106 protein-coding genes, 2 tRNA genes and 1 riboswitch (1 of these 109 only partly in view) are annotated in these 110,969 nt (G+C 63.2%); of the genes, 59 read left to right on the top strand and 49 right to left on the bottom strand.

What is annotated here, in order from left to right:
• The 3 genes in view from mutT to argJ are tightly spaced (at most 29 nt apart) and all read right to left on the bottom strand, a layout consistent with a single transcriptional unit that may run on beyond the window.
• A protein-coding gene (gene mutT / locus AC0L3E_RS28245; protein ID WP_127322229.1) for an 8-oxo-dGTP diphosphatase MutT crosses the window boundary here: on the bottom strand, nucleotides 1–93 show its start. It extends 330 nt beyond the left edge of the window; only the first 93 of its 423 coding nucleotides appear in the window; its start codon is at nucleotides 91–93; its stop codon lies beyond the left edge, outside the window.
• Nucleotides 86–838: a GNAT family N-acetyltransferase gene (locus tag AC0L3E_RS28240; protein WP_127322230.1), complete on the bottom strand. Its 753-nt coding sequence runs from the start codon at nucleotides 836–838 to the stop codon at nucleotides 86–88. Before AC0L3E_RS28240 ends, mutT begins: the two co-directional genes overlap by 8 nt.
• Nucleotides 839–867: 29 nt before the next feature.
• Entirely contained in the window at nucleotides 868–2,109 is a 1,242-nt protein-coding gene (gene argJ / locus AC0L3E_RS28235) for a bifunctional glutamate N-acetyltransferase/amino-acid acetyltransferase ArgJ (protein ID WP_127379984.1), read from the bottom strand.
• 170 nt (nucleotides 2,110–2,279) lie between these two features.
• Here argJ and AC0L3E_RS28230 point away from each other — a divergent pair, with 170 nt between their 5' ends.
• Together AC0L3E_RS28230 and AC0L3E_RS28225 are read left to right on the top strand one after the other, a co-directional pair.
• Nucleotides 2,280–3,509 (top strand): caspase family protein, encoded by a 1,230-nt coding sequence (locus AC0L3E_RS28230; protein ID WP_473606127.1) that lies wholly within the window; start codon nucleotides 2,280–2,282, stop codon nucleotides 3,507–3,509.
• Nucleotides 3,510–3,812: 303 nt separating this feature from the next.
• Complete coding sequence (locus AC0L3E_RS28225) at nucleotides 3,813–4,412, top strand: TetR/AcrR family transcriptional regulator (protein WP_473606126.1); 600 nt, start codon at nucleotides 3,813–3,815, stop codon at nucleotides 4,410–4,412.
• A 65-nt stretch (nucleotides 4,413–4,477) separates the two neighbouring features.
• On the opposite strand, the gene AC0L3E_RS28220 is transcribed toward AC0L3E_RS28225, so the two are convergent.
• Nucleotides 4,478–5,395, bottom strand: coding sequence for a peptidylprolyl isomerase (locus AC0L3E_RS28220; protein WP_473606125.1), 918 nt, complete (start codon nucleotides 5,393–5,395; stop codon nucleotides 4,478–4,480).
• Between the two features lie 269 nt (nucleotides 5,396–5,664).
• Between AC0L3E_RS28220 and secA the strand changes: the two genes are divergently transcribed.
• The 5 genes from secA (at nucleotide 5,665) to AC0L3E_RS28195 (ending at nucleotide 14,443) form a co-directional block, all read left to right on the top strand.
• Complete coding sequence (secA, locus tag AC0L3E_RS28215; protein ID WP_128289065.1) at nucleotides 5,665–8,397, top strand: preprotein translocase subunit SecA; 2,733 nt, start codon at nucleotides 5,665–5,667, stop codon at nucleotides 8,395–8,397.
• Nucleotides 8,398–8,750: 353 nt separating this feature from the next.
• The gene (locus AC0L3E_RS28210) at nucleotides 8,751–10,151 is read left to right on the top strand and encodes a lipopolysaccharide biosynthesis protein (RefSeq protein ID WP_473606123.1); all 1,401 of its coding nucleotides are present in this window, start codon (nucleotides 8,751–8,753) and stop codon (nucleotides 10,149–10,151) included.
• Nucleotides 10,151–11,431, top strand: coding sequence for a GNAT family N-acetyltransferase (locus tag AC0L3E_RS28205; protein WP_127272362.1), 1,281 nt, complete (start codon nucleotides 10,151–10,153; stop codon nucleotides 11,429–11,431). The genes AC0L3E_RS28210 and AC0L3E_RS28205 overlap by 1 nt, the downstream gene beginning before the upstream one ends.
• A gap of 228 nt (nucleotides 11,432–11,659) precedes the next feature.
• Nucleotides 11,660–12,967, top strand: a complete 1,308-nt coding sequence (locus tag AC0L3E_RS28200; protein ID WP_473606122.1) for a hypothetical protein — start codon at nucleotides 11,660–11,662, stop codon at nucleotides 12,965–12,967.
• 270 nt (nucleotides 12,968–13,237) lie between these two features.
• A complete protein-coding gene (locus AC0L3E_RS28195) occupies nucleotides 13,238–14,443 on the top strand; it encodes a glycosyltransferase family 9 protein (protein WP_473606121.1) in 1,206 nt (401 codons plus the stop codon).
• Nucleotides 14,444–14,612: 169 nt separating this feature from the next.
• Here AC0L3E_RS28195 and AC0L3E_RS28190 read toward each other — a convergent pair.
• Nucleotides 14,613–14,697 (bottom strand) — tRNA-Leu (locus AC0L3E_RS28190).
• 276 nt (nucleotides 14,698–14,973) lie between these two features.
• Here AC0L3E_RS28190 and AC0L3E_RS28185 point away from each other — a divergent pair.
• Complete coding sequence (locus tag AC0L3E_RS28185; protein WP_027038155.1) at nucleotides 14,974–15,561, top strand: YqaA family protein; 588 nt, start codon at nucleotides 14,974–14,976, stop codon at nucleotides 15,559–15,561.
• 34 nt (nucleotides 15,562–15,595) lie between these two features.
• Nucleotides 15,596–16,114, top strand: a complete 519-nt coding sequence (locus tag AC0L3E_RS28180; protein ID WP_473606120.1) for a disulfide bond formation protein B — start codon at nucleotides 15,596–15,598, stop codon at nucleotides 16,112–16,114.
• 157 nt (nucleotides 16,115–16,271) lie between these two features.
• On the opposite strand, the gene AC0L3E_RS28175 is transcribed toward AC0L3E_RS28180, so the two are convergent.
• Nucleotides 16,272–16,829 carry an HNH endonuclease gene (locus AC0L3E_RS28175; RefSeq protein ID WP_473606119.1) on the bottom strand — a complete coding sequence of 186 codons (558 nt, stop codon included), beginning with the start codon at nucleotides 16,827–16,829 and terminating at the stop codon, nucleotides 16,272–16,274.
• 128 nt (nucleotides 16,830–16,957) lie between these two features.
• Nucleotides 16,958–17,599, bottom strand: a complete 642-nt coding sequence (locus AC0L3E_RS28170; RefSeq protein ID WP_473606118.1) for a DNA-3-methyladenine glycosylase family protein — start codon at nucleotides 17,597–17,599, stop codon at nucleotides 16,958–16,960.
• Nucleotides 17,600–17,672: 73 nt separating this feature from the next.
• On the opposite strand from AC0L3E_RS28170, the gene gluQRS reads away from it, so the two are divergent.
• Together gluQRS and AC0L3E_RS28160 are read left to right on the top strand one after the other, a co-directional pair.
• Nucleotides 17,673–18,548 (top strand): tRNA glutamyl-Q(34) synthetase GluQRS, encoded by an 876-nt coding sequence (gene gluQRS / locus AC0L3E_RS28165; protein WP_473606117.1) that lies wholly within the window; start codon nucleotides 17,673–17,675, stop codon nucleotides 18,546–18,548.
• Between the two features lie 143 nt (nucleotides 18,549–18,691).
• Nucleotides 18,692–19,588 carry a DMT family transporter gene (locus AC0L3E_RS28160; RefSeq protein WP_127272487.1) on the top strand — a complete coding sequence of 299 codons (897 nt, stop codon included), beginning with the start codon at nucleotides 18,692–18,694 and terminating at the stop codon, nucleotides 19,586–19,588.
• A 78-nt stretch (nucleotides 19,589–19,666) separates the two neighbouring features.
• Here the strand turns inward: AC0L3E_RS28160 and AC0L3E_RS28155 are convergent, their stop codons facing one another.
• The gene (locus tag AC0L3E_RS28155; RefSeq protein WP_127270626.1) at nucleotides 19,667–20,518 is read right to left on the bottom strand and encodes a YihY/virulence factor BrkB family protein; all 852 of its coding nucleotides are present in this window, start codon (nucleotides 20,516–20,518) and stop codon (nucleotides 19,667–19,669) included.
• 55 nt (nucleotides 20,519–20,573) lie between these two features.
• Here AC0L3E_RS28155 and AC0L3E_RS28150 point away from each other — a divergent pair, with 55 nt between their 5' ends.
• The 7 genes from AC0L3E_RS28150 to AC0L3E_RS28120 all read left to right on the top strand — a co-directional run bounded on the left by AC0L3E_RS28150 (nucleotide 20,574) and on the right by AC0L3E_RS28120 (nucleotide 26,093).
• The gene (locus AC0L3E_RS28150) at nucleotides 20,574–21,440 is read left to right on the top strand and encodes an SDR family oxidoreductase (RefSeq protein ID WP_473606115.1); all 867 of its coding nucleotides are present in this window, start codon (nucleotides 20,574–20,576) and stop codon (nucleotides 21,438–21,440) included.
• A 25-nt stretch (nucleotides 21,441–21,465) separates the two neighbouring features.
• A complete protein-coding gene (locus AC0L3E_RS28145) occupies nucleotides 21,466–21,657 on the top strand; it encodes a twin transmembrane helix small protein (protein WP_013529428.1) in 192 nt (63 codons plus the stop codon).
• Nucleotides 21,658–21,679: 22 nt separating this feature from the next.
• Nucleotides 21,680–22,261, top strand: a complete 582-nt coding sequence (locus AC0L3E_RS28140; protein WP_127270629.1) for a cob(I)yrinic acid a,c-diamide adenosyltransferase — start codon at nucleotides 21,680–21,682, stop codon at nucleotides 22,259–22,261.
• Nucleotides 22,262–22,289: 28 nt separating this feature from the next.
• Nucleotides 22,290–23,090, top strand: a complete 801-nt coding sequence (locus AC0L3E_RS28135; RefSeq protein WP_127272488.1) for a rhomboid family intramembrane serine protease — start codon at nucleotides 22,290–22,292, stop codon at nucleotides 23,088–23,090.
• A gap of 213 nt (nucleotides 23,091–23,303) precedes the next feature.
• A complete protein-coding gene (locus AC0L3E_RS28130; RefSeq protein ID WP_027038146.1) occupies nucleotides 23,304–24,053 on the top strand; it encodes an electron transfer flavoprotein subunit beta/FixA family protein in 750 nt (249 codons plus the stop codon).
• 23 nt (nucleotides 24,054–24,076) lie between these two features.
• Nucleotides 24,077–25,006 (top strand): electron transfer flavoprotein subunit alpha/FixB family protein, encoded by a 930-nt coding sequence (locus tag AC0L3E_RS28125; protein WP_473606114.1) that lies wholly within the window; start codon nucleotides 24,077–24,079, stop codon nucleotides 25,004–25,006.
• A 208-nt stretch (nucleotides 25,007–25,214) separates the two neighbouring features.
• On the top strand, nucleotides 25,215–26,093 hold the full coding sequence (locus AC0L3E_RS28120; RefSeq protein ID WP_013529423.1) for a 3-hydroxybutyryl-CoA dehydrogenase: 879 nt from the start codon (nucleotides 25,215–25,217) through the stop codon (nucleotides 26,091–26,093).
• 57 nt (nucleotides 26,094–26,150) lie between these two features.
• Here AC0L3E_RS28120 and AC0L3E_RS28115 read toward each other — a convergent pair whose 3' ends face one another.
• The 4 genes from AC0L3E_RS28115 to AC0L3E_RS28100 all read right to left on the bottom strand — a co-directional run bounded on the left by AC0L3E_RS28115 (nucleotide 26,151) and on the right by AC0L3E_RS28100 (nucleotide 30,669).
• Nucleotides 26,151–28,169: a PAS domain S-box protein gene (locus AC0L3E_RS28115; RefSeq protein ID WP_473606112.1), complete on the bottom strand. Its 2,019-nt coding sequence runs from the start codon at nucleotides 28,167–28,169 to the stop codon at nucleotides 26,151–26,153.
• A gap of 132 nt (nucleotides 28,170–28,301) precedes the next feature.
• Nucleotides 28,302–28,940: an NrsF family protein gene (locus AC0L3E_RS28110; protein ID WP_127331580.1), complete on the bottom strand. Its 639-nt coding sequence runs from the start codon at nucleotides 28,938–28,940 to the stop codon at nucleotides 28,302–28,304.
• Nucleotide 28,941: 1 nt separating this feature from the next.
• Nucleotides 28,942–29,493 (bottom strand): sigma-70 family RNA polymerase sigma factor, encoded by a 552-nt coding sequence (locus tag AC0L3E_RS28105; protein WP_127379999.1) that lies wholly within the window; start codon nucleotides 29,491–29,493, stop codon nucleotides 28,942–28,944.
• Between the two features lie 156 nt (nucleotides 29,494–29,649).
• Complete coding sequence (locus AC0L3E_RS28100; protein WP_473606111.1) at nucleotides 29,650–30,669, bottom strand: hypothetical protein; 1,020 nt, start codon at nucleotides 30,667–30,669, stop codon at nucleotides 29,650–29,652.
• Between the two features lie 90 nt (nucleotides 30,670–30,759).
• Between AC0L3E_RS28100 and AC0L3E_RS28095 the strand changes: the two genes are divergently transcribed.
• From AC0L3E_RS28095 to AC0L3E_RS28075, 5 genes are all read left to right on the top strand, one after another.
• A complete protein-coding gene (locus AC0L3E_RS28095) occupies nucleotides 30,760–31,413 on the top strand; it encodes an N-acetyltransferase (RefSeq protein WP_127318816.1) in 654 nt (217 codons plus the stop codon).
• A complete protein-coding gene (locus AC0L3E_RS28090) occupies nucleotides 31,410–32,636 on the top strand; it encodes a cytochrome P450 (RefSeq protein ID WP_128309072.1) in 1,227 nt (408 codons plus the stop codon). The genes AC0L3E_RS28095 and AC0L3E_RS28090 overlap by 4 nt, the downstream gene beginning before the upstream one ends.
• A 158-nt stretch (nucleotides 32,637–32,794) precedes the next feature.
• On the top strand, nucleotides 32,795–33,802 hold the full coding sequence (locus AC0L3E_RS28085; RefSeq protein ID WP_127268508.1) for an iron ABC transporter substrate-binding protein: 1,008 nt from the start codon (nucleotides 32,795–32,797) through the stop codon (nucleotides 33,800–33,802).
• A 174-nt stretch (nucleotides 33,803–33,976) separates the two neighbouring features.
• On the top strand, nucleotides 33,977–35,557 hold the full coding sequence (locus AC0L3E_RS28080) for an ABC transporter permease (protein ID WP_164898727.1): 1,581 nt from the start codon (nucleotides 33,977–33,979) through the stop codon (nucleotides 35,555–35,557).
• Nucleotides 35,554–36,636, top strand: a complete 1,083-nt coding sequence (locus AC0L3E_RS28075) for an ABC transporter ATP-binding protein (protein ID WP_473606110.1) — start codon at nucleotides 35,554–35,556, stop codon at nucleotides 36,634–36,636. The genes AC0L3E_RS28080 and AC0L3E_RS28075 overlap by 4 nt, the downstream gene beginning before the upstream one ends.
• A gap of 127 nt (nucleotides 36,637–36,763) precedes the next feature.
• Here the strand turns inward: AC0L3E_RS28075 and AC0L3E_RS28070 are convergent, their stop codons facing one another.
• The 4 genes from AC0L3E_RS28070 to ugpB all read right to left on the bottom strand — a co-directional run bounded on the left by AC0L3E_RS28070 (nucleotide 36,764) and on the right by ugpB (nucleotide 41,086).
• Complete coding sequence (locus AC0L3E_RS28070; RefSeq protein ID WP_127268505.1) at nucleotides 36,764–37,831, bottom strand: sn-glycerol-3-phosphate import ATP-binding protein UgpC; 1,068 nt, start codon at nucleotides 37,829–37,831, stop codon at nucleotides 36,764–36,766.
• 7 nt (nucleotides 37,832–37,838) lie between these two features.
• Nucleotides 37,839–38,687: a sn-glycerol-3-phosphate ABC transporter permease UgpE gene (gene ugpE, locus AC0L3E_RS28065; protein WP_473606109.1), complete on the bottom strand. Its 849-nt coding sequence runs from the start codon at nucleotides 38,685–38,687 to the stop codon at nucleotides 37,839–37,841.
• 9 nt (nucleotides 38,688–38,696) lie between these two features.
• Nucleotides 38,697–39,581 (bottom strand): sn-glycerol-3-phosphate ABC transporter permease UgpA, encoded by an 885-nt coding sequence (ugpA, locus tag AC0L3E_RS28060; RefSeq protein ID WP_023811118.1) that lies wholly within the window; start codon nucleotides 39,579–39,581, stop codon nucleotides 38,697–38,699.
• A 194-nt stretch (nucleotides 39,582–39,775) separates the two neighbouring features.
• Nucleotides 39,776–41,086 carry a sn-glycerol-3-phosphate ABC transporter substrate-binding protein UgpB gene (gene ugpB, locus AC0L3E_RS28055; RefSeq protein ID WP_023811116.1) on the bottom strand — a complete coding sequence of 437 codons (1,311 nt, stop codon included), beginning with the start codon at nucleotides 41,084–41,086 and terminating at the stop codon, nucleotides 39,776–39,778.
• A 359-nt stretch (nucleotides 41,087–41,445) separates the two neighbouring features.
• Between ugpB and AC0L3E_RS28050 the strand changes: the two genes are divergently transcribed.
• Complete coding sequence (locus AC0L3E_RS28050; protein WP_292455524.1) at nucleotides 41,446–43,878, top strand: sensor domain-containing diguanylate cyclase; 2,433 nt, start codon at nucleotides 41,446–41,448, stop codon at nucleotides 43,876–43,878.
• Nucleotide 43,879: 1 nt separating this feature from the next.
• Here the strand turns inward: AC0L3E_RS28050 and tlpA are convergent, their stop codons facing one another.
• On the bottom strand, nucleotides 43,880–44,569 hold the full coding sequence (gene tlpA / locus AC0L3E_RS28045) for a thiol:disulfide interchange protein TlpA (RefSeq protein WP_473606108.1): 690 nt from the start codon (nucleotides 44,567–44,569) through the stop codon (nucleotides 43,880–43,882).
• A gap of 35 nt (nucleotides 44,570–44,604) precedes the next feature.
• Here tlpA and argH point away from each other — a divergent pair, with 35 nt between their 5' ends.
• The 6 genes from argH to AC0L3E_RS28015 all read left to right on the top strand — a co-directional run bounded on the left by argH (nucleotide 44,605) and on the right by AC0L3E_RS28015 (nucleotide 51,971).
• Nucleotides 44,605–46,005, top strand: a complete 1,401-nt coding sequence (argH, locus tag AC0L3E_RS28040) for an argininosuccinate lyase (RefSeq protein WP_127408624.1) — start codon at nucleotides 44,605–44,607, stop codon at nucleotides 46,003–46,005.
• A 139-nt stretch (nucleotides 46,006–46,144) separates the two neighbouring features.
• Nucleotides 46,145–46,351, top strand: a complete 207-nt coding sequence (gene lptM / locus AC0L3E_RS28035) for an LPS translocon maturation chaperone LptM (protein WP_023811112.1) — start codon at nucleotides 46,145–46,147, stop codon at nucleotides 46,349–46,351.
• A gap of 63 nt (nucleotides 46,352–46,414) precedes the next feature.
• Nucleotides 46,415–47,683 carry a diaminopimelate decarboxylase gene (gene lysA / locus AC0L3E_RS28030; RefSeq protein WP_127331562.1) on the top strand — a complete coding sequence of 423 codons (1,269 nt, stop codon included), beginning with the start codon at nucleotides 46,415–46,417 and terminating at the stop codon, nucleotides 47,681–47,683.
• 39 nt (nucleotides 47,684–47,722) lie between these two features.
• Nucleotides 47,723–48,664 (top strand): threonine/serine dehydratase, encoded by a 942-nt coding sequence (locus tag AC0L3E_RS28025; RefSeq protein ID WP_352582059.1) that lies wholly within the window; start codon nucleotides 47,723–47,725, stop codon nucleotides 48,662–48,664.
• A gap of 235 nt (nucleotides 48,665–48,899) precedes the next feature.
• Nucleotides 48,900–51,488 (top strand): TIGR02302 family protein, encoded by a 2,589-nt coding sequence (locus tag AC0L3E_RS28020; protein WP_473606107.1) that lies wholly within the window; start codon nucleotides 48,900–48,902, stop codon nucleotides 51,486–51,488.
• Between the two features lie 111 nt (nucleotides 51,489–51,599).
• Nucleotides 51,600–51,971 (top strand): glyoxalase superfamily protein, encoded by a 372-nt coding sequence (locus AC0L3E_RS28015; RefSeq protein ID WP_473606106.1) that lies wholly within the window; start codon nucleotides 51,600–51,602, stop codon nucleotides 51,969–51,971.
• Here the strand turns inward: AC0L3E_RS28015 and AC0L3E_RS28010 are convergent.
• Entirely contained in the window at nucleotides 51,950–52,831 is an 882-nt protein-coding gene (locus AC0L3E_RS28010) for a LysR family transcriptional regulator (protein ID WP_292633814.1), read from the bottom strand. The genes AC0L3E_RS28015 and AC0L3E_RS28010 overlap by 22 nt on opposite strands.
• A 222-nt stretch (nucleotides 52,832–53,053) precedes the next feature.
• On the opposite strand from AC0L3E_RS28010, the gene AC0L3E_RS28005 reads away from it, so the two are divergent.
• Nucleotides 53,054–54,001, top strand: a complete 948-nt coding sequence (locus tag AC0L3E_RS28005; RefSeq protein ID WP_164753801.1) for a DMT family transporter — start codon at nucleotides 53,054–53,056, stop codon at nucleotides 53,999–54,001.
• Here the strand turns inward: AC0L3E_RS28005 and AC0L3E_RS28000 are convergent, their stop codons facing one another.
• The 3 genes from AC0L3E_RS28000 to AC0L3E_RS27990 all read right to left on the bottom strand — a co-directional run bounded on the left by AC0L3E_RS28000 (nucleotide 54,002) and on the right by AC0L3E_RS27990 (nucleotide 55,781).
• Nucleotides 54,002–54,373, bottom strand: a complete 372-nt coding sequence (locus AC0L3E_RS28000; RefSeq protein ID WP_027038124.1) for a response regulator — start codon at nucleotides 54,371–54,373, stop codon at nucleotides 54,002–54,004.
• A gap of 197 nt (nucleotides 54,374–54,570) precedes the next feature.
• Nucleotides 54,571–55,113: a hypoxanthine phosphoribosyltransferase gene (gene hpt, locus AC0L3E_RS27995; protein ID WP_023811104.1), complete on the bottom strand. Its 543-nt coding sequence runs from the start codon at nucleotides 55,111–55,113 to the stop codon at nucleotides 54,571–54,573.
• Between the two features lie 23 nt (nucleotides 55,114–55,136).
• Complete coding sequence (locus AC0L3E_RS27990) at nucleotides 55,137–55,781, bottom strand: hypothetical protein (protein ID WP_127271081.1); 645 nt, start codon at nucleotides 55,779–55,781, stop codon at nucleotides 55,137–55,139.
• Between the two features lie 192 nt (nucleotides 55,782–55,973).
• Here AC0L3E_RS27990 and ftsE point away from each other — a divergent pair, with 192 nt between their 5' ends.
• From ftsE to AC0L3E_RS27975, 3 genes are all read left to right on the top strand, one after another.
• The gene (ftsE, locus tag AC0L3E_RS27985) at nucleotides 55,974–56,633 is read left to right on the top strand and encodes a cell division ATP-binding protein FtsE (protein ID WP_010911739.1); all 660 of its coding nucleotides are present in this window, start codon (nucleotides 55,974–55,976) and stop codon (nucleotides 56,631–56,633) included.
• A complete protein-coding gene (locus AC0L3E_RS27980; protein ID WP_027038121.1) occupies nucleotides 56,626–57,621 on the top strand; it encodes a cell division protein FtsX in 996 nt (331 codons plus the stop codon). Before ftsE ends, AC0L3E_RS27980 begins: the two co-directional genes overlap by 8 nt.
• A gap of 132 nt (nucleotides 57,622–57,753) precedes the next feature.
• Entirely contained in the window at nucleotides 57,754–58,479 is a 726-nt protein-coding gene (locus AC0L3E_RS27975) for a YdcF family protein (RefSeq protein WP_127270825.1), read from the top strand.
• Here AC0L3E_RS27975 and AC0L3E_RS27970 read toward each other — a convergent pair whose 3' ends face one another.
• Nucleotides 58,480–59,112, bottom strand: a complete 633-nt coding sequence (locus AC0L3E_RS27970) for a pyridoxamine 5'-phosphate oxidase family protein (protein ID WP_292455541.1) — start codon at nucleotides 59,110–59,112, stop codon at nucleotides 58,480–58,482.
• Nucleotides 59,113–59,136: 24 nt separating this feature from the next.
• Entirely contained in the window at nucleotides 59,137–59,607 is a 471-nt protein-coding gene (locus AC0L3E_RS27965; protein WP_292334244.1) for a nuclear transport factor 2 family protein, read from the bottom strand.
• Between the two features lie 117 nt (nucleotides 59,608–59,724).
• Between AC0L3E_RS27965 and AC0L3E_RS27960 the strand changes: the two genes are divergently transcribed.
• Together AC0L3E_RS27960 and AC0L3E_RS27955 are read left to right on the top strand one after the other, a co-directional pair.
• On the top strand, nucleotides 59,725–60,618 hold the full coding sequence (locus AC0L3E_RS27960) for a LysR family transcriptional regulator (RefSeq protein ID WP_473606105.1): 894 nt from the start codon (nucleotides 59,725–59,727) through the stop codon (nucleotides 60,616–60,618).
• A 123-nt stretch (nucleotides 60,619–60,741) separates the two neighbouring features.
• The gene (locus tag AC0L3E_RS27955; protein WP_127809194.1) at nucleotides 60,742–61,542 is read left to right on the top strand and encodes a lysophospholipid acyltransferase family protein; all 801 of its coding nucleotides are present in this window, start codon (nucleotides 60,742–60,744) and stop codon (nucleotides 61,540–61,542) included.
• A 25-nt stretch (nucleotides 61,543–61,567) separates the two neighbouring features.
• On the opposite strand, the gene AC0L3E_RS27950 is transcribed toward AC0L3E_RS27955, so the two are convergent.
• The 3 genes from AC0L3E_RS27950 to AC0L3E_RS27940 all read right to left on the bottom strand — a co-directional run bounded on the left by AC0L3E_RS27950 (nucleotide 61,568) and on the right by AC0L3E_RS27940 (nucleotide 63,873).
• Complete coding sequence (locus tag AC0L3E_RS27950) at nucleotides 61,568–62,194, bottom strand: LysE family translocator (protein WP_292566177.1); 627 nt, start codon at nucleotides 62,192–62,194, stop codon at nucleotides 61,568–61,570.
• Nucleotides 62,195–62,284: 90 nt separating this feature from the next.
• Nucleotides 62,285–63,232, bottom strand: coding sequence for an aldo/keto reductase (locus tag AC0L3E_RS27945; RefSeq protein ID WP_292566175.1), 948 nt, complete (start codon nucleotides 63,230–63,232; stop codon nucleotides 62,285–62,287).
• A gap of 119 nt (nucleotides 63,233–63,351) precedes the next feature.
• Complete coding sequence (locus AC0L3E_RS27940; protein ID WP_127268943.1) at nucleotides 63,352–63,873, bottom strand: gamma-glutamylcyclotransferase; 522 nt, start codon at nucleotides 63,871–63,873, stop codon at nucleotides 63,352–63,354.
• Nucleotides 63,874–64,015: 142 nt separating this feature from the next.
• Here AC0L3E_RS27940 and AC0L3E_RS27935 point away from each other — a divergent pair, with 142 nt between their 5' ends.
• On the top strand, nucleotides 64,016–65,014 hold the full coding sequence (locus tag AC0L3E_RS27935) for a DUF2125 domain-containing protein (RefSeq protein WP_127397515.1): 999 nt from the start codon (nucleotides 64,016–64,018) through the stop codon (nucleotides 65,012–65,014).
• Between the two features lie 7 nt (nucleotides 65,015–65,021).
• Entirely contained in the window at nucleotides 65,022–65,945 is a 924-nt protein-coding gene (locus AC0L3E_RS27930) for a sugar kinase (protein ID WP_473606103.1), read from the top strand.
• Between the two features lie 7 nt (nucleotides 65,946–65,952).
• On the opposite strand, the gene AC0L3E_RS27925 is transcribed toward AC0L3E_RS27930, so the two are convergent.
• Together AC0L3E_RS27925 and hisC are read right to left on the bottom strand one after the other, a co-directional pair.
• On the bottom strand, nucleotides 65,953–66,888 hold the full coding sequence (locus AC0L3E_RS27925) for a prephenate/arogenate dehydrogenase family protein (RefSeq protein WP_206631266.1): 936 nt from the start codon (nucleotides 66,886–66,888) through the stop codon (nucleotides 65,953–65,955).
• 5 nt (nucleotides 66,889–66,893) lie between these two features.
• Entirely contained in the window at nucleotides 66,894–68,003 is a 1,110-nt protein-coding gene (gene hisC, locus AC0L3E_RS27920) for a histidinol-phosphate transaminase (protein ID WP_127380017.1), read from the bottom strand.
• Nucleotides 68,004–68,138: 135 nt separating this feature from the next.
• Nucleotides 68,139–68,216: riboswitch (SAM riboswitch) on the top strand.
• A 114-nt stretch (nucleotides 68,217–68,330) separates the two neighbouring features.
• On the opposite strand from hisC, the gene metX reads away from it, so the two are divergent.
• Both metX and metW read left to right on the top strand, forming a co-directional pair.
• Complete coding sequence (gene metX / locus AC0L3E_RS27915) at nucleotides 68,331–69,500, top strand: homoserine O-acetyltransferase MetX (RefSeq protein ID WP_127271091.1); 1,170 nt, start codon at nucleotides 68,331–68,333, stop codon at nucleotides 69,498–69,500.
• Nucleotides 69,497–70,114 (top strand): methionine biosynthesis protein MetW, encoded by a 618-nt coding sequence (gene metW / locus AC0L3E_RS27910; protein WP_127268377.1) that lies wholly within the window; start codon nucleotides 69,497–69,499, stop codon nucleotides 70,112–70,114. Before metX ends, metW begins: the two co-directional genes overlap by 4 nt.
• Nucleotides 70,115–70,121: 7 nt before the next feature.
• Here metW and AC0L3E_RS27905 read toward each other — a convergent pair whose 3' ends face one another.
• On the bottom strand, nucleotides 70,122–70,442 hold the full coding sequence (locus tag AC0L3E_RS27905; RefSeq protein WP_127268376.1) for a DUF1330 domain-containing protein: 321 nt from the start codon (nucleotides 70,440–70,442) through the stop codon (nucleotides 70,122–70,124).
• Between the two features lie 327 nt (nucleotides 70,443–70,769).
• On the opposite strand from AC0L3E_RS27905, the gene AC0L3E_RS27900 reads away from it, so the two are divergent.
• Nucleotides 70,770–71,726 (top strand): glycosyltransferase family 2 protein, encoded by a 957-nt coding sequence (locus AC0L3E_RS27900; RefSeq protein WP_473606102.1) that lies wholly within the window; start codon nucleotides 70,770–70,772, stop codon nucleotides 71,724–71,726.
• A gap of 15 nt (nucleotides 71,727–71,741) precedes the next feature.
• On the top strand, nucleotides 71,742–72,677 hold the full coding sequence (locus tag AC0L3E_RS27895) for a glycosyltransferase family 2 protein (protein WP_473606101.1): 936 nt from the start codon (nucleotides 71,742–71,744) through the stop codon (nucleotides 72,675–72,677).
• A gap of 69 nt (nucleotides 72,678–72,746) precedes the next feature.
• Here AC0L3E_RS27895 and AC0L3E_RS27890 read toward each other — a convergent pair whose 3' ends face one another.
• From AC0L3E_RS27890 to AC0L3E_RS27880, 3 genes are all read right to left on the bottom strand, one after another.
• Nucleotides 72,747–73,550, bottom strand: coding sequence for a DUF1194 domain-containing protein (locus tag AC0L3E_RS27890; RefSeq protein WP_473606100.1), 804 nt, complete (start codon nucleotides 73,548–73,550; stop codon nucleotides 72,747–72,749).
• An 86-nt stretch (nucleotides 73,551–73,636) separates the two neighbouring features.
• Complete coding sequence (locus tag AC0L3E_RS27885) at nucleotides 73,637–75,463, bottom strand: ABC transporter ATP-binding protein/permease (protein WP_128308797.1); 1,827 nt, start codon at nucleotides 75,461–75,463, stop codon at nucleotides 73,637–73,639.
• Between the two features lie 120 nt (nucleotides 75,464–75,583).
• Nucleotides 75,584–76,366, bottom strand: a complete 783-nt coding sequence (locus AC0L3E_RS27880) for a class I SAM-dependent methyltransferase (protein WP_256745279.1) — start codon at nucleotides 76,364–76,366, stop codon at nucleotides 75,584–75,586.
• A gap of 136 nt (nucleotides 76,367–76,502) precedes the next feature.
• On the opposite strand from AC0L3E_RS27880, the gene gloB reads away from it, so the two are divergent.
• Nucleotides 76,503–77,270, top strand: coding sequence for a hydroxyacylglutathione hydrolase (gene gloB / locus AC0L3E_RS27875; protein ID WP_128308798.1), 768 nt, complete (start codon nucleotides 76,503–76,505; stop codon nucleotides 77,268–77,270).
• A 19-nt stretch (nucleotides 77,271–77,289) separates the two neighbouring features.
• The gene (locus AC0L3E_RS27870) at nucleotides 77,290–77,718 is read left to right on the top strand and encodes a cupin domain-containing protein (RefSeq protein ID WP_128308799.1); all 429 of its coding nucleotides are present in this window, start codon (nucleotides 77,290–77,292) and stop codon (nucleotides 77,716–77,718) included.
• Nucleotide 77,719: 1 nt separating this feature from the next.
• Here AC0L3E_RS27870 and AC0L3E_RS27865 read toward each other — a convergent pair whose 3' ends face one another.
• Genes AC0L3E_RS27865 through AC0L3E_RS27855 form a run of 3 tightly spaced genes read right to left on the bottom strand, consistent with a single transcriptional unit; the run spans nucleotide 77,720 to nucleotide 80,161 of the window.
• Nucleotides 77,720–78,406 (bottom strand): lysoplasmalogenase, encoded by a 687-nt coding sequence (locus AC0L3E_RS27865; RefSeq protein WP_128308800.1) that lies wholly within the window; start codon nucleotides 78,404–78,406, stop codon nucleotides 77,720–77,722.
• On the bottom strand, nucleotides 78,403–79,338 hold the full coding sequence (yddG, locus tag AC0L3E_RS27860) for an aromatic amino acid exporter YddG (RefSeq protein WP_127266959.1): 936 nt from the start codon (nucleotides 79,336–79,338) through the stop codon (nucleotides 78,403–78,405). Before yddG ends, AC0L3E_RS27865 begins: the two co-directional genes overlap by 4 nt.
• A 34-nt stretch (nucleotides 79,339–79,372) precedes the next feature.
• A complete protein-coding gene (locus AC0L3E_RS27855; RefSeq protein ID WP_023811078.1) occupies nucleotides 79,373–80,161 on the bottom strand; it encodes a DUF3108 domain-containing protein in 789 nt (262 codons plus the stop codon).
• 256 nt (nucleotides 80,162–80,417) lie between these two features.
• Here AC0L3E_RS27855 and rpmB point away from each other — a divergent pair, with 256 nt between their 5' ends.
• The 3 genes from rpmB to AC0L3E_RS27840 all read left to right on the top strand — a co-directional run bounded on the left by rpmB (nucleotide 80,418) and on the right by AC0L3E_RS27840 (nucleotide 82,312).
• Nucleotides 80,418–80,714 (top strand): 50S ribosomal protein L28, encoded by a 297-nt coding sequence (rpmB, locus tag AC0L3E_RS27850; RefSeq protein ID WP_013529373.1) that lies wholly within the window; start codon nucleotides 80,418–80,420, stop codon nucleotides 80,712–80,714.
• Nucleotides 80,715–80,900: 186 nt separating this feature from the next.
• Nucleotides 80,901–81,581, top strand: a complete 681-nt coding sequence (locus tag AC0L3E_RS27845; RefSeq protein WP_128308801.1) for a queuosine precursor transporter — start codon at nucleotides 80,901–80,903, stop codon at nucleotides 81,579–81,581.
• A gap of 59 nt (nucleotides 81,582–81,640) precedes the next feature.
• Nucleotides 81,641–82,312 carry a spermidine synthase family protein gene (locus tag AC0L3E_RS27840; protein WP_128308802.1) on the top strand — a complete coding sequence of 224 codons (672 nt, stop codon included), beginning with the start codon at nucleotides 81,641–81,643 and terminating at the stop codon, nucleotides 82,310–82,312.
• 10 nt (nucleotides 82,313–82,322) lie between these two features.
• On the opposite strand, the gene AC0L3E_RS27835 is transcribed toward AC0L3E_RS27840, so the two are convergent.
• The 4 genes from AC0L3E_RS27835 to AC0L3E_RS27820 form a co-directional block, all read right to left on the bottom strand.
• Complete coding sequence (locus AC0L3E_RS27835) at nucleotides 82,323–83,351, bottom strand: esterase-like activity of phytase family protein (RefSeq protein ID WP_128308803.1); 1,029 nt, start codon at nucleotides 83,349–83,351, stop codon at nucleotides 82,323–82,325.
• Nucleotides 83,348–85,249, bottom strand: coding sequence for a cobaltochelatase subunit CobT (gene cobT, locus AC0L3E_RS27830; RefSeq protein WP_063169108.1), 1,902 nt, complete (start codon nucleotides 85,247–85,249; stop codon nucleotides 83,348–83,350). The genes AC0L3E_RS27835 and cobT overlap by 4 nt, the downstream gene beginning before the upstream one ends.
• 11 nt (nucleotides 85,250–85,260) lie before the next feature.
• A complete protein-coding gene (cobS, locus tag AC0L3E_RS27825; RefSeq protein ID WP_013529367.1) occupies nucleotides 85,261–86,247 on the bottom strand; it encodes a cobaltochelatase subunit CobS in 987 nt (328 codons plus the stop codon).
• Between the two features lie 123 nt (nucleotides 86,248–86,370).
• Nucleotides 86,371–87,000 carry a J domain-containing protein gene (locus AC0L3E_RS27820; protein ID WP_013529366.1) on the bottom strand — a complete coding sequence of 210 codons (630 nt, stop codon included), beginning with the start codon at nucleotides 86,998–87,000 and terminating at the stop codon, nucleotides 86,371–86,373.
• Between the two features lie 180 nt (nucleotides 87,001–87,180).
• Between AC0L3E_RS27820 and AC0L3E_RS27815 the strand changes: the two genes are divergently transcribed.
• Nucleotides 87,181–87,483, top strand: a complete 303-nt coding sequence (locus AC0L3E_RS27815) for a BolA family protein (protein WP_027038090.1) — start codon at nucleotides 87,181–87,183, stop codon at nucleotides 87,481–87,483.
• Between the two features lie 30 nt (nucleotides 87,484–87,513).
• Here the strand turns inward: AC0L3E_RS27815 and AC0L3E_RS27810 are convergent, their stop codons facing one another.
• Entirely contained in the window at nucleotides 87,514–89,067 is a 1,554-nt protein-coding gene (locus AC0L3E_RS27810) for an acetolactate synthase large subunit (RefSeq protein ID WP_473606098.1), read from the bottom strand.
• Nucleotides 89,068–89,167: 100 nt separating this feature from the next.
• Nucleotides 89,168–89,974, bottom strand: coding sequence for an alpha/beta hydrolase (locus AC0L3E_RS27805; RefSeq protein WP_473606097.1), 807 nt, complete (start codon nucleotides 89,972–89,974; stop codon nucleotides 89,168–89,170).
• A gap of 240 nt (nucleotides 89,975–90,214) precedes the next feature.
• Between AC0L3E_RS27805 and AC0L3E_RS27800 the strand changes: the two genes are divergently transcribed.
• From AC0L3E_RS27800 to AC0L3E_RS27790, 3 genes are read left to right on the top strand one after another with little or no spacing between them, the layout of a single operon-like run.
• The gene (locus tag AC0L3E_RS27800; protein ID WP_013529362.1) at nucleotides 90,215–92,164 is read left to right on the top strand and encodes a PrkA family serine protein kinase; all 1,950 of its coding nucleotides are present in this window, start codon (nucleotides 90,215–90,217) and stop codon (nucleotides 92,162–92,164) included.
• A 17-nt stretch (nucleotides 92,165–92,181) separates the two neighbouring features.
• The gene (locus tag AC0L3E_RS27795; RefSeq protein ID WP_128308428.1) at nucleotides 92,182–93,492 is read left to right on the top strand and encodes a YeaH/YhbH family protein; all 1,311 of its coding nucleotides are present in this window, start codon (nucleotides 92,182–92,184) and stop codon (nucleotides 93,490–93,492) included.
• Between the two features lie 9 nt (nucleotides 93,493–93,501).
• Nucleotides 93,502–95,043 (top strand): SpoVR family protein, encoded by a 1,542-nt coding sequence (locus tag AC0L3E_RS27790; protein ID WP_473606096.1) that lies wholly within the window; start codon nucleotides 93,502–93,504, stop codon nucleotides 95,041–95,043.
• 24 nt (nucleotides 95,044–95,067) lie between these two features.
• Here the strand turns inward: AC0L3E_RS27790 and AC0L3E_RS27785 are convergent, their stop codons facing one another.
• From AC0L3E_RS27785 to AC0L3E_RS27775, 3 genes are read right to left on the bottom strand one after another with little or no spacing between them, the layout of a single operon-like run.
• Nucleotides 95,068–95,961, bottom strand: coding sequence for an HlyC/CorC family transporter (locus AC0L3E_RS27785; RefSeq protein ID WP_292334279.1), 894 nt, complete (start codon nucleotides 95,959–95,961; stop codon nucleotides 95,068–95,070).
• The gene (gene aroB, locus AC0L3E_RS27780) at nucleotides 95,958–97,094 is read right to left on the bottom strand and encodes a 3-dehydroquinate synthase (protein WP_473606095.1); all 1,137 of its coding nucleotides are present in this window, start codon (nucleotides 97,092–97,094) and stop codon (nucleotides 95,958–95,960) included. Before aroB ends, AC0L3E_RS27785 begins: the two co-directional genes overlap by 4 nt.
• Nucleotides 97,091–97,702, bottom strand: a complete 612-nt coding sequence (locus AC0L3E_RS27775; RefSeq protein ID WP_473606094.1) for a shikimate kinase — start codon at nucleotides 97,700–97,702, stop codon at nucleotides 97,091–97,093. Before AC0L3E_RS27775 ends, aroB begins: the two co-directional genes overlap by 4 nt.
• Nucleotides 97,703–97,912: 210 nt before the next feature.
• On the opposite strand from AC0L3E_RS27775, the gene AC0L3E_RS27770 reads away from it, so the two are divergent.
• The 5 genes from AC0L3E_RS27770 to AC0L3E_RS27750 all read left to right on the top strand — a co-directional run bounded on the left by AC0L3E_RS27770 (nucleotide 97,913) and on the right by AC0L3E_RS27750 (nucleotide 101,811).
• A complete protein-coding gene (locus AC0L3E_RS27770) occupies nucleotides 97,913–98,065 on the top strand; it encodes a histidine kinase (protein ID WP_292334607.1) in 153 nt (50 codons plus the stop codon).
• 17 nt (nucleotides 98,066–98,082) lie between these two features.
• Nucleotides 98,083–99,000: a site-specific tyrosine recombinase XerD gene (locus AC0L3E_RS27765; protein ID WP_292455596.1), complete on the top strand. Its 918-nt coding sequence runs from the start codon at nucleotides 98,083–98,085 to the stop codon at nucleotides 98,998–99,000.
• Between the two features lie 99 nt (nucleotides 99,001–99,099).
• Entirely contained in the window at nucleotides 99,100–100,050 is a 951-nt protein-coding gene (locus tag AC0L3E_RS27760) for an acetyl-CoA carboxylase carboxyltransferase subunit alpha (protein WP_127380033.1), read from the top strand.
• 217 nt (nucleotides 100,051–100,267) lie between these two features.
• Nucleotides 100,268–101,566: a L,D-transpeptidase family protein gene (locus tag AC0L3E_RS27755; RefSeq protein ID WP_013529353.1), complete on the top strand. Its 1,299-nt coding sequence runs from the start codon at nucleotides 100,268–100,270 to the stop codon at nucleotides 101,564–101,566.
• An 8-nt stretch (nucleotides 101,567–101,574) separates the two neighbouring features.
• Nucleotides 101,575–101,811 carry a sulfurtransferase TusA family protein gene (locus AC0L3E_RS27750; protein ID WP_164761850.1) on the top strand — a complete coding sequence of 79 codons (237 nt, stop codon included), beginning with the start codon at nucleotides 101,575–101,577 and terminating at the stop codon, nucleotides 101,809–101,811.
• 9 nt (nucleotides 101,812–101,820) lie between these two features.
• On the opposite strand, the gene AC0L3E_RS27745 is transcribed toward AC0L3E_RS27750, so the two are convergent.
• Entirely contained in the window at nucleotides 101,821–102,939 is a 1,119-nt protein-coding gene (locus AC0L3E_RS27745) for a CobW family GTP-binding protein (RefSeq protein WP_473606092.1), read from the bottom strand.
• Between the two features lie 3 nt (nucleotides 102,940–102,942).
• The gene (locus AC0L3E_RS27740; protein ID WP_473606091.1) at nucleotides 102,943–104,106 is read right to left on the bottom strand and encodes a D-alanyl-D-alanine carboxypeptidase family protein; all 1,164 of its coding nucleotides are present in this window, start codon (nucleotides 104,104–104,106) and stop codon (nucleotides 102,943–102,945) included.
• Nucleotides 104,107–104,322: 216 nt separating this feature from the next.
• Between AC0L3E_RS27740 and AC0L3E_RS27735 the strand changes: the two genes are divergently transcribed.
• The 3 genes from AC0L3E_RS27735 to AC0L3E_RS27725 all read left to right on the top strand — a co-directional run bounded on the left by AC0L3E_RS27735 (nucleotide 104,323) and on the right by AC0L3E_RS27725 (nucleotide 108,103).
• Nucleotides 104,323–105,486, top strand: coding sequence for a M20 aminoacylase family protein (locus AC0L3E_RS27735; protein WP_127329985.1), 1,164 nt, complete (start codon nucleotides 104,323–104,325; stop codon nucleotides 105,484–105,486).
• Between the two features lie 83 nt (nucleotides 105,487–105,569).
• Nucleotides 105,570–105,646 (top strand) — tRNA-Arg (locus AC0L3E_RS27730).
• A gap of 576 nt (nucleotides 105,647–106,222) precedes the next feature.
• Nucleotides 106,223–108,103, top strand: a complete 1,881-nt coding sequence (locus tag AC0L3E_RS27725) for a hypothetical protein (RefSeq protein ID WP_473606090.1) — start codon at nucleotides 106,223–106,225, stop codon at nucleotides 108,101–108,103.
• A gap of 148 nt (nucleotides 108,104–108,251) precedes the next feature.
• Here the strand turns inward: AC0L3E_RS27725 and AC0L3E_RS27720 are convergent, their stop codons facing one another.
• From AC0L3E_RS27720 to AC0L3E_RS27710, 3 genes are all read right to left on the bottom strand, one after another.
• Nucleotides 108,252–108,905 carry a hypothetical protein gene (locus AC0L3E_RS27720; RefSeq protein ID WP_292566109.1) on the bottom strand — a complete coding sequence of 218 codons (654 nt, stop codon included), beginning with the start codon at nucleotides 108,903–108,905 and terminating at the stop codon, nucleotides 108,252–108,254.
• Between the two features lie 332 nt (nucleotides 108,906–109,237).
• Nucleotides 109,238–109,591: a cupin domain-containing protein gene (locus AC0L3E_RS27715; RefSeq protein WP_127266678.1), complete on the bottom strand. Its 354-nt coding sequence runs from the start codon at nucleotides 109,589–109,591 to the stop codon at nucleotides 109,238–109,240.
• A gap of 337 nt (nucleotides 109,592–109,928) precedes the next feature.
• A complete protein-coding gene (locus AC0L3E_RS27710; RefSeq protein WP_127320948.1) occupies nucleotides 109,929–110,822 on the bottom strand; it encodes a sugar phosphate isomerase/epimerase family protein in 894 nt (297 codons plus the stop codon).
• Between the last annotated feature and the right edge of the window lie 147 nt (nucleotides 110,823–110,969).

Raw genomic sequence — 110,969 nt, 5'->3', positions numbered from 1 at the left:
CCGCTGCGCCAGAAGCACCCGGCCGTCGGCATCGACCAGCGCGCAGGCGGCGACCAGGAGCAGGCGTTTGCCGGCGGTCACGACATCATTCATGACCCGGCGGCCGGCGGTAGTGGTAGCGATAGACTTCCTCGAAGCCGAGCGAATGGTAGAGCGCCAGCGCCGGCACGTTGTTGGCCTCGACCTGCAGCCATGCTTCCCGCGCGCCCCGCAGCCGCGCCCATTTGAGCGCCGACAGGATCAGGTTGCGGCCATGGCCCCTGTTGCGCGCCGATCTGTCGGTGGCGACCTCGAACAAGCCGGCGAGATCGCCGTCATGCACGCAGATAAGCGTTGCCAGTGCCTCGGCTCCATCTTCGAGCGCGAACAGCCCGGCTTCGGGCTGGATGGCACCGATGATCTCCGACAGGCCGGGCCGCAGCGAAACATCCGAACCGCTGACCTTGAGCAACGCACCGATGAAGCGGCTGATGTCCTTGAGCGGAATCTGGTCCATGGCGGCGTCGAGCTGCGCGCCGGCCAGCGGCAGCCGCATGACCAGCGACTCGTCGAACCGGCTCCAGCCCTCGCGGTCGAGATGGCTGGCGAGATCGGGGCCCGACAGCGGCGACATGCGGAACGTCAGCGGCCTTCCATAGGCATCGAAACGGCGGCTGGCCCGGCCGATACGGTCGGCCATGTGCATGATATCGCCGGGATCGAGCGGATTGACGGAGTTCAGCCGCTTGGCCGGATGGCCGGCGGTCAGCCGCACCACCCAGGTGCCGTCATAGTGGACGGCGGCTGCCGGCCAGGCGCGAAAGCCGGCCGCCTCGTAGCGGCGTACGATCGCGAGCATGCTTGCCGGATGCCTGGAGCTCAAAACCGTCAGCTCCGATAATCGCCATTGATGGCGACATATTCCTTGGTGAGATCGCAGGTCCACACCGTCGCCTTGCCGCGACCGATGCCGATATCGGCACGGATGCGGATGTCGTCGCGCTTCATGTAGGCCGACGTTGCCGCCTCGGAATAGCCGGGGTCGCGCTCGCCTTCATGCGCCAGCCTGTTGTCGCCGAACCAGATCGACAGCCGGTCGCGATCGGCGGGTTCGCCGGCCTTGCCGACGGCCATGACGACGCGGCCCCAATTGGCGTCCTCGCCGGCGACCGCCGTCTTGACCAGCGGCGAATTGGCGATGGACAGCGCGATGCGCTTGGCCGAGCGCGCCGATTTGGCGCCGGTGACGGTGACTTCGACCTGCTTGCGGGCGCCCTCGCCGTCGCGCACCACTTGCAGCGCCAGCGATTTCAGCACCTTGCCGAGCGCCCGGCGGAACGCGCCGAGACGGGCATCCCTGGGATCGGTTATCTCGGGCGCGCCGCGCTTGGCGGCCTTGCCGGTGGCGAAGATCAGCAGCGTGTCGCTGGTCGACGTGTCGCTGTCGACGGTGACCGCGTTGAAGGTCTTGGCCGTGCCGCGCGACAACAGATCCTGCAGGACGGGGGCAGCGATCGGCGCATCGGTGGCGATGAAGGAGAGCATCGTCGCCATGTCGGGCGCGATCATGCCGGCGCCCTTGGAAATGCCGTTGATGGTGACATCGGCGTCGCCGAGCTTGACGGTCGCAGTCGCCAGTTTCGGATAGGTATCCGTGGTCATGATCGCCTTTGCCGCTTCGGTCCAGAGCCCAGGCTTGCCGTTGCTGACCAGCCCGGCCAGCAGGTGGCTGAATTTGCTGGTGTCGAGCGGCTCGCCGATGACGCCCGTCGAGGCCAGGAAAACCTCCGCTGCCGTGCAGCCGGCCGCCTTCGCCGCCGCCTCGCCGGTCAGCGCGGTCGACTCGCGGCCTTTCCTGCCGGTGAAGGCGTTGGCGTTCCCGGAATTGACGACCAGCACCCGGGCCTTGCCTGCGCCGAGATTCTGCCGGCAGAAATCGACCGGCGCCGAAGGGCATTTCGATTTCGTGAACACGCCGGCGACCGCGGTGCCTTCATCGAAGACCATGGTCAAAAGATCGGTGCGGCTCTTGTACTTTATCCCTGCCTCGGCGGTGGCGATGCGCACCCCATCGATTTCCGGCATTTTCGGGTATTTCTTCGGCGCGAGCGGCGAAATCGTCGTGGACATGGAGGCCTCGGGCGGGAAAAATCGCAGGGGAAGGCCGGTTTGCCCGATAGACCGCGCGGGCGCAAGGGCGTTTTCGTCGCTCTTGCCCGGGAGTTCGAACCCGCTCGTGGTTAGGCCTGCATTTCAAATCCGGTGGCGTCACCGGGGCCGATGGCGTTATGATCTGCCCCATGGGCAGGCTTGCGATCCTTGCATGGGCATTTCTGGGACTTTTGCTGCTGAGCGCGGATGCGCAGCCGCAACGGCGCGTGGCGCTTGTCATCGGCAACGGCACTTACGCCGAAGCCGGCACGCTGGCCAACCCGGTCAACGACGCCCTCGACATCGCCGACAAGCTGCGCTCGATCGGCTTCGAGGTGATCGAGGGCAATGATCTCGGCAAGCGTGAACTCGAACGCAGCATCGGCGCGTTTTCCGATGCGCTCCAGGGCGCCGGCGCCGGGCTTTTCTACTATGCCGGCCACGGGCTGCAGGTCGACGGGCGCAACTACATCGTGCCGGTCGATGCCAGGCTGGACGTGCCGGTCAAGCTGCAGCTCGAGGCCGTGCCGATCGACGAAGTCCTCGACATCATGGAACAGCAGACCAAGGTCAGCCTGGTGTTTCTCGATGCCTGCCGCAACAATCCATTTGCCCGCAGTCTCAGCCGCACCGCCACCACGCGCTCGGCGAAGGCGCTGGCCGGGCTGGCGCAGTTCGATTCGACGCGCGGCTCGTTCATCGCCTTCTCGACGGCACCTGGCGCTGTCGCCATGGACGGCAGCGGACGCAACTCGCCCTTCGCCGCCGCCCTGCTGCGCCACATCGCCGAGCCCGGCCAGAGCATCAACGACATGATGATCGCGGTGCGCCGCGACGTGGTTTCGCAAACCCGCGAAACCCAGCGCCCCTGGGAGCAGGGATCGTTGCTCGAACGCTTCGAATTCGTCTCGGACGGACAACCCGCAGAGCCACAAAGGCCGCCCGCGGCGCCGGCGCCTTCAACGGAAGTCGCCGCACTTGAACGCTCTGTCGGCGACGACAAGGGATCGATCGAGAAATTCCTGCGCCAGGACTATCTGACGCCGGACACCAGGGCCATGAATGAGGCCGTCAAACGGCTCTACGGCCCATCCGCCATCATCTTCGGAACCCGCTACGACGCCGACGCCATCGTCAAGATCAAGGCCGACTGGTTTGCGCAGTGGGCCTCTTGGTCGCTAAGCATGGAGGCCGGCAGCCTGGAGGTCACTCCACAGGGCGAAGATCGCGCCGAGGCAGTCTTTGCGATGCGCTACGACTATCTTCCAAAGGACAGGTCGGCGGCACGCCTGACCGGCAAGGCGCGCGTCACGCTTGGGGTGGTCAAGGCCGGCGGCGGCTGGCGTATCGAATCCGAGACATCGCAGGCGATGCAGTAGGCGTGATCCCACGGCCAGCCGGGCAATTTAAGCCGGCAGTGCCTCATGGCGATAGGAATTTTTTCTTGACTCGGTGAGGGCAGCTATGCTACATTTTTGCCCATGGTGCTGATTTGCGCCAGTGACCCGCCGCCCGGCGGGTTTTTGCGTTTGGAGCTTCGCCAACCGACACGCCGGTAGACTTTCAGAGAATGAACTTAACCCCTGCCGCTACCATCCGTTCCCGAAGCTTGAAAACGCGCCGTTTCGTTTGAGCGTCGGGTCGCCTATATTGCCGGCGATAGTGTTGGCGAGGAGACAGAGATGGCCGAGGACGCCGATCCGGCGCGCAGATCGATCGGTGCGCGGCGCAACCCCGACAGCGCCGATGCCATTCTCGAAGCCGCCGAGGCCGTACTGGTCGAAGCCGGTTATGCCGGTTTCTCGATCGAGGCGGTGGCGCGGCGGGCCCGCGCCGGCAAACCCACCATCTATCGCTGGTGGCCGAGCAAGGCGGCATTGCTGCTTGAGGTCTATCAGCGCCAGAAGCGCGTCGAGGTTCCCGATACCGGGCGGCTGGAGGAGGATCTCGTCGGCTTCCTGAAAAACCTGTTCACCCACTGGCGCGAGACATCGTCGGGAAGCGTGTTCCGGTCGCTGATCGCCGAGGCGCAGTCGGACGAGACCGCTGCCGCGGCCCTTGCCGACTACTCGCTGGGCCGACGCTCCCATACCGGCCAGATCATCGAACGCGCCAAGGCAAGGGGCGAAATCCCGGCCGAAATCGATTCAGCCGTTGTCGCAGACCTGATCGCCTCCTTCGCCTGGAGACATCTGTTGACCAACCGGCTCGACGAGGACGAAGCGACCATCGGCAAGGCGGTCAACTACGTGATGCGAGGCATAGCGGCGCCCGCCCCTTAAAAAACGGCAATGAAAAAGGGCGCGGCAACCCTGGCTGCCGCGCCCTTTTCGAAGACCTATCAGTCTTACTTGGCGCTTTCCAGCGTATCGACCGTCTTCTTCAGGCTCGCGTCGGGGATCTCGATCTTGGCGCCGGCGCGCAGCGACTTGACCAGCGCGAAATATTTGTCGCGGATGACCGCCTGCTTGGCCTGGTCCTTGACGTCGTCGAAGGCCGGCGGCTGCTTGGTGCGCTTGTCCTCGAGCTTGATGACATGCCAGCCGAACTGCGTTTGCACCGGCTGCTCGGTGTACTTGCCGACCTCGAGCGCGGAGGCCGCCTTGTCGAACTCCGGCACCATCTGGCCAGGTCCGAACCAGCCGAGATCGCCGCCGCTGGTCTTGCCCGAGGGATCGCTGGTGTGCTCGGTGGCGAGCTTCTGGAAGTCGGCGCCGCCGTCGAGCTGCTTGATGATGGCCTCGGCCTCTTCCTTGGTCTTCACGAGGATGTGACGGGCATGCAACTCGTTGGTGGGCGGCGTGTTGGCGATTTCCTGGTCGTAGCGGGCGCGGACCTCGGCGTCGGTGACCTTGTCGACGACGCCCTTCTCGACCATCTCGCCATGCAGCGCGCGCTGCTGCAGGAAGGCCATGCGGCGCTGGAAGTCGGGATCCTTGTCGAGCCCTGACGTGACCGCCTGGGCGGCCATGACACGGATCTCGATGGCAGCCGAGAGCGCTGCGGCACGGCGCTGCTCGGGCGGCAATTGCGCGAACTGCTGTGACAACTCCCCTTCGGCAAGCACCAGATCGGCTTCGGTCAGGGGCTGGCCGTTGACCGTGGCGATAACCTTATTCGGATCGACCGGTGCCGCGGCTGGCGCTGCTGCATCCGCCGGGGCGGGAGCGGTTTGCTGCGCCATCAACGGCGAGAGCGAAAGGGCCGACAGGCCGACGGCCAAGCCAAGGCTGGCGAGCGACGCGCGGCGGAACAACAGGGACATAGGGTGGACTCCGGTGGGGATTGTTAAGAGGGGTGCTTCCAGATCGGCCAGATTGTGGCGGAATTTGGCGCAGCCAGCAGGGCCAGCGCGGCGTTGACATCAGTTGAGCCCCCTCTTATCTGTCCAACGACTTTGCGTCCAGAACCGTTTTCCGGGCGCTTTTTGTGTTTGCCAGTGTTCACTAATGTGTTTGCCAGTGTTCACGTGGAATTGATGGGGCCGGCCGGCGCTCATCTCAAGATTGAGAATTCTATCGAAAGGACCATTGGATGGTCAGTCTCGGCGGTCTCGCCCGTAAGGTTTTCGGTTCCTCCAACGACCGTCGGGTCAAATCGACCCGGCCCCGTGTCGAGGCGATCAACGCCATGGAAAACGAGATGCGGGCGCTCTCCGACGAGGAGTTGGTCGGCCGCACCGCGAAATTCCGCCAGGACATCGCCAATGGCGCCACGCTCGACGACCTGTTGATCCCGGCCTTTGCTACCGCCCGCGAGGCAGCGCGCCGCGTGCTCGGCATGCGCCCCTTCGATGTCCAGCTGATCGGCGGCATGGTGCTGCACAATGGCGGCATTGCCGAGATGCGCACTGGTGAGGGCAAGACCCTGGTCGCGACGCTGCCGGTCTACCTCAATGCGCTCGCCGGCAAAGGCGTCCACGTCGTCACCGTCAACGATTACCTGGCCACCCGCGACTCCGAATGGATGGGCCGCGTCTACAAGTTCCTCGGCCTCTCGGTCGGCGTCATCGTCCATGGCCTGTCTGACGAGGAGCGCAGCGCCGCCTACGCCGCCGATGTCACCTACGCCACCAACAACGAGCTCGGCTTCGACTATCTGCGCGACAACATGAAATACGAGCGCGCCCAGATGGTGCAGCGCGGTCACAATTACGCGATCGTCGACGAAGTCGATTCTATCCTGGTCGACGAGGCGCGCACGCCGCTGATCATTTCCGGTCCGCTCGAAGACCGTTCGGAAATGTACAACACCATCGACACCTTCATCATCCAGCTGCAGCCGCAGGATTATGAGATCGACGAGAAGCAGAAGACCTCGATCTTCACCGAGGAAGGCACCGAGAAGCTCGAGAACCTTTTGCGCGACGCCGGCCTGCTCAAGGGCGAGTCGCTCTACGACGTCGAGAACGTCGCCATCGTCCATCACGTCAACAACGCGCTGAAGGCGCACCGGCTGTTCCAGAAGGACAAGGACTACATCGTCCGCAACGGCGAGATCGTCATCATCGACGAGTTCACCGGCCGCATGATGCCGGGTCGCCGCTATTCGGAAGGCCTGCACCAGGCGCTCGAAGCCAAGGAGCATGTGGCGATCCAGCCGGAGAACCAGACGCTGGCCTCCGTCACCTTCCAGAACTATTTCCGCCTCTACAAGAAGCTCTCCGGCATGACCGGCACGGCGCTGACCGAGGCCGAGGAATTCGGCAACATCTACGGTCTCGAAGTCACCGAAATCCCGACCAATCTGCCCGTCGTGCGCATCGACGAGGACGATGAGGTCTACCGGACTGTCGAGGAGAAATACAAGGCGATCGTCAGGGAGATCCGCGAAGCCAGCGCCAAGGGTCAGCCGACGCTGGTCGGCACCACGTCCATCGAAAAGTCCGAGCAGCTGGCCGAGCGCCTGCGCAAGGAAGGTTTTACCGATTTCGAAGTGCTGAACGCCCGCCATCACGAGCGCGAGGCGGCGATCGTCGCCCAGGCCGGCAAGCCCGGCGCCATCACCATCGCCACCAACATGGCCGGCCGCGGCACCGACATCAAGCTCGGCGGCAATGCCGAGATGCGGATCGAGGAAGAACTCGGCGACATGCCGGCCGGACCCGAGCGCGAGGCGCGGGAAAAGGAAATTATTGCCGACATCGAGCGGCTGAAGGAAAAGGCGCTGGCCGCCGGCGGCCTCTACGTGCTGGCCACCGAACGCCACGAATCGCGCCGCATCGACAACCAGTTGCGCGGCCGTTCCGGCCGTCAGGGCGACCCCGGCCGCTCGAAATTCTTCCTGTCGCTGCAGGATGACCTGATGCGCATCTTCGGCTCCGAGCGCATGGACGGCATGCTGCAGAAGCTCGGCCTCAAGGAAGACGAGGCGATCATCCATCCGTGGATCAACAAGGCGCTGGAAAAGGCGCAGAAGAAGGTCGAGGCGCGCAACTTCGACATCCGCAAGAACCTTTTGAAATATGACGACGTCTCCAACGACCAGCGCAAGGTGGTGTTCGAGCAGCGCATCGAACTGATGGACGGCGAAGGCCTTTCCGAAACGATCGCCGAGATGCGCGAAGGCGTCATCGACGAGATCGTCGCCAAGGCCATTCCCGAAAACGCCTATGCCGAGCAGTGGAACGTTGCCGGGCTGAAGGCCGAGATCGCCGAGTTCCTGAACCTCGACCTGCCGGTCGAGGACTGGGCCAAGGAAGAGGGCATCGCCGAGGACGACATCCGCGAGCGCATCGGGCAGGCCGCCGAAGCCGCCGCCAAGGAACGCGCCGAGCGTTTTGGCCCCGAGGTGATGAACTATGTCGAGCGCTCGGTTGTGCTGCAGACGCTCGACCATCTGTGGCGCGAGCACATCGTCAATCTCGACCATCTGCGTTCGGTCGTCGGCTTCCGCGGCTACGCCCAGCGCGATCCGCTGCAGGAGTACAAGGGCGAAGCGTTCGAGCTGTTCCAGGCCATGCTGGGCAATCTGCGCCAGGCCGTCACCGCGCAGCTGATGCGCGTCGAACTGGTCCGCCAGGCCGCCGAAGCGCCGCCTCCGGAAGCCCCCGACATGTTCGGCACCCATATCGACGGCACCACCGGCGAGAACGACTTCGAAGGCGGCGAGACCGCCCTCCTGGTCCGCCCGGAGACAACCGCCATCGTCGCCCCCGAAGACCGCGACCCCAACAACCAGGCCACCTGGGGCAAAGTCGGCCGCAACGAAGCCTGCCCCTGCGGTTCGGGGAAGAAGTACAAGCACTGCCACGGGGCGTTCGCGTAAGGGCGCTTCTTCCTTCCCTTCTCCCCGTTCACGGGGAGAAGGTGGCCCGCAGGGCCGGATGAGGGGCGGCGCCGGCGTTTGCGGGCCGCTAAAATCCGGCGAAGGCCGCTTCGCCGGCGACCGCAAACACGCCCTTGTCGGCTCGACCCACCATTTGCCCGCGCGAAGTCGCGCATAGCGCGTCTTGTCGCGCACAGCGCAACCCTCCCACCGCCAGCGCCGCCCCTCATCCGCCTGCCGGCACCTTCTCCCCGTATAGTGACGGGGCGAAGGGGGCTCCCCACCCACGTTTTCTTAATGTGTCTCCGCTACACAGAACCCTGAAAAGAAGCGGAAAACGGAGAGAAATCGGGGTGCGCTTTTCCGCGGCCACGACTGCCGGGCGGTTCTTGCCGCAGCGTTGGGCGCTGCGCATGGGGCCGTTGCTTGGCCGCATCGATGCCGTGCTGTTCACCGCCGACGAGCGCGGCGAGGCCGGCCGCATGTCGGTCATCGCCTTCTCCATCCGCATCGTCAGCGCCGTCATCGCCTTCATCAGCCAGGTGCTGATGGCGCGCTGGATGGGCTCGTTCGAATACGGCATCTTCGTCCTCGTCTGGGTGACGATGGTCATCGTCGGAAACCTCGCCTGCCTCGGCTTCCACACCTCGGTCATCCGCTACATTCCCGAATACCGCGAGCGCGGCCTGATGGACGAGCTGCGCGGCATTGTGCTGGCCAGCCGTCTGTTCGTGCTGATCGCCTCGACGCTGATTGCCGGGCTCGGCGCGCTCGGCGTCTGGCTGGCGGCACCCTGGATCGAAAGCTACTATGTGATCCCGTTCATTCTCGGCGTCATCTGCCTGCCGATGATCGCCATGTCCGACCTTTTGTCGGGCCTGGCACGCGCCAACAGCTGGGCGCTGTTTGCCCTGTCGCCGACCTATCTGGTGCGGCCCGTGCTGATCCTGCTGTTCATGGCGCTGATGCTGTTTGCGGGCTACGCACCCGATGCCAGGACCGCCATCTTCGCCTCGATCGCCGCCACCTACGTCACCACGCTGGGACAACTCGTCGGCGTCACCCAGCGCATGGAACGGCAGATCCCGGCGGGGCCGATGAAGGTCCATTTCGCGCAATGGTTCATCGTCTCGCTGCCGATCTTCCTGGTCGAGAGCTTCTTCTTCCTGCTGACCAATGCCGACGTGCTGATGGTCGGCGCCTATATGGACCCCAACGACGTCGCAATCTATTTCGCCACGGTGAAGACGCTGGCGCTGGTGCATTTCGTCTATTTCGCCGTCAAGGCCGGCGTAGCCCAGCGCTACGCGCAGTTCACCCATGGCGACCCGCAAAGGCTCGCCGCCTTCGCCCGCGAGACGGTGTCGTGGACGTTCTGGCCCTCGCTCTTGATGGCGCTGCTGGTGCTGGCGCTCGGCGAGCCGATGCTGGTGCTGTTCGGCCCGGAATTCACATCGGGCTATCCCTTGTTGTTCCTGCTCGTCTTCGGCGTCGTGGCCCGCGCCGCCGTCGGCCCCTGCGAAAGCCTGCTGACGATGAGCGGCAACCAGAACATATGTGCTGCCGTCTATGCCATGACGCTGGCCTTCAACATCGCCCTCAACGTGGTGCTGATCCCGATGTTCGGCCTGTGGGGCGCGGCAATGGCCACCGCCTTTGCCATGATCTTCGAAGCCGGCGCGCTCTCCTTCACGGTGTGGCGCAAGCTCGGCATCGCCATGCTCATCTTCGTCCCTGCGAAAGGAGCCGCGTGATGGCTGCCATCCCGTTGCTTGAGGAAACCAGCGGCGGCACCGCCGGCGCCATGGTGTCGGGCCTTGCCGGGCTGACCCGCGACGCCGACCCCGCCCATATCGAGATCCTCGCCAACAACCGGCCCGAGCGCAAGCTCGCCATTTACCCGGCATCCGCCGGTTTCGACCTGGTCGAGGAGCTGGACTATCTCTGCGCCCGCACGGTCGAGCCCAACGTGTTCTTCAACCCGCGTTTCCTTGCGCCCGCCATGCCGCGGCTGGAGGATCGCGAGGTGCGGCTGGCGGTCATCCGCGACGGCGACGAATACCGCAACCGGCTGCGCCTTCTGGTGCCGTTCTCGGTTGAGCGGCCGGTGGTGCCGCTCGGCGTGCCGGTCATGCGCACATGGTCGAGCCCGTTCGGTCCGCTCGGCACGCCGCTGGTCGACCGCGACGATCCGGTCGGCGTCGTCGAGGACTTCTTCTCAATGCTGTCGCGCCCGCACCTCAAGCTGCCGAAAGTCTTCGTCCTGGCGGATGTCCGGCTCGATGGCCCGGTGGCGAGCCTGCTTGCCACCGTGGCCGAGGCGCGCGGCCTGACGCTGGTCACCACCGGCCAGATCCAGCGCCCGGCGCTGGAGAGCGAGCTCGATGGAGATGATTATCTGAAGGCCTCGCTGCGCGCGCACCATTATCGCGAGTTCCGCCGCCTGAAGCGGCGCCTTGGCGACCTTGGCAAGCTTGAGCATGTCGTGGCGCGCGGCCCCGAAGACATCCGCCATGCCATCGAAGGCTTCCTGTCGCTGGAAGCGGCCGGCTGGAAAGGCCGCGAACGCACCGCCATGGCGATCGACCGCTTCCGCGCCGCCTTCGCCCGCGAAGCCGTGCACCGGCTGGCCGAACAGGACATGTGCCGCATCCATTCGCTGACGCTCGACGGCCGCACCATCGCCTGCCTGATCGTCTTCGTCGAAGCCGGCATCGCCTATACCTGGAAGACGGCCTATGACGAGACGCTGGCCAGCTATTCGCCCGGCACGCTGCTGATGATCGAGGTGACCAGGCAGCATCTCGACGATCCCAACATCATGATGACCGATTCCTGCGCGGTGCCCGACCATCCGGTGATGAGCCGGCTATGGGCGGAGCGCAAGCCGATGGGCACGCTGGTGATCGGCCTGGCGCCGGATGCCGACCGCCTCACCCGCCAGGCCGCCTCGCAACTGCACCTCTATCGCGAGACCCGCAACATGGCCCGCCTGCTGCGCAACCGCATGAAGAGCCTGTTGGGGCGGCGCTGAGAAAAGGCAGGGTGCGGTTCTGGAGAATGGCACATCTTCGCTGCAATATTTGATGGGTGGGTGACCGGGAGTTTACTTCGGTTGCCAGCAGGCAAACGCGAATATTGATCTCTGCATATAAAAAAGCGAGATTTCTCTCAGAAATTTCCAGTGAAAGCCGATAAAACCTACTCGCATTCTTGTTCTTAATTCACGATAATCTAGTGATTCGGTAGCGATGAGAGAGAAATGTCGCTGAATCATGAGGCCAACGGCGCCCGGCACATCAGTGCGGAGGATAGCGCCGTTGTCCGAAGGGCCGACGAAGACTTCGACGAACTGATTCGAAGCATTCGAGCCGCAACGTATCAAGCTTTGCCTCTCTTCGAAGAGGAGCCCGTGACCGGATTGGCCCAGTCAGACACGCTGGCCGCCTCCCTCGGCTCGACTTCGGCCCGGACGGGCTCGAGCCAGGCCCGCGCCATGCGCGGCTCCTCGCCCTTGTCCAACGACAGGCTGGATCCACGTGCCGTTGACGACTTGGCGTGGTCGTTGGTTGACCACGATGTGGGCAGGCTTGATGCGCAAACGCACGATGCCGACGCTCCCGATACCGACAAATGGGAATTGCAGGAAGAGGTGGCGAAGCTGCAGCGCTTGCAGGATCGCACCTCGAAAGAGCTTGGGCGAAAATCGCGCGAGCTATCGATCGCGAGCAAGACCATCGCCGACCTGGAGGTCCAACTCGACAGGGCACGGCAGACCATTGCGCAAGCGGACAGGCATGCCGGCCAGCGCGCAACACGGTTCCTCGAAGCGAATGTCGAGGTCGAGCGTCTGGGCCGGAACCTGGCGCGCGTGTCGGGGCAACTTCGCGACGAGATCATCGCCAGGCAAGCCGCAGAGCAGGCGCGTGAGGACGTTGCATCGCGGCTCGCCAGCTTGCAACAGGCCGCCATGCTGCTTCGTTCCAAGGTCGCGGACTACCAGCTCCACAACGAAAGACTGACCGGCAAACTGTCTGCGCAGATGCTGGTGCGGCAGGACCTGCAGGCGCGGCTGTCCACGCTCGAGCATCAGCGCGGCGTTCTCGGCGATTGCGCCGCCGCCGCGCAGGAGCGGGCCGTCGAACTTGAAAAGAGGTTGCGCTCGCTCCAGCGCAGCGCCGCCGATCAAAGCGTGGTCCGCGCAACGCCGAGGGTCGGGCAGCGCGCCGAGGACGTGGCCGAGTATCGGCGCCAAACCTCGGAAGCCGAGATCGCGACGTTGCGCCAGGAGCGCGACGCGGCGCGCCGAGACTATGGCGCGGTGAAGGTCCAACTCGCCGATCTCCGCTTGCGCGGCATGACCGACGAACTCGCGCATGCCCGTTGCCGCGATGAAAACCGCCAGCTTCACCAAAGGCTGGAAACGCTGACACGCCAGGATCCCCCCAGCGGACCGGCAGCCGATGACAATGCCGATCTCGAACGGACATTCGACGAATTGCTGGCGGCTGGCGAGATCGGCGCGGCCAATGACGGCGGCCCCACCGGCGGGACGCGCAAAGCGTCTTGACCGCCTGCTCAGATGTATCGGTACGCAGGTGGCCACGTCGAGCCGACGGACGTGTTGGTGATCGGCATGACGTCGCCGCCCTTCTGGCACACCGAACTCGAGGCCGTCGAAACGTCGAGTGCATTCCAACGGTTGTCGTGTCTGTGGATGCCCTCAGCAAGCGTCTTGATCCCTGCCAGAGCGAGGATTCCGAGCCATGAAAAATGAAATGGCTGCCGCAGGTCTCCTCGCCATCAGTCCCGGCTCGATCATTGCATCGCCGAGCGCTCCATGCCCTTGGATAGCATCTGGAGCGGCGGCGGCGTAGATATCGTTTGGAAGAATGTTCAACGTCAAAGCTTAGGAATCGCCATGAGCAGGCAAGATCGAGGCCTTACGCGCTTCTCACGCAGGACGCGCAACGGCTTCAAGAATGCGGCGTTAGCACTTCATCTAGCGATCAACGTAGAACGACGAGACAGCATTGCCATTCGTGTAACAGGCGGCATGGGCGACCATATCGTGGCCGTCCGGTTTATTCGCGATCTGCTGAGCCACTTTGGCCGCGCAAAGATCGACGTCTATTCCGTAACGGGCGGAATGGGGTGGCTCTACGAGCCTCTCCCGGATGTAACTTTCATTGAAGCTCCGAAACGCGTATTTACGTGGGTCACGCATCGATATCTTCTTGTCCTGCAGCTCACACACACCGTAGATCTTGTGCACATGAGTTCTGCCGCTGCCGAACGGTGGCCGGCGCTTTCAGCAATGCTGCAAAGCATCGCACCGTATCGGAAGATGTTTTCGCATGCGATCGATGCGCATCCTCATTTGGACTTCCATCCAGCACTTGTAGCCCAATTTCAGAACGTGAGGCGAGACACCTTTCTGAACCATGTCAGCGGTGTGCCCTTTGGCGGCCATCAATATCCGTTACCTGAGGATGCGTCCTTGGTTCAAAGCTTGGGACTGGACCATAAACCCTACATTACCGTCCATAATTCCTTCAGCGAGGAGTCGGGTCGCCCTCGAGCTACGCGAGATTATCCGTTCTTGGATGATGTCGTGAAAGAGGTGAAGGCGCAGTTGCCGGATCTTCCGGTTGTCCAAGTCGGCGTGGTAGGAGGCACCCTCAGTTCGGCCGACTACAACCTTTCTTCCAAGACAACACAGCCGCAAATCACCTCCGTTCTTGCGAACTCGTCCATGCATTTCGACATGGAGGGAGGGCTTGTTCATATCGCAAGCTGTGTAGGGACGCCGTGTTGTGTCGTTTTCGGTCCAACGCCGATCGGCTATTACGCCTACCCGAACAATATCAATATTGCCCCCCGTGTCTGCGGCGATTGTTGGTCCCTTACATTGGATTGGCAAAAGACCTGCCTTCTAGGCGCTGCGGAACCGCCTTGCATGTTCACACAACCACCCAAGGCGGTGGCGCATGCGGCGTTACCGCATCTGCGAGTTTTGTTGAGCGAAAAGCGCCGATCAGCCTGAAGGGGCACTTGCAGGCGAACAAGGGCCGGCAAGCGTTAGCATGGGAAACAGCAGACCACGATACACCAAAAGGCCAACCGGGAACGCAACGCCGGCGCTGCCGCGCACAAGCGGATCCCAAAACAAACACAGGCTAAATTGTCCCACCCGAAGCTCGAAGAGTGAAGGATGGTGCCCCTAGCCGGAATCGAACCAGCACTCCTTGCGGAACTCGATTTTGAGTCGAGCGCGTCTACCAATTCCGCCATAGGGGCTCAGGCCGGGCGGCCTGGATGGCGCGGGACTATACGGTTGGAGGGCTGTTCGTCAACTGGCCAATTCTCCAGTGCCTCCAAGATGCGACCAAACTGCGCCTTTCGATTTCGTGACGGGGCTGCCATTGTGCAGCGCGGAAAATCTTTCTAGACAGGCGGCGCATCAAAGCGCGGCACGTCTGCGGGGACGGATGGCGTGCTCTGGGTCTTTGTTCGGTGCATGCCGTTAAACCCCAACCTGCCTGCGCAATGGAACGACACGCATTAGGAGTGCCGATGCTTCGCGGACTTTACGACTGGACCTTGTCGCTGGCGGCCCGCAAATCCGCCGAATGGTGGCTGGCCTTCATCGCCTTCGTCGAAAGCTCGGTGTTCCTGGTGCCGGCCGACGTGCTCTATCTGCCGATGGCGCTGTCGCGGCCGGATCGCGCCTACCGCTATGCGCTGATCGCCACCGTCGCCTCGGTGCTGGGCGGCATCGCCGGCTGGTTCATCGGCCACTACGCCTATGACGCGGTGGCGAGGCCGATCCTCGAATTCTACGGCAAGTACGACGAGTTCGAGCAGCTGCGCGCGGGGGCAGGCGTCGGCTTCATCGTCCTGATGCTGATCACGTCGGGCGCTGCCCACCTGCCGCCGATCAAGGTGGTGACGATCCTGTCCGGCGTCATCGGCGTCAATTTGCTGTTGTTCGTGGTGCTGGCGATCGTGGCCCGCGGTGGCCGCTTCCTGCTGCTCGCCTGGCTGTTGCGCCACTATGGCGAACCGATCCGCGAGTTCATCGAAAAGCGCCTCGGCCTCATCGCCGGCGCCGGCGCGGCTGCCCTGATTTTGCTCTATATCCTGGTCAAATACGCGTTCTGAACAGAACCATTGCGAGCCGGACGGACCGATTGAAATGACAGCGACCATGAATGCCGACACCGGACGCCAGCGCACGCTGACCGCCGTGTTCCTCGCCGTCGCCATGGCCGCCACCGTCGGGTCGGCGCTCGGCTTCCAGTATCTCGGCGGCTATATCCCTTGCCACCTCTGCCTCGAACAGCGCACGCCCTACTATATCGGCGTGCCGCTGATGGTGCTGGCGGTGATTGCGTCGATGCTGCACGCACCCAGCTGGCTGACGCGCGGCCTGCTGGCCGTCGGCGGCATCCTGATGCTCTACGGCCTCTATCTCGGCGTCTACCACTCCGGCGTCGAATGGCAGTGGTGGGCCGGCCCGACCGATTGCACGGCGGGCGCCGGACCGGTCGACACCGGCGGCAAGGGCGTGCTCGACGCGCTCGACAAATTCGTGCCGCCGTCCTGCGACAAAGCCGCATTGCGCATCCTTGGCCTGTCCCTGGCCGGCTGGAACGCCATCGCCAGCCTTGTCCTCGCCGCCGTCGCCTTCCGCGGCGCACTCACCCGCGACTGAGATACAGAGCCGACGCGAGGTCGTTCAAAGAATTCGGCAGGCTGAGTCGTATGGAGTGATTGTCGAGAACCGAAGCGGAGCGGACATTTGGGTCCGTGAGCATCGGAAGCGCAGACAATTGCTCCAGACGGCCAGCCTCCCGAATTCTCGGACGATCTCAGGGTTCGAGTTCGACATCCCAGTAGAGATAATCCATCCAGCTCTCATGCAGATGGTTGGGCGGGAACAGGCGGCCATTGTTGTGCAGATCGTGCACCGTCGGCTGGAAAGGCTTCTGCAGCGGCCACATCTTGGCATGCGCCGGCATCATGCCGCCCTTCCTCAGATTGCAGGGCGAGCAGGCGGCAACGACATTCTCCCATGTCGTCGCGCCGCCGCGATGGCGGGGGATGACGTGATCGAAGGTCAGATCCTCCGGCGTGCCGCAATACTGGCACTGGAAGCGATCGCGCAGGAAGACGTTGAAGCGGGTGAAGGCCGGGTGCCTGGAGGGCTTCACATAGGCCTTCAGGCTGACCACGCTCGGCAGCTTAATCGAGAAGGTCGGCGAGGAGACGGCGTGCTCGTATTCGGCGACGATGTTCACCCGGTCGAGGAACACCGCCTTGATGGCATCCTGCCACGACCAGAGCGACAAGGGGTAATAGCTGAGCGGACGGTAATCCGCATTCAGCACCAGTGCTGGAAGCCCATCCGGAGATACGGCAACCGTCACGTGTTCACCTCCTTGGTTCTAGACCCGAACGGCGCGGATACTGTAAGCCCGACATGACAGGGATGTGAAGCGGATTGTCGCGTCGCTGAAGCGCCAAAAATGCATGATTTTTATGATTTTTTGCGGATTCAGGCCGGCGGCGCGGCGTCCCGCCCCCTGGTTTCACGATAATAGGACCAGAAAAGCCGCGATGCGACACCTCGCCACGGGCTCCATGATTCGGCCAATGCGATCAGGGTTTTCTCCGGCGGACGCGGCTCGATGCCGAGCGCGTGGCCGACCGCGCTCTGCAGCGCGACGTCGCGCGCGGGGAAGATGTCGGGATGCCCGGCGGCGAATAAGAGATACACTTCCGCCGTCCACGGGCCGATGCCGGACACCGCCGTCATCGTCGTGATTGCCTCCTGGGCATCGAGCGAACAGAGGTGATGCAGGTCGAGGCCGTCGACCACGGCCTGGGCAACAGCGATCAGGCCGCGCTGTTTGGGCCGCGACAGGCCGGCTTCGCGAAACATGTCCTCGCCGGCGGCCAGGATCGCCTGCGGCGTCAGCGGATCGACGAGCTTGGTCAGCCGACCGAAGATCGCATCGGCGCTGGCGCGGGACACTTGCTGCGAGACGACGATCGACGCCAGGCTTCGAAACCCCGGCTCGGACAGCCGCAGCGGCACCTCGCCGGCCATGCCGCGCACCTTTTCCAGGCGCGGGTCGATCACGCAAAGCGCATCGAGCCCCCGGGCAATGTCGTCTGATGTCACGATACGCTGCATGCTTTCTTGTTCCTCGACCGTCGACAGGGTAGCAATTGGCGAAGCGCCGCAAAACATGATTGCCGCCTGAGAGATGACACTCCTGACATTCCGCTTCGCGCCCAGCCCCAACGGCGACCTGCATCTCGGCCACGCCTATTCGGCGCTGCTCAACCAGAAGCTGGCGGCACGGGCGGACGGACGCCTGCTGCTGCGCATCGAGGATATCGACACGACGCGCTGCACGCCGCAATTCGAGGCCGGCGTGCTTGCCGACCTGAAATGGCTGGGGCTTGGCTGGGAAGAGCCGGTGCGCCGCCAATCCGAGCATTTCGCCGAATACCAGGCGGCGCTCGAGCGTTTGATCGCGGAGGAACTCGTCTATCCCGCCTTCATGAGCCGTGGCGAGATCCGCGCCTTCATCACCGACAGCGAAGGGCACGGACGCGACTGGCCACGCGACCCCGATGGCGTGCCGCTCTACCCCGCCGCCGACAAGGCGCTGCCGATCAGGGAACGCAAGCGGCGGATCGCCGAAAACACGCCCTTCGCCTGGCGGCTGGATGTCGATGCCGCCATGGCGCGTGTCGGCAAGGACCTGTCCTGGACGGAGTATTCTGACGAGACGCTTTCCGCGACGCGCTCTGTCGAAGCCCGCCCGCAGGACTGGGGCGACGTGATCTTGGCGCGCCGCGACATCCCGACCAGCTACCACCTCGCCGTCGTCATGGACGATGCGCTGCAAGGCGTCAGCCACGTTGTGCGCGGCCAGGATCTGTTTTCCGCCACCGGCGTGCAACGCCTGCTGCAGGAACTCCTGGGCCTGCCGCAACCTGCCTCTTTCCATCATCGTCTCATCCTCGGGCCCGACGGACGAAAACTGTCGAAGAGCCTGGGCGATACCGGCCTTGCCGCTTTGCGCCATGCCGGCGCATCACCTGACGATGTCAGGCGGATGATCGGGCTTTGAGCCGGGTGAGACCAGGGAGCCCAGATGCGCCGGGCGTTGAATTCCGGTGATCCATGGATCAACCGTTTCGCTTTGCGCGCCGGATTGAACGGGATTAGAGCAGCGCCACGATCAACTCCCTCCAGCGCGGCGGTCTGCGGAACATGCACAGCATCAAGCGGTTCATCCCCGCCACCTTCGTCGTCTTGTGGGCCACCGGCTTCATCGGTGCGCGCTACGCCATGCCGTGGGCGGAACCGTTCACCTTCCTCGCCGCGCGTTTCGTCCTCGCTGCTATCCTGCTGGCCGTCCTGATGCTTGTGCTTGGCTCGAAAAGAGCCACCCGCCAGGAGGCGCTGCATGCCACCGGCGCCGGCATCCTGATGCATGGCGTCTATCTCGGCGCCGTCTTCTGGGCCATCCACAGGGGCATGCCGGCCGGCTTTTCAGCCCTCATCGTCGGCCTGCAGCCACTGATCACGGCGGTGCTTGCCGGTAAGTTTCTCGGCGAGGCGATCCTGCCGCGCCACTGGCTTGGCCTTGGCATCGGCCTCATCGGTATCGTCATCGTGCTGTGGCCGAAGCTCGGCGCGCTGGGCGGCGGCGTGACCGCGGCGACATTGACCGCCTCGCTGGTCTCGGTGCTCGGCATGAGCGCCGGCACCATCTGGCAGAAGCGCTTCGCCTCCGGCGGCGACCTCGTCGCGGCGACCATGTGGCAATATGTCGGCGGTGGTTCGCTGATGCTCCTTGCCTCGCTCGCTTTCGAAACCCACACCGTCGTCATCAATGGCGAGCTGATCTTCGCCATGGCCTGGCTGGTGCTGGTGCTGTCGCTCGGCGCCATTTTCCTGCTGATGGTCATGATCCGCGACGGGGAGATGTCGAAAGTGGCCTCGCTGTTCTACCTGGTGCCGGCGGTGACGGCGGTCATCGCATGGGCCCTGTTCGACGAGCAGCTCAACGCCCTGCAGATCGTCGGCATGGCGATCACCACATTCGGCGTTGGCCTGGCAACGGCGCGGCAGACGAAGGGAAGAACTGTGGAATTGAGGAATTGAGGAAGAAGCACAGACAGCACCGGATATGGCCCGCTTTTTCTCCAATTCTTCAGTTCTTCAATTCCTCAATTCTACCTGTCATCCCACCCGCGCACGTGCCTCCAGATAGCGGCTGATCGCGGCATTGAGCTCGCCGCCAAGGATGAAGATCGCCGAGACCATGTAGAGGAAGACCACGGCGATCATGATCGACGCCAGGCCGGCATAGGTCGTCACGTAGGACGAGAAGTGGTCGAGATAGGTGGCGAAGATGGTCGAGCCGATAAGCCATGCCGCCAGCGTGAAGACGATGCCCGGCACCAGCGAGACGAAGCGGCGCTTGCCCGCCGGCAGCCAGAAATGCACGGCAAACAATCCGCCGACAATGACCGCCGAAGCGATGACGTAACGCCACAGCGTGATGGTGCCCATATAGGGCTTGATCCAGTCGATATGGGCTTCGGCGATCCGCGCCAGCAGCGGCGCGAACACCAGGAGCACGCTGATCGCCAGGAAACCGGCCGTGGCGATGAGAACGAAGATGATGCTCTGCACCCGGCGGTAGATGATGCCGCGCGTTTCCGAAACGCGATAGGCGCGGTTGAGCGACGTGCGCAGCGCCTCGATGCCGTTCGACGCAAAATAGGCAGCAAGCACCACACCATAGGTCAAAAGGTCGGTGCGCCGGACGGTCAGCACATTGAGCACTTCGCGCGCGATCGGCTTGGCGATCTGTTCGGGCCAGGTGTCGAAGACCAGATGCACGGCGGTGTCGGAGAACGCCTGCGCGCCCAGGAAGCTCGCCAGCGTCGTCGCGAAGATCAGGAACGGGAACAGCGCCATCAGCGATGTGATCGCCAGATGGCTGGCCATCGCCCAGCCGTCATCGGTGTTGAAATGGCCAAGCGCGTCGTAGAGGACCCGCTTGAGGGCTACGATCTTCCGCAACAAGAACCGCGCCCTCCAATTGTCTCCACGCCGGGAATATGGGAAGGGATTGCGGCAAATGGCAACCCTTGGCGAAACCACGAACAGTCCGGCGCAAAAGTTGCGCTCGATTATCATCACCGGTGCGTCTTCGGGAATAGGCGCGTACTGCGCCCGCGCGTTGAAGGCGGAAGGCTGGCGGGTGTTCGCAACGGCGCGCAAGCCGCAGGACATCGCCGCGCTCGAAGCCGATGGCATCGAGGCCTTCTATCTCGATTATTGCGAGCCTGACTCCATCGCCGCGCTGGTGACGGCGGTGCTCGACCGCACCGGCGGCCGGCTCGACGCCCTGTTCAACAACGGCGCCTATGCGCAGCCGGGCGCCGTCGAGGATCTGCCCGTTGCGGTGCTCAAGCAGCAGTTCGAGGCGAATTTCTTCGGCTGGCATGATTTGACCCGCCGGCTGGTGCCGGTGATGCGCCGCCAGGGTCAGGGCCGCATCGTCCACTGCTCGTCGATCCTTGGCCTCGTCCCGGTGCGCTTTCGCGGCGCCTATTCCGCGTCGAAGCATGCACTGGAGGCCTTGATGCTCTGCCAGCGCCAGGAACTGGCCGGCAGCGGCGTCCACGTTTCGCTGATCGAGCCGGGGCCGGTGAAGTCGAAGATCGCCAGCAATGGCCTCATTTGGTTTCTCGGCAACATCGACCACGAAAATTCCGTGCACCGCGTGGACTATGCGGCGCAACTCGAACGGCTGCGGGCCGGCGGCAGCCAATCGGCCTTGAAGCCAGGGCCGGAAGTCGTTCTTGCGGCGCTGCGCCATGCACTTCTGTCGCGGCGCCCACGCCCGCACTATGTGGTAACAGTGCCGGCCAGGATCGGTACGGTGCTCAAACGCATCCTGCCGGCATCGATGCTTTACCGCCTGATGGCCAAACGCGCCTGAACGCCAAAACAACTGGAACGAAACAATGGCAACCGTCTTCAACATTCTCGCCATTCTGGTCATGGTCGCCGTTGCGGTCGTGCTTGTTCGTGGCCTCATCAATATGATGCGCGGCGGCTCCGGCGTCACATCGAACAAGCTGATGCAGGCGCGCGTCATGCTGCAGGCCGTGGCGCTGGTGCTGATCCTGCTTGCGGTGTATTTCACCCGCAAGTGAGGGATGTCGGCGGGGAGGCGAAATGGTCAAGCTCAACAAGATCTACACCCGCACCGGCGATGATGGCACCACGGGTCTCGGCACCGGCGAGAGGCGGCTGAAATCCGACCTGCGGGTAGACGCCTACGGCACGGTCGACGAAGCCAATGCCTGCATCGGCATCGCCCGGGTCCACACGGCCGCGATCCATCCCGCGATCGACGCCATGCTTTCCCGCATCCAGAACGATCTCTTCGACCTCGGCGCCGATCTCGCCGTGCCCGACGACGGCAAGCCGCTCGGCTATGAGCCGCTTCGGATCGTCGCCGTGCAGACCGACCGGGTCGAAAAGGACATCGACCTTCTCAACAAGGAGCTTCAGCCGCTCAAATCCTTCGTGCTCAATGGCGGCACGCCGGCAGCGGCGGCACTTCACCTTGCCCGCACCGTGGCGCGGCGGGCCGAAAGGCTGATCGTGGCCCTTGCCCAGGATCCGGACGAGCACGTCAACCGCGACGGTCTGAAATACATCAACCGGGTCTCGGATTTCCTGTTTGTCGCCGCCCGGGCGGTCAATGACAACGGAAACGCCGACGTGCTATGGGTTCCCGGCAAGAACCGCTGATTGTCGAAAGCGGAAGAGGGCCTGGGGCATGTTCATCCCGCTTTACGACACCAACAGGCTGCGGCACATCAGGCTGCAATATGTGACCATCGGGCTGATCGTGGTCAATGCCCTGGTCTACCTTGCCACCGCGCTCGGCGGCGAGAGTTTCTCCAATGCCGCCGTGCTTGGTCTCGGCTTCATCCCGTCGGTCGTCCATGACACCGCCGAGCTCGATCCCCGTTTCATCGTCATCCCCGAAAGCCTGAGCTACCTCACCTATTCCTTCCTGCATGCAGACATCTTCCATCTCGGCGGCAACATGCTGTTCCTGTGGGTGTTCGGCGACAATGTCGAGGATGCGCTCGGCCACATCCGCTACCTCATCTTCTACCTGTTGTGCGCGATCGCCGGCGCCGCTTTCCAGGGCCTCGTCGCCTGGGATTCGCAGGCGCCGCTGATCGGTGCCTCCGGCGCCATCGCCGGTGTGGTCGTCGCCTATCTGATCCTTTATCCCAGGGTGAAGGTCTGGGTGCTGGCCTTTGCCCGCATTCCGCTCCGCATCCCGGCCTTCATCCCGCTCATCTTGTGGGTGCTGTTCCAGGTGGTGATGTTTGCCGCCGGCGGCGAGGACCAGATTTCGTGGGCCTGCCATATCGGCGGCATCATTGCCGGAGCCGTTCTTGTGCTCGTCCTGCGCAGCCGCGGCGTGCCGCTGTTTGCCGGCGCCGACGAGGACGTCGCGCCCACCGCTCCCGACCAACCGCCGGTTGCCACGGAACCGCTGATCCCCGACCCGCCCGCCGCGACGCCGCGCTGGGGGCGAGGAAACACTTCCAGTTCGGACTGAACCGATTTGAGCCGCTTGCAGCGTATTGACGTGCAGGGTTGCCGCAACTACGGAAACGTCACCGCCGCAACCTAAGGCGGACAAACACCAGAATTTCCATCCGGCCGGAATTCCATCCGGCCAAAATTCAGTCAGGAATGTCGGCTTTCGACAACTCAGAACGGGCGCAGGCTGTTATAGCGCGCCCAACTAGCGTGAAGAGGTGACAGGCAAATGAAGATCCTTGTGCCCGTGAAGCGGGTTGTGGATGCGAACGTCAAGGTTCGCGTGAAGGCTGATGGTTCGGCGGTGGAGCTCGCCAACGTCAAGATGGCCATGAACCCGTTTGACGAAATCGCGGTGGAAGAAGCAATCCGGCTGAAGGAAGCCGGCAAGGCTGAAGAAATCATCGTCGTCTCGATCGGCCCGCAGCAGGCGCAGGAAACACTGCGCACCGCGCTCGCCATGGGCGCCGACCGCGCCATCCTGGTCAAGACCGACGAACAGACCGAGCCGCTCGGCGTCGCCAAGGTGCTGAAAGGCGTCGTCGACGCCGAGCAGCCCGGCCTCGTCATTCTCGGCAAGCAGGCGATCGACGACGACTCCAACCAGACCGGCCAGATGCTGGCGGCACTGCTTGGCTGGGCGCAAGGCACCTTCGCTTCCAAGATCGTGCTCGACGGCGACAAGGCCAAGGTGACGCGCGAAGTCGACGGCGGCCTGCAGACCGTGGAACTGAAGATGCCGGTGATCGTCACCGCCGACCTTCGCCTCAACCAGCCACGCTATGCCTCGTTGCCCAACATCATGAAGGCCAAGAAGAAGCAGCTCGACGAGAAGACCCCGGCCGACTACGGCGCCGACGTCAAGCCGCGGCTGAAGGTCATCAAGACCGAGGAGCCGAGTGGCCGCAAGGCAGGCGTCAAGGTCAAGTCGGTGGCCGAACTGGTCGACAAGCTCAAGAACGAAGCCGGCGTGCTGTAAGCGATCGGGAAAGGAACAGAAAAATGACCATTCTCCTCATCGCAGAACACGACAACGCTACGCTTTCCGACCAGACCGCCAAGGCGCTGTCGGCGGCGCTGCAGATCGGCTCGGACGTGCATGTGCTGGTTGCCGGCAAGGGTGCCAAGCCGGCAGCCGACGCTGCCGCCAAGCTCAAGGGCGTGAGCAAGGTGCTGCTGGCCGAGGCAGACGAACTTGCCGAGCGCCTGGCCGAGCCGACGGCAGCACTGGTCGTATCGTTGGCAGGCGCTTACGACACCATCATCGCGCCGGCGACCTCGTCGGGCAAGAATGTCGCGCCGCGAGTCGCAGCGCTGCTCGATGTCGCGCAGGTGTCCGAGATCATCGAAGTCGTAGCTCCCGACACCTTCAAGCGGCCGATCTATGCCGGCAACGCCATCCAGACGGTGCAGTCGAGCGACGCCAAGAAGGTGATCACGGTGCGCACAGCCTCGTTCCAGGCAGCCCCCGAGGGCGGCTCGGCGGCGGTCGAGACCGTCAAGGCCGCGGCCAATCCCGGCCTGTCCACCTTCGTCGAGAACAAGCTTTCCGAGACCGACCGTCCGGAGCTGACCTCGGCCAAGATCATCATCTCGGGTGGTCGTGCGCTGGGTTCGGCGGAGAAGTTCCAGGAGGTCATCCTGCCGGTCGCCGACAAGCTCGGTGCCGCCGTCGGCGCCTCCCGCGCCGCGGTCGATGCCGGCTATGCGCCGAACGACTGGCAGGTCGGCCAGACCGGCAAGGTGGTTGCCCCCGATCTTTACATCGCGGTCGGCATCTCCGGCGCCATCCAGCATCTCGCCGGCATGAAGGATTCGAAGGTCATCGTCGCCATCAACAAGGACGAGGAGGCGCCGATTTTCCAGGTTGCCGACTACGGCCTCGTCGGCGATCTCTTCGTCATTCTGCCGGAGCTGCAAAAGGCGCTTTGACGCTTTCTGCCAAAGCGTATTAAATGGTGAGGGTGGGGTAGACGAAGTCGCCCCGCCCTTTTAGTTTGCACCGCACAAAAAGCAGGCCGCAAAGGCGAAAAGCAATCCAGCAAAAGTGCGCAGCGGTTTTGCGTCCGGAATTGCGGTAAAATAAAAGGTGGAGCGCTTTCGCAGTTCAAGCGGAAGGGCTCAGGACGGGATCGGTGTAATGAGCAAGATCGAGACGATCGGCATCATCGGCGCGGGCCAGATGGGCGGCGGCATCGCCCATGTCTCCGCGCTTTCGGGCTACAAGGTGCTGATCTACGATATTTCGCCCGACCGCATCGAGAAAGGCATCGCCACAATCAGCGGCAACATGGCCCGCCAGGTGGGGTCCGGCAAGCTCGACGAGAAGGTGCGCAACGACGCGATGGGCCGCATTTCGGCCGCGCCCGCGATGGCCGATCTTGCCGGCGCGGATCTGGTGATCGAAGCGGCGACCGAGGACGAGACGGTCAAGCGCAAGATCTACGCCCAGCTTTGCCCGCAGCTCAATCCCGAAGCCATCCTGGCGACCAACACCTCGTCGATCTCGATCACGCGGCTTGCCGCGCAGACCGACCGGCCTGAGCGGTTCATCGGCATACATTTCATGAACCCGGTGCCGCTGATGAAGCTGGTCGAGCTGGTGCGCGGCATCGCCACCGAGGACCAGACCTTCGAGGCTGCCAAGACCTATGTGAAGCAGCTCGACAAGACGATCACGGTCTCGGAGGATTTTCCGGCCTTCATCGTCAACCGCATCCTGTTGCCGATGATCAACGAGGCGATCTACACGCTCTATGAGGGTGTGGGCTCGGTCGACGCCATCGATACCGCCATGCGGCTCGGCGCCAACCATCCGATGGGGCCGCTGCAGTTGGCCGATTTCATCGGGCTCGACACCTGCCTGTCGATCATGCAGGTGCTGCATGACGGCCTGTCGGACTCGAAGTATCGCCCTTGCCCGCTGCTGGTGAAATATGTCGAGGCCGGCTGGCTCGGCCGCAAGACCGGGCGCGGCTTCTACGACTATCGTGGCGAGCATCCCGTTCCGACGCGCTGAGCGCATCGTCGACGCAAATCAGGGACAAGCCTTCGGATCGGCGGTTGACAGGCTCGATCAGGAGGCCGCCGCTAGCGGCTCTGTCCGGCCCTCCACGATCCGTGCGTCGGACGCCACGGAGACACAGCCGCGGCCGGCCGCCTTGGCCGCATAGCAGGCCGCATCGGCTCTCGCGATGATCTCGTCGACCTCGCCGCAATTGGCATTGATCGCAGCCAGTCCGATGCTGGCGCCGATCACGTGAGGACGGCCGTCCCAGGTGAAGTCCAGCCCGCCGATCGCATCGATGATGGAGCGTGCCGCGATCTTGGCGCCGGCTGCCGAACCCGATTTCAGAATGACCGCGAATTCGTCGCCGCCGAGGCGAGCGACGATATCGTCTGGACCAAGCACGCCGCGAATCGCCTCGGCAACCCGCTTCAGCAGCGCGTCTCCCGCCGCGTGTCCGCCGGTGTCGTTGACCAGTTTGAAGTGGTCGAGATCGATGAACATGAACTGATGTCCGGCGCCTCCGACCGACTTCGTCGTGTCGGCGGTGCCGTCCTTGCGCGCCTGGCCGACCAGGTCTTCCATGGCGCGGATGAAGCTCGAGCGGTTGGCAAGGCCGGTCAGCGCATCGTGTGCCGCGGCGTGCGCCAGCTGGCGCTGCAGCGCGCGCGCATCGGTAAAGTCCTGGAAGACGATGACCAGCCCGCAGAATTCGTTCCGTTCGTTGATGATCGGCGACACCACCTGGCGGATGCTGCAGCGCGTGTCGTCGCGCCGGATCAGGACGGCGCGGCTGTTCTGGTCGGCGGGCGCATGAACGCCAACCGCGGGCCGGGTGACGCCGATCCTGTGCCCCGTCTCCTCGTCGACCGCCCAGTAGACATGGCCAAGCATCTTGCCGAGAGCCTCGCCGCCGGCAATCCCGGTCAGCTTTTCGGCGACCGGGTTCATGAAGGTGATACGGTTTGCGGCATCGGTGCAGATGACGGCATCGCCGATTGATTGCAGCGTCACCCTCAGCCGCTCCTTTTCGTCGGCAAGCATTGCCGCCGACACAGTAAGGCGCTCTTCGGCCTCCTTGCGGCGGGTGATGTCGGTCAGGCTGCCGATGGCCCTGATCAGCCGTCCATCCTCGTCGCGTTCGATGGCCTTGCCGCGGTCGAGTATCCACATCCAGTGGCCATCCTTGTGGCGCATCCTGAATTCGGCTTCAAAGAACGGTGTCTTGCCCTCGAGATGGGCGCGATCGGCTTCGGCGACAGTCTCGCGATCGTCGGGATGAATCATCGTCAGCCAGCGATCGGTGTCGCCATCGAGCTCGCCATCCGCATAGCCCAGCATCCTGACCCAGGTCGAGGAATAGGTCGTGCCCCCCTTGCGCATGTCGAGGTCCCAGACGCCTTGGCCGGCACCAGCCAGAGCAAAATTCCAACGCGTCTCCGCCTCGGCAATGCGCGCCTCGGCCTGCTTGCGCGCGTCGATGTTCTCGATTTGCGAGACGAGATAGAGCGGGCGGCCGCTGGTCTCATCGCGAATGACCGAACCGGCAAGATGGGCCCAGACGGGCGTTCCGTCCTTCCTGAGATAACGCTTCTCGAAGTGGAAGGAATTGACCGTGCCCGCCTTCAGATCGTCCATCGTCTCCCGCCCGATCAGCAGATCGTCGGGATGCGTGATCTGGAAGAAAGTCAGCGCCTCGATCTCTTCGCTTGTGTAGCCAAGCATGGCGGCGAAGGCCGGATTGGTTTGGCGGATGCGACCGTCGAGACCGACAACCACGATGCCGATCGCCGAATCCTCCATGGCGCGGCGGAAGCGCAGCTCGCTCTCGGCGATCTGCTGGCGATCCCTGCTGATCCTGCGGATAGACAGGGCGGCGAGGAACAGCGCGCCCGCCGCCACCGCCACCGCGATCTGCAGGCAGAGCCTCAACGCTTCGGTGCCGAAATCCAGGCTCGACAGCAGGATCGAGGTCGCCAGCACGCCCAGGCCGGCGACGAGCAACGCCAGCCCTGCATGCCCAAGAGATTTTCGGCTGGTCAATCCTCGCCACATCACGATACGTGCCACCCCCGTGCGCAAACGCATGTTCTCGCATCAACCTTGGCGGATCGATTTTAAGGAAAGGTTGCGTCCGGCATGCCGGCGTGGTCGCTAACCGGCAAACAATTGCCGGCATGATTAAGGATCGGTGCACGGGTCCGCGATCGCTGCGAAACGCTACCAGCGTATGAAAAACCGTCCGCCGAGCGCACCGAGCAATGCGAGCCCTGCGATCGCTGCCGTGTACCAGGTGGCGACGAAAAGCGGCGAGTCGTCGAAGCAGTGCGCGGCATAGAAGGTTGCCGCCAGCCCGCCGGCGAGCAGACCCGCCACCGCACCGGCAAGCACCGGCCGTGTCGGCGCGCCATAGCGCAGCATCCACAGGAAGATGGCAAGCGGGCCAATACCGATCAGCGGGATAAAGCCCATGCAGAGCATCATGTTGGAGCCGACCATCCGTGTACCCCACAGCGCCTCCGGCACCATGAAAAGCTCAAGAAGCACCGCCACGGCGACCAGCACGGGCGCCGCGGCCATCCAGGCCATTGCCCGGCCCGTCGAGGCGCCCGGCGTCGACAAGGCGCGGATCAGGGCGAAGGCGCTGACGGCCAGCACGATGGTGAAGACGAATTTGGAGAGGAAGCGCATCGTGTGAGCGGCCGCCATGAAGTCCGGGCGCGGGCCGATGGTCAGCAGGAATACGACGGCCGCGATCACCGCCCCCGCACCGGCGGCCAGCCACCAGGCCGACAGCAGCGGGATTGCCTTGCTGCTTGCGTCGGCGTCCAGCGCCTTGATGAGATCATCCGTCCTCATGTCATTCCCGCCCGAACCGCCCCTGCCCGAATCGCTTGGCTATCGCGGCAAGTCCGCGATGCAGCGACACACGCACCGCCGTCTCGCTGATGCCGAACTTCGCCGCCGTCTCACCGATGGACCGCCCTTCCACCGACACGGCCGAGACCACGGAGCGCTGTGCTGGCGACAGGCTGTCCAATGCCCGGTTGATGTCTCGCTCGCTGACGGTCTCGGTTTCCGGCTCGGCGAACGTCTCGGCGATATCGTCGACATCGATCTCGATGCGCCGTCCTCGCCGCCGGAACGCATCGATCAGCTTGAAGCGGGCGATCGCGTAGATCCACGGCAACACCGGCGCATCCTGGCGCCAGGTATGTCGTTTTACATGAATGGCCAGCAAGGTTTCCTGCACGACATCCTCGGGATCGACCCCGCCCTGCACGATCTTGCGCCTGGCAAAACCGCGAACCAGCGCGGCAATCCGGTGCAGAAAGTCGGCGTAAGCCCTTTCATCTCCCGCGATCGCGGCCCGCATCAGCCGGGAAAGTTCGGCCTCGTCCTTGCCGCTCACAAGAGTTCACTCCCCCGAATTTCGCGTCTCGGCGCTGATTTGTTACGTGGCCGGCGAAATAATGTCCAAGCCAAACTATCGGCAAATCACGAAAGATTGCGGCACACCGCGCGCCGATCGCCAGTGCGATATTGCCCAGCGCTCTTGTTCGAGAACTCAAGGCTTGTCGCCGAACATGGCGTCCCGGAAAGACCTGAAGCCCTTTCGAACGGTCAGCTTCATCCGTCTGCGACGGTACTTGTTTTTCAGGCGGCCCAAGATCTGGAGATGTGTCTCATCGATAACCGGAGTGGATAGGGGATCGTTAGCATATGGCAGCTGTGCCAAGGCATCTGCATGCATGTTGGCGTAAGGCAACGAATCGTATCTGTCGAAGGGTGTGGGCGGGTCGTTCAATACAGTGGGATTGGTGTTGATCTCGAAAACCTGGATACGACCATCGACAATGGTGTAGTCGATCCTGCCATATGAGATCCCCGCCTTCTCGAAAATCGGCATCAGCTCTACCGCATGCGGATTGTCGCGCACAAAGGCGGTATGCTCGACCCGATGTTGCCCCGACATACCGCCTCCCTGTACCTTTATGAACCACTCCTTGCTGGCGAAGCAGTGTTGCGCATAACTGCGCTCGCCGATCCGATATGCCGAGTATTTTCGGTAGCTGCCATCGGCACCAGCCTTTGCTCCAAACTCCACCACTATGGGGCGAACAAAATTCATCGTACCCAGGTTCGAGAGCGCCTCGCCGAGTTCCGCTGGCGATTGCAACAGCGGCGGCACTTTATAAGCGGCGCCCGTCTCGTCACGCAGAAAGACAGGGAAACGCATTCCCGCCGGCAGACTTTCGGGTCTGTATACATTGAAATCATTGATGCCGTCCGCGAACAGCATACGCAACAGATCGAAACGCTGAAGGCTTTTTCGGGGATGGTTGAGTTGAAACAGATCAGGCTGCTGCGACTTCATCCGCTGGCTGAGATTGGAGCATGCTTCAATCTCTGCTTCGCTCAGTCGGTCCAAATCCGTCCAAAGAACGGTGCCTCTGGAAATCTCAACCAGATGCTCCCGTTCGTCATAGGGGACAAAGCGCACAGAACCCTGCAAATCTGTTCGAAAATAGAGTAGCAGGCTTGCCAGGGTATAGGCATGCAAGCGATGGCAAACATAGAAGATCATGAGACAACCCGCCCCTACTCATGCACTCATCAACAGCTGGTATCAGAAAATTATCGATTCGATATCGCAATTACGAGCCGCCTTTCGACGATGAAGATGATCGTATTTCAACAGCTTATGGCGGACGACGTTCCGGGCATGGCCGCGATGGAGGCCGCGGCCTGGGGACGACTCGGTGCCAGCGAAAAAACAATTCACCACCGGCTTTCGCTCGGGCATACAATGATCCTGGCCATGGTTGAGAACCTTGTTGCCGGCGCGATCTGCTTCGTGGAAACCAGCCAAGATCCGCACGATACGGGAAGGTTCCCCAAGACCTTCTCCGCCTACTCTTCGCTTGCCAGGAGCCAACCTGCACGGTCACTCTACGTGTACAATCTTGGTGTGCGACCCGAATTCCGCGGCACCGACATGGCACGCCGCCTGTTGTCGCAAATGTCTGACTATGGACGGCAGGTCGGTGCGCGTTGGTTGGTCGGCGACGGACGTTGCCCGTCCTACGCGGGAGCACAGGACGAGTTGCCCGACAAGGTTCGGCCGGATCCGGAATTTCGTCGGACCATCGACGATTGGCATCGGACCGGTGTCATGCCTTCGGTGGAATCCATAACGAGGGATCCGCTACTGCGGTTCTATAACCGTGTTCTCCGGTGCGAATTTCTACATCTCGCGTCCGATTTTCTACCTGAAGACATGAGTTCCGGCGGATTTCGCGTTATCTTTGCTGTCGATCTTGCCCGATGACAGATCAGGCTGATCTATTTGACCCCATCGCCCATGGCAGCGATGCGTTTCCCGAATTCGCCCGTCGTCGGAGTTCAGGAGGCGCCAGTTGGGGCAAACCTCCTTATCCCGAGGTCGGTGAAGCCTTCTACGTGTTCAGCCATGCGCTTGTTTCCCAGGCCTTGAAACACCCGCTGTTGCTGCAGGCACCGCCGGGCGCCTATCAGGAGGTCAGGCAAAAGATCAGCGCCAATCCGGCCCTGGACCTGTTGACCCGTTCCATGCTGCTGTCCGACCCGCCGCGGCACATGCGCCTGCGCCGCCCATTGGCTGGTTCGCTAAGCTTTTCCTCCAGCAACGGGCTATTCGACCGGCTTGCGGCCAAAGCGTCGGAACTTACGCAGGCAGCTGTACAAAAACCGGAGTTCGACGCGGTTCGTGATATAGGCCTGCCGCTAGCGTTTTCAGGCCTGGAACAGATCCTTGGTATCGACATGGACGATCCCTGGCGGATTGGCGCCGACGCACAGCTTATGGCCAACGCCCTGGAAATAAGGGCCGGCGGCGTAGACGAAGACGCAAACGATGCCTGCCGCCGGTTGGAGGCATGGGTATCCAGCGTGATAGAACACGGTACTGTGCGCCCAAACGGTATTTCAGCTCAGATGCTTGCCGAAGTCGAGGCTGGCCGCTGGCTGAGAGACGATGCCGTTGCAAACATCGTATTCCTGCTCTTTGCCGGGCAGGCGACAGTCGTCGATACCTTCGGCAATGCGCTGGTCGCGCTTGCACGCTTCCCAGAACAGCTTTCGCTGCTTGAAGATGGGAAAGTCAGTTGGTTTTCAGCAGCCGAAGAGCTGCTCCGTTTTTGCGCTCCGGTTCACTATGCCGGAGCGCGCATCGCCGCGGAAGATATGCAATTTGGTGGCGCAACCATAAAAGCCGGGCAGGCCGTCGTACCCGTGCTGGCGAGCGCCAATCGAGACATTTCTGTTTTCCCGGCGGGCGACCGGTTGGATTTGGGTTCCGGCATTTCGTCGGCCCTTGCCTTTGGCACCGGACTGCATGCCTGTCTGGGTCAACACGTCGCCCGGTTAGAAATAGCTGTACTGCTGGAGGCCTTGTTCACGCAGGCCAAAGGCTGGTGCTTGGACCTTCCCAGGGTCGTCAGGCGGCATTCGGTGCTTTTCCACGGTCTGCAAGCCGCCCCATTCATCCGGCCCGCGGATCAACCATCGGTTTGAATTCGGCACGCCATTCGCGTCCCTTCATACTTGGAATTGTGAGCCCGATATCAAGCGTTTGTGCTTCAGCGACCGATTGAAGCAGATCACCAATGTTGACTAAGCCTGTCAGGTATCGGTAGGTGAGCCGGTGCCAACCCGAACTTTAGGACAATGTCATGAAATATGCTCTTTCCACCCTCGCCGGCGCCACGGCGCTGGCAATCATGCTGATCGCCAGCCCGTCGATGGCCGAGGATGCCGGCATCATTGTCTATAACGCCCAGCACGAAAGCCTGACCAAGGCGTGGGCCGAAGGCTTCACCAAGGAAACGGGCATCAAGGTCACAGTGCGCAATGGCGGCGACAGCGACTTCTCCAATCAGATCGTCGCCGAGGGCACTGCTTCACCCGCAGACGTGTTCCTGACGGAAAACTCACCAGCCATGGCGCTGGTCGAGAGCGCCGGCCTGTTCGCGCCGGTCGATGCCGACACGTTGGCACAGGTTCCGCAGGACTATCAGCCGGCCAGCGGCAAATGGGTCGGCGTCGCCGCGCGCAGCACGGTCTTTGCCTACAACAAAACCAAGCTGACCGCCGACCAGCTGCCCAAGTCGATGCTTGACCTCGCCGATCCGAGCTGGAAGGGCCGTTGGGCCGCCTCCCCGTCGGGCGCCGATTTCCAGGCCATCGTCAGCGCCCTGCTCCAGCTCAAGGGCGAAGCCGCTACCGCCGACTGGCTGAAGGCGATGAAAACCAACTTCACCGCCTACAAGGGCAACAGCACAGTGATGAAGGCGGTCAATGCCGGCGAGATCGAAGGCGGCGTCATCTATCACTATTACTACTTCGGCGATCAGGCCAAGACCGGCGAAAACAGCAAGAATGTCGAGCTGCACTATTTCAAGAACCAGGATCCGGGCGCCTTCGTCTCGATCTCCGGCGGCGGCGTGCTGGCCTCCAGCAAGCATCCCAAGGAAGCCCAGGCGTTCCTGAAATGGCTGACCGGCAAGGGCGGTCAGGACGTGCTGAAAACAGGCGATTCCTTCGAATACGCGGTCGGCAAGGGTGCGGACTCCAACCCGAAGCTTGTGCCGCTCGCCGATCTGCAGGCGCCGAAGGTCGATGCCACGACGCTGAACTCCAAGAAGGTCACCGACCTGATGACGGCAGCCGGCTTGCTTTAGTTGCCATTCGTCCTAAAAGGACACCCGACCACGCTCCCGCGGGAATTCGCCTTCCGCGGGAGTGATTTTGTTTTTCGAGATGGCATTCGTCGATGACGACACGCTGTGTTCCCGACCGCGATCGCGGTCCTTCAATTGCTGCCGCTGGACGGCAACGGCACGGCGTCTGACCTGATGCAGTCCGCGGTCGATCTCGCGCGTTCGGGCCTGCCTTCGGGCACAGGCCGAAGGGCCCGGCGACGCGCACCGCTGTGGCTGGTCCTCGCCGCCATCTTCGTTGCGCTGCTGGCGCTGGTGCCGCTCGCCTTCATCATCTGGATCGCGGTGCAGACCGGCTGGGAAACCGTCGCGGCGCTGGTCTTCCGGCCGCGTGTCGGCGAGCTTCTGGTCAACACTGTCCTGCTGGTCGCGCTCTCGGTGCCGATCACCATCGTGCTGTCGGTTGCGCTGGCCTGGCTGACCGAGCGCAGCGACCTGCCGGGCGACCGGATCTGGTCCTGGCTGTGCGTGGCGCCGCTCGCCATCCCCGCCTTCGTCCACAGCTACGCCTGGATCACCATGGTGCCGGGACTGCACGGCCTGTGGGCCGGCGTGCTGGTTTCCGTTATCGCCTATTTCCCGTTCCTGTATCTGCCGGTGTCGGCGGCATTGCGCCGTCTCGATCCCGCCCTCGAGGACGCCGCCGCCGCACTCGGCCTTGGACCCCGACGCGTGTTCTGGCGGGTCGTGCTGCCGCAATTGCGGCTCGCCATCTGCGGCGGCTCGCTGCTGGTCGGCCTGCATCTGCTGGCCGAGTACGGCCTCTATGTCTTCATCCGCTTCGACACCTTCACCACGGCGATCGTCGACCAGTTCCAGTCGACCTTCAATGGACCGGCCGCCAACATGCTGGCCGGCGTGCTGGTCAGCTGCTGCTTCGTGCTGCTCGGCCTCGAAGTGCTGGTGCGCGGCGAGGAGCGCTATGCCCGCGTCGGCTCGGGTGCGGCGCGCCATCAGCAACGCGCAAGCCTCGGGCGCGCCACCATTCCGAGCCTGCTCTTGCTTGTCGTCACCACGCTTTTGGCGCTCGGCGTGCCGTTCGTCACCATCGGCGGCTGGCTTATCGCCGGCGGCGCCGCTGTCTGGCGCCTGGACGAGATCGGCCTGGCGCTTGGCCAGACGCTGTTCCTGGCGCTCGCCGGCGCCTTGCTCGCCACCGTCGCCGCCATGCCGATGGCCTGGATCTCGATCCGCGCCCCGGGGCCATTGCAGCGCCTGCTGGAGGGCTGCAACTACATTGTCGGCTCGTTGCCGGGGGTTGTCATAGCGCTGGCGCTGGTCACCATCACGGTGCGCATCGCGCTGCCGCTCTACCAGACCCTGTTCACCATCCTGGTGGCCTATGCGCTGATGTTCCTGCCACGCGCGCTGGTCAGCCTGCGGGCGTCGATCGCGCAGGCACCGGTCGAGCTCGAACGCGCCGCTTCCAGCCTCGGCCGCCGGCCGCTGCAGGCGCTGTGGTCGACGACGATCCGCCTGTCGGCGCCGGGTGCCGCGGCTGGCATGGCGCTGGTGGCGCTCGGCATCATGAACGAACTGACCGCTACCCAGATGCTGGCACCCAACGGCACCCGCACGCTGGCGATGGCGTTCTGGTCCTACAGCGGCGAGATTGATTATGCCTCCGCGGCACCTTACGCCTTCATCATGGTGGCGATGTCGCTGCCCTTGACCTGGCTGCTCTATGTCCAGTCGAAACGGATGGCCGGACGATGAGCTTTCTCGAAATTGGTGGCTTGCACAAGCAGTACGGCCCGGTGGCCGCCCTTGCCGGCGTCGACCTGAACGTCGCCAGCGGCAGCCGCACGGCGATTGTCGGTCCTTCCGGCTGCGGCAAGACGACCCTGCTGCGGCTGATTGCCGGCTTCGAGGCGCCGGACCAGGGGCACATCACGCTCGACGGTACGATATTGGCCAATGGCGGCGCTGCGGTGCCGGCATATCGGCGAGGCATCGGCGTGGTGGCGCAGGATGGTGCCCTGTTTCCGCATCTGACCATTGGCGACAATATCGGTTTCGGCATGCGTCGCGGCGAGGACAAGCGCACCGAGCGCATCGTCGAGCTCGCCTATATCGTCGGCCTCGACAAGGCGATCCTCAAGCGCCGCCCGCACGAGCTCTCCGGCGGCCAGCAGCAGCGCGTGGCGCTGGCTCGCGCCATGGCGATGAAGCCCAGGCTGATGCTTCTCGACGAGCCGTTCTCGGCGCTCGATACCGGCCTGCGCGCTTCGATGCGCAAGGCGGTGGCCGAGCTTCTGGAAGCTGCCGGCATCACCACCATCCTGGTGACGCACGACCAGGCCGAGGCGCTGTCCTTCGCCAGCCAGGTCGCGGTGATGCGCGACGGCAGGTTCTCGCAGATCGGCACGCCGCGCGAGCTCTATCTCAAGCCGAAGGACAGGATGATCGCCGAATTCCTTGGCGACGCCATCATCCTGCCGGCAAAGATATCGGATGGATTCGCCAACTCTCCGCTCGGCCGCATCGCGGTCGACACCAATGACAGCCGCGATATCGCCCGTATCATGCTTCGCCCGGAGCAGATCGCGCTGAAGAGAACGTCGCGCGAGGGCATGTCCGGCACCTCGGACATGCTGTTCGGCGAAGTGACGGAATCCGAATTCGCCGGCTCGATGTGCACGGTCGCGGTGCGGCTCTTGAACAATGCCGATCCGCCCGATGCGGCAGCGATCGGCAACACGCCGCTGGTCCTGCGCAAACCGGGCATGGACGCGCCGGCGGTCGGCGAGATCGTCCGGCTGACCGTATCGGGAAAGGCGCATGTCTTCGCCTGAACACCGTATGCTGGAGCAATTCTAGGAAACTGTGAAGCGGTTTTCCGTCTGGAATTGCGTCAAAACAAAGAGTTAGAGCAGCTCGCCGTTTCCGTGAAACGGTGAAACGCTCTGGGCATCTTTTGGATTAGCCGACGCGCTTTCCTGCCTGATCGAACCAGTGCAGCTTTTCTGCCTTGGCAACCACGCGCAATTGGTTGCCAACCGTGGCGGTGGCGCGACCCGCGACACGCACGACGATACGGTTGCCGCCTGCCGCACAGTGAAGGAAACTTTCGGCGCCTACCGGTTCGACTGCCTCGACCAGCGCCGGCAGGACGAGGGCGCCGGGCGGCGCCTCCGCATTGAAGGTGACGTCGGCATCCTCGGGCCGAAAACCGAGGGTCGCAGCTCTTGCCTCCCGAGGTGCGAAAGCGATCGCCGTGCCGTCTGCGAGCACCGCGCCCGAGGCGCTTTCGGTCAGTGCCAGGAGATTCATCGGCGGCGCGCCAATGAAGGAAGCGACGAAGGTCGAGGCCGGCCTTTCATAGATGTCGAGCGGCGCCCCCATTTGCTCGACCAGTCCGCCGTTCATGACGACGAGGATGTCGGCCAACGTCATCGCCTCGAGCTGGTCATGCGTGACATAGACCGACGTGACGCCAAGCGAGCGTTGCAGGTTCTTTATCTCGACGCGCATCTGGCCACGCAATTTGGCATCGAGATTGGAGAGCGGCTCGTCGAACAGGAAAACCCTCGGGTTGCGCACAATGGCACGACCCATGGCGACACGCTGGCGCTGGCCGCCGGAAAGCTCGCGCGGACGGCGGTCGAGTAGCGCCGAAAGTTCGAGTATTTTCGCCGTCGCGCGGACCCGGCTGTCGATCTCATCTTTCGGCGTGCCGCGGTTGCGCAGCCCATAGGCCATATTGTCGTAGACTTTCATATGCGGATAGAGCGCATAGTTCTGGAACACCATGGCGATGTCCCGCTCGGTCGGACCGATTGAGTTTACGATCTTGCCGTCGATCGCAACGGTTCCCGAGGAGATGGTTTCGAGCCCGGCGATCATCCTGAGCAGCGTGGACTTGCCGCAGCCCGATGGGCCGACCAGCACGCAAAGCTGCCTGTCGGGAACTGCGATTGAAACGCCCTTCACGGCCTCGAAACCGCTGGGGTAGACCTTCTTCACATCCTTCAGATCGACGGTCGCCATCAGCTTCTCACTTTTCGGAATCGACCAGGCCGCGAACGAACCAGCGTTGCATCAGCACCACGACCAGGATCGGCGGCACGATGGCCAGCATCGCTGTAACCATGACCAGGTGCCATTGCGTATCGGCATCGGCGAAGGAGACCATCTTTCTGAGCGCGATGACGATCGTGTTCATGTTGCTGCTGTTGGTGACGAGCAACGGCCACAGATACTGCGTCCAGCCATAAATGAAGAGGATGACGAACAGCGCCGCGATATTCGTCCGCGACAGCGGCAACAGGATATCGAAGAAGAAGCGCCACGGCCCCGCACCGTCAACACGCGCCGCCTCCACCAGCTCACCTGGAATGGTCATGAAAAACTGTCGAAACAGCAATGTGGCGGTGGCGGAGGCGATCAGCGGGATGATCAGGCCGGCATAGGTGTCGATCATGCCGAGATCGACCATCACCTTGTAGGTCGGCAGGATGCGCACCTCGACGGGAAGCATCAAGGTGATGAAGATCAGCCAGAAGAAGGTCATGCGCAGCGGAAAGCGGAAAAATACGATCGCGTAGGCCGACAGGATCGAGATGAAGATCTTTCCCACCGCGATGCCGAGCGCCATGATCGTCGTGTTGAGCAGCAGCCTGCCGACGCTGACGCCGCCGATACGGCCGACACCGCCGAACAGCGCTTCGGTGTAATTGTTCCAGAACTGATCGCCGGGCAGGAGCGGCAATGGCGGCCTGAGGATCGTTTGCAGCGTCTGCGTCGAGGCAACGAACGTGTAGTAGATCGGGAAAGCAACGGTCAATATGCCGAGGATCAGCACGGCGTGGGCGATGACGGTGCGGAGCGGTGACTGGCCGATCATCGCTCGCCCTCAGCCGTAATGGACTTTGCGTTCCACATAGCGGAACTGGATGGCCGTGAGCGAGATGACGATGACCATCAGGATGACCGACTGCGCCGCCGAGTCACCGAGGATCAGATTGACGAAGCCGTCATTGTAGACCTTGTAGACCAGCGTTTCAGTCGTCTTGCCCGGACCGCCCCCGGTGACGGCATGGACGATGCCGAACGTGTCGAACAGGGCATAGACGGTGTTGACGACCAGCAGGAAGAAGGTCGTCGGCGCAAGCAGCGGGAAGACGATGGTCCAGAATCGCTTGGTCTCGCCGGCGCCGTCCATGGCCGCCGCCTCGATCAAGGCTTTCGGCACCGCCTGCAGGCCGGCGACGAAGAACAGGAAATTGTAGCTGATCTGCTTCCAGGCAGCGGCGGACACCAGCAGGATCATGGCGTGGGTGCCGTTGAGCAGTGGGTCCCAGGCGATGCCGAAACTCCTCAGCATGTAGGCCAGCGACCCGATCGACGGGTTAAAGAGGAACAGCCACAGCATACCGGCGATCGCCGGCGCCACTGCGTAGGGCCAGATCAAGAGCGTGCGGTAGAGACCTTTGCCGCGCACCACCTTCTCTGCCATGACCGCAAGCAGGAGCGCCACGCACATGGCCACGATAGCGGTCGCAAGGGAAAACACCACCGTGACCTTGATCGAGTTCAGGTAGGCCGGATCGGCAAGCACTTTCCTGAAATTGGCGAACCAGACGAACTTGGTCCTCAGTCCGAACGGATCCTGCCTGAGCATGGATTGGTAGAACGCCTGGCCGGCCGGCCAGTAGAAAAACACGAGCGTGATGGCCAGTTGCGGCGCCACCAGCAGGTAGGGAAGGATCTTGTTGGGAAACACGACGCGAGGGGTCATGGAGCCATTCCGAGGTGATGAGGCGGGCGGCACGATGTGGCATCCCTCTTCGCCAACATGGCTTTGACGAGCGTTTCGGATTGGGCATCATCGACCGTTGGCGAAATCGCAAGGGACGGCAAAACTCCCCTCGCCGAGGGGAGATGCCTGGCAGGACAGGTGGATGCGCCGTAGAGCAAGGACCTGCGCTCGCTCTAATTCCCCAGCGCTTCCTTGATCGCCGCATTGCCACGCGTAACCGCATTGTCGAGCGCCTGCTGCGCGGTTTGCTGGCCGGCGAGCATCTTTTCGAACTCCTCGTTCTGGATATCGCGCACCTGCGGCAGGTTCGGCAGACGTACGCCCTTGGAATTGTCGGTCGGCGCCTTACCCGTCATCTGCAGGATCGGGGTCTCGCGACCGACGTTCTTGTCATAGAAACCGGACTTCTTGGTCGCTTCATAGGCGGCAAGCGTTACCGGCAGATAACCCGACTTCTGGTGCAGGTATTCTTGCACCTCGGTCTTCGACAGGTAGGCGAAGAAGGCCGCGACGCCCTTGTATTCCTCGTCGGATTTATCAGCGAAAACCCACAGGCTGGCGCCACCCGGCGTCGTGTTCTGCGGTGCGCCCTTGGCGTCGCTGTCATAGGGCAATTGGCCAATGCCGTAATTCATGCCGGACTTGACGATATCGCCAAGGCCGCCGGAGGATTCGGTCATGATCCCGCATTCGCCAGCGAGGAAGATCTGCTTGGCTTCGGAGGTGCGGCCGCCATATTTGAAGGTGCCGTCCTTGGCGAGGTCCGCCAGCGCCTGGAAGTGGTTGACGAAAATCGGCGCATTGATCTTGAGCTCGACATCGCCGCCGGCCAGACCGTTCTGCTGGGTGGCCCATGACACGTCATTCCAGGCCGCGAAATTCTCCAGATGGATCCAGGTCAGCCAGGTCGAGGTGTAGCCGCAGGCGGCCGCGCCGCTCGCCTTGATCTTCTTGGCGTCTTCCCACACCTCATTCCAGGTCTTGGGTGGGCTGTCGACGTCGAGACCAGCCTTCTTGAAGATATCCTTGTTGTAATAAAGGATCGGCGAGGAGGAGTTGTAGGGGAAAGAGAGCATGGTGCCGTCCGGCTTCGAATAATAGCCGACTATGCCTGGCAGATACTGGCTCTTGTCGAAGGTCATTCCAGCGCTGGTCAACACATCGGCTGCCGGCTTGATTGCGCCTTCGGCCGCCATCATCACGCCGGTGCCGACGTCGAACACCTGCATGATGTCGGGCGCCTGGCCGGCACGGTAGGCGGCGATGCCGGCATTCAGCGTCTCGGGGTAGGTGCCTTTGAACACCGGAACGAGTTCATAGTCGCTCTGGCTGGCATTGAAATCTTTGGAGATCTTGTCGACAACTTCGGCATTGGCGCCAGTCATGGCGTGCCACCAACTGATCTGCGTGACAGCAAAAGCGGAGGTTGAGGAAAGCAGCATAAAGGTGGCGGCAACACCGGCCGCGAAGCCGAAGGACTTCATGTTTCATCTCCCGTTTGTCATTGGCGAAAGGGGCACTCCCGCAAAGGCAATATGTGTCGCTCATGACAATCAGACAACGGTTTTGTTGCAGATCGACGAACTTCACCCCTTTACCTCACGCCACCTCGCCTCCGCTTGGACGCATGGAAAGCCACACGGTTAGCCGGCTTAGCGCGACGACAAGCGCCAGGAACCACCGTCGGAACTGCCAAGCTGCCTTTCGGGGTGGCAGCCTTGATTGCAGCCGCTGCAACCCGAAGAGACACGCCAAGGTTGCAGGCGACTTTATCGATCCCTCAACGGCAAAGCGCTACTCAATCCTGCTGCCCTGTTTATTTCCAAAGATCAGGTGAAATAAAATGCTGACGGTCTACAATTGTATCGTCAACGAACACGATCTGAGACTGGTCGCACTCGCCGCGCTGATCTGCGGAATTTCCTGTTTCTCTGCCGTCAACCTGCTTCATCACATAAGCCGCTCCACCGATCGGAACCGGCTTGCCTGGCTGATGATCGCGGCCACTTCGACCGGCTTCGGCATCTGGGCAACGCACTTCATCGCCATGCTCGCATTCACACCGGGCATACCCAGTGCTTACGATCCCGCACTTTCCGTGCTTTCGCTCGCTGCTTCGGTCACTCTGACGGCAGCCGGCATGTGGATCGCCACCTTGCGGAATGAGTTCGACTATCATCTCGTCGGCGGCGCCGTGCTGGGCGGCGGTATCGCGGCCATGCACTACATCGGTATGGCGGCGTTCGAGGTTCAGGGCCGCATCGAGTGGAACCTGTTGCTTGTCGCCGTTTCCCTTCTGGCCGGCGTGACGCTCGCGGCGCTGGCGCTGCGTGTCGTGCAGCGCCGTCCCTCCTTGAAGGCGACATCCGGCGGCGCGGTGCTGCTGACGCTGGCAATCTGCACCCTGCATTTCATCGGCATGGGTGCTGTCTCGATCTTCCCCGATCCCTCGATCGTCATATCCGAATACACGATCGAGCCGACCTCGCAGGCTTTCGCCGCCGCTGCCGCCACATTGGTGATCCTGGTCCTGTCGGCATCGGCGCTGTGGATCGATTTGCGCTTCCGTCGCCAGAAGCTCGAGGTCGACCGCATGCACGGTCTGGCCAATGCCGCCGTGGAGGGGCTGATCGTCTGCGACGGCCACCGCATCATCAGTGCCAATGACAGCATGGCGACATTGACGGGCATCGCAACAGCGACGCTGAACGGAATGCAGCTTGGCGATCTCTTCGGATCCGACATGTCGGGCTTCGGCGAACAGCCGCAGGAGGCCGAATTGAGCGGCCGCGATGGCACGAGCATTCCTGTCGAGCTGATCGCCAGGAGCATCGACTATTGTGGCAAGCCTCACAACGTGGTTGCGGTCCGAGACATTCGCGAGCGCAAGAAGGCGGAACAGGAGATCCTGCGCCTTGCCCATTTCGATCCATTGACCGGACTGGCCAATCGCCGCAGCTTTTCCGGCCGGCTGGAGACGGAAATTGCTGCGATGGGCCGGACCAGGAAAGGCGGTCAGCTTGCGCTTCTGCTGCTCGATCTCGACCGGTTCAAGGAGGTCAACGATCTGTATGGGCACGGCGCGGGCGACGCCATGCTGCAGAAGGTTGCGCACTGCGTTACCGGCATTCTTCGCCAAGGGCAGATGGTGGCGCGGCTGGGCGGCGATGAGTTCGCCATCATCGCGCCGAACCTGACCGACCCGTTGGAGGCGGGCCGTATCGCCAACGCCGTGCTGACCGCCATGCGCGAGGAAAACCGGCTCTCGGTCGGCGGCGGCCTGGTGTCGGCCAGCATCGGCATTGCGCTTTATCCATCGGATGCCGAAAACCAGGCCAGCCTGATAAGCCACGCCGATACCGCGCTCTACCGGGCCAAGACCGAAGGCAAGGACACCTACCGCTATTTCGAAGCTTCGATGGGGGCCGAGGCCCGCGACAAGCGCGTGATGGAGCACGAACTGCGCCAGGCGGTCGCGCGCCAGGAGTTCTACCTCGTCTACCAGCCGCAGAAGGAGATCAGCAGCGGGAAGATGGTCGGTTTCGAAGCGCTGGTCCGGTGGCGGCATCCGACGCGCGGCGACGTCTCGCCGAGCATATTCATCCCGGTCGCCGAAGACAGCGGCGCCATTGGCCAGATTGGCGAATGGGTGCTGACGGCCGCCTGCGAGGAAGCCGCCCGCTGGGAAAATCCGCTGACGGTGGCCGTCAACGTTTCGGCGGTGCAGCTCCACAACACGAATTTCAGCCGTAAGGTCCACGAAACCTTGCTGAATTCCGGCCTGGCGCCCGGCAGGCTCGAGCTTGAGATCACCGAGACGGCGCTTGTCAAGGACATGCCGCGGGCATTGGCCACCTTGCGGCAGGTCAAGGCGCTGGGCGTGCGCGTCGCAATGGACGATTTTGGAACCGGCTATTCCTCGCTCTCCAACCTTCGCGCCTTTCCCTTCGACAAGATCAAGATCGATGGCTCATTCATCAAGTCCGTCGACAAGAACGGCCAGGTCGCGGCGATCGTGCGCGCCGTCCTGGGACTTGGACGCGGGCTCGGCCTGCCGGTTCTGGCGGAGGGTGTCGAGACGCTCGGCGAACTGAAGTTCCTGGACGCCGAAGCCTGCGAGATCGGCCAGGGCTACTATATCGGCAAGCCGGCTCTCATCGAGGAATTCGGCGATCTGACCGGCGTCGTCGCACCCGCTGCCGGCAGCAAACCCGCCAGCCTGCGCGACAGAAGCGTTCTGGCCTTCGCGCCCGCACCCGCGCTAGCCACACGCTAGACTACAGGCTCTCGGGCTTGAGTGCCGTCTCGACCAGCCGCCTGGCGTCCGGCCCCGACCATTCGGCCGGGCCGTTCATGTGGGCGATCAGGCAGCCCTCGCCGTCGATCAGCATGGTGACGGGAAGGCCTAGCGCCAAGCCGCGCTTCTTGAGGTCGTTGAACAGCGTCATCGTCGAATCCCGGTAATAGCCGAGCGTCGCGACGCCGGTATCGCTGAGGAACTTCTTCGGCTTCACATCGTCGCCGGCATCGACGTTGACGGCGACCACTTCAAAGGAGTCGCTGCCCTTTTCCTTCTGCAGCGCATCGAGCGCCGGCATTTCGGCACGGCACGGCGCGCACCACGTCGCCCACAGATTGAGCAGCACCGTCTTGCCGGCATGATCGGCAAGCGTCATCGGCTTGCCCTCCGGACCATTGAAGGCAAGGCTCTTCAGGGATTGAGGCGGATCGGCCGGCAAAAGTGCCGCAACCTCACCGGTGGCCGACGCCGCGACTTTCTTGGCGCGGTCGCTCTTGGCCGCGCAGGTCACGTCGTCCCTGCTGTCACCCACGGCAGCTTGTGCCGGTGCATTGTTGCCAGACCGGCTCTCGCTGACATATACCGCGACCGCGCCCGCCAGCGCGCCCGCCACCAAGGCGGCGAGGATCAGGCGCGGGGCCGGGAAGAATCTACTACCGTCTGCCATTTTCTCAAAACTGCTCCGAAGCACGGGTTATAGCCATGAGCGACAAGAAAACCAGCAACCAGATGTGGGGCGGACGTTTTGCCTCGGGTCCGGCCGCGATCATGGAAGCGATCAACGCGTCTATCTCCTTCGACCGCAAACTCTATGCGCAGGACATCAAAGGCTCGATCGCCCATAGCGAGATGCTGGCGCAAACGGGCATTATTTCGGCGGCCGACCAAGAAAAAATCGCTGACGGGCTGAACACGATCCTGAAAGAGATCGAGGCCGGCAGCTTCGAGTTTTCGACACGGCTCGAAGACATCCACATGAACATCGAGGCGCGCCTCGCCGATCTGATCGGCCCGGCGGCCGGCCGGCTGCACACCGCCCGCTCGCGCAATGATCAAGTCGCGGTCGATTTGCGGCTGTGGGTCAAGGATGAATGCTTTCGCGTCGCCGAGGCGTTGAAAGGGCTGATCGAGGCGCTGCTGGAGCGGGCCGAGGAGCATGCCGCGACCGTGATGCCGGGCTTTACCCATATGCAGGCGGCCCAGCCGGTGACCTTCGGCCATCACTGCATGGCCTATGTCGAGATGTTTTCGCGCGACCTGTCGCGCGTGCGCGATGCGATCGAGCGGATGGATGAAAGCCCGCTCGGTGCCGCCGCACTTGCCGGCACCAGCTTCCCGATCGACCGCCACCGGACCGCCAAGGCGCTCGGCTTCCGCGAGCCGATGCGCAATTCGCTCGACAGCGTCTCGGATCGCGATTTCGCGCTCGAGTTCCTCGGCGTGGCGGCGATCTGCGCCACGCATCTGTCACGGCTCGCCGAAGAGATCATCATCTGGTCGACGCCGCAGTTCGGCTTCGTCAGGCTGTCGGACTCGTTTTCCACCGGCTCCTCCATCATGCCGCAGAAGAAGAACCCCGATGCCGCCGAACTGGTGCGCGGCAAGACCGGCCGCGTCACCGGTCATCTGGTCGGCCTGCTGACGGTGATGAAGGGCATGCCTTTGACCTATGGCAAGGATATGCAGGAAGACAAGGAATCGGTGTTCGACGCCGCCGAGACGCTCGACCTGATGCTGGCGGCGATGACCGGCATGGTCTCGGACATGACGGTCAACGCGGCCGCGATGAAGAAGGCCGCCGGCTCCGGCCACGCGACAGCAACCGACCTTGCCGACTGGCTGGTGCGCACGCTCGGCCTGCCGTTCCGCGAGGCGCATCATGTCACCGGCCGGGCGGTGGCGCTGGCCGAAGACAGGAAGGTGGGGCTGGAGAAGCTTTCACTGGAGGATTTGCAGTCGATCAATTCCGGCATCACGGCCGACATATTTTCGGTGCTGGCGGTGCAGAACTCGGTCAAGAGCCGCACCAGTTTCGGCGGCACCGCGCCGTCGGAAGTGAGGAAGCAGATCCGTGCCTGGAAAAAGCGGCTGGCGAAAGCGTAATGCCGGATATTCCGCAGTAATATCCCGGATATTGCGACGGGCAATATCTCGGATATTGCGACGAGCAATATCCGGGGTGCAATGCGCCGAGAACTCGGCTAAAAGCGGCGGCTGACAAACGTTTCGGACGGATGGATCGATGACCGGAAGCAGGATTTTGGTGACGCTGACGCTGCTGGTTGCGATCGCGGCCGTTTCGGCCTGCGGCAGGAGGGGCGCTCTCGACACGCCGTATGAGGCGGCCGTGCAGGCGCGCAAGGATGCCTCAAAGGCCCACCAGCCCGTGCCGCCGGAGCCGGAAAAACCGGTCAAGGACAAGAAATTCATCCTCGACCCGCTGATCTAGAGCCGACGAGAGCCGGGCCTTTCAACCCGATCTCATCGCGCCCCAACTTCCGGAACCACTCTCGTGAACCATTTCGACTACCGCGACGGCGTGCTCCATGCCGAGGACGTGGCGATCCCCGACATCGCCGCACAGATCGGCACGCCATTCTACTGCTATTCGACGGCGACCCTGACCAGGCACTACCGGGTGTTTGCCCAGTCCTTTGCCGGGCTCGACGCGCTGGTCTGCTACGCCATGAAGGCCAATTCCAACCAGGCCGTGCTGCGGACGCTGGCCAAGCTCGGCGCCGGCGCCGACGTGGTTTCGGAAGGTGAATTGCGCCGGGCGCTGGCCGCCGGCATTCCGGCCGGCAAGATCCTGTTTTCGGGCGTCGGCAAGACCGCGCGCGAAATGGACTTTGCCCTTGCCGCCGGCATCCTTTGCTTCAACGTCGAATCCGAGCCTGAACTCGAGCTGTTGTCGGCGCGAGCCACCGCCCTTGGCAAGGTGGCGTCGATCTCGCTGCGCATCAATCCCGACGTCGACGCCAAGACCCACAAGAAGATCTCCACCGGCAAGGCCGAGAACAAGTTCGGCATCCCGTGGCAGCGGGCGCGGCAGGTTTATGCCCGCGCGGCAAAGCTTCCCGGCATCAGGATCACCGGCATCGATACCCATATCGGCAGCCAGATCACCGAGCTGCAGCCCTTCGACGATGCCTTCGCCCTGCTTGTCGATCTGGTCGGCGCGCTGCGGGCGGACGGCCATGCCATCGAGCATATCGATGTCGGCGGCGGGCTCGGCATTCCCTACCGCATCGACAACAACCCGCCGCCGCTGCCCGACGCCTATGCCCAGATCGTCAGGAAGCATGTCACCAAGCTCGGGCTGAAGGTGATGTTCGAGCCTGGCCGGCTGATATCGGGCAATGCCGGCATCCTCGTCTCGGAAGTGATTTTCGTGAAGGAAGGCGACGCCAAGAACTTCCTCGTCGTTGATGCCGCCATGAACGATCTCATCCGGCCGACGCTCTACGACGCCTTCCACGACATCCGTCCGGTCGTGCAGCCGCCGGCCGACACGCCGCGCATGATGGTCGACGTGGTCGGCCCGGTCTGCGAGACCGGCGACTATATCGGCCTGGACCGCGATCTGCCCAGGCTGAAGGCCGGCGACCTGATTGCCGTCTCCACCGCCGGCGCCTATGGCGCGGTGCAGGCCGGCACCTACAACACCCGCCTGCTGGTGCCGGAGGTGCTGGTCGACGGCGACCGGTTCCACATCGTGCGCCCACGCCCGACCTATGACGACCTGATTGGGCTGGATTCGATGCCCGACTGGCTTGCATAGGAGCGCCGGAAACACACCTACCCGTCCCAGGGAGCAATCATGACGAACGGCATCACCGTCACACGCGAGCGCATTGCCGCGATGGAACCGCGCATCCGCCCCTATATCAGGCACACGCCGGTGCTGCGCGTCGACATGGCCGACTTCGATCAGCCGCCGCTGGCCGTCGACCTGAAGCTCGAATGCCTGCAGCATTCCGGCTCGTTCAAGGCGCGCGGCGCCTTCACCAATCTCCTGGAGCGGCCGGTTCCCGACGCCGGTGTCGTAGCGGCATCGGGCGGCAACCATGGCGCGGCCGTCGCCTATGCCGCCATGCGGCTCGGCCACAAGGCGACCATCTTCGTTCCCGAAGTGAGCCCGCCAGCCAAACTGGAGCGAATCCGCTCCTACGGCGCCGAACTGATCGTCGGCGGCGCCCGCTACGCCGAGGCGCTGGCGGCCAGCGAACGGTTCGCCGAGGAGACCGGCGCCTTGCAGATCCATGCCTTCAACCAGGAGGAAACGCTCGTCGGCCAGGGCACGCTCGGGCTCGAAATTGAGAGCGATTTGCCTAAGATCGACACGCTGCTGGTCGCTGTCGGCGGCGGCGGCCTGATCGGCGGCATCGCTGCCTGGTTTACCGGCCGCATCCGTATCATCGCCGTCGAGCCGGAAGGAGCGCCGACGCTTCATCGCGCCTTCGAGGCCGGACACCCCGTCGACGCGCCGGCCGAGGGTATCGCCGCCGATTCGCTGGCGCCAAAGCGCGTCGGCGAAATGATGTTCCCGATTGCCGAAGCCTTTGTCGAACGCTCGATCCTGGTCAGTGACGACGACATCATCGCCGCGCAGAAGGCGCTGTGGAACCGGGCCCGCATCATCTCCGAGCCGGGTGGCGCCGCCGCCTTTGCCGCGGTCCTGTCGGGCCGCTATGCGCCGGCGGCGGGCGAACGGGTCGCCGTGCTGGTCTGCGGAGCGAACGCGGACCCCGCTACCTTCTAAAGGGCCTGCTGCCTTCTAAAGGGTATGCAGGATGGAACTATAACGGTCCACTTCACGTTTTTCCGAACTGCCTCGCCTTTGCCGTGTTTGCTGGTATTCTTTGAGTCGTGAGGCGTCGGGCTATCCTGCCCGCTCCACAGCATGATTTCGAAAAGTGAAATCCCTTTCGGAACAGATCATGCTCAAAGGGATAGGGCCGCATCCCGGTTTTCGGGATAGGCTCAAGGAAGGGCCGATGACGCAACGACCCACCTTCAGCAGCGATCGCGGCCTGGCCGGACGCCTGGCCTTGAGCCGGTTGGCGACGCGGGTCTCGATGATGGTCGAGCGCGGCTGGCCGTTGCTGCTTCCGCTCGTCATAGTCGCCAGCCTGTTCCTCAGCATCTCCTGGCTGGGGCTGTTCTCCCGGCTGCCGGATATGGCGCGCGTTGGCCTGGTCGCTGCTTTTGCCATAGCGGCACTGGCCGCGCTCTATCCGCTGCGCTTCTTCCGCCTGCCGGGCGCCGCCGAAATCGACCGCCGCATAGAGGCCGCCAATCAACTGTTGCACAGCCCGGTCCTGGTGCAGACCGACCGGCCCAGCGGCAGGGAAAGCAGCTTCTCGCAGGCGCTGTGGCGTGAACACCAGAAGCGTATGGCTGGAAAGCTCGACAACCTTGGCGCCGACCTGCCGCGCACGCGCGTGCCGGAGCGCGACCCCTGGGGGCTGCGCGCGGTGGCGGCCCTTTTGCTCGTTACCGCCTTCGCCTTCTCCTTCGGACCGACGGGCGGCAGGATCAGCGACGGCTTCAATGCCCATGGTGCGCGCGATATCGTGCCGCCGCGCATCGATGCATGGGTGACGCCACCGGCCTATACCGGCAAGCCGCCGATCTTCCTGACCGCCGACGCCAACCAGGCGATCCCGACCTTTACGGTTCCCGAAGGCAGTGACGTTTCGATGCGCGTGACGGGCGGCTCGGGCGAGGAAACGCTCGGCTATGCCGACAAGAATGGCAACGCCCGCGTCATCGACCCCGCTACGCCGCAGGCCGCCGCCAAGCCGGCTGCAAGCCCGGCGACGCCGTCCAAGGTGCGCCAGTTCACCAGCAAGCTGACCGGCGACGGCACGCTGACGCTGACCTCGGGCGAGGACCAGCTCGGCCGCTGGGCCTTCGCGGTCATATCGGACAAGCCGCCGCAGATCCGCTTCGTCGGCGAGCCCAAGCGCGCCGCAAACGGCGCCTTCGAGCTAAACTACCAGATCGACGACGACTATGGCGCCGCCACCGCCAAAGCGGTGTTCGCGCTCGCCGATCCGCAGGCGCCCAATGCGCGCCCGCTGTACGGTGCACCTGAAATGCCGCTGACGCTGCCGCGCCGCGGCGGCAAGTCGAACGCCGCCAAGACCTCCAAGGACCTGACCGAGCATGTCTGGGCCGGCAGCAGCATCAAGCTGACGCTGGTCGCCACCGATGATGCCGGGCACACCGCATCGAGCGAAACCAAGACGCTGCTGATGCCGGAGCGGCCTTTCGCCAATCCGCTGGCACGCGCCGTGATCGAACAGCGCCGCCTGCTGGCGCTCGACGCCAACGCCAAGCCGCGCGTGCTCGACCTGATGGACGCCATCACGCTGCGGCCGGAAGACACGTTCGACAGCATGTCTCACTACCTTGCCATCATGAGCGCCCGCACCCGGCTGAAGATGGCCGAGAGCGACGATCAATTGCGCAGCGAGGTCTCCTATCTCTGGGAAATCGCGCTCGGCATCGAGGAAGGCAATCTTTCGGCCGCCGAAAAGCGGCTGCGCCAGGCGCAACAGGCGCTGCAGGACGCCATCAAGAATGGCGCCAGCGACGCCGAAATCGAAAAGGCGATGAAGGAACTGCGCGAGGCGATGAACCAGTTCCTGCAGGAATTCGCGGAGCGCGCCAAGCAGAATCCCAACGCCCCGCAGATGCAGCAGAATGGCCAGGAACTGCGCCAGAGCGACATCGATCGCATGATGGACCAGATCGAAAACCTGGCGAAGTCGGGTGATCGCGACAAGGCCCAGCAATTGCTGTCGCAACTGCAGGACATGATGAACAATCTGCAAGCCGGCCGTCAGCAGCAAGGCGGCCAGCAGGACAGCGAGATGCGCCAGCAGATGGACAAGCTGGGTGAGATCCTGCGGCGTCAGCAGGAGATGATGAACGACACCTTCCGCATGGATCAGATGCAACGCGGCGAGCGCCAGCGCGGGCAGAACCGTGACGAGCAGCTCGGCGAAGGCGGCCAGGATGAGGACAGACCCGGCGTCGGCGAAGACCGCGATCCGCTCGCCCGGCAAAAGCCGATGACACCCCAGGAATTCGCCGATGCGCTGAAACAGCTGCAGCAGGGCCAGGGCCAGCTGCAAAGCGACCTCGATCAGCTGAAGAAGGGCCTCGAAGGCATGGGTATGGAGCCCAATGAAGGATTTGGCGAGGCCGGCAAGTCCATGGGCAATGCCGAACAGGCACTCGGCGAGGGTGAAGGCGATGCGGCCGTCGGTCATCAGGGCCGGGCCCTGGAAGCGCTGCGCAAGGGCGCCAAGGACATGATGAAGCAGATGCAGGCCATGCAGGGCGACCAGGGCGGCGGCGAGGAAGGCGGCCGCCAGCAGAACGCCGACCGTGATCCGCTAGGCCGGCCGCGCGCCAGCCAGGGTCCCGAATTCGGCGATTCGGTGAAGGTGCCCGACGAGATCGACGTGCAGCGTGCCCGCCAGATACTGGAAGCGATCCGCAAGCGGCTCGGCAATGCGCTCAGCCCTGACATCGAACGCAGCTATCTGGAACGGCTGCTCGAGCTGAAATAGAGCAATTCCAGGAAAAGTGTGAAGCGGTTTTCCGTCCGGAATCGCGAAAAAATAAAGGGATTGCCGCCCGCGTCCATCCCATCTGAAAACCTCTCGCACGGTTGCACCACCATGCCCAGACTTGGCGCCGTCACACCCATCCTGCGCATCTTCGACATTGCCAAGGCGCGTGAATTCTATGTCGGCTTCCTCGGCTTTGAGGTGCAGTGGGAACATCGCTTCGCCGACGACGCGCCGCTTTACATGGCGGTCGGCCGCGACGGCTGCGTTCTGCATCTCAGCGAACATCATGGCGACGGTGCACCCGGCATCGCCCTGCGCATCGAGGTCGAGGACATCACCGCTCTTCATGGCGAACTGATCGGCAGAAACTACCGCTTCGCCAGGCCGGGCGTGGAAGATACGCCTTGGAAGACCCGCGAGGTATCGGTCGCCGATCCGTTCGGCAACAGGCTGCATTTCTACGAGGATGCCGCCGGCTGACTGAGCCTGTTGATGAAGGCTTCGCGGATCGCATCCTGCATGCCGTCGATCGCCTCACCTGACGCATTGGGGTTGCGGTGCATCACCACGTTGGAGGAATCGATGGCGCCGAATCCGTCCGCTGTGGTCAGTTCACGACAGCCATCCGGAATGTTGCTGCGCGAAATCGGCGCGATCGCCAGTCCGGAGGTGACGGCGAGCTTGAGGCCGCCGGTGGTGTCGCTGGTATAGGCGACACGATAGGCAAGATCGCGCTGCTCCAGTGATTTGATGGCGAAGTCCTTGCACCAGCCGGCCCGGTTGTAGAGCGCGATCGGCACCGGCTGTTCCTCATGCATGTGATGCAGGGTCGACGTCACCCACACGGTCGGGTCGTGCATCAGCACTTCGCCGCCGGCGGGATCCTGCCATTCGAACACCACGCACAGATCGAGTTCGCCGGCAGCGAGCGCCGCCATCTGTGCCCCGGAATGGGCATAGCGCACGGTGACCTCGACCTGTGTATGACGCTTCGAGAAGGCGCCGAGCGCGCGCGACAGGATGGCGTGGCCATATTCCTCCGGAATGCCGATGCGCACCGGCCCGCCAAGCGGCGCTGCCGCCATCGATGCCGACGTCTCGTCGAGCAGCGAGACAATGCGGCGGGCGTTGACGATGAGTTCGCCGCCGCGCCGCGTCAACGCGACGCCGCGCGAACCGCGCTCGAACAGGCTAGCGCCGATCAGCTCTTCGAGCTTCTTCATCTGCATCGACACCGCGGATTGGGTGCGGCCGGCCTGCTCAGCCGCCTTGGTGAAATTGCCGGTCTCGGCAATCGCCACGAAGGTTCGCAGGAGGTCGCTGTCGAGGGTCGGCCGCATGGAATCCGCCATAAGAGAATTTGATTGCTGGCATCATTCCAATTCGTTTGCAACATGTCAAACGGCGGACGATAGTCGCCATACCCATTGGATATGCGGCTGCGAAATCAGCCGCGGACCAATCAAGAGTCCTCACTCGTGCCCGCTGCCCGAAACGGTGGCGGGTTCTTTTTACCCCGCCGGCGGCAGCTTCGGGTCGTGCGCGCAGGAGCCTGGATGCAGATGCAGAATCGGATGGTGGGCGGCATCCTGAGCCTGTGCCTCGGCGTGCTGGTCTTTTCGCTGCAGGATCCGCTCGTCAAAGCCGTGTCGAGCGGCTATCCGGTGACCGAGGTGATGGCGATCCGCTCGATCGTCGCCCTGCCTATCCTGATCGTTCTGGTCCATGCCGATGTCGGCTTGCGGGCGATCCTTTCGAAGCGATTCGGCATGCTGACGGTGCGCGCCTTCATCCAGTTCACCTCCTATACGATGTACTACCTGGCCATCGCCGCTTTGCCGCTCGCCGATGCGGTGGCGCTTTATTTCATGGCGCCGCTGTTCATCATGGTGCTGGCCGGACCGTACCTTGGCGAGCGGGTCTCCTGGCAGACACTGGCAACCGTGCTGATCGGCTTGTTCGGCGTCCTCGTGATGCTGCGCCCCGGCGCAGGGCTGTTCGACTGGGCAGCGCTGCTGTCGCTGGGCTCGGCGGCGCTCTATGGTTTTTCGCAGCTGATGGCCCGCAAGATCGGCGATACTGAATCGTCCACCGTCATGGCCTTCTATCAGAACGGCGCCTATCTGGTCGGCGCCGCCGTGGTTGCCGGGGCGTTTCACCTGGCCGGCATCACACACGCCGTTCACCCGAGCCTGGAATTCCTGGTACGGCCATGGCTTTGGCCGACGCTGCCAGATTTTCTCAAGATGGCGGCCTGCGGTTTCGTCGCTTCCGCCGGCATGATCCTGCTGTCGCAGGCCTACCGGATGGCGCCGGCCAACCGCGTTGCCACCTTCGAATACACCGGCATCCTGTGGTCGCCGCTGTGGGGTTTCCTGTTCTTCGCCGAGGTGCCGCGGTCGACGACGGTGATCGGTGCTGCCTTGATCATCGGCGCCGGTCTGCTGGCGCTCAACACCGAACGGCGCAAGAATGTTCCACCTGTGCTCGCTGCCGCCGACCCAGCCTGATCAGGCGAAGCAGATCAGCGCCCGCTCGACTCGCGAACGGATTTCGGCCAGCGTGAAGGGCTTCTGCACGACATCGAGGATGATGCCGTTCAATTCCTCGGCGCGCTCGCGCTGGTCGGCATAGCCGGTCATCAGCACGATCTTGATCGACGGAAACAATGCAGCAGCCGCGATCGCCATCTCGATGCCGTCCATCTCCGGCATGCGGATATCGGAGACGACGAGATCGTAGCCGCCACGCGCCGCCTGGATCAGCGAAAGTCCCTGCGCGCCGTCCGCCGCGATATCGATTGTGTGCCCGGCGCGTTCAAGCGCGCGGGCGGCCAGGGTGCGGACGGACTCATCGTCCTCGACGATCAGAAGCTTTGCCATGGCCGGCATATTTGGCCGCCAAAAGTTGACTTTTCCTGAAAGCCCCCGAGCAATTCAGGAAAGTGTGAGACGGTTTTCCGGGAAAAGCGCATAGCGCTTTCCCTTGGGAATTGCGTCAAAACAAAAAACTAGAGCGGTTCGGCGTTTTCGTGAAGCGGCGAACCGCTCTAAGCATCAGCAAACCTTTTTGATGCCGCTCAGACATCCCCTTTGACGACACCGACAAACGGCAACTCGCGAAAAGCATGGGCTACATCCATGCCGTAGCCGACGACGAAATAGTCGGGGCAGTCGAAGCCGACATAATCGGCATTGAGCTCGGTCTGGCGGCGCATGCGCTTGTCGAGCAGCACGGCGATCGAACAGCTCTTGGCGCCCCGCGACAACATCAGCTCGCGGGTAAAGCTCAGCGTCTTCCCCGATTCGAGAATGTCGTCGATCAGCAGCACGTCGCGGCCGGCGACCTCATTGTCGATGTCGCGCAGCACCCTCACCTCGCCGCTGCTGGTGCCGGCGCCATAGCTGGAGATGAAGATGAATTCGACCTCCGGCGACAGGCCGACATCGTGCATGGCCCGGATAAGATCGGCGGCGAAGATAAACGAGCCCTTCAGCACCGAGATCACCAGCAGATCGTGATAGTCGTGTCCGGCAATCTCCTTGGCGAGCTCGAGATTGCGCCGCGCGATCGCCGATGCTGAAAACAGAACCTCGATGTCCTTGCCGCGTACGATGGGCATTGATGGTCTTCCCCGGTGATCGCCTATTCGGCGAAAGTGACCGACACGGTCTTCACACCGTTTCTAGGCACGTCGAGCCGGCTGGCAAAGCCGAATCTTTCGCCAGACGCCAGCGAACGGCCGGATGTCCCCAACGTATAGCGGGTAGTCTGCCCGTCATTGCCGGTCACCCGGATTTCGAGCGGCGGCAACTCCGTCGGTTTCGCACCATCATTGACGGCCTCGCCATCGACGAACAGTGCGGCGTTCGGCCCGGTAGCGTCGACGCGTGACGTGACGCCCGAAATGCTGAGCGCCGACGCCTGCGCGCTGGACAGAAACGGCGCCTGGCGCACCAGCGCGTGCCCGCCGGAGACCCAGAACGCGGCCAAGGCAGCGCCGATGCCAGCGACCCAGAAGATCGGCCCGCCGCGCGAGGCTGGTAGCCGCTCCGGCGGGGCCTCGGGCTTGCGCAGCATGTCCATGCCCGCGACGGGTGGCATGACGATCGCGCGCGGCAGCGGCGAAACGCTCTCCACGGCAGGCGCAAGGCGCGGCATCACCACGTAGTCGGCATCGACGATGTCGGCGGCCGAACCACGCATGAACCGGTCCGCTGCGGCAATTGCCGCCGGATCGGTCATGATTTCGCCGGAAACCGGGCGCGCGGTTCGATCGTCAGCCATCATGGCCCCAGCATTGCAGCACGTGTTCGCTTTTCGTTTCTTTTGCGTAAACACAAATGGTTAACGCTTCCCCACCGGAGCCCTCGTGACGAGCCGAAAGAGCCCAGAAATTAACCGCCGGTTAACCATGCCGGCCGATGGTCTTTACCCAGAACAGGCCGGCTCGCCGCCGTGCCGAAATTCAGGTCGTCGAAATTGATTCGTTTCGAAAATGTCGGCCTCCGCTATGGCATGGGTCCGGAAATCCTCCGCGACATCTCCCTGCACATCCCGGAGCGCTCCTTCCAGTTCCTCAGCGGGCCTTCGGGCGCCGGCAAGACGACCTTGCTGCGCCTGCTGTTCATGTCGCTGAAGCCGACGCGCGGGCTGATCACCATCTTTGGCAAGGACCGTTCGCGCATCTCGCGCACCGAATTGCCGCATCTGCGCCGCCGCATCGGCGTGGTGTTCCAGGATTTTCGCCTGCTCGACCACATGACCACCTACGAGAACGTCGCGCTGCCGCTGCGCGTGCGCGGGCGCGAGGAGGCGAGCTACCGCACCGATGTCACCGAACTGTTGAAGTGGGTCGGGCTGGGCGAGCGCATGCACGTGCTGCCGCCGGTTCTGTCCGGCGGCGAGAAGCAGCGCGCGGCGATCGCGCGGGCGCTGATCGAGCAGCCGGAAATCCTGCTCGCCGACGAACCGACCGGCAATGTCGATCCGCCGCTGGCGCGACGGCTGCTGCGGCTGTTTATCGAGCTCAACCGTCTCGGCACCGCGGTGGTGATCGCCACCCACGACCTTGGCCTGATGGAACAGGTCGACGCGCGCCGCATGATCCTGGCCGGCGGAAGGCTGGACATCTATGACTGAACTGTCCGCCGAACATTTTGTGGAACGGGAGCAGGACGCCGAGGCGACCGAGGCAAAGCCCCGCGCCCAGCGCAGGATGGCGCCGATCGTGCCGGCGCAGAACATCGCCGGCCGGGCACTGGTCCTGGTCATCGCCATCATGACCTTCCTGTCCTGCCTGACTTTCGGCGCGGTGACGCTGGTGCGCGACACAGCGTCCGTCTGGGAGAACCAGATTTCACGCGAGGCGACCATCCAGATCAAGCCGGTCGACGGCCTCGACATGGAAGCAGCCCTTACCCAGGCCTCCCAGATCGCCGGGGAATTCCCTGGCGTCAAGACGACCCGGATCATCGACCGCGAGGCGACCGCGAGGCTCCTTGAGCCCTGGCTGGGCTCGGGGCTCAACATCGACGAATTACCCGTGCCGCGCCTGATCATCGTCACCATCGACGAGAACAGCCCGCCCGATTTCGCTGCCATGCGCGCCGCGATCACGCCGAAACTGCCGAGCGCATCGCTCGATGATCACCGCACCTGGGTCGACCGGCTGGTAGCGATGGCCCGCACCACGGTGACCATCGGCATTGCCGTGCTGGCATTGATGCTGTCGGCGACCGTGCTGACCGTGGTGTTCGCGACGCGCGGCGCCATGGCCGGCAACGGTCACATCATCGAAGTGCTGCATTTCGTCGGCGCCGAAGCACGCTTCATCGCGCGCGAATTCCGCCGGCATTTCCTGGTCACCGGCATGAAGGGAGCGGCGGCTGGCGGTGCCGCGGCAGTGCTCGTCTTCATCGTCTTTTCCTGGTGGTCGTCGCGCAATATGGCGACGCCGCAGGCCGACCAGGCGACCGCCCTGTTCGGCAATTTCGCCATCGGTTCGGCAGGCTATCTCGGTGTCGTGTTGATGGTGCTGGTGATCGGCGGACTGACGGCTGCCACGTCCCACGCCACCGTCGTTGCCTATCTCAGCGACATCGATGTCCGCCAGCCGGATGCAGGCTAATTCATGTCGCCCAAAAGTGGAACCGGTTTTGGGACAACGACATAGATAGGACAGGGTGATCACGGATGGAGAATTCACGTAACGCAAAGTGCGTCTTTTACCTACCCAAAGCCGCATTTCAGGATTAACCATATGGCGATGGACGCGCGGGATTCGACCGGTACGGCTGGGCAGATGCCAGTGGTGGTTGCCCGTTCGCATGGCCGCTCCACTGTGAGCCGTCTAAGAGCCGCGTTGCGCCTGTCCGCTCTCTCTGTCCTCATCCTCGCAACATTGTTTGCCGGCGGCTTCGGCTGGTTCGCCAATAAGGTCAGTCACCTGACCACGCCTGCCAATCCGGCCAAGGCGGACGCGATCATCGTGCTGACCGGCGGCCAGTCCCGCCTCGATGCGGCGATGGATCTGCTGGCGTCCGGCAAGGGCGAGCGGCTGCTGATCAGCGGCGTCCATCCTTCGGCCAGCCGTCGCCAGTTGCAGGCGGCGACCGGCGGCGACAAGAAGCTGTTCTCCTGTTGCGTCGACATCGACCGCGCCGCGCTCGATACGATCGGCAATGCGGAGGAAAGCGCCAAATGGGTCGAGAGCCACGCCTATGGCACGGTGATCCTTGTCACCAACAATTATCATATGCCCCGAAGCCTGCTGGAAATGGGCAGGCTGCTGCATGGCGCCAAGCTCGAGCCCTATCCGGTGGTCAATTCCAACCTCGACAATGGCGGCTGGCTGACCAAGCCGCGGGCATTGCGCGTGCTGTTCACCGAATACAACAAATATTTGCTGGCGCTGGCGCGGGGCATCGTGCCGGTCAAGCCGACGCCCAATGGCATAGCGCTGGCCGAAACAGCGGCCGGCGGCTGATTATTCCGCTGCGGCCGCGCCCGTATTTCCCCTGAGCCGTGCGATCTCCTGTTCAAGGCGCTCGATCCGCTTGTCCCGCTCGCCGAGTGCCGCCGCCACGTCGGCCGCCTCGAACCGTTGCGGGATGTGCTGCGGACAATTGGCATCCCAGGCCGAGACGGTGAACAGGATGACTTGCTCGGGGCGCGCCTTGTAGTCTTGCGGCATCAGTTTCGCCATCAGTTCGGCGTCACTCTCGACGACCCGCGCCGTGCCCCAGATCTTGATGCGCTGGCGGTGCATATAGTCGATCAGGAACAGGAACGCCCTTGGATTGTCGGCCAGATTGCCCTGCGTGATGAACTGCCGGTTGCCGGAAAAATCCGCGAAGCCGATCGTATGTTCATCCAGCACCTTGAGGAAGCCGGCCGGCCCGCCGCGATGCTGGACATAGGGCTGCCCCTCGCTGTTGGCGGTCGACAGGAAGACGCTGGTCTGCATTTCGATGAAGGCGGCAAGGTCCGGGGTGATGCCGGCCTGCCAGCCGCCACGCTCCTCGACGCGGGCATAGGACTGACGTGAGCCCTTGCGGGCCTGGATCGCCTTGACGGTCGGCGTGAAGGCGACGTCGCTGGTGAAAGCATGCGCGTTCATTGAAAGCTTCCTTGCGGCAAGATGCTAAAGTCCGAGCTCCGACAGCGTCGGGTGGTCGTCCGGTCGCCGGCCGAGCGGCCAGTGATACTTACGATCGGCCTCGCCGATCGGCAGGTCGTTGATGCTGGCGATGCGCAGGCGCATCAGCCCGTGTTCATCGAATTCCCAGTTCTCGTTGCCGTAGCTGCGGAACCATGAACCGCTGTCGTCGCGCCATTCGTAAGCGAAACGCACGGCGATGCGGTTGCCGTGGAAGGCCCAGACCTCCTTGATCAGCCGGTAGTCGAGCTCGCGACTCCATTTGCGCGTCAGGAAGGCCTGGATGGCGTCGCGGCCTTGCAGGAATTCGGCGCGGTTGCGCCAGCGGCTGTCCTTGGTATAGGCGAGCGCAACCCGCGCCGGATCGCGTGAATTCCAGGCATCCTCGGCCATGCGCGCCTTCTGTGCTGATGTCTCGGCGGTAAACGGCGGCAGCGGCGGTCGGGCTTCGGACATGGCAACTCCTTTGTGGGCCATGCTGCGGGCAGGCCGACAGACACAATATAGAGCCTTCCATCATTCAAATGCAGATGACATATTCGTAACCTGTCCTTCCATTTTCCGGAAGAAGCTATGGATCGTCTCGAAGCCATGTCGCTCTTTGTCGCCGCGGTGGAGGCCGGCAGCCTTTCAGCAGCCAGCCGCCGTTTCGGCATTCCGCTGGCGACGGTCAGCCGCAAGATTTCCGGTCTCGAGCGCCATCTGAACACACGCCTCCTGAATCGCTCGACGCGACGGCTGACACCGACCGATGCCGGCCAGACCTATCTTGCCGCCTGCCGCCGCATCCTCGACGACGTCGGCGAGGCCGAACGCACGGCAGCCGGCGAATACAGTGCTCCGACCGGCGAACTGGCCATCACCGCGCCGGTCGTCTTTGGCCGCCTGCACGTGCTGCCGGTCGTCACCGGCTTTCTCGCCGCCTATCCAGACGTGGACATCCGCCTGACATTGGCCGACCGCATAACCCAGCTGGTCGAGGACCATTTCGATCTCGCCATCCGTATCGGCCAGTTGCCCGATTCGAGCCTGGTCGCCATCGGCGTCGGCGCGATCCGCCGCGTCGTCTGCGCCAGCCCGGCCTATCTTGCCGAACACGGCACGCCGACCACCCCGGAGGATCTGGAAACACACGATTGCATCACCTTCGAGGGACTTGCCTCCGCCGCCAGTTGGAGCTTCATCAGGGGCAAGGCCGAAATCCCGGTGCGGGTCCGCTCGCGGCTTCAGGTCAACACCGCCGAAGCGGCCATCGATGCCGCGATTGCCGGCGTCGGACTGACACGTGTGCTTTCCTACCAGATCGAAGCCGCGCTGCGGTCCGGCACGCTGCGCATCCTGCTGCAGGAGTTTGAGCCAAAGCCATGGCCGGTAAGCCTGGTGCATGCGGGCCACGGCCTGCTGCCGGTCAAGCTGCGCGCATTCCTCGATTTTGCCGCCCCGCGCCTGAAGGCGCGGCTGATGTAGCGGAACCAGGCCAACCCCCATTGGCGACCGTTCTTCGTTGCCAGCCAAAGCGCCCTGCGGCCATTTCCTTTTTTCCCGCGCTTGGTGTAACCAACGCTCACCTCCTCACCGGGCTCCCCCCAAATGCTCTACATCAGATCGCTGACGTTCAATTTCGTCTTTTACGTCAACCTGATCGTCCAGATGATCCTCTGGACCCCATACTATTTCCTGTCGCCCCGGCACCGCGCCTGGTTCGTGCCGAAATTTTGGTCGCGCACCTCGATGTGGCTTTACGACAAGATCGCCGGAACGAAGAGCGAGATCACCGGCCGGGAAAACCTGCCCGAAGGCTCCTTCATCCTGGCCCCCAAACACCAGTCGTTCTGGGATGCGATCGCCTTCTTTCCCTATCTTCACGACCCTCTCTACATCCTGAAGCGCGAGCTCACCTGGATCCCGTTCTTCGGCTGGTACATCATGAAGATGCGCATGATTCCGGTTCATCGCGGCAGCCGTTCGAAAGCGCTGAAGGCCGTGGTCGCCGCGACCAAGGCGGAGATGGCGCGCAATCCTCGCCAGCTCATCATCTACCCCGAAGGGACAAGACGCGCGCCGGGCGACGAGCCGGCCTACAAATACGGCATCGTCGAAATCTATGCGCAGCTTGGCGTTCCGGTGGTGCCGGTTGCCCATGTCGCCGGCCTCTATTGGCCGCGCCGCAAATTCCTGCGCTACCCCGGCACCGTGAAGGCGCGGTTCCTGCCGCCGATCCCACCGGGACTGAGCAAGGACGAATTCATGGCCCGGCTGATCGGCGAGACCGAGGCTGCCTGCGACCAGTTCCTGATTGATGCCGCGCGGGGCCCGAATCCGCCTGCCTTGCCGCCGACAGCGGTGAAAAGGCTGCAAGAGCTGGACAACGCCGCAAGACACAAAGCCTGAACCGGAAGTCTCCTGCCGGCAGTTCTCAGCCGAAAACGGCCAGCGCGGTGGTCAACACCAGCGTCGCGGCAAAGACCAGGTTGACGATCCGCGAGGCCGCCGGCCGGCGCAGGAAGCGCGCGAATGCCACTCCCAAGACAAGCCACACGGCGTGGATGGCAACGATCATGACGGCGAGAATCGTCAGCTTCAGCCATGGACCAAGTTCAGTGGCGCCCTGTTTGGACGAAGCACCGGCGAACACGGCGGCGATCGCCACATAGGCCTTTGGATTGGCGATCGCGAGAAGGAAACCAGCCAGCCATGTTGGACACGAAGCCTCGGCGGCGCGTGCTGCCATGGGCGGCGCCGTGGCTATCTTGAAGGCGAGATAGAGGATGTAGGCCGCGGAGGCGAAAGCCAGCAACGGCGCCAGCCTCGGCATCGAGGTAAGCACCGCCACGACCCCGGTCGCGACAACCAGAAGCACGGCGATCGTGCCCAGGATAATTCCCAAGGCATAGCCCAGCGAGTGGCGCAAACCGAAGGCGGCCCCAACGGCGGTAACGCTTATCGTTGCCGGACCCGGGCTGCCCATGATCACCAGGGCGGCAAGCACGAGCGCGAGAAGTTGCCCCCAAAGATCCGGCTGCGAAAGAAGCGGCTCAGTCATCTCTCCTCTGTCCTGCCTTGCGCGAAGAGACGGTATGGCAGGACCAGAGGGGCGTCTTGGACGTTCGTGCGAGGCGTGGCGCCTGAAGCTTCAGCTGCTCGCTCTGTCGAGTTCGGTCATGTCGGCGGCGGTCAGTTTCAGCGACGCCGCCCTGATCAAGCTGTCCATCTGTTCAGGCTTGGTGGCGCTGGCGATCGGCGCGGTGACGCCCGGCCGAGCGATAACCCAGGCAAGCGCGACTTCCGCCTGCTTGGCAGAATGCCTTGATGAAACCGCGTCGAGTGCCGCAAGGATGCGCATGCCGCGCGCATTGAGATAGTCCTTCACCCCGCCGCCGCGCGGGCTTTGACCGAGGTCGGCTTCGCTGCGGTATTTGCCGCTGAGAAAACCCTTGGCCAGGCTGAAATAGGTGATGACGCCGATGTCCTCGGCCACGCATAGATCGCGCAACGGCCCATCGAAGGACGAGCGGTCGTAAAGATTGTATTCCGGCTGCAGCACCTCGTAGCGCGGCAGGCTGCGCAAGCTCGCCACATCGAGTGCGGCACGCAACTGGCCGGCGTCGAGATTCGAACAGCCGGCATAGCGGATTTTGCCCTTGGCGAGCAGCTTCTCGTAGGCGCCAAGCGTTTCTTCGTAGGGGGTTGCAGGGTCCGGCCAGTGCGACAGATAGAGGTCGATGACTTCGGTCTGCAGCCGCTTCAGCGATGCGTCGACGGCCTTTTCGATGTATGCGGCGGACAGGTCCTTGTGCCCCTGCCCCATATCCGAACCGACCTTCGTGATCACCACGACCTTGTCGCGATTGCCACGGTCTTTCATCCATTTGCCGATGATGGTTTCCGATTCACCGCCCTTGTGGCCGGGAACCCAGCGCGAATAGGCATCCGCCGTATCGATGGCGTTGAGGCCGGCGCCGACGAAGCGGTCGAGCAGGTCGAACGAGGTTTTCTCGTCGGCGGTCCAGCCGAAGACATTGCCGCCCAGAACCAGCGGCGCGATGGACAGGTCGGTGCGACCGAGACGACGTTTCTGCAAGGCGGATCTCCGGGATGATTGGGCGGGCAAAGGGCGCCGCGGGCTGAGGGTCGGAGCCTAACCTAGGTCTTGCCTGAACGAGGTCAAAGGCCTGGCCGCCTTTTTCCGCAGAGCCAGCTTCACAAAGGCGCGACCTGGCTGGCGACATCCTCCAGCCAGTGGTCGCTTATGCCCAGTGCCTCGAGATGCTCAAGCGTGCTCAGCACATAGTCCTCGTTGTTGCCGGACTGGCCGACCGCGCCGCGCACCACGGCCGCTGCATCCGCCGCGTCGAGCGCTCCGGCATATTGCTCGTGCTGGCGGTCGACAATGTAGACCACCGCGTCGACCGTACCGCCCCCGTCGAGGCGAATCTTGAGCATGCGCTCCAGATAGACATTGGTGACCAGTTCGCGCTCGCGAAGATAGGCCATGACCTCGTCGCGCAAGTCGCCGGGGACGCGGAATGCGAGGCCGACGCAGGACCCGCCACGGTCGAGGCCGAGCACCAGCCCCGGCCGCTCGCGCGTGCCGCGATGCACGAAGGAATAGACGCAGAGCGAGCGCCGGTAGCCATGCAGGCGGGCACGCTGTGTTTCGACATGCGCGAATCCCGGCCGCCAGATCAGCGAGCCATAGCCAAACACCCAAAAATCGCCCATATCGCCGCGCCTGATTGCAAAAGATGCCAACACCGCACCCGGACCGGTGTTTTTTCCGCCCGTCCCGTCTAACTATTCGTCTGTCTGCCTGGCGGAATCGACCACCCGTCCGCAACACCCATGCGTTAACGAGAGCCAAAGCATGACGTCAAGTGACGAACGCCAGCCAAGTAACCGTCGCCGCCTGTTCTGGCTTGCAGCGTTCATCGTCGTGCTGTTCGCCCTTTACAGCGGCGGCTGGTTTTATCTGGCCGACCGCGTCAGGAGCGAGGCCGACAAGGCGGTCGCCACGCTCAACAAGAATGGCGTCGAGGCCGGCTGTGCCAATCTCCAGGTCAGCGGCTATCCCTTGAGCTTTACCGTCTCCTGCGACAACCTCGCCTATGAGGACGATGCCAGGAACATTGCGGCTTCAGCCGGCAGTTTCAACGCGGCCGCCCAGATCATCCAGCCTCTGTCGCCGGTTGCCAATCTGCGCGGCCCGCTCAGGACCTCCGTTCCGGACATGGTGCCGCTGTGGATCGACTGGGACAATCTGCAGGCCAGTTTCAAATTGTGGTGGCCGCTGCCGCAGCGGATCTCGCTGGAGGCGGAGGGCCTGTCCGGCCAGACCGATCCGGCCGACGACACCGATCCGGTGCAACTGTTCAGCGCCGGCAAGGCATCGGGTCAGCTGCAGCCCAACGGCGAGGATATCGACTATCTCGGCAGTTTCGGCGATCTCGAGATCGACCCCGACGCAATTGGAGGGCGCGTGCTTCCGGCGCTCGATGCCAGCGGCGATGTGACATTGAAGAACGGCGTCGCACTGATCGGCACGCAGGTGAAGAGCCTTCGTGGCCAGGCGATCGAAATCCGCAACCTTGACCTGTCGTCGGGCACGGCGCGCATCACCGTTTCGGGACCGCTCTCGGTTGATGCCGAGGGCCTGGTCAACGCCGATCTGATGATCAGGCTGAAGGACCCGAAGGCGGTGGCGGCCATCCTCGGCGCCGCCATACCCGAGCAGAAAAGCCAGATCGAGCAGGGTTTTTCTGCCCTGGCGGTGCTCGGCAACGAGCCGTCGATGCCGCTGAAGGTGGTCAGGGGCAAGGCCTCGCTCGGCTTCATTCCGCTGGGCAAGATCAAGCCGGTCGAATAGCTCAACCATGGCAAAACCCGTGAAGCTGCTGAGCGTTGGCGCCTTGACGCTGGACACCATCCTGCGCGTCGAGACACTGCCTGTGCATCAAGGCAAGTTCATTGCCTCCGACGGCGTCCAGATTGCCTCGGGCATGGCCACCAGTGCTGCCTGCGCCGCGCATCGCCTGGGGGCCGAGGTATCGCTGTGGGCGAGTGCGGGTGACGATGCCGTCGCCGACCAGCTCATCGCCGGCATCGAGGCCGAAGGCGTCGATTGCACCTTTGTGCGCCGCGTCAGAGGCGCCCGCTCGGCGCTGGCCTCGATCCTGGTCGACGCGCATGGCGAGCGCATCATCGTGCCGTTCTATGACGGGCTGGCCCAGGCCGATCCCGAAGTCTTGCCGGTCGCCGACCTCACGGCATTCGACGCCGTGCTGGTCGATGTCCGCTGGCCGGGCGCGGCAGCGTTGGCACTCAAGGCGGCACGCGCCGTTGGGCGTCCGGCGATCCTCGATGCCGACACCGCGCCGCTGGAAGTTCTGGAACAGCTGTTGCCGCTCGCCACGCACATCGTCGCTTCGGAAACGGCGGCGCGCATCGTCTGCGGCCAGGCGCTCGATCCGGAAACGGCTTGCGCCGATCTCGCCAGCCGCACCGACGCCTTTGTCGCGGTAACCGGCGGCGCGGCGGGCTGTTGGTGGCACGACCGTCGCGCAGGCTGTGTGCGCCATGTCGCGGCGCCGAGGATCAAGGCAGTGGATACGCTCGCCGCCGGCGATGTCTTCCACGGCGCCTTCGCCGTCGGGTTGGCGGAAGCCATGCCGGTCGAGCAGGCTTTGCGCTTTGCCAGTGCGGCCGCCGCGCTCAAATGCCTGCGCTTCGGCGGCAGGCTGGGCGCGCCGGAAAGGGCCGAGACGCTGGCCATGGTTGCGCAGACCTGGCCAGCCTGAAACAGACTTAGCCCTTCGCGGGATGCTCGACGGCCTGGCGGCCGAAATCGGGCACGTCGATGTCCTGGCCGGCCTCGATGATCGAGCGGCGCACCGCGCGGGTGCGGGTGAACAGGTCGAAGAGCTTTTCGCCGTCGCCCCAGCGGATCGCGCGTTGCAGCGACGCCAGATCTTCCGAGAACCGCGCCAGCATTTCGAGAATGGCGTCCTTGTTGTGCAGGCAGACATCCCGCCACATGGTCGGGTCGGAGGCGGCAAGGCGGGTGAAGTCGCGGAAGCCGGAAGCCGAATATTTGATCACTTCGGACTTGGTCACCGACTGCAGATCATCGGCGGTGCCGACGATGTTGTAGGCGATGATGTGCGGCAAATGCGAGACGATGGCGAGCGTCATGTCGTGATGCTGCGGGTCCATCGTGTCGATGTTGGCACCGCAGCGGCGCCAGAATTCCGACAGCCTCTCCAGCGCGTCCGGGTCGGTGTCGGGCAGCGGCGTGAAGATGCACCAGCGATTGTCGAACAGGTCGGCGAAACCGGCGTCGGGGCCGGATTTTTCCGTGCCCGCCAGCGGATGGCCGGGAATGAAATGGACACCTTCAGGCACATAAGGCTGCATCTGCGCGATGACGGACGCCTTGGTCGAGCCGACATCGGTGAGGATCGCACCCGGCTTCAGCGCCGGCGCGATTTCCTCGGCCACCGCGCCGGACGAGCCGACCGGCACCGAGACGATGACCAGGTCGGCATCGCGGACAGCTTCTCTCGCATCGGTAGTATAGCTATCGCCCAGCCCGAGTTCCTCGGCTCGCGCCAGTGTCGCGGCACTGCGGGTCGAAATGGCCAAGTGACGGGCGAGACCTTCGCGGCGGATGACGCGGGCCAGCGACGAGCCGATCAGGCCGATGCCGACCAGCGCGATCTTTTCAAACATCGGTGATGTCATGGTCTCTAGCTTTTCAGGAATGTCGTGAGAGCGGCGACAACGCCGCGATTGGCCTCTTCGGTGCCGACGGTCATGCGCAACGCGTTGGGAAAGCCATAGCCCGAAACGCGCCGCAATATATAGCCGCGCGCCGTCAGATAGTCGTCCGCCGCCGCCGCCGAATGCTTCTGGTCATCGGGAAAATGAATGAGGACGAAATTGCCGACGCTGGGTGTCACCCGCAGCCCGAGCTTTGTAAATTCCTCGCTCAACCAGGCAAGCCAGGTCTCGTTGTGCGCCACGCTGCGCTCGACATGGGCGCGGTCGCGGATGGCTGCGATACCGGCCTCGATCGCCGTCGCATTGACGTTGAAGGGACCGCGCACGCGGTTGATGGCGTCGACGATATGCATCGGCGCATACATCCAGCCGATCCGCGCCCCGCCTAGGCCGATCTTGGAGAAGGTACGGGTCATCACCACGTTCTCGGTGCTGCCGACCAGCTCGATGCCGGCCTCATAGTCGTTGCGGCGGACATATTCGGCATAGGCCGCGTCGAGCACCAGAAGCACGTTCTTCGGCAGCGCGGCATGCAGCCGGCGAACCTCCTGGAACGGCACATAGGTGCCGGTCGGGTTGTTGGGATTGGCGAGGAACACGATCTTGGTGCGCGGCGTGACCGCGGCCAGGATGGCGTCGATGTCGGCGCGCTCGTCTCTTTCCTTGATCGTCACCGGAACGGCACCCGCCGACTGGATGTAGATCTTGTAGACCATGAAGGCGTGTTCGGTGATGACGGCCTCGTCGCCGGGCGCCAGATAGGTCTGCGCTAGCAGGCCGAGAATCTCGTCGGAACCGTTGGAACAGATGATGTTCTGCGGGTTGAGGCCGTGCACCTCGGCGATCGCTTCGCGCAGCCGCCTGGCGGTGCCGTCGGGATAGATGTCGAGCTTGCCGGCAATCTCGCGCGCGGCTTCGATCGCTTTCGGCGAGGGCCCTAGCGGATTCTCGTTTGATGACAGCTTGTGGACCTTGGCGACGCCGGCGGGCGCCGTGCTCTTGCCCGGCACATAGGCGTCGATGTCCATGATGCCCGCACGCGGGGTTGGACGTGCCTGGTCCGGTGTCTGGCTCATGTCGCAAAATCCGTCGAGAACGCTTCCTGAGGGAAGCCGCAGCGGAAATACAAGCCGTGGCCTGCAATGTCGAGAGGCGACAGCCATCGCCCAGGGCTGGCCGTTGACGACGGCGCGCCACAGCCCTAGAAGGGGTGCGACTTCCGTGGTGATTTGGCCGGTCGGCTTGCAGCCACGTTAAACAACTTGCTAAAGGGCCGTTTGCATCCTGTAACCGGCTTTGCGACCGCAATGCCGGTTTTTTGTTGTCCGCGCCGGCCGGACACCCGTATCGGCATCGACTTTCGACAAGCGCGATGCGTGGGCTCAAAGTGTGAGATGGATGTCATGGCCGTTCTGCGTGCCCGCAAAACCAACAACGAGGTCGACCAACCGTCGAGCCCGGTTTTGCGTTTTGGATCCGACAAGCCGCTCAAGCTGGACGCCGGCACGCTGCTGTCACCGTTCCAGATCGCCTACCAGACCTACGGCACGCTGAACGATGCCCGCTCCAACGCCATCCTCGTCTGCCATGCACTGACCGGAGACCAGCACGTCGCCAGCACCAATCCGGTGACCGGCAAGCCTGGCTGGTGGGAAGTGCTGATCGGCCCCGGCAAGATCATCGACACCAATCGCTTCTTCGTCATCTGCTCCAACGTCATCGGCGGTTGCCTTGGGTCCACCGGTCCGGCCTCGACCAATCCCGCCACCGGCAAGCCCTATGGGCTTGACCTGCCCATTATCACCATTCGCGACATGGTGCGGGCGCAGCAGATGCTGATCGACCATTTCGGCATCGAAAAATTGTTCTGCGTGCTCGGCGGCTCGATGGGCGGCATGCAGGTGCTGGAATGGGCGTCGAGCTATCCGGAGCGCGTCTTCTCGGCGCTGCCGATCGCCACCGGCGCGCGCCATTCCTCGCAGAACATCGCCTTTCATGAGGTTGGCCGCCAGGCTGTCATGGCCGATCCGGACTGGCATGGCGGCAAATATTTCGAGCACGGCAAACGCCCGGAAAAGGGCCTGGCGGTAGCGCGCATGGCCGCCCACATCACTTACCTGTCGGAAGCCGCCCTGCACCGCAAGTTCGGCCGCAATCTGCAGGATCGCGAAGCGCTGACCTTCGGCTTTGACGCCGACTTCCAGATCGAAAGCTATCTGCGCCACCAGGGCATGACCTTCGTCGATCGCTTCGACGCCAATTCCTACCTCTACATGACGCGGTCGATGGACTATTTCGACCTTGCCGCCGACCATGGCGGCCGGCTGGCCGATGCTTTCGCCGGCACGAAAACCCGCTTCTGCCTGGTGTCGTTCACCTCGGACTGGCTTTTTCCGACCGAGGAGAGCCGCTCGATCGTGCATGCGCTCAACGCCGCCGGAGCATCGGTATCCTTCGTCGAGATCGAGACCGACCGCGGCCACGACGCATTCCTGCTCGACGAGCCGGAACTGTTTGCCGCCATCAACGGCTTCATCGGCTCGGCCGCCAGGGCGAGAGGGCTGGGCCTATGAGCGTCAACCGCGACCAGCGCGTCGACCTTGAAGTCGTCGCCAACCTCATCCCACCACAGTCGCGCGTGCTCGATGTCGGCTCGGGCGACGGCTCGCTGCTCGAATTGCTGCAGGACAGCAAGCAGGTCGACGGCCGTGGGCTCGAGCTGTCGCAGCGCGGCGTCAACGAATGCGTGGCGCGCGGCCTCTCGGTCATCCAGGGCGATGCCGACAAGGATCTCGAATTCTATCCCGACAAGGGCTTTGACTTCGTCGTCCTCTCGCAGACGCTGCAGGCCACCCGCAACCCGAAGCTGGTGCTCGACGAACTGCTCAGGATCGGCAATCGCGCCATCGTCTCCTTCCCCAATTTCGGCCATTGGCGTGTGCGTCTGTCACTGTTCGTCAACGGCCGCATGCCAGTGACCAAGGACCTGCCCTATTCCTGGTACGACACGCCCAACATCCACTTCTGCACCATCCGCGACTTCGTCAATCTGTGCGACGAGCTCGGCGCGACCGTCGAGAAGGCAACCGCTCTCGACGCCAACGGCCAGAAGATCGGCCTGTCGATGCCGTGGTGGTTCTGGAACTTCTTCGGCCAGCAGGCAGTGTTCCTGCTGAAACGGCAGTAGCCGCAAGCTATTCGAGGATGTCCGTGGCCTTGTGCGGATGTTCGACGCCGTCAGCAAACACCACGTCGGCCTCCGAATTGTCCGTGCGCAGCGCCAGAATCGCTTGATAGGCGGGCGAATTGTACCAGCCATGCACATGCTGCCTGTCGGGAAATTCGATGATGATCAGATGGCCCGGCCAGTTGTTCTCGATCACCTCGACATCGCCGCCATGGACCAGAAAACGGCCGCCGAAAGGTTCCAGCGTGGCATCGATCTTGTGCAGGTATTCGACGATCTGCGGGCCCATCGTGGCTTGGCGCATATGGGCGACGGCGTAAGCGGTCATAAGTGCACTCCCTTTCAATCGAAGCCGATTGCCGGCTCCGCAGGCACAGATTGCCAAGGGTCGTGACAGAATTCGATTACCCCAAAAGTAATAAGAATGAGATGAGGCGATCAAGACGAATCGGCCTGCGCGATCCTGAGGCGGTTTCCAGTCTCCGGCCCTCAGGGTGTTGCCGTTGAGACGCAAGGTTGCGAATTCGGGGTTGCGGACGGATTGAACTCTGCAACCAGATGATGACACGGGAGCATGTTTTTCGTAGCGTCATGCCGGACGCGATGCCGAGCGAAGCACGGAGCGGGGAACCTGACCTATTCGATCGTTGTCGAAATGGAAAACGCCAAGTCCATCAATGAAGATGAGATCGGCGTTTCGTTCAGTGCTTTGGCACGGGAAATAGAAGCCGTGACGACAACCGGTCAATACCTGAAACCGGAGGTCATCGTCGTTCACAGCGGACCAGATACCGACACACCGCTTCTGCGGCATCGTCTCACCGAAATTGTTCCGCAACTTGGCATGGTAGCAAATACGGTCTTCAGCGCCTGCACAGGCGGCCGGTACTATGAGGTCAAGAACGCAGGCGCCGCGTTGGCCAAGGGCGACATCGTCATTTTCTGCGATTCCGATACAGTGATCGAAGACGGCTGGCTGTCGGCACTTCTCAAACCGCTCCAGGATCCGAAGACGATCGCCGTGAACGGTTACACCTATCTCGGCTGTGACGATTTCGCTTCGCGAACCTTTGCGCTTCTGTGGTTCTTCCCGCTGCGTGATGGTGATAGACGCTTTGCCTCCAAGCGCGCGATGAACGCCAACAATTGCGCCTTCCGCAGAAGCTGGTTAGCCGGCCATCCCTTTCCGGCCAGCAATGGATTCAAGGTTTCTTGCACGTTGCTCGCCAGCCAGTTACGAGCAAGCGGGCATGATTTTGTCAGAGTCGATGCCCGGGCCAGCCATTATCCTCCGCGCGGTTGGCGCTTTTTCTTTTGGCGTGCCCTGGTCACCGGGCGCGATGCGGACCGGAAATATGTGGCACTGGCATCGCCATCCCAAGCCGCGCGAGTGCTGAAGGCGACAAGACGTTGGTTTTCGACGTCCTGGAAAGTGGGCGGGCGTATTCTGACGCATGCAACTCGGCTCGGAATGCCGGCATGGCAGATCCCGTTTGCACTGATCGTCGGATTGGCCTTTTGCGCGCTGGTTTTTTGTGCACAAGCGGCCATGGCCCTTGGGCTGGTTCGGGACGAGGTTGAAAACGTGCCCCTCTACGTGGGACATAGCTGAAGCACTATGGTCAAAATGGGCAAAACCATCGAACCGACACCTCTCATCACGGTCATTACGCCGACCCACAACCGACGCGAAACGGTGTTGCGCGCCGTGGAAAGCGTACTCTCCCAGAGCATGTCGAGGCTTGAGCACATTGTCGTCGACGATGGTTCGACCGATGGAACCGAAGCGGCGCTGGCCCGCATCCAGGACCCGCGGCTGATCTATGTCGGGGCGAAATGGCGAGGCGCCAACGCAGCCAGGAATGCCGGCATCGAGCGCGCGCGGGCACCGTTGGTGACGTTCCTCGATTCCGACGACATCTACATGCCGCACCGGCTTGAACGAACCCTGACCTGGTTCGAGGAAAATCCTGCACTGCAAGTGCTGATCAGTTCGTTCGTGTCCCTGAAAGGCAATCGCATCACAAACTGCGTCAACCCCGAGGCGTTCGTGAGCCCCGCAATGCTGGAGCGGACGCTGGTTGGGCAGACCATCTTCATTGCCGGCTCTGCGATCACGGCTCGCCGCGAAGCCTTGCTGGCCATCGGCGGCTACGACAGCGACATCACCCGCATGCAGGATCGCGAATTGCTGCTGCGCCTTGCCCGGCGCTTCGGTGCGCAGTTGTCCAAGGATCTGGACTGGACGAAATACAATTCGGAAAACTCGATTTCCGGCCGCCGTGACGGCTATGTCGAGGCCTATGCGAACCTGATGGGCAAACATCCGCATATTGCCCATGCCTACCCGCACATTCCGCCTTACATGATCTCGCGGCAGCTCATCGCCGACATCCTGCGAGGCAGGATACCGGAGGCATTTCAGGGCTACATGGCCAACCGTTCATCCAAAACGCTTGGCTATTCGCTGCCGGAATTGATGCAAGGCTATGTCCATGGCCGGCGCTGGCGCCGCGATCTCTCCAACGAGTTTCGCAATCAATTTGGTGCCCGGCCCGCTTAACCGAGAGGGATTCCGGGAAATTGTGGAACGGTTTTCCCTCCGGATCGCGTTAACCCCTCTGTCGAGAGCTCAACGGTCAAGTTCGGGAAAATACGGATCCGATAGAAACCGCCTGTCCCGTTCGCCTTGCAGGCAGTCTATCGGCGTCGCCGCGTCGATGGGGATGCTTCTCACCTCGTCCTGAATGCCGCTCACTTCCAGGAGCAGCTTGCGCCGGATGGCTGTCGAAAACTCGGCGACGGCATAGACAGGCAGCACGAAGGAACCGGGTCCGCCGATCACGCACTGCGCATAATACTGGTCGAGATGGCTGAAGGTGGGCGACGGGCTGATCAGGATCGGCAGGCCGTTGACGACGATGCCTTTGGCAGTCGCCGCATCACGCGTCGCGGTGACCGGCGGCCCGATATTGTTCGGTCCGTCGCCCGAAATGTCGATGACGCTGCGTTCGCCCTGGAAAGACGTGCGGTCGAAAAGCTCGGTGCCGAAGGCCAGCGCGCCGGAAATCGAAGTGCCGCGAAAGCTGCGGAACGGGCGAGCCGCGACCTTGTCGGCAAAGCTGTTCGCGCTCTCGGCACTATCGATAATCTGCCAGCCGATGACCGCGTCGTCGCGCACCGTGCCGGCCCATTCGAAATAGGTCAGCGCTATGCGGCCCGTGGCGCCAGCGCGGACAGCCTTGATGAAGTCGGGATGCCGCAGCGCCTCGACATAACCGGCCCGCTGCAGGGCGAACTCCTTCTCGTCCATCGACAGCGAGATGTCGACCGCCAGCACCAGCTCGACGTCGACGGCGAGCGCATCCCGCGGCGAGGCGGCGGGAGCAGCCTGGGCGCAGGCAAGACAGGCAAGCAGGCGCAGGGCATCAAGCATGGCCGTCGCCAGGATTGTTTCTCCCGAGGAGCTTCCCTCGCGATCGCGGCAAAATAAAGCTTTGCTTCCCTCGCCCGGAAATCAGCTCATTTCTTGCGACGAGCGGCGGCTGGCGGCGGTTCGATCGCGCCGGCCCTGACGCGGGCGGGCTTCAGGGCTGGCGCACCGGAATCCTTGACGATCGTCAACGCGCGCGGGAAGAAGTGGTTGTTGTGCTGGCCGCGCCCGATGTTGAGGATCGCTGTCCCCGGCAAACGCTTCTCGAGCATCGACAGCACGCGTCTTAGCGATGGGCCGTCGAACGCATCCAGCGCCTCATCGATGATCACCCATTTCGGCTGCCGCAACGCGAGCCTGGCGAAGGCCAGCGAGCGTTGTTCGTCATCGCCCAACTCATGGTCCCAACGCCCGGCACGGTCGAGCGATGAGGACAGCCGTCCCAGACCGACCTCGGCCAGCACCGCCGAAATGTCGGCATCGTTCGCCGGCGCGGGCCCGTTCGGGTGATCGAGGACTTCGCGCAACGTGCCGACCGGAAAATAAGGCACGCGCGGCACGAATATGGGGGTTTCTCCCGACGGCAGGCCGATCCGGCCGCTTCCCCATGGCCACAGGCCGGCAATGGCACGAAAGAACAGCGTCTTGCCCGCACCGGGGTCGCCGGTGATCATGACGCGCTCGCCGGGGCGGATTTCGACATGCGGATCGGCGAGTCTGGTGCAACCCTCCGGCGAGGTCACTTCGAGCTTCTCGAAAGTCAGGCTGCCATTGACGTTTTGGCCGAAGGCGATGCGCTTTTCCGTGTCGTGCAGCGCATCGGTTTCATCGAGCGCGATGCGGAAATCGGCCACGCGCATCAGCGTGGCGCGCCAATCGGCAATGCTGCCGATGTTGTTGATGAACCAGCGCAAGGAGGAGTGGACCTGGTTAAAGGCGCCGACCGCCATCATCAGCCCGCCAAAGCTGATATCACCTGAGAAATAGACTGGCGAAGCGACCAGTATGGGCGCCACGACGGTGATCCAGCCATAGGTGTCGGTCACCCAGGACAGGTTGATCTGGGCGGTGTAGATGCGCCGCATGGCGCCCAGCACCGTGCCGAGATCGAGTTCGAGCCGCCGCCTGGCGTCGGCCTCGCCATGATACAACGCGATGGCATCGACATTCTCGTTGACGCGCACCATCGAGGAGCGCAGCTCGGCTTCGCGTGTATAGCGGTCGCTGTTCAGGCGGATGAGCGGGCGCCCGACCAGCCAGCTCAGCCAGGAGGCGATGCCGGCGTAAAGGATGGCGGCCCAGACCATGTAGCCCGGTATGGCCAGCGAGGTCCCGCCGATGTGGAACACGAAGCCCGAGGACAGCTCCCACAGCACCCCGACGAAGGACACGAGCAGGATGCACGACTGCAGCAGCCCGACGCCGAGATCGGTTGACAGGTCGGACAGATGCGCGGCGTCCTGCTGCATGCGCTGGTCGGGATTGACGCCGATGGCGCCGGCATTGGCCAACCGGAAGGCGCGCGCCGGCCGCATCCACTGATCGATCAGATCCAGCGTCAGCGCCTCGCGCAGTTTGAGCCTGATCATCTGGTTGAGCCAGGTCTGGCCGATATTGAGCACCAGCAGCCCGCCGGCGATCATCGCGAAGACGAGGAGCTGGTGCAGGAAGGCCGCCATGTCGCGGCGCGCAAGCGCATCGTAGAAAGGCTGGTTCCAGCGATTGAGCAGAACCTGGCCGATCGACGTTGCGATGATCACGGCCATGATGCCGACCGATGTCCACAGCAACCATTTGCGAACCGGCGATCGCGCCAGCGCCCGCCGGATCGTCGCCACCTGGTCGCGCAGGCTGCTGGCTTCGACCGCCACCGCAACCGGCTGAACGACGGCGGCATTGTCCGGTTGATCAGCCATGGCCGAGGTCCTTGCGTCAGTGCTGAAACCGGATGGAGAAACTTGACAGGCGTTCGTATGGGCTGCCGGTCCGCTTGCGACAGATAGGCAGGAAAACGACGTCAGGCACGCCTGCCGTGATCACGAAGCCGTCACTCGCGCAGCCGAGGGCTTGGCATCGGTTTTGTGACGGCCAAGCCGCGTGGCGCCATGCGGCGACAGCACCGGCACGAAGACGCGGCGCGAGGCGCGCTGGACCACGGGCACGCCTTGATAGAGCCGTTTCTGCGCCTCGACGACGATGACGCCGGAAAAGATCGGCCACAGCCGGCGGCCGGCGCGCTCCAGCACATTGTGGAAGCGCATCATGAAACGGCGCTTCGACGGCGGAAAGAACAGCGCATCGGACCAGGCGGCGGGCGTAAAATTGGCCTCGCGCAGCAATTCGGTGAGCTGGCCGCGCGAAAAGGGCCGGCCATTGCCGAATGGGGTGTGCTCGAAGCGCGCCCAGACACCGCGCCGGTTGGGCACGACGATGACCACCCGGCCAGCCGGCGACAGCACGCGCCAGATCTCGTTCAGCGTCTCACGCGGGTTCTCGACATGTTCGAGCGAATGGACGAGCAGCATGCGGTCGATGCAGGAATCGACCAGCGGCAGTTCCTCGTCGAAGACCAGTGCCGTCGCCGTCGGCCCTGTCGCCGGCCACACCACCGCGCCTTGCGTTGCCGGCATGAAGGCAAAGACCCGCTCGGCATCGGTGCCGAACCGCTCCAGCCAGGGCAAGGTGTAACCCAGACCAACCAGCCGCTCGTTGGGTACCGCTGCCCATATCGACGACAACGCCATGGTGATCGAACGCTCGGCGAAACGGCCGAGTGTTGTCGAATAGAAGGAGCGAAGATCGACGATGTCGGAATGCATGGCAGGGATGTAGCCGTGATATCGGCGGGTTTCAACAAAAGGCCGCGACATCCGACATTCCGAGATGTCATTCGACATCCGGGATGACATCCACGCGCCGGCGCCCTATGTCTGCGGCCATAAACGGAGAGATGCGATGCCGGTCGAAATCGAACAGTTCATGTGCCGCAGCGACAATTTCGGCGTGCTGGTGCATGATCCCAAAAGCGGCCAGACCGCGATCATCGACGCGCCCGAGGAAGCGCCTATCCTGGCCGCGATAAAGCGCACTGGCTGGACGCCGACGATGATCCTGACCACGCATCATCACATGGATCACGTCGAGGCCAATCTGGCGCTGAAGGAGCGCTTCAAGCTGCGCATCGTCGGCCCGGAAGCAGAAAAGGCCAAGATCCCCGGCATCGACGAGACCGTCGAAGACGGCTCGGTTCTCCATCTTGGCGATGAAAAGATCGAAGTCATCGCCACGCCCGGCCACACCGCCGGCCACGTTTCCTACTATTTGCCGGCTTCGGGTGTGGCGTTCACCGCCGACACGCTGTTTGCGCTGGGTTGCGGACGGCTGTTCGAATGCAAGCCGCCGGTGATGTATGAATCGCTGAAGAAGCTGGCTGCACTTCCGGCTGAAACGGCCATCTATTGCGGCCACGAGTATACGCTCTCCAACGCCCGTTTCGCGCTGACCGTCGACCCGACCAATTCGGCATTGAAGGAACGCGCCGCCAGGATCGAAAAGCTGCGCGCCGACAACAAGCCGACGCTGCCGACGACGATCGGCGAGGAGCTGTCGACCAATCCCTTCCTGCGCTGGCACGATCCGGCGATCCGCAAGCATCTGGGGCTGGAGAAAGCTTCGGACGCCGAGGTCTTTGCCGAAATCCGCAAGCGCAAGGACAATTTCTAGGCCCGGTAGTATCGTCGCCATGACCAGCTCCGCAGAAATTATCGCGACGCTCGGCCTGAAGCCGCATCCGGAAGGCGGCTGGTATGCCGAGACCTTTCGCGATGGCACCGGCGGCGCGCGCGGCCATTCGACTGCCATCTATTTCCTGCTTGAGGAGCATCAGGTTTCGGCCTGGCACCGGGTCAAGGACGCCGCCGAGGTCTGGCATTTCCATGCCGGCGCCCCACTGGCACTGGCGATGTGGGAGGAAGGCAGTACCGTTGTGGAGCAGGTGCTCGGCATCGATCTCGCAGCCGGTGAGCGGCCTCAGATCGTCGTGCCGGCAGGCTGGTGGCAGTCGGCGCGCAGCCTGGGCGAATGGACGCTGGTCGGCTGCACCGTCGCGCCGGGCTTCGAGTTTGCCGCCTTTGAGCTGGCCGAACCCGGCTGGCAGCCGAAACAACCCTAACTCAATAAGAACCCAAATTTAGCAGGAACCCAAGTGTCGTCGCGAGCTGGGCGGCGTAGTACAGCGCCCAGACGGCGAAGCGCATCCAGGCGCGGTGGGGCGAGATGGCGGCGACAAGGAATTTCTCGGTGGCGAGCAGCCCGTCCGATACCATGAACAGCACGGCGCCACCGATCACCCACATATTGCTTGTTGTCAGCGCCGAGATGCCCATTGCCAGGATCGCGGCGATATAGACGGTGATCGGGATACGCAGGCCGGGACCGACGCGACGCCACAGCGCCGCCAGCATGATGACCACGAACACCGCCATGGCGAGCCCGATCGCTCCGCGCCACGGCTCGGCGCCAAGCACTCCCAATCCGCCACCGCTGCGCAGGAACAGCGCGACATAGACGATGTGGGCGACGAGAAAACTGGCCAGCCCGCCGAGAAAGGCCTTTTCGCCGTCGCGCGACAGGAAGGCGTCGCCAGCGGCGCTGAGGGCGAGCGCGGCGACCAGCAGCAGCGGGCCGCCCTGCAGTCCGGCCAGCACGGCAAGCATCGCCACGGCAAGCGTCTTTGCCGCCGAGCGGGCGAGCGTCGGCGGCATGCCTAGCGTGAACGCATAGATCACCGCCGCCGCCAGCGAAAAGATCAGTGTCGCATTGGCATTGGCGTCGATGCCGCCCGCAAACGGCATCGTCATGCCCGGCTCCGCCTTTGGATGCCCTGGGCTCCGCCTTCGGATGACCCGGCTCGGCTCTCGGTCGCCGCAGGCTTGCGCAGGAACAGGGATTTTGCGGCGAGCACCGCGCCACCGGTGATGAGCACGCAGGCGGCGAGGATGCGCAGCGACGGCTCGGCGACGCCGGCCGCGATCAGCACCAGCGTCGACAACAGCGGTGCGGCGTAGCTTGCGGCACCCAGCACCTGGATGTTGCCGCGTTTGACGCCGATGTCCCAGGCATAGAAGGCAGCGCCCACCGGCATCAGGCCAAGGCCAAGCACCGCCAGCCACTGGCCGGCGCCGACAGGCAGAACGGTCTGTTCCAGCGCCAGGTGGCAGGCGAGCGACAGCACCGCGGTCGCTGCGCAGAACCAGGTGACGATGCTGGTCGGCACTGACGGGAAGCGCCGCGACAACAACGAATAGGACGACCACAGGACGGCGCAGACGGCAGCCATGGCATAGCCGAAGGAATAGCGGGCGTCGAAGGCCAGCCCGCCACCCTTGGTGACGATCAGCACGGTGCCGGCAAGGCCGAGCAGCGCGCCGACGACATGGTTCCAGGCCAGTTTTTCGCCCGGCATCAGCGCCGAGCCGAGCACGATCAGCAGCGGCCACAGATAGGCGATCAGGCTCGCCTCCACCGCCGGCGCATTGCGCAGCGCGGTGAAATAGAAGAAGTGGTAGCCGAACAGGCCGGCAATGCCGATCAGCCACACCTGCGGCGGTATCTTCTGGCTCTTGTCGGGTGCCGGCATGAACAGCCGCGCGATGAGCCCGACCCCGGTGCCGATCGAGAAGGTGATCGCCGACAAGAGGAACGGCGGCACCTGGCCCGACGCATCGGTGAGCAGTGCGAGCAACGCCCACATGGCGACCGCCGAAAAGCCGATCAGTGTTGCGCGCCCCATTCTGTCTCCAGTGGCGCGCCAATTCCGCGCCTGGCTATTGTACGGCTTCGAAACGCCCGGCGCTGATGGTCAAGGTGCCGATCTGCGTGCCCACCGTGGCACGGATCGGCGCATATACGCCGGTTTGGCCGAGCGGTGCAAACGTCACCATCATGCGGCTTTTGTTCTTGAGATAGTTGAGCGCCTTGCGGCCCTTGCGATAACCCGCCACCGGCTCGAAGCCCATCTGGCAGGTGACGGTGTCGCCCTTGTAGCCTGGGACCGAGATCGTGCCTTTCGACGCGTAGGTCAACGTCAGGTCGGCACGCATCTCGCCGTCATAGAACTTCACCGTGCGGCCGCAGACCTGGTCGAGACTGTCGGCATGAATGACGGTGGCGGCCATAGGATCGAGCACCGACGCCAGGTCGCCGGCACCGAGCGGCACCCAGTTCTTGGGGTCGCGTTTGCCCGGTGCCGGTACGACCTTCGTCGAGGTGACCCTGCCATTGGCAAAGCGGATATCGACCACCGATGCTTTCTTGCCGGAGGTGTAGTCGGCGCGGAATGCCTGCGGCACCATTTTCTTGCCCGCGATCGTGCCCTTGGATGAGATCGTGCCACGCGTGTCGTCGAACAGCTTGGCCAGCCCTGCCGCGGTGACACTGCCTTGGATCGCGTAGGCGCCGTTCTCATAGCGGCTGGAAAACGTTGATTTCGCTATCGAAAGGCCGAGGAACGACACCGTGTACTCGCCCTTGAACGACTGCGGCGAGGCAGCAGACGCGGCGGACGGCAAAGCTATGGCAAGCATGGCAACAAGGGCATGTGGCGAACGAAGCATGGCGGGATCGGGTCCTTGATTTTCGGCCGGAGGCGGGCAACTCCGGTCTGGCATGTCCCTATGGAACCGCTTATAGGATGAATTCCGGCCTTAATATGAAATGACGGGCGCGTCCGTGGGCAAGCCGGAGCTTGACGCCTCGGCGAAATGCAACTATGGAACGCCAACTTTTTCCATAAGGCCGCCTGACCAGAACCGCGCGCCACCCGGCGTGGGCTTGAGTGTTTGGCAGACCCGAGAACTGAAGGTTAGAACCATGTCCCGCACCTGCGAACTCACTGCCAAGGCAGTCATGTCCGGCAACAATGTGAGCCACGCCAACAACAAGACCAAGCGTCGCTTCCTGCCGAACCTCGTCAATGTGACGCTGATTTCGGAAGCGCTGAACCAGAACGTGCGTCTTCGCATTTCGGCCAACGCGCTGCGTTCGGTCGAACATCGCGGCGGCCTCGACGCCTTCCTGGCCAAGGCCGACGTCAAGGAATTGTCGCAGCGCGCCCGTTTGCTGAAGAAGCAGATCGCCAAGAAGACCGCCGAACAGGCTGCCGCTTAAAACAGTTCAAAGGCGGGGGACGACCGCCCTGGCCAACCTCTTGTTGTTGGCCTCTGGCCAACCTTTTGTTGGCCTAGGCATCGGATCGAAGCCGCAAGGTTTCGGCAATCCGATGCTCAAATTCCGAAGCTAGCGTAATCCGATTTAGGAATACGTTCCGCTGGTTCCATTACCCAGGATAAAAAAATGACTTTCTTCTCGCGATACTTACCCTTCGTGGCCGCCATGACGCTTGTCGTCGTGGCATCGAACATTCTCGTGCAATTCCCGATGCAGGGCCAGATCGGCGGCCTCTCGCTGGCCGACCTTCTGACCTGGGGGGCCTTCACCTATCCCTTCTCGTTTCTGGTCACCGACCTCGCCAACCGCCGTTACGGCCCCACTGTGGCGCGCCGGATCGTCTTTGTCGGCTTCATGACGGCGGTGATCTGCTCGATCCTTGTCCCGCCCTTCCTGTTCCGTCACGGCCTGATCGAATTCGAGACCGCCGCCGACCGGCTGGTGCGGATCGCGGCCGCGTCCGGAGCGGCGTTCTTTGCCGCGCAATTGCTCGATGTGACTGTCTTCAACCGGCTGCGCCGCCAGAGCTGGTGGCGCGCGCCGATCGTCGGCACGCTGGTCGGGTCGGTGTTCGACACCGCCGTGTTCTTCACCGTCGCCTTCTCCGCCGCCTTTGCCTTCGCTGGTCCCAACGACGGCTTCGCGCTGGAAACCGCACCTTTGATGGGCGTGTTCCATGTCGACGCCATGCGTTGGATCTCCTGGGCACTTGGCGACCTCAGCGTGAAGCTGATCATCGCCGTGGTGGCGTTGATCCCCTACCGTCTGCTCGCGGCCCGCTGGAGCCAGCCGGCGGTTGCGGCTTAAACCATGATCCCGAAAAGTGGGACCCGATTTTCGGAAAAGATCATGGTCGGACAAAGATCATGATCCCGTGGGTTCAGCTCGATTCGGCAAAGACCCCGGACGGCGGACAAGAACTTCGCCTCAAGCGGCGCGGCACCGAATTCTCGATCATGCTGGGCACCAACGAGCTCATGAACAGCCGCCTCAGCGGTTCCGAGGAAGCGCTGGCAAAACTGTCCTGTGAGCGGATTGCCGGCCATAGCCGGCCCACAATCCTGATCGGTGGGCTTGGCATGGGTTTTACCTTGCGCGCCGCACTCACAGAATTGGCCAATGATGCCGGAATTGTCGTCGCCGAACTGGTGCCCGCCGTCGTCGCCTGGGCACGTGGCCCGATGGCCGAAATCTTTGACGGCTGTCTCGACGATCCTCGCGTCACCATCCAGGAAACCGATGTCGGGCAGTTGATCCGGTCGCGGCCCGCGGCCTGGGACGCCATCCTGCTCGATGTCGACAACGGCCCGGAAGGCATCGTCCACAAATCCAACGACGCACTTTACAGCGTGCAAGGCCTCGCAGCCGCACGCAGCGCCCTGAAACCCGGCGGCGTGCTGGCGGTGTGGTCGCAAGGCCCCGACAGCGGCTTCACGCGGCGGCTGAAGCAGGCAGGCTTCGCGGTCGAGGAGGTCAACACACGCGCCAACGGCAAGCGCGGCGCCCGCCATGTCATCTGGATCGCCACCAGGACGTAAAGCCGGCGGGTCAATCCTGGTGGAGGATGAATTCCAGATAGAGGTTGCGCTGCAGGATCGAGTGGTTGTCGTCGGAGATCAGCGACACCATCAGCGCGCCGTCGTCGCGGGTCCAGACGTCTAGCCCTTCCATATTGTCGATCTGGTAGTCCATGTCGGCCTCCAGCAGCACCGGCCCGTCGGCGACCGCGCCCTTCTCGACGCTTTCGCCGTAGATGCGCCGCAGCCGCATCTTGACGCCGCTGGCCATCGAGAAACTGCGCTCCAGAAGCAACAGATCGCCATCCGGCAGGAAGGCGCCGTCGGTGATGTCGAAATCGCCATTGCGCTTGACGGTGAAGACGCCCTTGTGCGGCCCTTCGATGATGGCGGCATAGATGTTGCCGGCCTTGTCCAGGCTCTTCTCGGAGACCACGACCAGGCCGCCCTCATGCTGGCCGTTGGCATTGGCGTGGGTGACGGTCTCGAAGCCGCGATTCTGGCGCAGCTCCCGGGCCGGCACGACGAAATCCAGCGGCTTGAACGGCGCCTTCATGTCGTTGGGGTCGATCTTGAACTGGGCGACGCGGTGGCTGCGCTCGAAGCCGACAGTGGCGATGCCGTCCTTGACCGCGAGACCTTCCGCATCGACCTCCCATTTCCTGTCGATCGGCCGGCCGGTCTGGTCGACCATCTGCTGCATGCGGAAATTCTGGATGCCGGAGGGTCGCTTTTCCGCGTCGCGGACCACCGTGCCGAAGAACCAGAAGCCGGTGTCGGCAACGCCGATGAAATCACCGCCGGCTTTCAGGAAGCGGAAGGCTGACAGCGCGCCGAAATCGCGTGTCGGCGAGGTCATCTCCAGCCCGCCGACGAATTCGAAAGCGCCGAACTGCTTGTCGGCACGGCCAATGTGGAATTGGGTGATCGGGCGGGCCGAGATTTCGACCGGTTCGACAGAACCAGAGTCGGCCGAACCGGCTGCCGCCGAAGCCACGCCGGAAAGCAGGACGATGGCGGCGAAAAGCGTCTGCCGAAACCCGCCGCGCCTGGAAATCATCCGGCGCGCCGCATACCACCGCCGCGTCGCGTATCCTTCGCGCTTTCCTCGGCGAACAGCGAAGCCAGCTGCTCGGTCATTGCGCCGGCCAGTTCCTCGGCATCGACGATGGTGACAGCGCGGCGGTAGTAGCGCGTGACGTCGTGGCCGATGCCGATGGCCAGCAGTTCCACCGGCGAACGCGTCTCGATCAGCTCGATGACGGCGCGCAGATGGCGCTCGAGATAGTTGCCCGGATTGACCGACAGCGTCGAATCGTCGACCGGCGCGCCGTCCGAGATCATCATCAGGATCTTGCGCTGCTCGGGCCGGGCGATCAGCCGGTTGTGCGCCCACAGCAGCGCCTCGCCGTCGATATTTTCCTTGAGCAGGCCTTCGCGCATCATCAGGCCGAGATTGCGCCGTGCCCGCCGCCATGGATGGTCGGCGGACTTGTAGATGATGTGGCGCAGATCGTTGAGCCGGCCAGGATTCGGCGGCTTGCCGTCCTTCAGCCATTTCTCGCGCGCCTGCCCGCCCTTCCAGGCCCGTGTGGTGAAACCAAGAATCTCGACCGAGACGCCGCAACGCTCCAGCGTGCGCGCCAAGATGTCGGCGCAGGTTGCCGCGACCGTGATCGGCCGGCCGCGCATCGAGCCGGAATTGTCGAGCACCAGCGTCACCACCGTGTCGCGAAATTTGGTGTCGCGCTCCTGCTTGAACGACAGCGGCTGCATCGGGTCGATGACGACCCGCACCAGCCTTGCCGGGTCGAGGTAACCTTCTTCCAGGTCGAAATCCCAGGAGCGGTTCTGCTGCGCCATCAGCCGGCGCTGTAGCCGGTTGGCCAGCCGCCCAACGACGCCGGACAGATTGGCCAGTTGCTTGTCGAGGAAGGCGCGCAGCCGGTCGAGTTCTTCCTCTTCGCACAGCTCCTCGGCGCCGACCGTCTCGTCGAAAGCGGTGGTGAAGACCTTGTAGTCGATTTCCTTCGGCAGATTGGTGAAGGGATTGTCGTTGCGGCGCGCCTCGCCGGGTGTTTCGGCATCGGCGTCGTCATCGTCGGACAGATCGTCGGCGGTGGCATCGGAGGCTTCCGTCTCGGCCGACTGTTCGTCATCGGCGGAAGCTTCGGCATCCTCGGACTGCGACTGCTCGGAGCCGGAATCCTCTTCGCCGCCCTCCTCGCTCTGCTCCTCGCCTTGCGGCTGGTTGTCGTCATTGTCCTCGGAATCTTCCGTCTCCTGGTCGTCGCCGAGTTCCTCGGCCATCTCCATGGAGGCGAGCATCTCGCGCACGACCCGGGCGAACGCCTGCTGGTCGCCGAGCTTGGCCGACAATCCGTCGAGGTCGGCCTTGGCCTTCTCCTCGACCCAGGGGCGCCAAAGTTCGACCAGCCGCTCGCCGCTTTTCGGGATCGGACGGCCGGTCAGCTTCTCGCGCACCATCAGGGCAAGAGCTTCCTCGATCGGCGCGTCGGCCTTGTCCTTGATGTCGACGAGGTTGGCCTTGGCGTATTTGTCCTCCAGCATCGAGCCGATATTGTCGGCAACGCCTTGCATGGCGCGTGAGCCTATCGCCTCGACGCGAGCCTGCTCGACCGCGTCATAGATGGCGCGGGCCGCCTTGCCTTCCGGCGCCAGCTTGGTGTGGATGCGCACATCATGGCAGGCGCGCTTCAGCGCCATGGAATCGCCGAGGCCGCGGGTGATCGCGATATCGGTCTTCGAGGCCTTCTTCGGCAATTCGGGCAGACGGGCACGGCTGCCGGCAAGTGCGGGCCGGTCCTTGGCGAAACCGACTTCCAGTTCCTTGTCGCCGGCAATGGCGCGCATGCAGACGGTGACGGCACGCTTGAAGCTGTCGGCTTCAGAGCCCGTCTTCGACTTGTTGCGCGTGTTGTCGCCCGGACCCGCCATCGAGACTGTGCTTACCCCAGCACCACGTTGGCGGCGCTCTCGGGCAGATCCTCGCCGAAGGCGCGTTGATAGAACTCGGCCACCACCGAGCGCTCCAGTTCGTCGCACTTGTTGAGGAAGGTCAGCCGGAACGCCATGCCGATATTGCCGAATATCTCGGCATTCTCGGCCCAGGTGATCACGGTGCGCGGGCTCATCACGGTCGACAGATCGCCGTTGATGAAGGCCGAGCGCGTCATGTCGGCGACGCGCACCATCTTGTTGACGATGTCCTTGCCCTTGCCGTCGCGATAGTGCTTGGCCTTGGCCAGCACGATGGCGACTTCGTTGTCGTGCGGCAAATAGTTCAGCGTGGTGACGATCGACCAGCGGTCCATCTGCGCCTGGTTGATCTGCTGGGTGCCGTGATAGAGGCCGGTGGTGTCGCCAAGGCCGACCGTGTTTGCGGTCGAGAACAGCCGGAAGGCCGGATGCGGGCGGATGACCCGGCTCTGGTCGAGCAGCGTCAGCCGGCCCGACGATTCCAGCACGCGCTGGATGACGAACATCACATCCGGACGGCCGGCATCGTACTCGTCGAAGCACAGCGCGACATTGTGCTGGTAGGCCCAGGGCAGGATGCCGTCGCGGAATTCGGTGATCTGCAAACCGTCCTTGACGACGATCGCGTCCTTGCCGACGAGATCGATACGGCTGACATGGCTGTCGAGGTTGACGCGCACGCAAGGCCAGTTGAGGCGGGCGGCGACCTGTTCGATATGGGTCGACTTGCCGGTGCCGTGATAACCCGACACCATGACGCGGCGGTTGTAGGCAAAGCCCGCAAGGATCGCCATCGTCGTGTTCTTGTCGAACAGATAGTCCGGATCGATGTCCGGCACATGCTCCGATGTCACCGAATAGGCCGGCACCACCATCTTGGACTCGAAGCCGAATTTCTCCTTCACCGACACCGTCGTGTCGGGCAGGTTGGCGATGTCACGATCGACCTTGTTCATATCTCTCAACGTCTCCACGGGCGAAACGTCTGATTTCGCCGGCAATCGATTTTGTCCGGGGGCGGTCTTAGAGCCTTTTCCAACCTTATGAAAGTTGGAAAACGACACGAACCGTATGGCCGCTCAGCACAGGCCCGCCTGTTTGAGCACGCGATAGGCCTGCAGCACATCGCGGAACCGGTCTTCCGAACCTCTGTCGCCACCATTCGCATCCGGATGGTGCAGTTTCACCAGTTCCTTATAGCGCGCCTTGATCTCCTTGCCAGTCGCCTTTGTATCAAGACCAAGCGTTTCCAGCGCCTTGGCCTCAAGCGGCTTGGCCTTGCGCTCGCGCGCCTCGCGCGGATCCTTCGGTCCCTTGAACAGGTCGAACGGGTCGCGCATGCGGTTATAGTAGCCGGCCCGGCCGGAACGCATCTGGGCCATATCGGGCGACGATCGCGTCGAGGCTCCGTTGGCGCCCATCTTCCAGGTCGGCCGGTGCCCGGTCATGGCTTCCTTCTGGAAGCGCGCGACCTCGGTGTCCGGCACGCCGGAAAAGTAGTTGAAGCCCTTGTTGTACTCGCGCACATGATCGAAGCAGAAGTGGAAATACTCGCCTTCCTTCATGCGCCCGACCGGCGCACGATGGGTGCCCGCTTCCTTGCAGCCGTCCCACTGGCAGATCGGCGAGTGCGACTTCAGCTCCGCGTCCTTGTCGGGGCGGACGCGAATCTTCTCGAAATATTTGGGGTACGGCTTCATCTTACCCATTTATGGGGCGTTCGCAGATGCGAAACAAGAATTGACATTTTCGCGATCATCGCCCTAACCGCTGAATCGCGGCATAAAGCAGGCGAATGGCGGATTTTGTTGCGCGGCGGCGGCCCCTTGCGAAACCGATTTTCGGTTCCAGGCCGAGACGCCAGCGATATGTGGTGAAGGGAGATGGCGATGTCCATACAGGCGACCATGGAAGACAAGCTCAATAAGGCATTTTCGCCGGACAGGCTGGTTATCATCAACGAGAGCCATCTCCATGCCGGCCACCACCATCACGGCTCCGACCATCACGGCACTTATGACGGCACCGGTGAGACGCATTTTCGCGTCCGCGTCGTCGCTTCCGCCTTTGCCGGCATGAGCCGCATCGACCGTCACCGCGCCGTCAATGAACTGCTTGCCGACGAATTGCAGGCCGGCGTGCACGCGCTGGCGATCGAACCGGCGGCTCCCGGCGAAAAGACGCGCTGGTAGATCGGTTCCGCCGATCGTGTTTCGCCGCGCTCAGAGCACCGCTTCGATGAGGAACGGCCCGCGCCGTGACAGCGCGCTGTCCAGCAGCGCCTCGAAGCGCTCGCACGTATCGGCGCGAGCCGCCTCTACGCCCATGCCTTTGGCCAGCGACACCCAGTCGAGCGAAGGATGGTCGAGGTCGAGCATGCGCCTGGCGTTCTCGCCGATCGCGCCCACGCCGACATTCTTCATCTCGCCATGCAGGATTGCATAGGTTCGATTGGAAAACACGATCGTCACCACGTCGAGCTTTTCCCGCGCCTGCGTCCACAATCCCTGTACCGTGTACATGCCGCTGCCGTCGGCTTCGAGGTTGATCACCTTGCGGTCCGGACAGGCGATTGCCGCCCCGGTCGCCATCGGGATGCCGCCGCCGATCGATCCGCCCGTGCCCATCATGTAGTCGTGCGGTGCTGCAAAGGCCGACAGCGCGAAGAAACGCCTGGCCGAGGTGACCGCTTCATCGCAAACGATCGCATCGGCCGGCAGTTTGCGCGCCACCGACAGCGCGATGGCATCTTCCGTCAGCTTGCCGTTCGGCGTTGCCTCGTCGGGAAAAGCGGCCGCGAGCACCTGTTGTTGTGACGGCTTGATGCCAAGTTCGTCGCGAAGCGCCTCCAGCGCCGCATGCAGATCGTCGCCATGGGCGGCCAGTGTCAGCACCTCGCAGCCTTCTCGCACGAGCCGTCCCGGTTTCCCCGGATAGGCGAAGAAGGCAACCGGCTCCTTCGCACCGACCAGGATCAGAACATCGACATCCCTCAGCACAGCCATCGCCGCATCGATCGGATAGGGGATGCGGGTCGGCGCGACACGCCCACGCCCGCGTTGCATCCGTGCGATCAGAACCTCGCCGAACAGGCGGACATCGCTGCCCGTCGAAATCTGCCCGGCGATGGCGAGCGCATCGGCGCGTGCGGCCTTTCCGCGAACGATCATGCCTGCCCGGCCCGGAGCGGCACGGATCGCCGCGGCGACCTTGCGCACGGCTTCCATATCGACCGCCGGCGCTGGCACCAGCTTCACCTTGCCGACCGAAACCGCGTCGACTTCGCCCCAGGCGGCATCCGCCGGCAGGATCATCGTCGCGACGCCGGGCGGTGTCAGCGAGGCGCGAAAGGCTGCTTCAGCTGCCGGCACGATATCGGCCGGGCCCTTGACGCGGCCGACCCAGTTGGACATCGGCGCCGCAAGGCTCTCGATATCGCTGGTGAGCGGGGCATCGAGCGGCAGATGGTAAGACGCATGGTCGCCGACGATGTTGATCATCGGGCTGAAGGCACGCCGGGCATTGTGCATGTTGGCGAGCCCGTTGGCCAGGCCGGGACCGGTATGCAGCAGCGTCGCGGCCGGCCGATCGGTCATCCGCGCATAGCCATCGGCGGCACCCGTCACCACGCCCTCGAACAGCCCGAGCACGCAACGCATTTTCGGCTTGCGGTCAAGTGCTGCAACGAAATGCATTTCGGAGGTGCCGGGATTGGCAAAGCAGACCGTCACATCATTGGCCAGAAGCACGTCACACAGGACATCGGCGCCGTTCATGCAATTCCCTCCCGCTCACGATCGAAGAGCACTTGCACCCGGGCGCGCCCGCACAGCAATATCCCGCCGCCACTTTTGGTCTGATCCAGTGCCGTAAGGATCAGCCAACCGTCGATTTCAGGAATGCCAGCGCGGCCGCGGTCAGCGCATCGCCGTCCTCGCCGAAATCGCGATTGATCGACATATGCGTGTAGGCGCTGCCGTCGAACAGTGTGACCTGGGTGCCCGTCGCGCGCAGGCGCTCGGCAAAGGCCTTGGAGTCCTCGCCGCGGCCAGGGGCGCGCGAATAGGCAATGAACGTCGGCGGGTGCTTGCGGCCATCGACATAGCTGGCCGGCGACAGTGCCGCCCATTGCGCGGGATCGGAAAAGACGCGGGCATAGGCGCGGACCATACCGCCATTCTTGGCAAGTGCCGCAAGATCATAGGCCCTGGTGTCGTCGAGGATGAGCGCGGCTATGCCCGGCAATCCGCCGCGCATGCCGGTCAGCGCAACCAGATGGCAGCCGGCCGAATGGCCCATGCCGACAATGCGGTTGGGGTCGCCGCCATGCCGGGCGATGTTGGCCCTGATGTAGGCGAAGGCCTTTTCGACGTCACCGGCCTGGGTGGCGACATCGGCCTGCGGCAGCATGCGGTAGTCGATGGAGACGAAGCAGAAGCCGTTGGCGAGCAGGAAGGCTGGTTTGGCGTTTACTTGACTGCGTTTGCCAAACTGCCAGGTGCCGCCATGAACGAAAAACACGACCGGCAGGCCGATTGCACCATCGGGCGCATAGATGTCGAGCTTGGCCGGCCCGTAGTCGAAGGTCTTTGGCGTGGGTCGGCGTGTTTCCGACGCGGCCGATGCTTCCAACGGCAGCATCGCCGCCACCGAGGCCATGATCAGGCTTCGTCGATCGATCATCACTGTCTCCTGACGAGGCAAGACTGCACGCGGCGGCCCCAGCCGTCCAGTCAGGGATTCGCAACACACCCGCTACCCGCGATGAATGCCGCTCCGCACCGAGCGCCTTGATCTCGGAGTGGCCTCGAATCTTACGATCGCAGCCACCTCTTCACATGAAGGGAACAAACGGTACCCCCCGACAGTTGAATGCGAGGTGAGCCGAATGGAAGCCACAGCGGCTCCGAGGGCAAAAGCATCATGCGAGAGAACCAGTCTGACGTCTTCGATCTGTTTTCGGAAATTTACACCAACGCGGCGCAGGAAGAGATCAGCATCCAGCAATATCTCCTTGCCTGCCGCGAGGACAAGTCGATGTATGCCTCGGCGCCTGAACGGATGGTCGAGGCGATCGGCGAGCCGAACCTGGTCGACACCAGCAAGGATGAGCGGCTCGGCCGCATTTTCTCCAACCGGACCCTGAAAGTGTACCCTTCCTTTGCCGATTTCTATGGCATGGAGGATACGATCGAGCGCATCGCCGGCTATTTTCGCTATGCGTCGCAGGGGCTCGAGGAGCGCAAGCAAATCCTCTATTTGCTCGGCCCCGTGGGCGGTGGCAAATCCTCCCTTGCCGAGCGTCTGAAGAAATTGATGGAACAGCGCCCGATCTACACGCTGAAGGTCGGTAATCAGGTCAGCCCGGTTTTCGAATCGCCGCTTGGTCTTTTCCATCCTGATCGCATGGGCGACCTGCTGGAGGACAAATACGGCATTGCCCGACGCCGGTTGAATGGGCTCATTTCGCCATGGGCAGCCAAGCGCCTCGACGAACTTTCCGGCGACATTTCCAAGTTCAGCGTCGTCAAGCTGATGCCGTCGCGACTGCGCCAGATCGGCATCGCCAAGACCGAGCCCGGCGACGAGAACAATCAGGACGTTTCGGCCCTGGTCGGCAAGGTGGACATCCGGCAATTGGAAAACTTCAGCCAATCCGATCCGGACGCCTATTCCTATAGCGGCGGACTGAACCGGACTACCCAGGGCCTGCTTGAATTCGTCGAAATGTTCAAGGCGCCTATCAAGGTCCTGCATCCGCTGCTGACCGCCACCCAGGAAGGCAGCTACAACGGCACCGAAAATTTCGGCGCCTTTCCCTACCAGGGAATCATCGTGGCCCATTCCAACGAGTCGGAATGGCTGCAGTTCAAGAACAACAAGAACAATGAGGCTTTTCTTGATCGCATCCTCGTGGTCAAGGTGCCGTATTGCCTTCGGATAACCGAAGAGCGGCAGATCTACGAGAAACTGCTGCGGGAGAGCGAATTGGCCGCCAGTCCTTGCGCTCCAGAGGTGCTGGACATCCTCAGCCGGTTTACCGTCTCGACCCGTTTGGCCGAGCACGACAATTCGCCGCTCTACACCAAGATGCGCGCCTATGATGGCGAGAACCTCAAGGAGGTCGACCCCAAGGCAAAGTCGGTTCAGGAATATCGGGACGCCGCCGGCGTCGACGAGGGCATGGCCGGCGTCAGCACGCGCTTTGCCTTCAAGATCCTGTCGCAGACCTTCAACTACGACACCGAAGAGGTGGCCGCCGACCCCGTGCACCTCATGTACATCCTGGAGGAGGCGATCAAGCGCGAACAGTTTCCGAAGGAGACGGAAGCCGCCTATCTGGAGTTCATCAAGTCCGAGCTGGCCGCGCGGTATGCCGAGTTCATCGGCCATGAGATCCAGAAGGCCTATCTGGAATCGTACAGCGAGTACGGCCAAAATCTTTTCGACCGCTACATCGCCTATGCCGACGCCTGGATCGAAGACCAGGATTACAAGGATCCTGACACCGGCCAGATCCTCAACCGCGAGGTTTTGGACAACGAGCTTTCACAGGTCGAAAAACCGGCCGGCATCGCCAATCCCAAGGACTTCCGCAATGAGGTGGTGAAATTCACGCTGCGCGCCCGTGCAAGAAACCATGGCCGCAACCCGGCGTGGACAAGTTACGAAAAGCTGCGGGAAGTCATCGAGAAACGCATGTTCGGCCAGGTCGAGGACCTCCTGCCGGTGATTAGTTTCGGCTCCAAGCAGGACAGCGTCACGGAAAAGCGGCACAATGAATTCGTGCAGCGGATGGTCGAGCGCGGCTACACCGAGCGGCAGGTTCGTCGCCTTGTGGACTGGTACATGCGGGTGAACAGGGCGGGTTAGAGAACCCGGATGGTTCCATGCCGATCTTCATCGACCGCCGCCTGAACCCGAAAGACAAGAGCCTCGGCAATCGCCAGCGCTTCCTGCGACGCGCGCGCGAGGAATTGAAACGGAGCATACGCGACCAGATCCGCACCGGCAGGATCGCCGACGCGGATTCCGAGCACGCCGTGCGCATGCCCGAAAGAGGCACAAGCGAGCCGAGCTTCAGCAACGCCCGCGACAGTGGCAGGCGCCAGCACATCTTGCCGGGCAACAGGCATTTCTCCGCTGGAGACCTGATCCCCAAGCCCGGCGGAGGCGGCGGGGGAGCGTCGTCCCCGGGAAACAAGGCATCCGAGGACGACTTTCGTTTCGTACTGTCGCGCGAGGAAGTGCTCGATCTTTTCTTCGAGGATCTCGAACTCCCCGACATGGTCAAGCTCAACCTCAAGGAGATCCTTGCCTTCAAGCCGCGCAGGGCGGGCTTCGCCGCCACCGGTTCGCCGACCAACATCAATGTCGGCCGCACGATGCGCAACAGCCACGGCCGCCGCATTGCGCTGAGGCGCCCCAAGCAGGTCGAACTGGATGCGATCCTCGAGGAAATCGCCTCGCTCGAGGAGGCGCCATCCAGCGCCGACGCGCGCCAGCGTATCGCGGCATTGCGCGAAGAGCTTGACCGGCTGGAACGACGCCGCCGACGCATTGCCTATGTCGATCCGGTCGACATCCGCTTCAACCGCTTCGATTCCCGGCCGGTGCCGAACGCCAATGCCGTCATGTTCTGTCTGATGGACGTGTCCGGGTCCATGGGCGAGCGCGAGAAGGATCTGGCCAAGCGCTTCTTCGTCTTGCTGCACCTGTTCTTGAAACGACGCTACGACCGCATCGAGATTGTCTTCATCCGCCATACGCACCTGGCTCAGGAGGTCGACGAAGAAACATTTTTCTACAACACCCAAAGCGGCGGCACCGTCGTTTCCACCGCGCTGGAGGAAATGCACCGTATTATCGCGAGCCGCTACCCGGCCCACGACTGGAATATCTATGCCGCCCAGGCCTCGGACGGCGACAATTTCGCCGGCGATTCAGAGCGATGCATTTCGCTTCTCAACGGCGAGCTCATGCGGCTGTGCCAGTATTTTGCCTATGTCGAGATCATCGACGAGCGTGAAGCCCATATTTTCGGCTCGACCGAAAACGGGACATCGCTGTGGCGTGCCTATAACGCCATCGACCAGAAATGGCCGAACTTCCAGATGAGCCGCATCGCTACGCCCGCCGATATCTACCCGGTCTTTCGCCAGCTTTTCGGCAGGCAGCCGGTCTCCCTCAAGCGGGCATGAGGGTTCCCGATGGTCAGACAAGCCAGCAAATCCAGCCTGCTTTTTTCAGGGTCCGACTGGGATTTCAAAACATTGTCGCGGGCCTATGACGCGATCGAGGCACTTGCGGTCGAAGAGCTTCATCTGGACACCTATCCCGTTCAGATGGAGATCATCTCCTCGCAACAGATGCTCGACGCCTATTCGTCCATTGGCATGCCATTGATGTACCGTCACTGGTCTTTCGGCAAACATTTCCTCCACCAGGATCTGCTCTATCGCAAGGGCGGGCGCGGGCTTGCCTATGAACTGGTCATCAATTCCAATCCCTGCATCGTCTATCTGATGGAGGAAAACACCATGGCCCTGCAGGCCTTGGTGACGGCCCATGCAGCGCTCGGGCACAATCATTTCTTCAAGAACAATCAGTTGTTCAGGCAATGGACGGATGCAGGTGCGATCCTCGGCTACCTGGACTTCGCCAAGGGCTACATAGTCCGTTGCGAGGAGCGGCACGGCCTCGCCGCCGTCGAGGCTGTTCTCGATTCCGCTCACGCGCTGATGGATCAGGGCGTGTTTCGCTATCACCGGCCGCCGAGGCTGTCGTCGGAACGGCAACGCGAAGGAGTTCGCGAGCGTCTCGAATACGAGGAGCGCTCCTACAACGACTTGTGGCGTACGCTGCCGCCTTCGCAGCAAGCGGCCAACGACAAGGGCCAGGACCCGGAGCGGAAGAAATCGCTCAACCTGCCTGAGGAAAATCTGCTTTATTTCCTCGAAAAGAACAGCCCGGTCCTGGAGCCCTGGCAGCGTGAGATCATCAGGATCGTTCGGGTCATCGCGCAATATTTTTACCCGCAACGGCAAACACAGGTGATGAACGAGGGCTGCGCCACGTTCGTGCACTATACGCTGATGAACATGCTGTTCGACCGCGGCCAGATCAGCGAAGGCGCCATGCTCGAAATCCTGCGCAATCATTCCAACGTGGTCTTTCAGCCGGCGTTCGACGATCCGCGTTTTTCAGGCATCAACCCCTATGCTCTCGGCCTCGACATGATGCAGGACATTCAGCGCATTTCGACCAGACCCACGGCTGAGGACCGCGATTGGTTCCCCGACATCGCTGGCCAGGGCAACTGGCGCGAGGTGCTGCTGGACGCCTGGGCCGAGCATCGCGACGAATCCTTCATCCGCCAGTACCTCAGCCCGGCCTTGATCCGGAAATGGCGATTTTTTGTACTCGGCGACGCTGCCGACCAGCCGCATTGTCTGGTCGCGTCCATCCACGACGAGCGCGGCTACGCCAAGATACGCGCCACGCTCGCCAACAGTTATGATGTCGGCGCGAACCGGCCGGACATTCAGGTGGTGGATGTCGATCTGCTCGGCGACCGCCATTTGCGGCTGCAGCACAAGGTCAATGACGGCATCCTTCTCGAGGATGCCAGCCGCGACGCCACGCTTCGTCACATCCGCAGGCTTTGGGGTTATGAAGTCAGCCTGGCGGCCATGGATGCCGAGACCGGCGCGACGATCCACGAACGCTCGACCAGCCAGATCGCGGGATGACGTGCTCCGGCCTCCCTGCGCGTATCAGGTGTCGCCGGCTGGCCTGATCCTCAGCCTTGCGATCCGGTTCTTGTCGCGTTTCATGACGATAAAGCGCTTGCCGTGGAACGTAAAAGCCTGTTTCTCCTCGGGGATCGATTGCGTCTCGTGGATAACGAGGCCGGCAATGGTGGTGGCCTCCTCGTCCGGCAGGTTCCAGTCGAGAGCCCGGTTGAGGTCACGGATCGGCACCGTACCGTCGACGACCACGGAGCCGTCGGCCTCCTGCTTGACGCCCTGTATGTCGACATCATGCTCGTCGGCGATCTCGCCGACGATCTCCTCGATAATGTCCTCCAGCGTCACCAGCCCTTCGACCTCGCCATACTCGTCGACGACGACGGCGAAATGCGCCTTGCGGCGAAGGAAGGCGTTGAGCTGTTCCTGCAAGGTCGTGGTGTCGGGCACGAACCAGGGCTTCGAGGCGATCTTCATCACATCGATCCTGGAGAAGTCGTTGCCGACTTCGTTCAAGGCGCGCAGCAGATCCTTTGCATGCAGCACGCCGACGATGTTGTCGAGCGAGCCTTTCCACAGCGGCATGCGGGTGTGCGGGCTTTGCAAGATCTCGCGCACCACCGCTTCCGGCGCATTGTCGGCATTGACCGAGCGCATGTTGGTGCGGTGGACCATGATGTCGGAGACTTCGAGTTCGGCGAGATCGAACAGGCCGCCGACGCGGTCGCGATCCTCGCGCACCACCTGGCCGTCGCGGCGGAAATCGTCGACCGCGCCGCGCAATTCGTCCTGGCTGGAACGCTGCGGCTCGATGCGTGAAAGCTCGTAGCCGAACATGGCAAGCAGGCGCGTGCGCACGGCAACGAGCAGCACGATGAGGATGGCAAGGACGGCAACGACGATCCAGCCGGGCTCGTTCATCTCCGGTCGCTTTCCCTGGGGTGGTTCTCCCTGAGGAACGTCAGCACTTCCGAGGCCGGCACGTCCTTGGCGATGAAGGCCTGGCCGACGCCGCGCGTCAGGATGAAGGTCAGCGCGCCGCGCGACACCTTCTTGTCCTGGGTGATGAAGGCCAGCAGCGCCTCGGCGTCAGGCAGATCGCCCGGGATGTCGGCTATCCGCCAAGGCAGGCCGACGGCGCGCAGATGCGCCTCGACGCGCGCGGCATCGTCAGGGCTTGCCAGATTGAGCCGCGACGAGAACCGGTAGGCCAGCGCCATGCCGATGGCGACCCCTTCGCCATGGACGAGGCGGGCTCCGTCATACCGGGTGGCGGCTTCCAGCGCGTGGCCGAATGTGTGGCCGAGATTGAGCAGCGCGCGGTCGCCGGTCTCGAACTCGTCGCGCGCAACCATTTCGGCCTTGGCGCGGCAGGCTTCGGCAATCGCCTGCGCCCTCTCCGGCCCGCCGGCGAAAACCTGAACCCAATTCTTTTCCAGCCAGGCGAAAAACTCCGGCCGGTCGATGAGCCCGTATTTGGCGAGTTCGGCATAGCCGGCGCGGAATTCGCGGATAGGCAGCGTGTCGAGCACCCCTGTGTCGGCCAACACCAGTTTCGGCTGATGGAAGACGCCGACGAGGTTCTTGCCGCGTGGGCTGTTGATGCCGGTCTTGCCGCCGACCGAGGAATCGACCTGCGCCAGCAGCGAGGTCGGGATCTGCACGAAATTCATGCCGCGCCGCACGATGCCCGCGGCAAAGCCCGCAAGGTCGCCAATAACGCCGCCGCCGAAGGCGATGACGATGTCGCCGCGTTCCAGTTTCGCAGCCAGCACACCGTCGACCACCTCTTCGAGATGAGCAAAACTCTTGGTCTTCTCGCCGGGCGGCAACGTGATCACGGCGGTCTGGATGCCGCCCGTTTCGAGGCTGGCCTGAAGGGCAGCGAGATGCGCTGCCGCGACATTGGCGTCGGTGACGACCGCGGCGCGTGTACCCGGCAGGCGGCCCGATATCTCGGCACCCGCGCGGGCCAACAACCCCGAACCTATCAGGATATCGTAGGTCCGGTCGCCAAGGCCGACTTCGACGACAACGGGTGCCTCGATGCTCACTGTTCCACCTCGCCCGTCGCCGTCGTCTCATCGATGCCGAAATGCCGGCACAGCGCGTCCACCACCTCGGTCGCGATGACTTCCTTGCGGTCGTCGCGGGTCGGCACGGTGACATCAGATGTCGCGTAGACCGGATAGCGCTCGCCCATCAGCCGCTCCAGCACGGCGCGCGGATCGGCACTTTTCAACAATGGCCGGTTCTGTTTCTTGGAGACGCGGTCCATCAGAAGATCGAGCTCGGCCTTCAGCCATACCGACACGCCCTGCGCTGCAATCGCCTCGCGCGTCTGCGCATTCATGAAGGCGCCGCCGCCGGTCGACAGCACCTGCGGGCCGTTTTCCAGCACGCGCAGGATGACGCGCTGCTCCAGCGCCCGGAATTCGGTCTCGCCATAGCGCTCGAACAGCTCCGGAACGGTCATGCGCGAGACGCTTTCGATCTCCTGGTCGCTGTCGATGAAGGGCAGAGCCAGCATCGTCGCCACCTTGCGGCCGATCGCCGTCTTGCCGGCACCCATCAATCCGACGAAGACGACGGAACGGCTGCCCAGCCGGCCAAGCAACGCGGCGTGGGTCTCGTCTGGAGGATTTGCTGGCAGCGCGTTCATCGGATGTTTCGAAGGCCCTCTTTGCCGGCGTATCGACATGAAAAGCCCGTTTGCGTCAAGCGTGGCAAGCGCCTTGAACCCGATATGGACCAGCAGGGTCTGCATCAGAAGTTGCTAACAGGCCTCCGCTTCTTCCTTGAATTGGCCGGATTGGCGTCCCATAAGGGGACAGGGTTTGGAAACGCAGAACAAGAAGACGGGCGAAAATTGATGCCGACACTGTTTCGCTTTGTCGTGGTAACAGCGATTCTGGCAGGTATTGCCTATGGTGCGATGTTCGCCCTCGTGATGTTCGTGGAGCCCAGAAAGGGCGAAATGAGCGTGCGCATCCCTCCGGAAAAGCTGAACCCCAAGAAAAGCTGAACCCGAAGAAAAGTTGAATGAACAGCGCCGCCCGCATCGAAGCCTTTCTGGAAATGATGAGCGCCGAGCGGGGCGCGGCCGAAAATACGCTTTCCTCCTACCGCCGCGACCTCGAGGACGCTTCTGGCGCGATCGATGGCGGGCTGGCTGGTGCCGCCGCCGCCGATATCCGCGCCTATCTCGACGACATTGCCGCCCGCGGCTTTGCAGCCACGTCGCAGGCGCGCAAACTGTCGGCGATCCGCCAGTTCTTCAAATTCCTCTACGCCGAAGGCCTGCGGGGCGATGACCCGACCGGCACGCTGGACAGCCCGAGAAAGGGCCGCCCGCTGCCCAAGACGATGAGCGAGGCCGACACCGGCCGGCTGATCGACCGAGCGGCGCTTGAGGCCGGCGATGCCTCGTCGGGCGATGGGGACAGTCTGGCGTCACTGCGCCTGCATGCGCTGGTCGAGGTGCTTTACGCCACCGGCCTGCGCGTTTCCGAGCTGGTCGGCCTGCCGGTGACGGTGGCGCAGCGCGACGACCGTTTCTTCATGGTGCGCGGCAAGGGCGACAAGGAGCGCATGGTGCCGCTCTCGGCCAAGGCACGCGCGGCGATGAAGACCTGGCTCGCCGCCCGCGCCAGGGTGCCAGCCTTTGCCGACAGTCCGTTCCTGTTTCCGGCCGCCTCCGACAGCGGCTATCTCTCGCGCCAGGTCTTTGCGCGTGACCTGAAGGGGCTGGCGGCAAGGGCCGGCATCGCCTCGGCGAAGATCTCGCCGCACGTGCTGCGCCATGCTTTCGCCAGCCATCTCCTGCAGAACGGCGCCGATCTCCGGGCCGTGCAGCAATTGCTTGGCCATGCCGACATATCGACGACACAGATTTACACCCATGTGCTGGAAGAGCGGCTGGTGCGGCTGGTCAACGATCATCATCCGCTTGCCGACTAGGCCTCATATCGCTATGTGAGGACGACATTTCACCGCCCGGAGCCTTGGATTCAAGGGTTCCGTCAGCCACTGCCTTCCGACGTATCGGTCCGCTCACGCATGTATAATTACCTCGATTTCGAAAAGCCGGTGCAGGACCTCGAGGGCAAGATCCTCGAGCTGAAGAAGCTTGCCGAGAATGGCGAGGCGGTCGATGTCGGCGACGAGATCAGCCGTCTCGAGAAGCGCTCCCGCGACGCGCTGCGCGACGCCTACAAGGCGCTGACGCCGTGGCAGAAGGTGCAGGTGGCTCGCCATCCCGACAGGCCGCATTGCGTCGACTATATCAAGGGCCTGCTCACCGATTTCACGCCGCTGGCCGGCGACCGCAATTTCGGTGAGGACCAGGCGATCGTCGGCGGTTTCGCCCGTTTCCGCGGCGAACCCATTGCCATCATCGGCCAGGAAAAAGGTTCCGACACAGCCAGCCGCCTGAAACACAATTTCGGATCGGTTCGCCCGGAGGGCTACCGCAAGGCGGTACGGCTGATGGAACTGGCCGACCGCTTCAAGATCCCGCTGCTGACGCTGGTCGACACGGCCGGCGCCTATCCCGGTGTCAACGCCGAGGAGCGCGGCCAGGCGGAGGCTATCGCCCGTTCAACCTCGACCTGTCTCGGCCTGAAAGTGCCGTCGATCTCGGTGGTCATCGGCGAAGGCGGTTCGGGCGGCGCCATTGCCATCGCCACCGCCAACCGCGTCTACATGCTCGAACACGCCATCTATTCGGTGATTTCGCCGGAAGGGGCCGCCTCGATCCTGTGGCGCGACACAACGCGATCGAAGGACGCGGCGACCAACATGAAGATCACCGCGCAGGATCTTTTTGAATTAAAGATCATCGACGCCATCATCCCAGAGCCGCTCGGCGGTGCGCATCGCGGCGCCGAAACGGTGATCGCCGCGACCGGAGACCTCATCGCCAGGACGATGAAGGATTTTGCCGGCGCCAACACCGATTTCCGCGAGCAGCGCCGCGAAAAATACCTGGCCATGGGCCGCAGTCTCTGACCACAGGCAGCCTTGGCCGCAACAATGTGGCGGGGCGGAGCATTTTTGCCACAAAAATGCCGCTGCATTCGGCTCAATGAGACTGCCGCAGGGGGATGCGTCGGCACTTGCGGTAAGGAATTTATTAGGGTTAACGGGCTTAGGGTCCGTCGATGCGCAGTGTAGCAGCCGGGGCAGGAAGCGTCCTGGCGCCAGAGAAAAGACGATATCCGTAGCCATGTTTGTCAAGCTTGCCCGCACCGGAATCCTGATAGCCGCCCTCGGCGTTGCCGGCTGCAACAATTCGTCGATGAAGGATTTTGCCCCGGAGGCCAACAAGCCGCTGCCCGACAAGATCCTCGCCGACATGAGAGCCAAGGGCATGGTCCGCACCTCGTCGGTGATGGCCCGCATCTTCAAGGAAGAAGGCAAGCTCGAGATCTGGAAGGCCAAGACCAACGGCCGCTACGACATGGTCGCCAGCTACGACATCTGCAAATGGTCGGGCAAGCTCGGGCCGAAATACACCGAAGGCGACCGCCAGGCGCCGGAAGGCTTCTACACGGTGCGCCCGGCGCAGATGAATCCGCGCTCGAACTACCATTTGTCCTTCAACATCGGCTATCCCAACGCCTATGACCGCGCCAATGGCCGTACCGGCTCCAATTTGATGGTGCACGGCGCCTGCTCGTCGTCGGGCTGCTATTCGATGACCGATGCGCAGATCGAGCAGATCTATGCCTTCGGCCGCGACGCATTCCAGGGCGGCCAGACCGAGTTCCAGATCCAGGCGTTTCCGTTCCGCATGACCGCCGCCAACATGGCGCGCTACCGCAACGACCCCAATTACGACTTCTGGAAGATGCTGAAGGTCGGCTACGACAATTTCGAGATCACCAAGGTGCCGCCGAAGGTCGATGTCTGCGAGAAGCGTTATGTCTTCAACCAGGTTGCCGCCGACGGTCAGACATTCGATCCGACCGGCGCCTGCCCGGCGACCACGCAACCTGATTCGCTGAAGAGCGCCTACAATTCCTACATGAGCACCTACGACGCTGCGTTCAGCGGCGCGGTCAAGGCCAGCGTGCCGGCGCCCAAGCCGACCATCGCCGGCATCAAGGAAGCCAGCATCGTCTCCGACTGGTCCAAGCGCCGCGCACGCGGCGAACGCGTGCCGATCGATCCGCCGTCGCTCAACAATGACGGCTCGGTCACCGAGACGGCACGCATGGGCCGCATCGATTCGCCCGCTGGCCGCAAGATGGCGGCCCTCGATGCCGAAAAGGCGGCCAAGCAGAAGGCCGAGGAGCAGAGGCTCGCTGCCATAGAGGCGGCCAAGCAAGCCAAGGAAGCCGCCAAGGCCCAGGCTCTGGCCGAAAAGGAGGCCGAAAAGGCTGCCAAGGAAGCCCCTGTCGCCACCGCGACCATCGCGGCCCCTTCGGAAGCGGCACCGATGGCTGAGACGCAAGCGGCGAGTGCCGACGAGAGCCGCGTGACGAAGCTGAAGAACAAGCTGCTCGGCATGTTCGGCGGTTGATTTCGCCCGTGGATGATCGCGCCGCTATTTATGACCTCAAGGGGCTGAACTGCCCCTTGCCCGTGCTCAAGGCCAAGAAGCGCCTGGCGGGGATGCAACCGGGCAGCCGGCTCTGGCTGGAGACCACCGACCCGCTGGCCGTCATCGACATTCCGGCATTCTGTTCGGAGAGCGGCCACCAGTTGATTGAAACGGCGGCGGTCTCCGGCGGCCATCGCTTCCTGGTCGAGCGCGGCGCGCCGTAATCGTGGGAGCTACCGCCCGGCAATCGCCAGCGGGTTGTTTTCCAGCGCGGCGCGATCGGGCGTGTCGATCGACGGCCGGTTGGTGAAGGCGGCGAACAGCCTGCGGATATAATCTTCGGGCATATCGAGCGTGATCAGCACCAGCCGCGTGCCGCGCTGGCCATCCGGCCAGGACGGCAATTGCACCGGCGGATGCAGGATCTTCTGCACGCCATGGATCACCAAAGGCCGCGACGGGTCTTCCCTGAGCTCGATGACGCCCTTCATGCGCAGCAGGCGCTCGCCATGTGTCGAGCGCAGCAGGTCGAGGAACATCTCGATCGCCGAAAACGGCACCGGGCCGTCATGCACCAGCGAATAGGAACGCACCCGCGAATCGTGGCGATGACCGTGGTCATGGCCATGTTCGTGATCATGCCCATCATGGTGATCATGATGGTGATGATCATGAGCGGCTTCCTCGCCCAGCCAGCGCCGCACATCGGCGGATTTGGTTGCCGGGTTGTAGAGGCCGCAATCAAACAGCGCCGCCACGCCTGTCCCCGTGTCACCGGCATCGAGCAGTTCGGCGCCCGGATTGATCTGCCGCAGGCGCGCCCGAAGCATTTCCAACTCATTGGGATCGGCGACCAGATCGGCTTTGCTGAGCACGATGCGATCGGCGACGGCAGCCTGCTTGACCGCCTCGACATGGGCGTCGAGCGTGGCGTTGCCGTTGACGGCATCGACCAAAGTGATAACGCCGTCGAGCCGGAAGGCCTGGATCAGCGCCGGATGCGCCATGATCGACTGCAGCACCGGCGCCGGGTCGGCAAGGCCGGTGGTCTCGACGATGACGCGGGCAAGCCGGGCGATGCGGCCGGTCTGCAGCCGGTCGACCAGGTCGGCCAGCGTATCGACCAGTTCGCCGCGCACCGTGCAGCACAGGCAGCCGTCCGAAAGCTGGATGATGCCGTCGGAAGACTGCTCGACCAGCAAATGGTCGATCGCCACCTCGCCGAACTCGTTGATGATCACCGCCGTGTCGGCCAGCGCCGGATCCTTGAGCAGCCGGTTGAGCAGCGTCGTCTTGCCGGCGCCGAGGAAGCCGGTCAGCACCGAGACGGGGATCGGGAAGCCGCTGCCCATTGGCTAGTTCGCAACCTTGGCCGGCTGGTCGCCCTGTGCGGCGGAGCCGGCAATCTTCGGGCCTGCGCCGGCCGGTGCCGGCCTGTCGGGCCGCCAGCTCGGGATCGGCACATCGGCATATTCCTGACCGCCCCGGTCGAGGATGGCCTTCGGCGCCGGACCGGTGGCGCCGCCAAGGCCGACGGCAACCAGCGTCGGCACATGGTCGAGCTTTTCCTGATAGGGCGATTTCGGCACGTCCTTGGCGACGACCGGCGGCGCCTCCGACTGCTCCTGCGGCGTCTTCTTCTTGCAGACCTCGTCCTGCATGTTGTTGGGCGAGACAGTGTCGCCATAAGGCGCCAGCGTGGTGACGGTGGCCGAGCCGGCGGCAGGCGCGTCAAAACCCTGATCGAGCAGTTTTGCCGCCGTCTCCGCACGTGTGACCGCCGACTTCTCGCCAAGCACCACCGCGACCAGCGTGCGCCCGTTGCGGGTCGCCGAACCGATCATGTTGAAGCCGGAAGGGCAGACAAAGCCGGTCTTCATGCCATCGGCGCCGGGATAACGGCCAATCAAGAGATTGTAGTTGGGAATAGCCTTCTTGCCGACGGCAAGGCCCTCGATCGAGAACCACGGCGCATATTGCGGAAATTCGCGGCGGATCGCCATCACCAGCACGGCGAGGTCGCGCGCCGTCGTGTACTGATCCGGCGAATAGAGCCCGTTCGGATTGACGAAATGCGTGCCGTTCATGCCGAGCCGGGTCGCTTCGGCGTTCATCCGGTCGGCAAAGGCCGCCTGCGAACCGCCGACATTTTCGCCCACCGCCATGGCGATGTCGTTGGCCGATTTGACCAGCATCATCTTCAGCGCGTTGTCGAGCCGCATCACCGAGCCCGGCTTGAAGCCCATCTTGCTTGGCGGCTCGGCGGCGGAGTGTTTGGTCACCTTGATCGGCGAATCAAGCTGAACCTCGCCGGCGGCGATCGCCCGAAAGGTGACATAAGCGGTCATCAGCTTGCTCAGCGATGCCGGATACCAGCGCTTGAACGCGTCCTGATGCTGCAGGATCTTGCCGCTGCCGAGATCGAACACGACCACCGGATTGGCCAGCGCCGGCCCGGCCACGACCGACAGCGCGATTGTGCCAACCGAGAATAGTTTGAGGAAATGCCTGTACCGCATGATCAAATCCGAAATCGCCTCTTGCCGTAGTCGCCCCTGGCTCCGTAAGATTTCGTTACGCGATCGCCAGCATGATTGGTCCGACCCTCAAAAACCGGACCGCATCGTTGCGGTGCTATTTACCCTATGTGACGCCAAGATGGCAAAGTGCCTGGCGATCACAATTGCAAGGCAGCGGACGACACCCGCCTGTCCCAACAGCGAGATGGAACCATCATGCCAATCCTGAACCGTGCCGCCGAAATGCAGGACGAAGTTGCCGGCTGGCGCCAGCATCTGCACCAGACGCCAGAACTGAACTTCGACGTCTTCAAGACCGCCGCCTTCGTCACCGAGAAGCTGAAGGCTTTCGGCTGCGACGATGTGGTCACCGGCCTCGGCAAGACCGGCGTCGTCGGCATCATCCGCGGCCGGCAGGGCGAAGGCCCCACCATCGGCCTGCGCGCCGATATGGACGCGCTGCCGCTCAACGAGATCACAGGCAAGTCCTACGCCTCGACCATCCCCGGCAAGATGCACGCCTGCGGCCATGACGGCCACACGGCGATGCTGCTGGGCGCGGCCAAATACCTCGCCGAGACGCGCAACTTCACCGGTTCCGTGGCGGTGATCTTCCAGCCGGCCGAAGAGGGCGGCGGCGGCGGCAACGAGATGGTCAAGGACGGCATGATGGAGCGTTTCGACATCTCCAGGGTGTTCGGCATGCACAACATGCCGGGCCTGCCCGTCGGGCAGTTCGCCATCCGCCCGGGCCCGATCATGGCGGCGACCGCCGAGTTCACCATCACCGTGCGCGGCAAGGGCGGCCACGCGGCGATGCCGCACGGCACGATCGACCCGATCGTCATCACCAGCCAGTTGGTCGGCGCCTTGCAGACGATCGCCTCGCGCAGCACCGATCCGGTCGAGGCCGTGGTGGTGTCGGTGACCAAGTTCCACGCCGGTGACGCCTACAACATCATCCCCGAAACCGCTGAAATCGCCGGCACCGTGCGCACCTTGCGCAAGGAGATCGCCAAGAAGTCCGAAGAGCGCATCCGCAGCATATGCGACGGGCTGGCGACCGCATTCGGGGCAAAGATCGAGGTCGACTATCAGGCAAATTACCCCGTGACCTTCAACCACGCGGAAGAGACGGTGTTTGCCGGTGATGTCGCGATGAGTGTCGCCGGCGACGCCCATGTCCACCGCGGCATCCAGCCGGTGATGGGCGGCGAGGATTTCTCCTACATGCTCGAAGCCCGCCCCGGCGCCTTCATCTTCATCGGCAATGGCGACACCGCCGGTCTCCACAACCCTGCCTACGATTTCAACGACGAGGTCATCCCGCACGGCATGAGCTACTGGGTGAAACTGGCGGAAACCGCGCTGGCCGCCTGACGGCGGCAGCGCAAAGTCGGCCGAATTGCCTTCGGCCGGCCTCTTGGCGAAACGATCCGAAGCGGCTATGTGTCTGGCCGCGTGGTCCCGTAGCTCAGTAGGATAGAGCGGCAGATTCCTAATCTGTAGGTCACAGGTTCGATTCCTGTCGGGATCACCACGCTTTTCACCAGCTTAGCAACTGACGTCGTACTTTTCGCGAAACAGTGCAACGAATTCTAATCTCGGCGGGAATGCATCGCCGAACAAGGAACGATCCAGCTTCGCTCCGAAGAGCGGGCACTACAATGGCCCTTTTGTCTGGCCGAAGGCTGCCGGCAGGATCATTGCGAGGTGATGGTTGACCGTGGTGCGCTGTGACCTAGCTTAAAGTTCATGATGGACAGTCAAGAGCCGGGAAGTGGCGAATTGTCCGCACCGGCGAACTCTCGCGAGGTTGATATGCAGAGGCGCAAATCGGCGTCTCAGGGCCCCGCATGTGTCCTTGGTCGACCATTGCCCGCCAAGGAATATCAACTGCGGCGATCTATCAGCGCGCGACCGGCGCCCCGCCATCCGCAACAATTCGCAAGTACCAGAAGGATCCCGAAGAAAGCGACGTTTCGAGGGCGGTAAGCCTGGCCAATACCAAGGCGGATGACCAGACATCGCTTTACGAACTTGACGATACACCCCAGAACGCACGGGCACGGCAATGCCAAATTATCTTGCCGAAATGTATGCAAACGACGTAAATTTGGCCATTCTGATCGCAGTGGTGACGCTTGCATCGGTGGGCGTCTATCTTGTGCTCCGGCGTATCCTTGCCGCGGTGCGACGGCGCCGCCTTGCAGCGTTTGACGAAGGCAGATCCGGTATCGCCGACGAGGCTTCTTGGGAATGGGAAAGCCCGGCCGGACTTGTCGCCGGACCTGCTTCTTCCAAGGCTGCCAACCCCTTGCATGCGGTCGGCCTGGATGTTCGGGCTCAAAATACCAACTACTCTCGGTTCGGAGTGCGAATCGAGCATTTCGCCGCGACATCCGAACCCAGCGGGAGCTCGTTAGTGACCGGTGCTCCTGCACCGAACAGTGTGCAGTCTGGCCGGCCTGCAGCATCCATCAGCGCGATCGCGGAACGTGGGAAGCGGATTTGCGGGTCGGCATGGGACCAATTGCGCCATAGAGCTTCACCGCCAAAAATTGCTCCGTTGGCCTATGCTGCGGATCGCGGTTTGAATTTCACAGCGCAGATGGGAGATCCCGACCCGGCCATGGCGCCTGCCTCAAACCCTGTCATTCGCAGGCCGATCGTTCTTGTATCGCGCTTGGGTCTCGCCGCCATTTGTCTGGCCGCGCCGATTGGCTATGCGATGACGAGACAAATCTGGGTCGAAAGCGCTTCCGCCATCTCGCAAACCCAAGACCAAGCCCATCGAGACCTTTCGCGCCCGTTGGGACCTCAGGCGAGTGCCGAATTGTTTGGCCCGGATCTCACGGCTAACCAGGCGCAAGCCGGCACGAATCGTGCTCAGGCTGCCGCTGCGAGACAATTGGCCGACCAGGAGCACCGGGCGGCGGAAGGCGAGCGTGCCAGGAGCGCCGCTCTGCAGGGAGCGCTCCTCGAGGCGAGCAAGCAGATCCACACGCTGAGGGCAAGCATGGCAGCTGCCGATGACGCGCGCGAGGAGCGGTTGCGCAATGAACTCGCGGCGGCCCGCACTCTTGACGCGTTGCGGCGCATTGCGGGAGATGCCCGCACGATGCTGAGCGAGGCCACCAGCTATGTCCTTGAGGAGATGCCCGCTGCTCATCTCGAGCAGGAGCAGGCCCAAAGGCAGGCGCGCGATTTATCGCAAGCGCGCGTCCAAATTGAACAGCTTGAGACCGAGGCCGCCGAGGATCGCGCCACGGCCAAGGCTTCACTGGCGCAGGCGAGCGGCATGCTCGACGACGAACGCCGGAAGGCGGAGCTGCTTCGTGGCGATCTCGCCGAAGCGAAACTGGCCAATGCCGCACTCATGAAGCGTACGGCCGCGGCTGAGCAGGAACGGACCGACGCGGTCACAGCGAGACAACAAGTGGAGCGGACCGCAGCTGACACGGAGCGAACGCTCGCACGAGAACGCGCTGCAGCAGCAGCGGCCGTTGAGGAGCTGAAAGAAGCTCGCGTCGAGCGCCAGGCGGCTGAACTGGAGCGAGCCAAAGCAGTCTCAGCGAAAGAGCGTGCCGAGCAGGCCGCAACCGAGACGGCACAGGCTCTGGCACGGGAACGTACTACAGCCGTCATGAATCGTGAGGATCTCGACAGAGCCCGCATCGAGCGCGAAGCAGCCGCCCAAGCTCTTTTGTTGCGTGTCGCTAAGCTTCAGGAGGCTCTGGACGAGCAACGCGAGGCCATTGTTTCTCTTGCCCGCGACTTGGCTGCGGCGCGCGGGGACAACGACAGGCTCAGGACTGAGCGCCGCAGCGCGCAGATCGAACCGCCCCTGAAGCCGCGTTCTGGCCGCGCGGCAGCCAGCCAGGTGAAGGCTGTCAGCAAGAAGACTGGCAAGGTTCGCAACCCTTCGCGGATGACCCGGGTGCGTTCGATCACACTTCCTTACTCGCTCTTGCCAAGACACGTGACACCACAGTGATTCCGACTGCGCGGTCGCTTCCGTGGAAGGCCATCTTTGATGCCCCGCACCCTTGGTAACACACCCGAGGCCTGCTGCCATTTCGGCCAAAGATGAATGGCCCCTCGAATTCACCCTGCTTCATCAGCGAGGTGTTCTGCGCGGTTCGCTATGTCAGGCCGATCACGCTGCCTGTCGCGTCCAATTCGCATTGGATCGCCGCCTGCCGCGTTTCCACGTTGCCTTGCCGCACATAGTCGATGCTGACCTCGATAGGGGCCGAGATCGTCGCCCGACTCAACTGATGTACGAAGCCCGCGCTGCTGACGCGCACGCTGGTCGCGCCAAACGGAGCGGCGGCCGACTCGATGGCATCATGGCAGGCCCGAACGACTTTATCCGGGACGCCCGGCAACGCCTCGGTTCGGCTGACTGTTGATTGAGTGTTGCTGTCGCTGGGAGGCTGGAGAGCGGCCGGCAGGTCGAGCGACTGTCCGCCCCTTGCGGACGCAACAGCAGTAGCGGTGGCCGGACCTACCGTCCCCGGGGCTGTCGCAGTGCCGCTTGTGCTGGTCTCGCCGTCGTCCGCCGACGAACTGGAGCCGCCGGGGTCATCGCCAGTCCCTTTCTGCGAGCCGCCGTGGTTGCCGCCGGCGTCATGACCTCCGCCGCCACCATGGCCACCAGAACCATGGCCGCCGTTGCCATGCCCTCCGCCTTGCTGGCCACCGGTTGCAGCTCCTGCGCAAACTACGGCGATCGAGCAAGCTAAGACGAAATACGCACAGCTGAATCCACGCGATTGACGCACGACGACCTCCATGGATGCGTCGGTCCAACCGTCTTTCCGCGGCGTGCAGTCAGAACGGCCCGAACCGCCGCTGCCCCCGAGGCAACCTAGCGATTGCCGCGCCCCCGAAAGAACTAGGGGATCGATCCGGTGTATCAAGGATATTTGGCTGGTAAGCGCCGATGAGAGATCGCTTGGCTGGCGAGTGCCGTATCATTCACGTCGAGGCCGACCGTGGATGACGCCGCAGACGCCTTCATGACCCAATGACCGGAGTCCGGGGAGTGGCCTGGCCGAGGCCCGGGCGAATGCAGAGATCAGCTCCGCCATGGCGAACCATGGCGGGCCAGACGGATCACCCCGCCTCAGCCAACCCTGACGACAAAATGCTTCGTCACCGGCTCGATGATCTTCCAGGTTCCCTTGAAATCGGCTTCCACCACGAAGGCATCGCCGGGACCGACCTCGACCGGTGTGCCGCCGTCCGGCGTGATGATGATGCGGCCGGCGATCATGTGCACGAACTCGTAGTCGGTATAGGTGGCGTGATAGGTGCCGGGCGTCGCGCGCCAAGTGCCCGACAACACCTTGCCGTCCTCGGTCGTGTGCTGGACGGCGGTTTGCATGGTCGGCTTGCCCTCGACGACGATCCAGCCAGCCAGATCGCCGGCGTCCGCGTGTTCGACGGTGCCGAATTTGAGGATTGTCTCGCGTGTCATGTGCTGGGCTCCGTTTGGTGGATTGCGTGGGTTGTTTGCCTGGCCGGTCAGATAACCGATGCAGCTGCCGCGAGCAATGCCGGAGCCATACGGCCGGCACCTTGGCTGACGGTGCATCAAACAAAAAACCCGCCTGTGCGGCGGGTCACTGGCGCAAATCAGCACCATAGGCAAAAATGTACCATAGCTGAGGTCACCATGTCAAGAAAAAATTCCTATCGTGAAAAATGGCGGCACAAAAGCCGCCAAAACCGGCTGCCTCGAGGCCTGTTGTTAATCTGAGTTCGGAACCCTGCCCTGTGGCGCACGCCGCGTCCTTCGGCCCTCGACGGGCGGGTCAGGGTTTGTGCCGCGCCGAGACGAGTTCCGCCTTGCGCCTTGCCGTCTCTATTCCCAGACCGATGAAAGCACGCGCGTGCTTGGCCAGCGCCATGTTGTCCGTCCACAGATTGCGCCAGATCGCGGTCTTCTTCGACAGGTTCTCATCGACGATTTCCGAAGAGAAGGATTCGAAGCTGAGGTCGTCGCTGTAGCCGATCGCGGTCAGCGCATCGAAGATCGCGGCGAAATCGATATTGCCGGTGCCGAGGAAGCCGCGGTGGCTTTCGCCGATATGGACATAGCCGATCTTATCGGCGGCATGACGAATGGCCAGCCCGACATCGGCCTCCTCGATGTTCATGTGGAAGGTGTCGAGATGCAGGAAGATGTTGTCCGAGCCTGTGTCCTCGATGAAGGCCAGCCCTTGCGCGGCGGTGTTGAGCAGATTGCTTTCGAAGCGGTTGACGATCTCGAGGTTGAGCGTGACGCCGGCCGCCTTGGCTGTTTCGGCAACCTTGGCCAGCGTGCCGGCACTGCGCTGCCATTGATCGCGAGTCGGCGCCTCGACCTGCAATCCGTGGCTGGTCGAGAGAATGCCGGCGACCTTGCGGCCGCCGAGATCGCGCGTCAGCGCGATGGTGTCGTTGAGGATTTCGACCCCGCGCGCGGCAATCGCCTTGTCGGCGCTCGAAATGTCGCCATCGACAGGCAATCCGATGCTGATCGCCACGCCGAGGCCAAGATCGGCAATGCGCCTGGCAAGCCCGCCGATGTCGACATTGGCGGGGTCGAGATAGGAGAATTCGATGAGGTCGAAGCCGGCCTCCCTGGTGTTGGCCAGCGTGCGCTCGAGATCGGCCTTGGCCGAGCCCGCCGACCAGACGAAAGAATGGATTCCAATACGCGACATCATCGTCTCCGGAGCTGACAAGAGGTGGGGGGGGGGGGGGGCCCCCCCCCCCCCAAGCGGGGGGGGGGGGGGGGGTTTTTGTAAAGGAGGGGGGTATAGGTGGTGGGTTGGTGAAACAAGCGCACCCGGCGGTGTGTTGGGGGGGGG

This window comes from Mesorhizobium sp. WSM4822 (genome assembly GCF_055811155.1).
Note: the sequence above shows the minus strand (reverse complement) of the source record. Positions and strands in the feature narration are given on the sequence as shown.

Excerpts from the sequence above, each read along its gene's own strand:
- AC0L3E_RS28240 (WP_127322230.1), bottom strand. The coding sequence starts at position 838 with ATGCTCGCGATCGTACGCCGCTACGAGGCGGCCGGCTTTCGCGCCTGG.
- argJ (WP_127379984.1), bottom strand. The coding sequence starts at position 2,109 with ATGTCCACGACGATTTCGCCGCTCGCGCCGAAGAAATACCCGAAAATG.
- AC0L3E_RS28230 (WP_473606127.1), top strand. The coding sequence starts at position 2,280 with ATGGGCAGGCTTGCGATCCTTGCATGGGCATTTCTGGGACTTTTGCTG.
- AC0L3E_RS28225 (WP_473606126.1), top strand. The coding sequence starts at position 3,813 with ATGGCCGAGGACGCCGATCCGGCGCGCAGATCGATCGGTGCGCGGCGC.
- AC0L3E_RS28220 (WP_473606125.1), bottom strand. The coding sequence starts at position 5,395 with ATGTCCCTGTTGTTCCGCCGCGCGTCGCTCGCCAGCCTTGGCTTGGCC.
- secA (WP_128289065.1), top strand. The coding sequence starts at position 5,665 with ATGGTCAGTCTCGGCGGTCTCGCCCGTAAGGTTTTCGGTTCCTCCAAC.
- AC0L3E_RS28205 (WP_127272362.1), top strand. The coding sequence starts at position 10,151 with ATGGCTGCCATCCCGTTGCTTGAGGAAACCAGCGGCGGCACCGCCGGC.
- AC0L3E_RS28200 (WP_473606122.1), top strand. The coding sequence starts at position 11,660 with ATGTCGCTGAATCATGAGGCCAACGGCGCCCGGCACATCAGTGCGGAG.
- AC0L3E_RS28195 (WP_473606121.1), top strand. The coding sequence starts at position 13,238 with ATGCCCTTGGATAGCATCTGGAGCGGCGGCGGCGTAGATATCGTTTGG.
- AC0L3E_RS28185 (WP_027038155.1), top strand. The coding sequence starts at position 14,974 with ATGCTTCGCGGACTTTACGACTGGACCTTGTCGCTGGCGGCCCGCAAA.
- AC0L3E_RS28180 (WP_473606120.1), top strand. The coding sequence starts at position 15,596 with ATGACAGCGACCATGAATGCCGACACCGGACGCCAGCGCACGCTGACC.
- AC0L3E_RS28170 (WP_473606118.1), bottom strand. The coding sequence starts at position 17,599 with ATGCAGCGTATCGTGACATCAGACGACATTGCCCGGGGGCTCGATGCG.
- gluQRS (WP_473606117.1), top strand. The coding sequence starts at position 17,673 with ATGACACTCCTGACATTCCGCTTCGCGCCCAGCCCCAACGGCGACCTG.
- AC0L3E_RS28160 (WP_127272487.1), top strand. The coding sequence starts at position 18,692 with ATGCACAGCATCAAGCGGTTCATCCCCGCCACCTTCGTCGTCTTGTGG.
- AC0L3E_RS28150 (WP_473606115.1), top strand. The coding sequence starts at position 20,574 with ATGGCAACCCTTGGCGAAACCACGAACAGTCCGGCGCAAAAGTTGCGC.
- AC0L3E_RS28145 (WP_013529428.1), top strand. The coding sequence starts at position 21,466 with ATGGCAACCGTCTTCAACATTCTCGCCATTCTGGTCATGGTCGCCGTT.
- AC0L3E_RS28140 (WP_127270629.1), top strand. The coding sequence starts at position 21,680 with ATGGTCAAGCTCAACAAGATCTACACCCGCACCGGCGATGATGGCACC.
- AC0L3E_RS28135 (WP_127272488.1), top strand. The coding sequence starts at position 22,290 with ATGTTCATCCCGCTTTACGACACCAACAGGCTGCGGCACATCAGGCTG.
- AC0L3E_RS28130 (WP_027038146.1), top strand. The coding sequence starts at position 23,304 with ATGAAGATCCTTGTGCCCGTGAAGCGGGTTGTGGATGCGAACGTCAAG.
- AC0L3E_RS28125 (WP_473606114.1), top strand. The coding sequence starts at position 24,077 with ATGACCATTCTCCTCATCGCAGAACACGACAACGCTACGCTTTCCGAC.
- AC0L3E_RS28120 (WP_013529423.1), top strand. The coding sequence starts at position 25,215 with ATGAGCAAGATCGAGACGATCGGCATCATCGGCGCGGGCCAGATGGGC.
- AC0L3E_RS28115 (WP_473606112.1), bottom strand. The coding sequence starts at position 28,169 with ATGCGTTTGCGCACGGGGGTGGCACGTATCGTGATGTGGCGAGGATTG.
- AC0L3E_RS28110 (WP_127331580.1), bottom strand. The coding sequence starts at position 28,940 with ATGAGGACGGATGATCTCATCAAGGCGCTGGACGCCGACGCAAGCAGC.
- AC0L3E_RS28100 (WP_473606111.1), bottom strand. The coding sequence starts at position 30,669 with ATGATCTTCTATGTTTGCCATCGCTTGCATGCCTATACCCTGGCAAGC.
- AC0L3E_RS28095 (WP_127318816.1), top strand. The coding sequence starts at position 30,760 with ATGAAGATGATCGTATTTCAACAGCTTATGGCGGACGACGTTCCGGGC.
- AC0L3E_RS28090 (WP_128309072.1), top strand. The coding sequence starts at position 31,410 with ATGACAGATCAGGCTGATCTATTTGACCCCATCGCCCATGGCAGCGAT.
- AC0L3E_RS28085 (WP_127268508.1), top strand. The coding sequence starts at position 32,795 with ATGAAATATGCTCTTTCCACCCTCGCCGGCGCCACGGCGCTGGCAATC.
- AC0L3E_RS28080 (WP_164898727.1), top strand. The coding sequence starts at position 33,977 with ATGCAGTCCGCGGTCGATCTCGCGCGTTCGGGCCTGCCTTCGGGCACA.
- AC0L3E_RS28075 (WP_473606110.1), top strand. The coding sequence starts at position 35,554 with ATGAGCTTTCTCGAAATTGGTGGCTTGCACAAGCAGTACGGCCCGGTG.
- AC0L3E_RS28070 (WP_127268505.1), bottom strand. The coding sequence starts at position 37,831 with ATGGCGACCGTCGATCTGAAGGATGTGAAGAAGGTCTACCCCAGCGGT.
- ugpE (WP_473606109.1), bottom strand. The coding sequence starts at position 38,687 with ATGATCGGCCAGTCACCGCTCCGCACCGTCATCGCCCACGCCGTGCTG.
- ugpA (WP_023811118.1), bottom strand. The coding sequence starts at position 39,581 with ATGACCCCTCGCGTCGTGTTTCCCAACAAGATCCTTCCCTACCTGCTG.
- ugpB (WP_023811116.1), bottom strand. The coding sequence starts at position 41,086 with ATGAAGTCCTTCGGCTTCGCGGCCGGTGTTGCCGCCACCTTTATGCTG.
- AC0L3E_RS28050 (WP_292455524.1), top strand. The coding sequence starts at position 41,446 with ATGCTGACGGTCTACAATTGTATCGTCAACGAACACGATCTGAGACTG.
- tlpA (WP_473606108.1), bottom strand. The coding sequence starts at position 44,569 with ATGGCAGACGGTAGTAGATTCTTCCCGGCCCCGCGCCTGATCCTCGCC.
- argH (WP_127408624.1), top strand. The coding sequence starts at position 44,605 with ATGAGCGACAAGAAAACCAGCAACCAGATGTGGGGCGGACGTTTTGCC.
- lptM (WP_023811112.1), top strand. The coding sequence starts at position 46,145 with ATGACCGGAAGCAGGATTTTGGTGACGCTGACGCTGCTGGTTGCGATC.
- AC0L3E_RS28025 (WP_352582059.1), top strand. The coding sequence starts at position 47,723 with ATGACGAACGGCATCACCGTCACACGCGAGCGCATTGCCGCGATGGAA.
- AC0L3E_RS28020 (WP_473606107.1), top strand. The coding sequence starts at position 48,900 with ATGACGCAACGACCCACCTTCAGCAGCGATCGCGGCCTGGCCGGACGC.
- AC0L3E_RS28015 (WP_473606106.1), top strand. The coding sequence starts at position 51,600 with ATGCCCAGACTTGGCGCCGTCACACCCATCCTGCGCATCTTCGACATT.
- AC0L3E_RS28010 (WP_292633814.1), bottom strand. The coding sequence starts at position 52,831 with ATGCGGCCGACCCTCGACAGCGACCTCCTGCGAACCTTCGTGGCGATT.
- AC0L3E_RS28005 (WP_164753801.1), top strand. The coding sequence starts at position 53,054 with ATGCAGAATCGGATGGTGGGCGGCATCCTGAGCCTGTGCCTCGGCGTG.
- AC0L3E_RS28000 (WP_027038124.1), bottom strand. The coding sequence starts at position 54,373 with ATGGCAAAGCTTCTGATCGTCGAGGACGATGAGTCCGTCCGCACCCTG.
- hpt (WP_023811104.1), bottom strand. The coding sequence starts at position 55,113 with ATGCCCATCGTACGCGGCAAGGACATCGAGGTTCTGTTTTCAGCATCG.
- AC0L3E_RS27990 (WP_127271081.1), bottom strand. The coding sequence starts at position 55,781 with ATGATGGCTGACGATCGAACCGCGCGCCCGGTTTCCGGCGAAATCATG.
- AC0L3E_RS27980 (WP_027038121.1), top strand. The coding sequence starts at position 56,626 with ATGACTGAACTGTCCGCCGAACATTTTGTGGAACGGGAGCAGGACGCC.
- AC0L3E_RS27975 (WP_127270825.1), top strand. The coding sequence starts at position 57,754 with ATGGCGATGGACGCGCGGGATTCGACCGGTACGGCTGGGCAGATGCCA.
- AC0L3E_RS27970 (WP_292455541.1), bottom strand. The coding sequence starts at position 59,112 with ATGAACGCGCATGCTTTCACCAGCGACGTCGCCTTCACGCCGACCGTC.
- AC0L3E_RS27965 (WP_292334244.1), bottom strand. The coding sequence starts at position 59,607 with ATGTCCGAAGCCCGACCGCCGCTGCCGCCGTTTACCGCCGAGACATCA.
- AC0L3E_RS27960 (WP_473606105.1), top strand. The coding sequence starts at position 59,725 with ATGGATCGTCTCGAAGCCATGTCGCTCTTTGTCGCCGCGGTGGAGGCC.
- AC0L3E_RS27955 (WP_127809194.1), top strand. The coding sequence starts at position 60,742 with ATGCTCTACATCAGATCGCTGACGTTCAATTTCGTCTTTTACGTCAAC.
- AC0L3E_RS27950 (WP_292566177.1), bottom strand. The coding sequence starts at position 62,194 with ATGACTGAGCCGCTTCTTTCGCAGCCGGATCTTTGGGGGCAACTTCTC.
- AC0L3E_RS27940 (WP_127268943.1), bottom strand. The coding sequence starts at position 63,873 with ATGGGCGATTTTTGGGTGTTTGGCTATGGCTCGCTGATCTGGCGGCCG.
- AC0L3E_RS27935 (WP_127397515.1), top strand. The coding sequence starts at position 64,016 with ATGACGTCAAGTGACGAACGCCAGCCAAGTAACCGTCGCCGCCTGTTC.
- AC0L3E_RS27930 (WP_473606103.1), top strand. The coding sequence starts at position 65,022 with ATGGCAAAACCCGTGAAGCTGCTGAGCGTTGGCGCCTTGACGCTGGAC.
- AC0L3E_RS27925 (WP_206631266.1), bottom strand. The coding sequence starts at position 66,888 with ATGACATCACCGATGTTTGAAAAGATCGCGCTGGTCGGCATCGGCCTG.
- hisC (WP_127380017.1), bottom strand. The coding sequence starts at position 68,003 with ATGAGCCAGACACCGGACCAGGCACGTCCAACCCCGCGTGCGGGCATC.
- metX (WP_127271091.1), top strand. The coding sequence starts at position 68,331 with ATGGCCGTTCTGCGTGCCCGCAAAACCAACAACGAGGTCGACCAACCG.
- metW (WP_127268377.1), top strand. The coding sequence starts at position 69,497 with ATGAGCGTCAACCGCGACCAGCGCGTCGACCTTGAAGTCGTCGCCAAC.
- AC0L3E_RS27905 (WP_127268376.1), bottom strand. The coding sequence starts at position 70,442 with ATGACCGCTTACGCCGTCGCCCATATGCGCCAAGCCACGATGGGCCCG.
- AC0L3E_RS27900 (WP_473606102.1), top strand. The coding sequence starts at position 70,770 with ATGGAAAACGCCAAGTCCATCAATGAAGATGAGATCGGCGTTTCGTTC.
- AC0L3E_RS27895 (WP_473606101.1), top strand. The coding sequence starts at position 71,742 with ATGGGCAAAACCATCGAACCGACACCTCTCATCACGGTCATTACGCCG.
- AC0L3E_RS27890 (WP_473606100.1), bottom strand. The coding sequence starts at position 73,550 with ATGCTTGATGCCCTGCGCCTGCTTGCCTGTCTTGCCTGCGCCCAGGCT.
- AC0L3E_RS27885 (WP_128308797.1), bottom strand. The coding sequence starts at position 75,463 with ATGGCTGATCAACCGGACAATGCCGCCGTCGTTCAGCCGGTTGCGGTG.
- AC0L3E_RS27880 (WP_256745279.1), bottom strand. The coding sequence starts at position 76,366 with ATGCATTCCGACATCGTCGATCTTCGCTCCTTCTATTCGACAACACTC.
- gloB (WP_128308798.1), top strand. The coding sequence starts at position 76,503 with ATGCCGGTCGAAATCGAACAGTTCATGTGCCGCAGCGACAATTTCGGC.
- AC0L3E_RS27870 (WP_128308799.1), top strand. The coding sequence starts at position 77,290 with ATGACCAGCTCCGCAGAAATTATCGCGACGCTCGGCCTGAAGCCGCAT.
- AC0L3E_RS27865 (WP_128308800.1), bottom strand. The coding sequence starts at position 78,406 with ATGACGATGCCGTTTGCGGGCGGCATCGACGCCAATGCCAATGCGACA.
- yddG (WP_127266959.1), bottom strand. The coding sequence starts at position 79,338 with ATGGGGCGCGCAACACTGATCGGCTTTTCGGCGGTCGCCATGTGGGCG.
- AC0L3E_RS27855 (WP_023811078.1), bottom strand. The coding sequence starts at position 80,161 with ATGCTTCGTTCGCCACATGCCCTTGTTGCCATGCTTGCCATAGCTTTG.
- rpmB (WP_013529373.1), top strand. The coding sequence starts at position 80,418 with ATGTCCCGCACCTGCGAACTCACTGCCAAGGCAGTCATGTCCGGCAAC.
- AC0L3E_RS27845 (WP_128308801.1), top strand. The coding sequence starts at position 80,901 with ATGACTTTCTTCTCGCGATACTTACCCTTCGTGGCCGCCATGACGCTT.
- AC0L3E_RS27840 (WP_128308802.1), top strand. The coding sequence starts at position 81,641 with ATGATCCCGTGGGTTCAGCTCGATTCGGCAAAGACCCCGGACGGCGGA.
- AC0L3E_RS27835 (WP_128308803.1), bottom strand. The coding sequence starts at position 83,351 with ATGATTTCCAGGCGCGGCGGGTTTCGGCAGACGCTTTTCGCCGCCATC.
- cobT (WP_063169108.1), bottom strand. The coding sequence starts at position 85,249 with ATGGCGGGTCCGGGCGACAACACGCGCAACAAGTCGAAGACGGGCTCT.
- cobS (WP_013529367.1), bottom strand. The coding sequence starts at position 86,247 with ATGAACAAGGTCGATCGTGACATCGCCAACCTGCCCGACACGACGGTG.
- AC0L3E_RS27820 (WP_013529366.1), bottom strand. The coding sequence starts at position 87,000 with ATGGGTAAGATGAAGCCGTACCCCAAATATTTCGAGAAGATTCGCGTC.
- AC0L3E_RS27815 (WP_027038090.1), top strand. The coding sequence starts at position 87,181 with ATGTCCATACAGGCGACCATGGAAGACAAGCTCAATAAGGCATTTTCG.
- AC0L3E_RS27810 (WP_473606098.1), bottom strand. The coding sequence starts at position 89,067 with ATGAACGGCGCCGATGTCCTGTGTGACGTGCTTCTGGCCAATGATGTG.
- AC0L3E_RS27805 (WP_473606097.1), bottom strand. The coding sequence starts at position 89,974 with ATGATCGATCGACGAAGCCTGATCATGGCCTCGGTGGCGGCGATGCTG.
- AC0L3E_RS27800 (WP_013529362.1), top strand. The coding sequence starts at position 90,215 with ATGCGAGAGAACCAGTCTGACGTCTTCGATCTGTTTTCGGAAATTTAC.
- AC0L3E_RS27795 (WP_128308428.1), top strand. The coding sequence starts at position 92,182 with ATGCCGATCTTCATCGACCGCCGCCTGAACCCGAAAGACAAGAGCCTC.
- AC0L3E_RS27790 (WP_473606096.1), top strand. The coding sequence starts at position 93,502 with ATGGTCAGACAAGCCAGCAAATCCAGCCTGCTTTTTTCAGGGTCCGAC.
- AC0L3E_RS27785 (WP_292334279.1), bottom strand. The coding sequence starts at position 95,961 with ATGAACGAGCCCGGCTGGATCGTCGTTGCCGTCCTTGCCATCCTCATC.
- AC0L3E_RS27775 (WP_473606094.1), bottom strand. The coding sequence starts at position 97,702 with ATGAACGCGCTGCCAGCAAATCCTCCAGACGAGACCCACGCCGCGTTG.
- AC0L3E_RS27770 (WP_292334607.1), top strand. The coding sequence starts at position 97,913 with ATGCCGACACTGTTTCGCTTTGTCGTGGTAACAGCGATTCTGGCAGGT.
- AC0L3E_RS27765 (WP_292455596.1), top strand. The coding sequence starts at position 98,083 with ATGAACAGCGCCGCCCGCATCGAAGCCTTTCTGGAAATGATGAGCGCC.
- AC0L3E_RS27760 (WP_127380033.1), top strand. The coding sequence starts at position 99,100 with ATGTATAATTACCTCGATTTCGAAAAGCCGGTGCAGGACCTCGAGGGC.
- AC0L3E_RS27755 (WP_013529353.1), top strand. The coding sequence starts at position 100,268 with ATGTTTGTCAAGCTTGCCCGCACCGGAATCCTGATAGCCGCCCTCGGC.
- AC0L3E_RS27745 (WP_473606092.1), bottom strand. The coding sequence starts at position 102,939 with ATGGGCAGCGGCTTCCCGATCCCCGTCTCGGTGCTGACCGGCTTCCTC.
- AC0L3E_RS27740 (WP_473606091.1), bottom strand. The coding sequence starts at position 104,106 with ATGCGGTACAGGCATTTCCTCAAACTATTCTCGGTTGGCACAATCGCG.
- AC0L3E_RS27735 (WP_127329985.1), top strand. The coding sequence starts at position 104,323 with ATGCCAATCCTGAACCGTGCCGCCGAAATGCAGGACGAAGTTGCCGGC.
- AC0L3E_RS27720 (WP_292566109.1), bottom strand. The coding sequence starts at position 108,905 with ATGGAGGTCGTCGTGCGTCAATCGCGTGGATTCAGCTGTGCGTATTTC.
- AC0L3E_RS27715 (WP_127266678.1), bottom strand. The coding sequence starts at position 109,591 with ATGACACGCGAGACAATCCTCAAATTCGGCACCGTCGAACACGCGGAC.
- AC0L3E_RS27710 (WP_127320948.1), bottom strand. The coding sequence starts at position 110,822 with ATGTCGCGTATTGGAATCCATTCTTTCGTCTGGTCGGCGGGCTCGGCC.